This is a genomic window from Aeromonas sp. L_1B5_3 (genome assembly GCF_963866575.1).
Classification (GTDB): domain Bacteria; phylum Pseudomonadota; class Gammaproteobacteria; order Enterobacterales; family Aeromonadaceae; genus Aeromonas; species Aeromonas jandaei.
The window spans coordinates 113,619-228,961 of sequence record NZ_CAWMDN010000095.1 but is presented as its reverse complement, the minus strand read 5'-3'; the positions used below and the strand labels follow the sequence as shown (position 1 = coordinate 228,961).

Annotated in this window: 101 protein-coding genes (1 of these 101 only partly in view); 42 read left to right on the top strand and 59 right to left on the bottom strand. The window is 59.9% G+C overall.

What is annotated here, in order from left to right:
• On the bottom strand, positions 1–505 hold the beginning of the coding sequence (locus tag AACR93_RS06685) for an HD domain-containing phosphohydrolase (RefSeq protein WP_043849542.1). 1,013 nt of this gene lie to the left of the window's left edge; the window shows 505 of its 1,518 coding nt (coding positions 1–505); it begins with the start codon at positions 503–505; the stop codon falls past the left edge of the window.
• 323 nt (positions 506–828) lie between these two features.
• On the opposite strand from AACR93_RS06685, the gene AACR93_RS06680 reads away from it, so the two are divergent.
• From AACR93_RS06680 to AACR93_RS06660, 5 genes are all read left to right on the top strand, one after another.
• Positions 829–1,632: a siderophore-interacting protein gene (locus tag AACR93_RS06680; RefSeq protein ID WP_043849541.1), complete on the top strand. Its 804-nt coding sequence runs from the start codon at positions 829–831 to the stop codon at positions 1,630–1,632.
• 176 nt (positions 1,633–1,808) lie between these two features.
• A complete protein-coding gene (locus AACR93_RS06675) occupies positions 1,809–2,825 on the top strand; it encodes a FecCD family ABC transporter permease (RefSeq protein WP_043849540.1) in 1,017 nt (338 codons plus the stop codon).
• 7 nt (positions 2,826–2,832) lie between these two features.
• Positions 2,833–3,870 carry a FecCD family ABC transporter permease gene (locus AACR93_RS06670; RefSeq protein WP_043849539.1) on the top strand — a complete coding sequence of 346 codons (1,038 nt, stop codon included), beginning with the start codon at positions 2,833–2,835 and terminating at the stop codon, positions 3,868–3,870.
• Entirely contained in the window at positions 3,870–4,673 is an 804-nt protein-coding gene (locus AACR93_RS06665; protein ID WP_043849538.1) for an ABC transporter ATP-binding protein, read from the top strand. The genes AACR93_RS06670 and AACR93_RS06665 overlap by 1 nt, the downstream gene beginning before the upstream one ends.
• 85 nt (positions 4,674–4,758) lie before the next feature.
• Positions 4,759–5,676 (top strand): ABC transporter substrate-binding protein, encoded by a 918-nt coding sequence (locus AACR93_RS06660; protein WP_043849537.1) that lies wholly within the window; start codon positions 4,759–4,761, stop codon positions 5,674–5,676.
• A 105-nt stretch (positions 5,677–5,781) separates the two neighbouring features.
• Here the strand turns inward: AACR93_RS06660 and AACR93_RS06655 are convergent, their stop codons facing one another.
• The 15 genes from AACR93_RS06655 to AACR93_RS06585 all read right to left on the bottom strand — a co-directional run bounded on the left by AACR93_RS06655 (position 5,782) and on the right by AACR93_RS06585 (position 24,710).
• Complete coding sequence (locus tag AACR93_RS06655) at positions 5,782–6,144, bottom strand: copper-binding protein (protein WP_043849536.1); 363 nt, start codon at positions 6,142–6,144, stop codon at positions 5,782–5,784.
• A gap of 71 nt (positions 6,145–6,215) precedes the next feature.
• Positions 6,216–9,356 (bottom strand): efflux RND transporter permease subunit, encoded by a 3,141-nt coding sequence (locus AACR93_RS06650; protein ID WP_043849535.1) that lies wholly within the window; start codon positions 9,354–9,356, stop codon positions 6,216–6,218.
• A 73-nt stretch (positions 9,357–9,429) separates the two neighbouring features.
• On the bottom strand, positions 9,430–10,962 hold the full coding sequence (locus tag AACR93_RS06645) for an efflux RND transporter periplasmic adaptor subunit (protein ID WP_043849534.1): 1,533 nt from the start codon (positions 10,960–10,962) through the stop codon (positions 9,430–9,432).
• Positions 10,963–11,234: 272 nt separating this feature from the next.
• Entirely contained in the window at positions 11,235–11,735 is a 501-nt protein-coding gene (locus AACR93_RS06640) for a hypothetical protein (RefSeq protein ID WP_043849533.1), read from the bottom strand.
• Between the two features lie 150 nt (positions 11,736–11,885).
• On the bottom strand, positions 11,886–14,996 hold the full coding sequence (locus AACR93_RS06635; RefSeq protein ID WP_043849532.1) for an efflux RND transporter permease subunit: 3,111 nt from the start codon (positions 14,994–14,996) through the stop codon (positions 11,886–11,888).
• Positions 14,997–15,005: 9 nt separating this feature from the next.
• Positions 15,006–16,268 (bottom strand): efflux RND transporter periplasmic adaptor subunit, encoded by a 1,263-nt coding sequence (locus AACR93_RS06630; RefSeq protein WP_231556867.1) that lies wholly within the window; start codon positions 16,266–16,268, stop codon positions 15,006–15,008.
• A 129-nt stretch (positions 16,269–16,397) separates the two neighbouring features.
• Positions 16,398–17,138, bottom strand: a complete 741-nt coding sequence (locus AACR93_RS06625; protein WP_082044033.1) for an energy-coupling factor ABC transporter ATP-binding protein — start codon at positions 17,136–17,138, stop codon at positions 16,398–16,400.
• Positions 17,125–17,943, bottom strand: coding sequence for an energy-coupling factor ABC transporter ATP-binding protein (locus tag AACR93_RS06620; protein WP_052497039.1), 819 nt, complete (start codon positions 17,941–17,943; stop codon positions 17,125–17,127). The genes AACR93_RS06625 and AACR93_RS06620 overlap by 14 nt, the downstream gene beginning before the upstream one ends.
• Positions 17,940–18,641: an energy-coupling factor transporter transmembrane component T gene (locus tag AACR93_RS06615; RefSeq protein WP_043849531.1), complete on the bottom strand. Its 702-nt coding sequence runs from the start codon at positions 18,639–18,641 to the stop codon at positions 17,940–17,942. Before AACR93_RS06615 ends, AACR93_RS06620 begins: the two co-directional genes overlap by 4 nt.
• Positions 18,641–19,219, bottom strand: coding sequence for an ECF transporter S component (locus AACR93_RS06610; RefSeq protein ID WP_041208635.1), 579 nt, complete (start codon positions 19,217–19,219; stop codon positions 18,641–18,643). The genes AACR93_RS06615 and AACR93_RS06610 overlap by 1 nt, the downstream gene beginning before the upstream one ends.
• An 8-nt stretch (positions 19,220–19,227) precedes the next feature.
• Positions 19,228–19,659, bottom strand: coding sequence for a PPC domain-containing DNA-binding protein (locus AACR93_RS06605; RefSeq protein WP_043849530.1), 432 nt, complete (start codon positions 19,657–19,659; stop codon positions 19,228–19,230).
• Positions 19,660–19,793: 134 nt separating this feature from the next.
• Positions 19,794–20,600 carry an exodeoxyribonuclease III gene (gene xthA, locus AACR93_RS06600; RefSeq protein WP_005337776.1) on the bottom strand — a complete coding sequence of 269 codons (807 nt, stop codon included), beginning with the start codon at positions 20,598–20,600 and terminating at the stop codon, positions 19,794–19,796.
• Positions 20,601–20,836: 236 nt separating this feature from the next.
• The gene (locus AACR93_RS06595; RefSeq protein ID WP_041208632.1) at positions 20,837–21,799 is read right to left on the bottom strand and encodes an ion channel; all 963 of its coding nucleotides are present in this window, start codon (positions 21,797–21,799) and stop codon (positions 20,837–20,839) included.
• Between the two features lie 61 nt (positions 21,800–21,860).
• The gene (locus AACR93_RS06590) at positions 21,861–23,507 is read right to left on the bottom strand and encodes a response regulator (RefSeq protein WP_042031275.1); all 1,647 of its coding nucleotides are present in this window, start codon (positions 23,505–23,507) and stop codon (positions 21,861–21,863) included.
• Between the two features lie 156 nt (positions 23,508–23,663).
• Positions 23,664–24,710 carry an FAD:protein FMN transferase gene (locus AACR93_RS06585; protein WP_197077922.1) on the bottom strand — a complete coding sequence of 349 codons (1,047 nt, stop codon included), beginning with the start codon at positions 24,708–24,710 and terminating at the stop codon, positions 23,664–23,666.
• 271 nt (positions 24,711–24,981) lie between these two features.
• Here AACR93_RS06585 and azu point away from each other — a divergent pair, with 271 nt between their 5' ends.
• Positions 24,982–25,422 carry an azurin gene (gene azu / locus AACR93_RS06580; RefSeq protein ID WP_041208630.1) on the top strand — a complete coding sequence of 147 codons (441 nt, stop codon included), beginning with the start codon at positions 24,982–24,984 and terminating at the stop codon, positions 25,420–25,422.
• 84 nt (positions 25,423–25,506) lie between these two features.
• Here the strand turns inward: azu and AACR93_RS06575 are convergent, their stop codons facing one another.
• From AACR93_RS06575 to AACR93_RS06520, 12 genes are all read right to left on the bottom strand, one after another.
• Complete coding sequence (locus AACR93_RS06575) at positions 25,507–26,064, bottom strand: HutD family protein (RefSeq protein WP_043849529.1); 558 nt, start codon at positions 26,062–26,064, stop codon at positions 25,507–25,509.
• Positions 26,065–26,151: 87 nt separating this feature from the next.
• Positions 26,152–26,811, bottom strand: a complete 660-nt coding sequence (locus AACR93_RS06570) for a YceH family protein (RefSeq protein WP_041208627.1) — start codon at positions 26,809–26,811, stop codon at positions 26,152–26,154.
• A 240-nt stretch (positions 26,812–27,051) separates the two neighbouring features.
• Complete coding sequence (locus AACR93_RS06565; protein WP_041208625.1) at positions 27,052–27,267, bottom strand: YdcH family protein; 216 nt, start codon at positions 27,265–27,267, stop codon at positions 27,052–27,054.
• A 272-nt stretch (positions 27,268–27,539) separates the two neighbouring features.
• Positions 27,540–28,151: a hypothetical protein gene (locus AACR93_RS06560; protein WP_041208622.1), complete on the bottom strand. Its 612-nt coding sequence runs from the start codon at positions 28,149–28,151 to the stop codon at positions 27,540–27,542.
• 11 nt (positions 28,152–28,162) lie between these two features.
• Complete coding sequence (locus AACR93_RS06555) at positions 28,163–29,509, bottom strand: MATE family efflux transporter (protein ID WP_033114349.1); 1,347 nt, start codon at positions 29,507–29,509, stop codon at positions 28,163–28,165.
• A gap of 121 nt (positions 29,510–29,630) precedes the next feature.
• Positions 29,631–31,454 carry a SulP family inorganic anion transporter gene (locus AACR93_RS06550; protein ID WP_043849528.1) on the bottom strand — a complete coding sequence of 608 codons (1,824 nt, stop codon included), beginning with the start codon at positions 31,452–31,454 and terminating at the stop codon, positions 29,631–29,633.
• 71 nt (positions 31,455–31,525) lie between these two features.
• Positions 31,526–32,116: a nucleotidyltransferase family protein gene (locus tag AACR93_RS06545; protein WP_043849527.1), complete on the bottom strand. Its 591-nt coding sequence runs from the start codon at positions 32,114–32,116 to the stop codon at positions 31,526–31,528.
• Positions 32,103–32,363: a GNAT family N-acetyltransferase gene (locus AACR93_RS06540; protein WP_033114285.1), complete on the bottom strand. Its 261-nt coding sequence runs from the start codon at positions 32,361–32,363 to the stop codon at positions 32,103–32,105. Before AACR93_RS06540 ends, AACR93_RS06545 begins: the two co-directional genes overlap by 14 nt.
• Positions 32,364–32,539: 176 nt before the next feature.
• Positions 32,540–33,724, bottom strand: a complete 1,185-nt coding sequence (locus tag AACR93_RS06535; protein WP_043849526.1) for an iron-containing alcohol dehydrogenase — start codon at positions 33,722–33,724, stop codon at positions 32,540–32,542.
• Between the two features lie 17 nt (positions 33,725–33,741).
• Complete coding sequence (locus tag AACR93_RS06530) at positions 33,742–34,260, bottom strand: hypothetical protein (protein WP_043849525.1); 519 nt, start codon at positions 34,258–34,260, stop codon at positions 33,742–33,744.
• Positions 34,241–34,831 (bottom strand): TetR/AcrR family transcriptional regulator, encoded by a 591-nt coding sequence (locus AACR93_RS06525; protein ID WP_033114288.1) that lies wholly within the window; start codon positions 34,829–34,831, stop codon positions 34,241–34,243. The genes AACR93_RS06530 and AACR93_RS06525 overlap by 20 nt, the downstream gene beginning before the upstream one ends.
• Before the next feature lie 11 nt (positions 34,832–34,842).
• Positions 34,843–36,288 (bottom strand): coniferyl aldehyde dehydrogenase, encoded by a 1,446-nt coding sequence (locus AACR93_RS06520; protein WP_043849524.1) that lies wholly within the window; start codon positions 36,286–36,288, stop codon positions 34,843–34,845.
• Positions 36,289–36,500: 212 nt separating this feature from the next.
• Here AACR93_RS06520 and AACR93_RS06515 point away from each other — a divergent pair, with 212 nt between their 5' ends.
• The 3 genes from AACR93_RS06515 (at position 36,501) to AACR93_RS06505 (ending at position 38,446) form a co-directional block, all read left to right on the top strand.
• Positions 36,501–36,794, top strand: coding sequence for a hypothetical protein (locus AACR93_RS06515; RefSeq protein WP_019446630.1), 294 nt, complete (start codon positions 36,501–36,503; stop codon positions 36,792–36,794).
• A gap of 212 nt (positions 36,795–37,006) precedes the next feature.
• Positions 37,007–37,990: a nucleoside hydrolase gene (locus AACR93_RS06510; RefSeq protein WP_042031265.1), complete on the top strand. Its 984-nt coding sequence runs from the start codon at positions 37,007–37,009 to the stop codon at positions 37,988–37,990.
• Positions 37,991–38,116: 126 nt separating this feature from the next.
• A complete protein-coding gene (locus tag AACR93_RS06505) occupies positions 38,117–38,446 on the top strand; it encodes a DUF3634 family protein (RefSeq protein WP_033114291.1) in 330 nt (109 codons plus the stop codon).
• Between the two features lie 86 nt (positions 38,447–38,532).
• Here AACR93_RS06505 and AACR93_RS06500 read toward each other — a convergent pair whose 3' ends face one another.
• Together AACR93_RS06500 and AACR93_RS06495 are read right to left on the bottom strand one after the other, a co-directional pair.
• Positions 38,533–39,738: a c-type cytochrome gene (locus AACR93_RS06500; RefSeq protein ID WP_043849523.1), complete on the bottom strand. Its 1,206-nt coding sequence runs from the start codon at positions 39,736–39,738 to the stop codon at positions 38,533–38,535.
• The gene (locus AACR93_RS06495) at positions 39,735–41,660 is read right to left on the bottom strand and encodes an NAD(P)-binding protein (protein ID WP_043849522.1); all 1,926 of its coding nucleotides are present in this window, start codon (positions 41,658–41,660) and stop codon (positions 39,735–39,737) included. Before AACR93_RS06495 ends, AACR93_RS06500 begins: the two co-directional genes overlap by 4 nt.
• Before the next feature lie 613 nt (positions 41,661–42,273).
• Between AACR93_RS06495 and cyoA the strand changes: the two genes are divergently transcribed.
• The 7 genes from cyoA (at position 42,274) to AACR93_RS06460 (ending at position 49,123) form a co-directional block, all read left to right on the top strand.
• Positions 42,274–43,317, top strand: a complete 1,044-nt coding sequence (gene cyoA / locus AACR93_RS06490) for a cytochrome o ubiquinol oxidase subunit II (protein WP_082044032.1) — start codon at positions 42,274–42,276, stop codon at positions 43,315–43,317.
• Between the two features lie 2 nt (positions 43,318–43,319).
• Positions 43,320–45,296, top strand: coding sequence for a cytochrome o ubiquinol oxidase subunit I (gene cyoB, locus AACR93_RS06485; protein WP_043849520.1), 1,977 nt, complete (start codon positions 43,320–43,322; stop codon positions 45,294–45,296).
• Positions 45,297–45,300: 4 nt separating this feature from the next.
• Positions 45,301–45,915, top strand: coding sequence for a cytochrome o ubiquinol oxidase subunit III (locus tag AACR93_RS06480; RefSeq protein ID WP_043849519.1), 615 nt, complete (start codon positions 45,301–45,303; stop codon positions 45,913–45,915).
• The gene (locus AACR93_RS06475; protein ID WP_043849518.1) at positions 45,916–46,245 is read left to right on the top strand and encodes a cytochrome o ubiquinol oxidase subunit IV; all 330 of its coding nucleotides are present in this window, start codon (positions 45,916–45,918) and stop codon (positions 46,243–46,245) included.
• An 11-nt stretch (positions 46,246–46,256) separates the two neighbouring features.
• Positions 46,257–47,150 carry a heme o synthase gene (gene cyoE / locus AACR93_RS06470; RefSeq protein ID WP_043849517.1) on the top strand — a complete coding sequence of 298 codons (894 nt, stop codon included), beginning with the start codon at positions 46,257–46,259 and terminating at the stop codon, positions 47,148–47,150.
• Between the two features lie 167 nt (positions 47,151–47,317).
• Entirely contained in the window at positions 47,318–48,688 is a 1,371-nt protein-coding gene (locus tag AACR93_RS06465; protein WP_043849516.1) for an MFS transporter, read from the top strand.
• Between the two features lie 60 nt (positions 48,689–48,748).
• Positions 48,749–49,123 (top strand): DUF805 domain-containing protein, encoded by a 375-nt coding sequence (locus tag AACR93_RS06460; RefSeq protein ID WP_043849515.1) that lies wholly within the window; start codon positions 48,749–48,751, stop codon positions 49,121–49,123.
• A gap of 84 nt (positions 49,124–49,207) precedes the next feature.
• Here the strand turns inward: AACR93_RS06460 and AACR93_RS06455 are convergent, their stop codons facing one another.
• The 3 genes from AACR93_RS06455 to AACR93_RS06445 all read right to left on the bottom strand — a co-directional run bounded on the left by AACR93_RS06455 (position 49,208) and on the right by AACR93_RS06445 (position 53,483).
• Positions 49,208–50,311 carry a YdcF family protein gene (locus AACR93_RS06455; protein ID WP_043849514.1) on the bottom strand — a complete coding sequence of 368 codons (1,104 nt, stop codon included), beginning with the start codon at positions 50,309–50,311 and terminating at the stop codon, positions 49,208–49,210.
• A gap of 282 nt (positions 50,312–50,593) precedes the next feature.
• On the bottom strand, positions 50,594–51,346 hold the full coding sequence (locus AACR93_RS06450; protein ID WP_043849513.1) for a DNA/RNA non-specific endonuclease: 753 nt from the start codon (positions 51,344–51,346) through the stop codon (positions 50,594–50,596).
• A 241-nt stretch (positions 51,347–51,587) separates the two neighbouring features.
• The gene (locus AACR93_RS06445; RefSeq protein ID WP_043849512.1) at positions 51,588–53,483 is read right to left on the bottom strand and encodes a PTS fructose transporter subunit EIIC; all 1,896 of its coding nucleotides are present in this window, start codon (positions 53,481–53,483) and stop codon (positions 51,588–51,590) included.
• A 559-nt stretch (positions 53,484–54,042) separates the two neighbouring features.
• Here AACR93_RS06445 and AACR93_RS06440 point away from each other — a divergent pair.
• Positions 54,043–54,195, top strand: coding sequence for a hypothetical protein (locus tag AACR93_RS06440; RefSeq protein ID WP_197077921.1), 153 nt, complete (start codon positions 54,043–54,045; stop codon positions 54,193–54,195).
• Positions 54,196–54,333: 138 nt separating this feature from the next.
• On the opposite strand, the gene AACR93_RS06435 is transcribed toward AACR93_RS06440, so the two are convergent.
• Both AACR93_RS06435 and manA read right to left on the bottom strand, forming a co-directional pair.
• Positions 54,334–54,882, bottom strand: a complete 549-nt coding sequence (locus AACR93_RS06435) for a hypothetical protein (RefSeq protein WP_231556866.1) — start codon at positions 54,880–54,882, stop codon at positions 54,334–54,336.
• Between the two features lie 226 nt (positions 54,883–55,108).
• Positions 55,109–56,308: a mannose-6-phosphate isomerase, class I gene (manA, locus tag AACR93_RS06430; RefSeq protein ID WP_043849510.1), complete on the bottom strand. Its 1,200-nt coding sequence runs from the start codon at positions 56,306–56,308 to the stop codon at positions 55,109–55,111.
• 129 nt (positions 56,309–56,437) lie between these two features.
• On the opposite strand from manA, the gene AACR93_RS06425 reads away from it, so the two are divergent.
• Both AACR93_RS06425 and icd read left to right on the top strand, forming a co-directional pair.
• On the top strand, positions 56,438–57,310 hold the full coding sequence (locus AACR93_RS06425) for a helix-turn-helix transcriptional regulator (RefSeq protein ID WP_043849509.1): 873 nt from the start codon (positions 56,438–56,440) through the stop codon (positions 57,308–57,310).
• Between the two features lie 170 nt (positions 57,311–57,480).
• Positions 57,481–58,734: an NADP-dependent isocitrate dehydrogenase gene (gene icd, locus AACR93_RS06420; protein WP_033114311.1), complete on the top strand. Its 1,254-nt coding sequence runs from the start codon at positions 57,481–57,483 to the stop codon at positions 58,732–58,734.
• Positions 58,735–58,806: 72 nt separating this feature from the next.
• On the opposite strand, the gene AACR93_RS06415 is transcribed toward icd, so the two are convergent.
• A complete protein-coding gene (locus AACR93_RS06415) occupies positions 58,807–60,138 on the bottom strand; it encodes a D-serine ammonia-lyase (protein ID WP_043849508.1) in 1,332 nt (443 codons plus the stop codon).
• A 16-nt stretch (positions 60,139–60,154) separates the two neighbouring features.
• Complete coding sequence (gene dsdX / locus AACR93_RS06410) at positions 60,155–61,492, bottom strand: D-serine transporter DsdX (RefSeq protein WP_043849507.1); 1,338 nt, start codon at positions 61,490–61,492, stop codon at positions 60,155–60,157.
• Positions 61,493–61,714: 222 nt separating this feature from the next.
• Between dsdX and dsdC the strand changes: the two genes are divergently transcribed.
• Complete coding sequence (gene dsdC / locus AACR93_RS06405) at positions 61,715–62,665, top strand: DNA-binding transcriptional regulator DsdC (protein ID WP_043849506.1); 951 nt, start codon at positions 61,715–61,717, stop codon at positions 62,663–62,665.
• A gap of 91 nt (positions 62,666–62,756) precedes the next feature.
• Here dsdC and AACR93_RS06400 read toward each other — a convergent pair whose 3' ends face one another.
• The 3 genes from AACR93_RS06400 to AACR93_RS06390 form a co-directional block, all read right to left on the bottom strand.
• On the bottom strand, positions 62,757–62,933 hold the full coding sequence (locus tag AACR93_RS06400; RefSeq protein ID WP_104014414.1) for a hypothetical protein: 177 nt from the start codon (positions 62,931–62,933) through the stop codon (positions 62,757–62,759).
• A 324-nt stretch (positions 62,934–63,257) separates the two neighbouring features.
• Entirely contained in the window at positions 63,258–63,707 is a 450-nt protein-coding gene (locus tag AACR93_RS06395) for a C40 family peptidase (RefSeq protein WP_041208586.1), read from the bottom strand.
• A gap of 181 nt (positions 63,708–63,888) precedes the next feature.
• A complete protein-coding gene (locus AACR93_RS06390; RefSeq protein ID WP_041208585.1) occupies positions 63,889–64,797 on the bottom strand; it encodes a hydrogen peroxide-inducible genes activator in 909 nt (302 codons plus the stop codon).
• Positions 64,798–64,942: 145 nt separating this feature from the next.
• On the opposite strand from AACR93_RS06390, the gene AACR93_RS06385 reads away from it, so the two are divergent.
• Complete coding sequence (locus AACR93_RS06385) at positions 64,943–65,545, top strand: peroxiredoxin C (RefSeq protein WP_043849505.1); 603 nt, start codon at positions 64,943–64,945, stop codon at positions 65,543–65,545.
• A 452-nt stretch (positions 65,546–65,997) separates the two neighbouring features.
• Here the strand turns inward: AACR93_RS06385 and AACR93_RS06380 are convergent, their stop codons facing one another.
• From AACR93_RS06380 to AACR93_RS06355, 6 genes are all read right to left on the bottom strand, one after another.
• The gene (locus AACR93_RS06380) at positions 65,998–66,963 is read right to left on the bottom strand and encodes an alpha-L-glutamate ligase-like protein (RefSeq protein WP_033114318.1); all 966 of its coding nucleotides are present in this window, start codon (positions 66,961–66,963) and stop codon (positions 65,998–66,000) included.
• Between the two features lie 3 nt (positions 66,964–66,966).
• On the bottom strand, positions 66,967–68,505 hold the full coding sequence (locus tag AACR93_RS06375) for an inactive transglutaminase family protein (protein ID WP_043849504.1): 1,539 nt from the start codon (positions 68,503–68,505) through the stop codon (positions 66,967–66,969).
• 3 nt (positions 68,506–68,508) lie between these two features.
• Positions 68,509–69,297 carry an ATP-dependent zinc protease family protein gene (locus AACR93_RS06370; protein WP_033114320.1) on the bottom strand — a complete coding sequence of 263 codons (789 nt, stop codon included), beginning with the start codon at positions 69,295–69,297 and terminating at the stop codon, positions 68,509–68,511.
• Positions 69,298–69,349: 52 nt separating this feature from the next.
• Positions 69,350–70,327 (bottom strand): tRNA 5-methoxyuridine(34)/uridine 5-oxyacetic acid(34) synthase CmoB, encoded by a 978-nt coding sequence (cmoB, locus tag AACR93_RS06365; RefSeq protein ID WP_043849503.1) that lies wholly within the window; start codon positions 70,325–70,327, stop codon positions 69,350–69,352.
• The gene (cmoA, locus tag AACR93_RS06360; protein WP_043849502.1) at positions 70,324–71,070 is read right to left on the bottom strand and encodes a carboxy-S-adenosyl-L-methionine synthase CmoA; all 747 of its coding nucleotides are present in this window, start codon (positions 71,068–71,070) and stop codon (positions 70,324–70,326) included. The genes cmoB and cmoA overlap by 4 nt, the downstream gene beginning before the upstream one ends.
• A 344-nt stretch (positions 71,071–71,414) precedes the next feature.
• Positions 71,415–72,263, bottom strand: coding sequence for a DUF72 domain-containing protein (locus AACR93_RS06355; RefSeq protein WP_043849501.1), 849 nt, complete (start codon positions 72,261–72,263; stop codon positions 71,415–71,417).
• A gap of 162 nt (positions 72,264–72,425) precedes the next feature.
• Between AACR93_RS06355 and AACR93_RS06350 the strand changes: the two genes are divergently transcribed.
• The 3 genes from AACR93_RS06350 to AACR93_RS06340 all read left to right on the top strand — a co-directional run bounded on the left by AACR93_RS06350 (position 72,426) and on the right by AACR93_RS06340 (position 75,318).
• A complete protein-coding gene (locus tag AACR93_RS06350; RefSeq protein ID WP_005337686.1) occupies positions 72,426–72,677 on the top strand; it encodes an FmdB family zinc ribbon protein in 252 nt (83 codons plus the stop codon).
• Positions 72,678–72,709: 32 nt separating this feature from the next.
• Positions 72,710–74,476 carry an aspartate--tRNA ligase gene (gene aspS, locus AACR93_RS06345; protein WP_043849500.1) on the top strand — a complete coding sequence of 589 codons (1,767 nt, stop codon included), beginning with the start codon at positions 72,710–72,712 and terminating at the stop codon, positions 74,474–74,476.
• Positions 74,477–74,577: 101 nt separating this feature from the next.
• Positions 74,578–75,318 (top strand): YebC/PmpR family DNA-binding transcriptional regulator, encoded by a 741-nt coding sequence (locus AACR93_RS06340; protein WP_005337681.1) that lies wholly within the window; start codon positions 74,578–74,580, stop codon positions 75,316–75,318.
• Between the two features lie 448 nt (positions 75,319–75,766).
• On the opposite strand, the gene adhE is transcribed toward AACR93_RS06340, so the two are convergent.
• Complete coding sequence (adhE, locus tag AACR93_RS06335; protein ID WP_043849499.1) at positions 75,767–78,430, bottom strand: bifunctional acetaldehyde-CoA/alcohol dehydrogenase; 2,664 nt, start codon at positions 78,428–78,430, stop codon at positions 75,767–75,769.
• A 754-nt stretch (positions 78,431–79,184) separates the two neighbouring features.
• Between adhE and AACR93_RS06330 the strand changes: the two genes are divergently transcribed.
• The 7 genes from AACR93_RS06330 to AACR93_RS06300 all read left to right on the top strand — a co-directional run bounded on the left by AACR93_RS06330 (position 79,185) and on the right by AACR93_RS06300 (position 86,986).
• Complete coding sequence (locus AACR93_RS06330) at positions 79,185–79,820, top strand: YchE family NAAT transporter (RefSeq protein WP_033114327.1); 636 nt, start codon at positions 79,185–79,187, stop codon at positions 79,818–79,820.
• Positions 79,821–80,099: 279 nt separating this feature from the next.
• Entirely contained in the window at positions 80,100–81,719 is a 1,620-nt protein-coding gene (locus AACR93_RS06325; RefSeq protein ID WP_041208575.1) for an ABC transporter substrate-binding protein, read from the top strand.
• 96 nt (positions 81,720–81,815) lie between these two features.
• Positions 81,816–82,736: an oligopeptide ABC transporter permease OppB gene (oppB, locus tag AACR93_RS06320; protein ID WP_041208574.1), complete on the top strand. Its 921-nt coding sequence runs from the start codon at positions 81,816–81,818 to the stop codon at positions 82,734–82,736.
• A 14-nt stretch (positions 82,737–82,750) separates the two neighbouring features.
• Entirely contained in the window at positions 82,751–83,662 is a 912-nt protein-coding gene (gene oppC / locus AACR93_RS06315; protein ID WP_041208573.1) for an oligopeptide ABC transporter permease OppC, read from the top strand.
• A 100-nt stretch (positions 83,663–83,762) separates the two neighbouring features.
• Positions 83,763–84,743 carry an ABC transporter ATP-binding protein gene (locus tag AACR93_RS06310; RefSeq protein ID WP_041208572.1) on the top strand — a complete coding sequence of 327 codons (981 nt, stop codon included), beginning with the start codon at positions 83,763–83,765 and terminating at the stop codon, positions 84,741–84,743.
• Positions 84,744–85,739, top strand: a complete 996-nt coding sequence (gene oppF / locus AACR93_RS06305) for a murein tripeptide/oligopeptide ABC transporter ATP binding protein OppF (protein ID WP_033114332.1) — start codon at positions 84,744–84,746, stop codon at positions 85,737–85,739.
• 302 nt (positions 85,740–86,041) lie between these two features.
• A complete protein-coding gene (locus AACR93_RS06300; RefSeq protein WP_041208571.1) occupies positions 86,042–86,986 on the top strand; it encodes a TerC family protein in 945 nt (314 codons plus the stop codon).
• 56 nt (positions 86,987–87,042) lie between these two features.
• Here the strand turns inward: AACR93_RS06300 and alr are convergent, their stop codons facing one another.
• On the bottom strand, positions 87,043–88,269 hold the full coding sequence (gene alr, locus AACR93_RS06295; RefSeq protein WP_043849498.1) for an alanine racemase: 1,227 nt from the start codon (positions 88,267–88,269) through the stop codon (positions 87,043–87,045).
• A gap of 175 nt (positions 88,270–88,444) precedes the next feature.
• On the opposite strand from alr, the gene AACR93_RS06290 reads away from it, so the two are divergent.
• The gene (locus AACR93_RS06290; protein ID WP_043849497.1) at positions 88,445–88,894 is read left to right on the top strand and encodes a methyltransferase family protein; all 450 of its coding nucleotides are present in this window, start codon (positions 88,445–88,447) and stop codon (positions 88,892–88,894) included.
• A 64-nt stretch (positions 88,895–88,958) separates the two neighbouring features.
• Here the strand turns inward: AACR93_RS06290 and tapW are convergent, their stop codons facing one another.
• Both tapW and AACR93_RS06280 read right to left on the bottom strand, forming a co-directional pair.
• Complete coding sequence (gene tapW / locus AACR93_RS06285; RefSeq protein WP_041208567.1) at positions 88,959–90,098, bottom strand: type IVa pilus ATPase TapW; 1,140 nt, start codon at positions 90,096–90,098, stop codon at positions 88,959–88,961.
• Between the two features lie 59 nt (positions 90,099–90,157).
• On the bottom strand, positions 90,158–90,514 hold the full coding sequence (locus AACR93_RS06280; RefSeq protein WP_043849496.1) for a DMT family protein: 357 nt from the start codon (positions 90,512–90,514) through the stop codon (positions 90,158–90,160).
• A gap of 112 nt (positions 90,515–90,626) precedes the next feature.
• On the opposite strand from AACR93_RS06280, the gene AACR93_RS06275 reads away from it, so the two are divergent.
• From AACR93_RS06275 to AACR93_RS06265, 3 genes are all read left to right on the top strand, one after another.
• Positions 90,627–91,361, top strand: a complete 735-nt coding sequence (locus AACR93_RS06275) for a substrate-binding periplasmic protein (RefSeq protein WP_043849495.1) — start codon at positions 90,627–90,629, stop codon at positions 91,359–91,361.
• Between the two features lie 102 nt (positions 91,362–91,463).
• Positions 91,464–92,471 (top strand): vitamin B12 ABC transporter permease BtuC, encoded by a 1,008-nt coding sequence (btuC, locus tag AACR93_RS06270; protein ID WP_043849494.1) that lies wholly within the window; start codon positions 91,464–91,466, stop codon positions 92,469–92,471.
• Positions 92,458–93,243: an ATP-binding cassette domain-containing protein gene (locus AACR93_RS06265; protein ID WP_043849493.1), complete on the top strand. Its 786-nt coding sequence runs from the start codon at positions 92,458–92,460 to the stop codon at positions 93,241–93,243. Before btuC ends, AACR93_RS06265 begins: the two co-directional genes overlap by 14 nt.
• A gap of 533 nt (positions 93,244–93,776) precedes the next feature.
• Here AACR93_RS06265 and AACR93_RS06260 read toward each other — a convergent pair.
• A complete protein-coding gene (locus tag AACR93_RS06260; protein ID WP_043849492.1) occupies positions 93,777–94,844 on the bottom strand; it encodes a 3-deoxy-7-phosphoheptulonate synthase in 1,068 nt (355 codons plus the stop codon).
• 144 nt (positions 94,845–94,988) lie between these two features.
• Here AACR93_RS06260 and AACR93_RS06255 point away from each other — a divergent pair, with 144 nt between their 5' ends.
• Complete coding sequence (locus tag AACR93_RS06255; RefSeq protein ID WP_033114340.1) at positions 94,989–95,369, top strand: diacylglycerol kinase; 381 nt, start codon at positions 94,989–94,991, stop codon at positions 95,367–95,369.
• A gap of 133 nt (positions 95,370–95,502) precedes the next feature.
• Here AACR93_RS06255 and serA read toward each other — a convergent pair whose 3' ends face one another.
• The 4 genes from serA to AACR93_RS06235 form a co-directional block, all read right to left on the bottom strand.
• Positions 95,503–96,735, bottom strand: coding sequence for a phosphoglycerate dehydrogenase (serA, locus tag AACR93_RS06250; RefSeq protein ID WP_043849491.1), 1,233 nt, complete (start codon positions 96,733–96,735; stop codon positions 95,503–95,505).
• 208 nt (positions 96,736–96,943) lie between these two features.
• Positions 96,944–97,597 carry a ribose-5-phosphate isomerase RpiA gene (gene rpiA, locus AACR93_RS06245; protein WP_043849490.1) on the bottom strand — a complete coding sequence of 218 codons (654 nt, stop codon included), beginning with the start codon at positions 97,595–97,597 and terminating at the stop codon, positions 96,944–96,946.
• Between the two features lie 173 nt (positions 97,598–97,770).
• The gene (locus tag AACR93_RS06240; RefSeq protein ID WP_043849489.1) at positions 97,771–98,367 is read right to left on the bottom strand and encodes a 5-formyltetrahydrofolate cyclo-ligase; all 597 of its coding nucleotides are present in this window, start codon (positions 98,365–98,367) and stop codon (positions 97,771–97,773) included.
• A gap of 118 nt (positions 98,368–98,485) precedes the next feature.
• On the bottom strand, positions 98,486–99,811 hold the full coding sequence (locus tag AACR93_RS06235; RefSeq protein ID WP_041208560.1) for a Na+/H+ antiporter NhaC family protein: 1,326 nt from the start codon (positions 99,809–99,811) through the stop codon (positions 98,486–98,488).
• Positions 99,812–100,143: 332 nt separating this feature from the next.
• Between AACR93_RS06235 and dapB the strand changes: the two genes are divergently transcribed.
• The 3 genes from dapB to carB all read left to right on the top strand — a co-directional run bounded on the left by dapB (position 100,144) and on the right by carB (position 106,005).
• Entirely contained in the window at positions 100,144–100,956 is an 813-nt protein-coding gene (gene dapB / locus AACR93_RS06230) for a 4-hydroxy-tetrahydrodipicolinate reductase (protein WP_041208985.1), read from the top strand.
• Positions 100,957–101,623: 667 nt separating this feature from the next.
• Positions 101,624–102,760, top strand: a complete 1,137-nt coding sequence (gene carA, locus AACR93_RS06225; protein WP_043849488.1) for a glutamine-hydrolyzing carbamoyl-phosphate synthase small subunit — start codon at positions 101,624–101,626, stop codon at positions 102,758–102,760.
• 20 nt (positions 102,761–102,780) lie between these two features.
• On the top strand, positions 102,781–106,005 hold the full coding sequence (gene carB, locus AACR93_RS06220) for a carbamoyl-phosphate synthase large subunit (protein ID WP_033113583.1): 3,225 nt from the start codon (positions 102,781–102,783) through the stop codon (positions 106,003–106,005).
• A 138-nt stretch (positions 106,006–106,143) separates the two neighbouring features.
• Here carB and AACR93_RS06215 read toward each other — a convergent pair whose 3' ends face one another.
• The gene (locus AACR93_RS06215; protein ID WP_043849566.1) at positions 106,144–107,178 is read right to left on the bottom strand and encodes a sterol desaturase family protein; all 1,035 of its coding nucleotides are present in this window, start codon (positions 107,176–107,178) and stop codon (positions 106,144–106,146) included.
• A gap of 257 nt (positions 107,179–107,435) precedes the next feature.
• Here AACR93_RS06215 and AACR93_RS06210 point away from each other — a divergent pair, with 257 nt between their 5' ends.
• Positions 107,436–108,617 carry a DUF1615 domain-containing protein gene (locus AACR93_RS06210; RefSeq protein WP_043849565.1) on the top strand — a complete coding sequence of 394 codons (1,182 nt, stop codon included), beginning with the start codon at positions 107,436–107,438 and terminating at the stop codon, positions 108,615–108,617.
• A gap of 36 nt (positions 108,618–108,653) precedes the next feature.
• Here AACR93_RS06210 and AACR93_RS06205 read toward each other — a convergent pair whose 3' ends face one another.
• Positions 108,654–109,652, bottom strand: a complete 999-nt coding sequence (locus AACR93_RS06205; RefSeq protein ID WP_043849487.1) for a DUF1176 domain-containing protein — start codon at positions 109,650–109,652, stop codon at positions 108,654–108,656.
• Between the two features lie 555 nt (positions 109,653–110,207).
• Here AACR93_RS06205 and katG point away from each other — a divergent pair.
• On the top strand, positions 110,208–112,394 hold the full coding sequence (katG, locus tag AACR93_RS06200) for a catalase/peroxidase HPI (protein WP_043849486.1): 2,187 nt from the start codon (positions 110,208–110,210) through the stop codon (positions 112,392–112,394).
• A gap of 341 nt (positions 112,395–112,735) precedes the next feature.
• Here the strand turns inward: katG and AACR93_RS06195 are convergent, their stop codons facing one another.
• A complete protein-coding gene (locus tag AACR93_RS06195; RefSeq protein ID WP_043849564.1) occupies positions 112,736–113,656 on the bottom strand; it encodes a hypothetical protein in 921 nt (306 codons plus the stop codon).
• Between the two features lie 253 nt (positions 113,657–113,909).
• On the opposite strand from AACR93_RS06195, the gene AACR93_RS06190 reads away from it, so the two are divergent.
• The gene (locus AACR93_RS06190) at positions 113,910–114,785 is read left to right on the top strand and encodes a flagellar protein MotY (RefSeq protein ID WP_197077920.1); all 876 of its coding nucleotides are present in this window, start codon (positions 113,910–113,912) and stop codon (positions 114,783–114,785) included.
• 98 nt (positions 114,786–114,883) lie between these two features.
• On the opposite strand, the gene gloA is transcribed toward AACR93_RS06190, so the two are convergent.
• Positions 114,884–115,297 carry a lactoylglutathione lyase gene (gene gloA / locus AACR93_RS06185; protein WP_005337610.1) on the bottom strand — a complete coding sequence of 138 codons (414 nt, stop codon included), beginning with the start codon at positions 115,295–115,297 and terminating at the stop codon, positions 114,884–114,886.
• Positions 115,298–115,343 lie beyond the last annotated feature (46 nt).

Genomic DNA, 115,343 nt, shown 5'->3' with positions numbered 1-115,343 from the left:
TAACTTTCTCGAGCCCCTGCCGGTTGCTTTCCAGAGTGCGGATATCTCTATATGAACGCAGACTCGCACGCAGCAGGGTTCGCAGCTTCTGGGAGGTAAGCTCGGTTTTGTCCTTGTAGTCGTTGATGTCGTAGTTTGTGACAACGTCATCTTCCGGTGCCTGACCGGGCTGGCCGGTTCTGAGCACGATGCGCACCATCTTGTTTTGCAGATCTTCGCGGACGTATTTGACGACGTCGAGACCGGCATGGTCGACCTCCATCACCACATCCAGCAGCAGCAGGGCGACATCCGGCGTAGTCGCCAGCAGCTCCTTGGCTTGTGCTGCGGAATAGGCGTGCAGAAAGTCGATGGGGCGATTGTCAAACTCGAACTTGTTCAGGGTGATCTTGGTGATGCGATGAACCTCGGGTTCATCGTCAACGATCATCACTTTCCAGCCCGCTTGCTGCACATCGGTGAGAGCAAGATCGTCGTCATCAATAATCAGGATTTCGTCATCCATCATACAATCCTGTTTGGCATCCTGTGCTTACATTAACTGCTCAACTAAGGATAGGAAACTTATTGAGAAATAAAATTTGATCTCGCAAAACTATGGTCGAAATAAGCAAATGGAACCCTTTGGCCAATCCTGGTGAGGTGCGGGCTTTCTGTTGTGAATCAAGGTGTCCCAATGCACCACCTTGTATCCCTCGCCCGGTTGAGCCGCACGAGGAAAAAAAGCCAATCCGGCTCGGGTCAAGGATAAAGACGAGAATAGATCTTATTTGATAATTATTCCTATTTAAGGGTAGCATGCAGGTTGATTCGAAGAGGAGTTTATTCGTGACCCAGAGCCTGCCTCCCAATCGCCCCCGTCCGGTGACGGTCAAGCGAGTGCAACAACTTACCCCTCATCTGCGGCGCATCACGTTTAGCGGGCGTGAACTGGCCGATTATCCCTTTACCTGCGGTGGTGCCCATATCAAGGTGATGCTGGCCCAGCCTCACCAGAGCGAACCCGTTATGCCAGCCATGACGGCGGGCGGCCCGCGCTGGAGCAATCCGGCGGACAAGCCGGTCATCCGCACCTACACCATCCGCGCATTTCGCCGCGATGAGCTGGAGCTCGATATCGACTTTGTTCTTCATGGCGATAGCGGGCCAGCCAGTGCTTTTGCTACCCACGCCAAGCCGGGGGATAAGGTGATCCTCTCCGGGCCGGGTGGCCCCAACCCCATGCTGCAACCGGCAGAGCACTACTGTCTGGTGGGCGATCTCACCGCCTTGCCCGCCATCATGGCGATGTGCGAAGTGATGCCTGCCGATGCCTGCGGGGAGATTGCCATCCTGTTGCCGGATCAGGCGGATGCCCAGCCGCTGACACTGCCGGTCGGCGTACACTGCCACTGGTTTGTGGGAGAGCCCGCAACCAGCGGCATTCTGGAGTATGTGCAGGCCTTGCCTCTCTCTCGGGATGGCGGTTTCTTCTGGCTCGGTGGGGAGGAGGCGCTGGTGCTGCCGCTGCGTCGCCATTTTCGTTCCGTGCTCGAGGTGGATCGCCAGTCGCTCTATGCGGTTCCTTACTGGCGCAGAGGCAAGAGTGAAGAGGCCTATCATCAGACCCGCCATGATGTGATGGATAGCTGAGCAGAAGAGAGCCTGTCACACATCAAAACTTGCAAATAAAAATGATTTGCATTTAGTATTGCGCCGTCCTGGTATTCGTCAGGGCGGCGTTTTTATTTCCGTTGACACAAGAGCGCCCTGTTTTCACGTCGGTTTGGCTGCATGTTGTCAGACCCCAACGCAAGGAGTTGTAAAGGGTGGTTAAGTACCAGACCCGTCTGTTCTGGCTGGCATTGCTCCTTCTCTGCACGCTGTTTTGCCTCTCGCTGGCCACCGGGGCCGGCGTCTATGGTGCCCGCGAGGTGTTCGGGTATCTGACGCACAATCCCCTGTGGGTCAGTGACGAGAAGCTCGCCATGGTGCTCAATACCTTGCGACTGCCACGCACCCTCTGTGCCATGGTGGTCGGCGCCTCTTTATCTCTGGCTGCCTCCTTGCTGCAGAGCGCGACCCGCAATCCGCTGGCGGAGCCCGGTCTGCTGGGGGTCAACGCCGGGGCCGTCTTTGCGCTGGTGGTGGGGCTCACCTGGTTCGGGGTGGAGTCCGCCTACGGCTATCTGCTCTGGGCCGGACTCGGCGCGCTGCTGGGTAACGTGATTGTGCTGGGGCTTGGCATGATGATTGGCCGCTCCAACCCGCTCAAGCTCATTCTGGTCGGGGTGGCGCTCTCCGCTACCTTCGGCGGTCTCTCCAGCTTTCTGCTGCTCTCCAACAAGATGGTGCTGGAGCAGTACCGCTTCTGGAACCTCGGCTCCCTGTCGGCGGCCAATCTCGATGCCATCATTGCTGTGCTGCCCTTCGTGCTGGTGGCGTTTGTCATCACCTTGCTGCTCTGTCGCCAGCTGACCCTGATGCAGATGGGAGACAGTCAGGCCCAGGCGCTGGGGATCCGCCCCAACCGGGTGCGGATTGGCGTGCTGCTGGCCGCCACCCTGTTTACCGCCAGTGCCATCGCCATCGCCGGCCCCATCGGTTTTGTCGGCTTTCTGGCCGCCTACTGTGGCCGACTGGTAGAGCCGGTGAAGCTGTCGGTGCAGGTCTGTTTCTCCGCCCTGTTCGGCATGCTGTTTCTGCTGTTGGCCGACATTCTGGCGCGCTGGCTGATCCAGCCGTTCGAGCTGCCCAACGGGGTTATTCTGGCCCTGATTGGCGCACCAGTGCTGATCGCCATCGTTCATCGCGGGGGCTTTCGTACCCTGCTGACCGTCAAGTGAGGGGCTGATGCGTACACCTACCGATATGCTCTGCCTGCGGGCCGGCAACCGCTCTTTGTTGATCCATCTGCCAAGCTGGCGCTGGCTGGCGTTGCTGGCCGTGGCGCTGCTGGCGCTGGCCCTGCTGGCCCTGAGCGTTGGCGGCGGCAAGCTCGGCTTCGCCGGGGTGGTCAACACCTTGCTGGGGGAGGGGACGCGGCTTGAGCAGCTCACCCTGTTCAAGATCCGGCTGCCGCGCATCCTTGGGGTCGTGGTGGCGGGAGCGGCCATGGGGCTCTCGGGCTGTCTGGTGCAAACTCTGGTTCGCAACCGGCTGGCTACCCCCGATATGGTGGGGGTCAACAACGGTGCCTCTCTGGCCATCATCATCTTCTCCCTCTACCTGACCGTGGGCAGCTGGCCCTGGTGGGCGGCACCTATCGGCGCCATCTTCGCGGCGCTGGTGCTCTATGCCCTCTGCCGCAAACCGGGTGAGCAGGGCTATCTGTTCGTGGTGATCGGCATCGGCCTCTCCGAGTTGTTCGAGGCGCTCGGCCAGTTCGTGATGTCCACTCAGGCCCTGCTGCACCTGAGCTCCCTCTATCTGTGGAACATGGGCAGCTTTATCGCCGTTGGTTACAGCACCATCACCCCCATCGCCATCCTGTTGCTGCTGCTCTGCCCCTGGATCGTCTATCTCTCCCGCTCGCTGGCGGTGCTGCGCTTTGGCCCCGAGATGGCCAGAGGGCTTGGCGTCAACGGCGATCGGGTGCAGCTGGGCATTCTGGCCCAGGCCATTCTGGTGGCTGCGCTCGGCACCGCCATCGGCGGTCCCGTGGTCTTTATCGCCATGGCGGCCCCCATTCTTGCCTCCTGGCTGGTAAAAGACCGGGTGGTGCCGCTCTGGCTGGCGGCACTCAGCGGCGCCTTGCTGCTGCTTGCCAGCGATACCCTGGTCCGGGTACTGGCCAGCCCCCACGAGGTGGCGACCGGCATCATGACCCGCATTCTCGGCGGCCTGTTGCTGCTGTTTCTTCTTGTTAACGATCGCCAGAGGGCTGACTGATGACGCTCACCGTAAATCGCCTCCACTTCGCCTATCAGCAGACCCCCATCCTGTGGGATATCTCCTTCAGCGTGCCAAAGGGCAAGCTGGTGGGGATCGTCGGCCCCAACGGCTGCGGCAAATCGACCCTGCTCAAGCTGCTCTCCGGCCAGATGAAAGCCCAAAGTGGCGAGATCCTGCTCAAGGGCAAGCCGCTTGCCAGCTACCCCATGAAGGGGCTGGCGCGGGAGCTCGCCTATCTGCCCCAGCGGCCGACTCTGCCTGCCGGCATTCTGGTGGAGCAGCTGGTGCAGTATGGCCGTCACCCTCATCAGGGTTGGTTCAATCAGTGGGGCGAGGAGGATGCCCGTATGGTGCGTATTGCCTGCGAGCGAATGCAGCTTGAGGGGATCTGGCAGCAGAGTGCCGCGTCCCTCTCCGGCGGGCAGGCACAGCGGGCGTGGCTTGCGATGATCCTGGCGCAGGACAGCGACATGGTGCTGCTCGACGAGCCCACCAGTGCCCTCGACATCGGCCACCAGACTGAGGTGATGGAGGCGATCCATCGCATCACTGCCGAAGGCAAAACCGTGCTGCTGGTGATCCATGATCTGGCGATGGCGGCCCGCTACTGCGACGAGCTGATCGCCATCGGCAATGGCGAGATTGCCGCTATGGGCCCGGCTCGGGAGGTGGTAACCAAGGGGCTCATCGACCGGCTCTACCAGACCAGTGTCGACATTCTGCATGCCCCCGGTGACGGGGCGCCCATTATCGTGCCGCGCCGCCATGACCACGCCTGCCAATGGCGGTCGGCCAGTTGAGATTGAGCGAAACCGGCATCGGCCTGTTTCACGAACCTTCCCACCGCTGACTTGCATGCAAGCAGCACAACACAGGAGTGAGATGATGAAGCGTTTTGCCGCCCTAGCAACGGCCATCCTGATGCTGGCCGCGCCGCTGGTTCAGGCGCAGGAGATGCGTGAAGTGACCGATGCGTTTGGCCAGAAGGTACAGGTGCCGGTCAAGCCACTGAGAGTGGTGACCCTGAGCGAGTTCGATCTCGACAGTGCCCTGACCCTGGGGCTGACCCCCATCGGTGCCGTCAATGGTCGTGGCCAGCCCACCATGCCACGTTACCTGCTGGAGAAAGGGGTCAGCGACATCAAGGTGATCGGCGATCTCGACAGCCCCAATCTGGAGTCGCTGATTGCGCTGGAGCCCGACCTTATCCTGACCGGCCAGACCCGTCCCGAGCTGCTGACCCTGCTGGGTGAAATCGCGCCGACCGTGGTCACCGGCAAGTGGGGCGAACCGTGGCAGGATATGTTCCGCCGCACCGCTCATACCCTCAACCGTGACAAGGAGGGGGAGGCTTTCCTCAAGCGTTATGAAGAGCGGTTGGCAGAGGCGCGCAGCAAGCTGGCAGACCATCAGGGGGAGAGCATCAGCATAGTGCGCTGGAACCCCAAGGGGCCGAGCTTCATGTATCAGGGCACCTTTGCCAGCAGCGTGGTGGAGTCGATGGGGTTGGTACGCCCAAGCAAGCAGCAGGGTACCGGCGCCCCTCACTCGCCGCCCCTGAGTCTTGAGTCCCTCAATCTGCTGGATGCCGACTGGCTGGTGATCGGTACCCTGAGCGCTACCGGCGATGCGGTCGATGCCATGCGTCAGGCGGAGCAGACTCCGGCGTTCCAGCAGCTGCCGGTGATCAAGGCCAAGCGCTTTGGCGCCGTGGACGGGTCGCTCTGGACCTCCAGCGGTGGCCCGCAGGCGGCATTGCAGGTAATTGCAGATGTGGAGCAGTTGCTGGCAACCCGCAGCTGAGTAGCCATTGCACAGCTGGGGTTGATCAAAAAATTGGCCAAGAGATAGAGGGAGGCCGATGCCTCCCTCTTTGCTTATCCGCGCGGCCCGGAGCGAGCCGGGCATTTACTGCGGCTGGATTTGGGTGATGGTGAGCTTGCCACCCGGGTTCTCGGCGTGAAAACGCACCGCATCCCCCACCTTCAGATCCTTGACTAGGGTCGGATCCGCTACCCGAAACACCATGGTCATGGCGGGCATCTTGAGGTTATCGATGGCCTCGTGTTTGATGCCGACCTTGCCGTTGGCCGCATCGATGCGAGTGATGACCCCCTTGGTCATCATCATGTCGCCCATCTCGTTCATGCCCGCCATTTGCACCATCTGGCTCATGTCGTGGCCCTGATGGTTCATCATCTCGGCAGCCTGCAGGCTGGTGTGGGTAGCGAGGCCCATCAGCAGGGTCAGTGTCAGCGTCTTGTAGTTCATCCTGGTTTCCTTGTTTAGCTTATGGAGTTGCAACGGGGTTGCTGTTTGTCCGGTTGAAAATGATCTGTTCATCAGAGTGATGACTCCTGCTGATCCGCGGAGGTCAGCTGCTGCAGGCTTCGGCTGCGCCACAGATAGTAGGCTGCTGGCAGTACCAAAAGGGTCAGTACCAGCGCGCTCACCATGCCGCCAATCATGGGGGCGGCGATGCGCTGCATCACCTCGGAGCCGGTGCCGTGGCTCCACATGATGGGCAGCAGGCCGGCGATAATGGTCACCACCGTCATCATCTTGGGACGCAGGCGCAGGGCGGCGCCGTGGATCACCGCCCGGTGCAGCCCCGCCTTGTCCGGCTTGCCGCAGGCCACGAGGTCATCCCAGGCGTGGTTGAGGTAGACCAGCATCAGGACGCCGGTCTCGACCGCCACCCCGGCCAGGGCGATAAAGCCCACTCCCACCGCCACTGAGAGGTTGAAATCCAGCAGCCAGAGGGTCCAGATCCCGCCCACCACCGCCAGCGGCAAGGTGGTGAGAATGAGCAGTACCTCCTGAGCGCGGCGAAACGCCAGATAGAGCAGCAGCACGATAATGGCGACCGTGAGCGGAACCACGTAGGCGAGTCGCGCCTTGGCCCGTTCCATGTACTCGTATTGGCCAGACCAGGTGAGGGCGTAGCCCGCCGGTAGCACCAGCTGCTTGCCCACTTCGGCCTTGGCCTCATCGACGAACGAGCCGATATCGCGACCGCGAATATCGACGTAGACCCAACCGTTGAGGCGCGCGTTTTCACTGCGCAGCATGGGGGCCTCGTCGCTGATGTAAACCCGAGCCACGTCCGCCAGCGCGATGCGCGCGCCACTCGGGGTGACCAGCGGCAGTATCTCGAGGCTCGCCACCGAATCGCGATAGCTCTGGGGATAGCGCAGGTTGATGGGGTAACGCTCGCGCCCCTCGATGGTCTGGCCCACCTCCATGCCGCCCACCGCAGTGGCGAGCACCGCCTGCACGTCTGCGATGTTGAGGCCGTAGCGGGCCGCTTTCAGCCGGTCGATATCCACCTTCACGTAGCGGCCACCGGCCACCCGCTCGGCGTAGACCGATGAGGCGCCCTCCACCTTGCCAACGATCTGTTCCAGCTGCTGGCCGAGCTGCTGGATCACCTTGAGATCGGGCCCTGCTATCTTGATGCCGACCGGGGTTTTGATGCCGGTGGCCAGCATGTCGATGCGGGTCTTGATGGGGGGCACCCAGGCGTTGGTGAGGCCTGGGAAGCGGATAAGGGAGTCGAGCTCTTCTTTCAGCTTCTCCGGGGTCATGCCGGGTCGCCACTGATCGCGGGGCTTGAGCTGGATGCTGGTCTCCATCATCACCAGATCGGCGGGGTCTGTGGCCGATTCGGCGCGACCCGCCTTGCCGAACACGTTCTGCACCTCGGGCACGGTGCGAATGAGCTTGTCGGTCTGCTGCAAAATCTCCCGCGCCTTGCCCACCGAGATATTGGCCGCGGTGGTGGGCATATACATGATGTCCCCCTCATCGAGCGGCGGTATGAACTCGGAGCCCAGATACTTGAGCGGCCAGAAGCCCGCCACCGTCACCACGGCGGCGATGGCCAGAGTGGTTTTCGGACGAGCCAGCACGGCCTTGAGCAGTGGCACGTAGCCCTGACTCAACCAGCGGTTGAGCGGGTTGGCCTGCTCCGCCAGCACCTTGCCACGGATGAAGTAGCCCATGATCACCGGCACCAGCGTGATGGCGAGCCCGGCCGCCGCCGCCATGGCGTAGGTCTTGGTGTAGGCGAGCGGGTGGAACATCCGCCCCTCCTGCGCCTCCAGCGCGAACACCGGCAGGAAGCTGATGGTGATGATCAGCAGGGAGAAGAAGATGGCGGGCCCCACCTCGATGCTCGCCTCGGTGATGATGCGCCAGCGGTTCTTGTCGGTGAGCGCCTCCCGCTCCATATGCTTGTGGACGTTCTCGATCATCACGATGGCGCCATCCACCATGGCGCCGATGGCGATAGCGATGCCCCCCAGCGACATGATGTTGGCGTTGATCCCCTGCAGGTGCATCACGATGAAGGCGGTCAGGATGGCGATGGGCAAGGAGATGACCACCACCAGCGACGAGCGCAGGTGGAACAGGAAGGCGAGGCAGACCAGCACCACCACTGCGAACTCCTCCACCAGCTTGCCGGAGAGGTTGTCGATGGCGCGCTGGATAAGGTCGGAGCGGTCGTAGACGGTGACCACCTCCACCCCCTCGGGCAGGCTGCTCTTCAGCTGGGCGAGCCGCGCCTTGACCCCGTCTATGGTGTGCTGGGCATTCTCGCCATAGCGCATGACGATAATGCCGCCCACAACTTCCCCTTCGCCGTTGAGCTCGGCCAGACCGCGCCGGCTCTGGGGGCCGGTGACTACATCCGCCACGTCACCCAGCAGCAGCGGGGCGCCGCGCACATTGGTGCCGAGCGGGATCTGCTTCAGATCCTCCACGCTCTTCAGATAGCCATTAGAGCGCACCATGTACTCCGCTTCCGCCATCTCGATGACGGAGGCGCCGGTCTCCTGATTGCCCTGCTTGATAGCGGTCTCGATAAGGGAGAGCGGGATGCCGTAGGCGCGCAGCTTGTCCGGGTCGACCCGCACCTGATACTGGCGCACCATGCCGCCGACGGTGGCGACTTCGGAAACCCCGTCCACCGTCTGCAGCTCGTACTTGAGGAACCAGTTCTGCAGCGAGGTGAGTTGGCTGAGGTCGTGCTTGCCGGTTTTGTCTACCAGCGCGTACTGGTAGACCCAGCCCACCCCGGTGGCATCGGGGCCGAGCTGGGGACGGGCGGAAACGGGCAGGTTGGGGGCAACCTGGCTCAAATATTCCAGCACCCGGGCGCGGGCCCAGTAGAGGTCGGTGTTGTCGTCAAACAGTACATAGACGAAGGAGTCGCCGAAGAAGGAGTAGCCACGCACCGTGGTGGCCCCCGGCACCGCCAGCATGGCGGTGGTGAGCGGGTAGGTGACCTGATCCTCAACTACTTGGGGCGCCTGGCCCGGATAGGAGGTCTTGATGATCACCTGTACGTCGGAGAGATCTGGCAGGGCATCCACCGGAGTCTGTTTGAGCGACCAGAGTCCCCAGGCGGTGAGCATGAGGGTCAACAGCAGCACCAGAAAGCGGTTGCCGATGGACCAGCGAATAATCGACGGGATCATGGTTTTGCTCCTTGCTCATTTTGTGCAGAGAGCTGAGCCTGTTTGTTGGCAACGTAGCGAATGATGGAAGGGATCATGACTTCTTCTCCATCTCGGGCATCGCCATCTGATGCTGGCTATGGTCCATGCCTTCCATCTTCTCCATCTCATCCGTTGCTGGCTTGGCTGTGTCGCCGCTTGTCGGCGCTTGCTCCTGATGGATGGTGATGATGCGGTACTCATCCCCCTCCTGCATCACTTGCAGATGGAGGGTCTGCCCTTCGGTGAGCTTGCTGATGTCGACCCCTTCGGCAACGCAGAACTCCATCTCCATAGCGGGCCACTGCCACTCGGGGATGGGCTGGTGGGAGACCATCAGGGTGCGGTTGGCCAGATCGATGCTTTCAACCTCGCCCAGGGTCCACACCTGAGCGGGGCGTACCGCCGTCATGCGCTGGAAGTCAGAATCGATGGCCGATTCCGAGTCGAGCAGGAACTGGGCCGAGCTGACGATGTTATCCCCAGCCTCTACCCCAGCCTTGATGGCCACCTTGTCGCCAAACTGAGGGCCCAGAGTGACGGCCACAGACTTGAAGCTGCCATCCCCCAGTGCCAGCACCAGCCGGTCCTGGCTGCCGGTACGGATCACCGCTTCGCTCGGCACCACCAGTTGCGGCTCTCCCTTGCCCGCCTGAATGGTCACCTTGGCGAACATGTTGGGTTTCAAAAACTCGTCCGGGTTGGCAAAGCGCAGCCGTACCTTGAGGGTGCGGGTGGTGGCATCCAGAGTCGGGTAGAGGTAATCGACCCGGCCCTGCCAGTGGCGGCCGGGGGCATAGTCGAGGGTCATGGTGACCGGATCGCCCACCTTCAGCTGGGCGGCCTGGCGTTCGAACACCTCGGCGCTCACCCACACCTGCTTGAGGGTGCTGATGTTAAAGAGGGCCGCTGCGGGCTCCACATACTGGCCTTCGCGCACCTTTAGCTCGGAGACATAGCCGCTGCTCGGGGCATAGATACGCACCGTCTCCTGCACCTGGCGGGTGCGCTTGAGGGCCACAATCTGATCCGCCGGCACCTGCAGGGACTTGAGCTTGCCCTCGGCGGCGCGCAGCAGCAGCGGGTTGGCAGTGTTGAGGGCGAGCAGGTACTCGTGCTGGGCGTTGACCAGATCCGGGGCGTATAGCTCGTAAATCAGGCTCCCCTTGCTCACCTGCTGCCCCTCGCTCTTGATAGCGAGGGTGCGGATCCAGCCTGCCATGCGGGCGTTGACGGCTTCCAGCTTGTCCTCGTCATAGCCGACGTAGCCTACCGTCTCGATCTGCTGGTGGATGGGAAGCTTCTCCACCTTGGCCAGCCGCACCCCCAGGTTCTGCTGGATCTCGGGGCTGATGGTGACTGTGCCGGGTGAGCCGCCCTGTTTTTCCTCATAGACGGGGATAAAGTCCATCCCCATGTTGTCCTTGGCGGGGGCATCGCGCTTGTCGCGCGGATCCATGGGGTTGACCCAGTAGAGCGGCGTCTTCTCCTTGGCCGCGGTGCCAGTGGTGGTCTGTTTGGCGGCCCAGTAGCCGCCACCGGCGCCGAGGGCCAGCAGCAGGGCCGATACCAGCAGTTTCTGGCTCATCGCACACCTCCACTTAGTGGCTGGGTGGCAAGGTTTTTGGCGGCGATAAGGCCGGTAACAGGGGCAAGTGACATCATATCTCTTCTCTTGTGCACGCCGCCGGACGGGAGATGGACAAGGCATCACCCGAGGGATTGGCGGCAAACGGGGCGCAGCTGTATCAGCGCGCACGGCTCCCTGTGAGCGGGCCGGTTTGGCCGGGGCACAGGGTCAGGCAAGGCGGCAGGATACGGGCAAGCTGAGGCTTGCCGCTGCCGCAAGAGAAGATCTTTCTAGTGGCGCAGCACCGACAACATCAGGTGTCGGCGTGGCCAGGAGGGGGGATGGGTACCGCGGGATCGCAGGAAGGGATCCCGCAACCAGTTATCAAGCAGTGACGCTGCGACGTTGCTGCCAAGCAGCAGGGGGAAGATCAGCAGGGCGACGAGTACACCCAGTAGAGCCATCGCGCCGAAGGAGAGGACATTGACGCCGGTCTGCATCTGGCACTCATCGCCCATGGCTGACCCATCGTCCCCCCGATGGCAGGAGAGGGTCATGCTATCACCCGGGTGACCCATGGTGGCCATTGCATGAGAGATCTCGCCATCCGCCATCGCCATGGATGAATCGAACATCACCATTGGCAGGGGGCTGTTTTGGGTTGTCTCGGGGGAGAGGGGAGAAGCATGCCAGCTGATGCAGAGAGTCAGATTGCACACGAGCAGCAGCGCCAGCAACAGCCGGGCCAGTACAACGCAGGGCAATCTTGCAGCAAGCTGGATGAGTGACAAACTGGATATCCTTCTGGATCAGATGGTTGGACTGTAAACCTTGCCACAGGGATAAGGTCAAGGTTCGCTCACAGGCACCATGAGGGGGGAAGAGATAAAAAATACCCCCGCAGGTGCGGGGGTAGGGGTTATCAGTGAACAGGCTCGCTCTTACTGCTTCGCGCCTTTTTCCGAGCCTCGCATGATGAGGCGGAAGAAGAGCGGGATAAAGAAGATGGCGATAAAGGTCGCGGCCAGCATGCCGCCGATGACCGGCCAGCCGAGGGCATGACGGCTCGCCGCACCGGCGCCGCTGGAGGTGACCAGTGGCACACAGCCGAGGATAAAGGCGAGCGAGGTCATGACGATGGGGCGAAAACGCAGGCGCGCCGCCTCCAGTGCCGACTCGATGAGGCTCATCCCCTCCTCGTGCTTCATCACCGCGAACTCCACGATCAGGATGGCGTTCTTGGCCGCCAGCCCGACCAGAGTCACCAGACCGATCTGGAAGTAGACGTTATTGGTGAGACCCACCAGCCAGGTGGCCAGCAGAGCGCCGAACAGGGCGAACGGCACGGCGGTGATCACCGCAAAGGGCAGGCTCCAGCGCTCATACTGGGCGGCCAGAATGAGGAATATCATCACGATGCCGAAGCCAAAGGCCATGCCTGCACTGCCGGCGGCCGCCTTCTCCTGATAGGCGGAGCCGGTCCACTCCAGCTTGGCGTCGTTGCCAAGGGTGTTGTTGGCCACCTCTTCCAGTGCTGCGATGGCCTGACCCGAGCTGTAGCCCGGCGCCGGTTGCGCCATGATCTTGGCCGCCTGGAAGATGTTGAAGCGCTCGACTAGCTCGGGGCCGGTGGCGTCACGCACTGTGACCAGACTGCTCAGCGGGATCATCTCCCCCTTGTTGGAGCGGACATAGACATTGCGAATGTCGCTCTTCTTGGCGCGGTAGTCTGCCTCGGACTGCAACTGTACCCGGTAGGTACGGCCGAACTGGTTGAAGTCGTTGACATAGACCTGACCAAAGGTGGCCTGCATGGTGTCGAACACCGCGTTGATGGGCAGCCCCAGCGCCTTGGCCTTCTCCCGATCCAGGTCGAGATAGACCTGCGGCACGTTGGCGCGATAGGTGGTGGTCACGCTGGCAAACTCGGGGCGCTCCTTGGCCGCTTCGAGGAAGCGCTGCACTTCGGCCGAGAACTCCTGGGCATTGCCCGAGCCGCGGTTTTGCAGATACCCCTCAAGGCCGCCGGTGGTGGACATCCCCTGAATGGGCGGCGGGTTGAAGGAGGCGACAAAACCGTCCGCCAGCCCCATCATGCTCATCCCCTGCAGGGTCTTGGCCAGCGAAAAGGAGTCGGCGCCCGCCTCTTTGCGCTCGCTCCAGTCCTTCAGGGTAATGAAGGTGAGGCCGCTGTTGCTGACGATGGCGCTGGAGAGGATGTCAAAGCCCGAGAAGGTGATGACATCCTTCACGTTGGGGTTGGCCATGGCGATCTTGTCGAACTGGTTGGCGACCGCCTGGGTACGGGTCATGGCGGCGGCATCCGGCAGCATCACTGCGGAGATGAGGTAACCCTGATCTTCGTTCGGTACCAGCTCGCCCGGCACCTTGAGGAAGAGGCCGTAGATGGAGAGCAGCAGCACTGCGATGATGCCAAAGGCCACGGCCACCCGGCGGTTGAGGAAGGCCACGCCACGCACATAACCACGGGTCAGCTGATCAAACTTGTCGTTGAACCAGACGAAGAAACGGGCCGGTTTGTGGTGCCCCTCTTTGAGCAACACGGCGCAGAGAGCCGGGGAGAGAGTCAGTGCCACCAGACCGGAGATGGCCACCGACACGGCAACCGTGATGGCGAACTGCTTGTACATCACCCCCGTCATACCGCCCATAAAGGCGACCGGCAGGAATACGGCGCAGAGCACCAGCACGATAGCGACCACCGGGCCGGAGACCTCCTGCATGGCGAGAATGGCCGCCTCTTTGGGCGAACACTTCTTCTCCTGCATGATCCGCTCGACGTTCTCCAGCACCACGATGGCGTCATCCACCACGATACCTATGGCGAGCACCATGCCGAACAGGGTGAGCAGGTTGATGGAGAAGCCCAGTACCAGCATGCCGGCGAAGGTACCGATGAGCGATACCGGCACCGCGATGCAGGGGATCAGGGTGGCGCGGAAGTTCTGCAGGAACAGATAGACCACCACGAATACCAGCACGATCGCCTCGAACAGGGTGTAGACCACCTCCTCGATGGAGATCTTCACGAACTCGGTGGTGTCGTAGGGGATCTGGTACTCCACATCCTGCGGGAAGCGGGCCTTGAGCCGTTCCATGGTGTCGTGCACCGCACCGGCTACCGCCACGGCGTTGGCGCCCGGTTGCAGGTAGGTTGCGATACCGATGGCCGGTTTGCCGTTGGCTCGGGCCAGGACGTCATAATCCTTGCCGCCGAGCTCGACCCGCGCCACATCCTTCACCCGGATCTTCGAGCCGTCAGGCATGGAGCGAACGATGATGTTTTCGAACTCCTTGACGTCCTCGAGGCGTCCCTTGGTCTGCACCGTGTAGGTGAAATCGACCGGAGCCGAGGTAGGCTGGGCGCCGATCTTGCCTGCCGCAAACTGGGTATTCTGTTCTCTAATGGCGCCGATCACATCGCTCGGGGTGAGTTCGAGCTGGGCCAGTCGATCCGGCCGCAGCCAGATGCGCATGGCGTAGTCGGTACCGCCAAACAAGGTGGTATCACCGATGCCGGGAATCCGCTTGAGCTCGTCAATGATGTTGAGCAGGGCGTAGTTCGAGAGATAAGTGGTATCAAACGAGCCGTTCGGCGATTGCAAAGTCACCACCTGCAGGATGGCGGTGGACTTCTTCTTGACCGTGACCCCCTGCTTTTTCACCTCTTCCGGCAGCTGGGCCATGGCGGCCGAGACCCGGTTGTTGACGTTGATGGTGGCCTGATCCGGGTCGGTGCCGATCTCGAAGTAGACGTTGAGGTTCATCTGACCGTTGGAGGCAGAACCCGACTGCATGTAGATCATCTGCTCCACGCCGTTGATCTGCTGCTCAAGCGGCGCGGCAACGGTCTGGGAGATCACCTCCGGGGTAGCGCCCGGATAGAAGGCGGTCACCGAGACCACCGGCGGGGTGATCTGCGGGTACTGCTCGATGGGCAGCGATCGCATCGCCGCCAGTCCACCCAGCACGATAATGATCGAAATCACGCTGGCGAAGATGGGGCGTTCGATAAAGAACTTGGAAAACATGCGAACTCCTTACTTGGCCGCGGACTGTCGAACCAGCTTGGCACTGATGGCCTGCATCTCTTCGGCAGAGACCGGCTTGACCACGCTGCCGGGGCGGGCCTTCATCAGCCCCTCGACGATGTAGTGCTCGCCCGGCTCAAGACCGCTGTCGATCAGCACGCCATCGGCAACCACGGCCCCCAGCTTGACCGGACGGGGAACGACCTTGTTGTCGGCATCCACCACCATCACCATGCGGTCAGCCTGGGACTGAACGATGGCGCGCGGCGGCACCACGATGGCGTTTTTGCGGGTGCCCAGATCGATGGTCATGCGCACGAACTGGCCCGGCATCAGCACGCCATTTTTGTTGTCGAAGATGGCGCGGGCACGGATGGTGCCGGTCTGCGGATCGACCCGGTTGTCGGAGAAGTTGAGCTTGCCCGCCTCGGGATAGACGGAGCCGTCAGCCAGACGGATGTGGGTGCGCCAGTTGGTGGCATCCTTGGATTCGATCAACCCTTTTTTCACCGAGTTTTCGAAGTTGAGGCGATCCTGCTCCGAGTAGGAGAAGTTGACGTAGAGCGGGTTGTACTGGGTGATGGTGGTCAGCAGGCTGCTGTCGCCACTGGTGGAGATAAGGCTCCCCTCGGACTGGGAGCTCTTGCTCGCCATGCCGTCGATGGGAGCGGTCACCTCGGTGTAGCTGAGGTTGAGTTCGGCCTCTTTGACCTTGGCCTGAACGGCCTGCAGACTGGCGACGGCCGCCTCGTAGTTGGCGAGGGTATCGTCATAATCCTTGCGGCTCACCACCTGACGCTTGAAGAGCGGGATGATGCGATCCCGATCGGCGCGCGCCTTGTTGAGACGGGCCTGCTCCTGGGCAAGTGCACCCTTGGCCTGTTCGAGGGCCACCTTGTAGGGCTCGGGGTCGATGAGGAACAGCTGCTGACCTGCGGTAACCGGCTGGCCCTCGACATAGGTGCGCTTGAGCAGAATGCCGCTCACCCGCGAACGCACTTCAATTTCACGAAAACCGGCGGTCTCGCCCACCATCTCGGTGGTGAGCGGCACATCGGTCAGGGTCACTTCATTGACCACGACAGGGAAGGCCGGAACACTCTGGGCCGCCGGGGTGGATTCACCGCCACAACCGCTCAGTCCGCCGATCAGTGCCAGAGTCAGCAGGGCGCGCTTGAGCGGGGCATCTGCACCTGCCCTGCCAATCTCTTTGCTGGCACCATAGCGGCGAGGGTGTCCGGTATTTTTCTCCATCTGGATCATTAACGTCATGATAAAAAACAGCTTCTCTTGGGGTGGAAGGGCGATGATAGGCGGGCAACCTTGAACCGAACCTTCTCAAGGGGACAATTTGTCCCCCAGTGACGAGGTTTCGTGCTGTTTTGATGGAAAAAGAGGGCGTTAGCTGCGCCGGTCGAGCGCGGCCAGCAGCATGGCACTACTGTGGTGGGGGCGGTAACCGTTGAGGGCAGCAAGTCGTTCGCTGGTGTGGCCGTGGCCAACCAGACGCCCTGCTTTCAGCTCGATCAGGGTAGTGAAGTTGCGTCTGACAAATTCGGCGTCGTGACTGATGGCCACTATGGTGGTGCCCTTCGCCCGCTCGCTGGCCAGCCAGCGTTCCAGAATGGCCAGCCAGCGGGGATCGAAATCCCGGCTCGGCTCGTCGAGCAGCAGCAAGGCGGGCTGCATGGCATGGAGGCAGGCCACCGCCACCATGCGCCGCTGACCGGCATCGAGATCGAGTGGATGGGAGGCCGCCCACGTTGTCAGCTCGCACTCTTCCAGCGCGGTGGCGACCCGCAGCCGGATCTCCTCGCGCGGCAGTGTCTGCAGGCGCAGGCCAAAGGCGATTTCATCCTCGACCCGGCTGTGAAACAGCTGACGCTCCGACTCCTGAAACAGAAAGCCGATCTGACTGGCACGGGCCAGTGCCCGCTGCTTGCAGAGCGCCTGTTGTTGCCAGCTCACCGTGCCCGAGGTGGGGGCCAGCAGACCCGCCGCCAGTCGCAGCAGGGTTGACTTGCCTGCGCCGTTATCCCCGACGATGGCGACCTGTTCCCCACTGGCAATTTGCAATGTGATGTCGTGCAGGCAGGGATTGTCCGGTGCCCATGAGAAGCAGAGGTGATCAAAGCTCAGCATAAAACTCCCGCAACATGGCCAAGGGGTAGGGGTGATGGCGCGGGTCGCGCACCTGTAGCGTCTCGCGCAGGGAGTCCGGCAGGATCACCCGCCCGGGCAGATGGGTCAGCACCTCGCCGAGCTCACCGCAGGCCAGCTGGCGGCCATGGTCGAGCAGCAGGAATCGCTCGCAGAAGTGAGCGGCCGGAAAAAGCCGCTGCTCCAGCAAGATGACGCTGCAGCCGCTTTCCTCGCTGTAGCGGCGGATCTGCCGCAGCATGGTTTGGGTTGCCGCCGGGGTCAGACGGCTGAAGGCCTGATCGAGGATCAAGAGCTTGGGAGCCATCGCCAGGGCACAGGCCAGCACCACGCGCTGTGCCTCGCCTCCCGACAGGTCGAGGGGATGGCGGGCTGCCAGCGCCTCGCAGTGGCAGAGCGCCATGGCATCGGATACCCGCCGGCTGACCTCATCGGGTGGCAATCCGAGATTGGCCGGGCCAAACGCCACCTCGTCGACGACCGAAAAGCAGCAGCCGGAAAATTGCAGATAAGGGGATTGCTGTACCCACTGGCGCGTAGCCGCATGGTGATTGAGCTGGCCGCTATCATGGGACTGCCCGAGAATGACGCCCTCTCCCGCCAGCGTGTCGAGGTGCAGCTGGGACCAGCCTCCCGCCAGCAGCTGGGCCAGCAGGGATTTGCCTGCCCCGTTGCCACCCAGGATGGCCAGCCAATCGCCCTCTTTCAGCTCGATATCGAGTGGGCCCAGTTGAAAGTGGTCAGGGTGGGCCGCATGGCCGATGGTCACCCCTTGCAGCGAGATCATGGCCACCACCTCCAGACAATCTCCAGCACTACCAGCAACAGCAACAGATAGCGCAGTAGCGGCTCATAACGTTGCTGCGAGATCTCCGTCATGCGGGTGCGAGTCGGTTGGCTGCGAAAGCCGCGCAGATCCAGCGCCATGCTGCGGGTGGCCAGCTCGCTCAATGCCTGCCCGACCAGCGGCGAGAGCAGCGGAAGCGTGGCCTTGAGCCGGGCCAGCGGATTGCCGTCAAAGGGTACGCCGCGGGCTAGCTGGGCCTCCCTGATAGCGCGCAGCTGGTGGCCGAGCTGCTCTTTGAGCAGCAGCGGGCCGCAGCAGAGGTAGGAGAGGGCAATGGGCAGCCGGCTGGCAAAGAGCGCATGAACAAACCGCTCGGTCGAGACCGCCCAGAGCCAGAGCTGGGCGCTGGCCAGACAGGCGAGCAGCCGGCACCAGAGGGGCAGAATGGGAAACGCTTCGCTGGCTGGAACCGCTGGCATGCCGAGCAGGATCCGCAACCAGGGGCCGTGCACCAGATAGAGCCCCAGCCCCAGCGGCAGCATTACCGCCAGCACCAGCTTGAGCCGGGCGCGGGCACCCGGCAGCAGCACCAGGACGAGCAGCGGCAGCAGGCTCCAGCCCCATAGCCAGGGGGGCGGCAGCACGCTGGCCGTGACCGAAAACCAGAGCCAGAGTGCGAGGGAGGTAAACGGGTGCATCAGCGCACGGCGGCCATCTGCGGGAAGTGGCGCAGGGTGCGCTGCGGCAGGCGGCGTACCAGCCCCCAGGCGATCAGCACGGTCAGCAGCTTGTCCAGCAGGTTGGTACCCAGCACTGTGACGGCGACCGACTCCTGCAGATCGCTCCCCATGGCGTGCAGGTAGGCAACCACAAAATCAGCACCGCTGCCGGTGGCGCCACCAAACAGGTAGGAGCGGATGGGAATGGCCACCAGGGTGAGCGCCAGGGTGATCACCACGCTGCTCACTACCACCTTGGGCAGATTGTTGAACCAGCCGGCCCGCGCCAGCAGACCGGCACTGAGGCCAATCATCATGGCGACCGGGGCAAAGGCCGCGGCGATGGGGCCGGTGAGCAGGCCCCACAGCAGGTTGGTGAGCAGACCGGTAGCGATCGCCATCCAGGGGCCCGCCAGAATGGCGCAGAGCACAGTCCCGATGGAGTCGAGGAAGATGGGCAGCTTGAGCATGGAGACGGCCTGTCCCGCTACCATGTTGATGGCGATGCAGATGACCATAAAAGCCAGGTTGTAGCTGGAGAGTTTACTGACGGACATAGTGATCCTCACAAGGTTCTGGGGGTAATGAGCAGCTCTTCATAACCGGATTGGGGGCAGGGGTCACGGCCAAAACGGTACGCCTCCAGCTCTCCGACTACCAGCTCGAGGGTGGTGCGCACTCGGCAACCTTGCAGCACGTGGCCGCCGCGCATCAATCCCTGTTCGTCAGAGATGGAGAGATGCAGGTGTTCGCACTCCGGATCCAGGGTGCCGCCAAGGGCGATCACCTCGAAGGCCCCCTCCAGCAGGGTGCCATCGGGCTGGGCGGCATAGCGCAGGTTGGCGTGGGTCAGGCTGCCGACCGCCCCGGCGATCCAGGCTGCTTGCAGACCGTGTCGGGCCATATGGGCGCGCAATCCGGCGATAAGATCCTCCCCCGGCAGCAGGCGCAGGGCCAGAAAACGGGCGGGGGAGAGAGGAAGGTGAGTTGGGGTCACTGCTGGCACTCCTTGCTGCAAAAAGAAGGTGCCCTGAGGCACCTTGTCTGGATAGGCTGTTTACGCCCTTTTATCGCAGGCAACCGCGAGCCGCTTCACAGTTTGGCGATATCATTGCGGCATCCGGCGCCACATCAGGCGAAGCAGGCCCAGATGGGGGCGTGGTCGGAGGGTTTCTCGATACCGCGCAGCTCGTAGTCGATGCCGGTCTCGGTCACCTTGTCCTTGAGAGCATCGGAGGCCATGATGAGGTCGATGCGCAGGCCCCGGTTCTCGTCAAAGCCCTTGGAGCGGTAGTCAAACCAGGAGAAACGCTCGCACTCGGTGGGGTTGGCGGCGCGGAAGGTGTCGGTCAGGCCGAACCCTTTCAGTCGCTCCATCCACTCCCGCTCGATGGGCAGGAAGGAGCACTTGCCATCCCGCAGCCAGCGCTTGCGGTTCGCTTCGCCGATGCCGATGTCGAGATCGGTGGGGGAGATATTCATATCCCCGATCAGCACCAGTTGGTCATCCGGGGTGTGGTTGGTCTCCAGATAGTGCTGCAGATCCTCGTAGAACTTCTGCTTGGCCGGGAACTTGGTCTCGTGATCCTGACTTTCACCCTGCGGGAAGTAGCCGTTCATCACCTTGATGAGGGAGCCATCTTCGCGCTCGAAGGTAGCCATGATCATCCGGCGCTGGGCCTCTTCGTCGTCGGTGGGGAAGCCTTTCTCCACCTTGACCGGCTTCTGCTTGCTCATGATGGCCACCCCGTAGTGGGCCTTCTGGCCGTGAAACTCCACGTGATAGCCCATGGCCTCCACATCGGCCAGCGGGAAGGCTTCATCGTGCACCTTGATCTCCTGCAGGCCGATCACATCGGGCTGGTGCTTGTCGATGATGGCTTGCAGCTGGTGCAGGCGGGCACGCAGGCCGTTGATATTGAAAGAGATGATCTTCATGTCCGGGATGCTCATGTCATTTTTATAAGTCGCTATTGGACTAGGAATCGGCGGTGGATGCAAGTTCGGGGGATGTGACTGGCGCAGCTGCTCGGTAACCTGTTCATGAGCTGTCGCGAGAGGCTGTCAGCAAGGTGAAGCGCAGCGCAGGAACCGGAGCGTATAGATATACGTGAGGATTCCGAGCAGCACATGAGCCTTGATCACGGCCTCGCAGCAAGATCGTGGACAGGTTGTCAGCGGGTCATCTTCTTGACAAACACCACCACAAACAGTGCCAGCGTGAAGCTGCCGGTGAAGGCCTCGAAGGCGGCAAAGAGGCGCGAGAGGCCGATGGGGGTGAAGTCGCCGTAGCCCAGGGTGGTGAAGGTGACCACGCTGTAGTAGAGGCACTCCAGCAGAAAGATGGCGTTCTGCTCGAAGGGGGCGCCCGGGTGATAGGCGAGATGGTTGCCGTTGAAGCTCAGGCCAAAGAAGAAGTAGAAGATGCTGCAGATAAAGATGAGCAGCAGGGAGAAGAGCACCACCCGCATCGGGGCTTCACCGTAACCGCAGAAGAGATCGACTATCCATGAGGTGAAGCGCTGACTCGACCAGAACGGCAGTTGCAGCCGGCGCATGGTGAGCTCCTGCTGGATATAGTTGCCGGACATGGTGAAGATCCCCTGCGCCTCCGAGGCTTTGCGCAGATCCCGGTAGGTCTCTTCGGCCTCCTTGAACCAGACCCGGGCCTGCTCGGGATCCCGCTCGCGACGCCCCTTGCGATCCTGCATCACCCGTTTGCCGGTCTGCATGTTGTCGAGTCGGGTATTGTGCCAGCGAATGCCGAGCAGGTTGACGTCATCAAGGATGGCGCAGTGCAGGTTGGCATCGCTGAGATCGGCCTTCATCAGGCTTCCCCCCTTCATGCGCAGGCCGTAGAGGTGGCCACCCCGCAGGTTGGCGCGATAGAGGTTGCACTGCTCCAGCAAAAATCCCTGTTTGGACCCCTTGTTGACCAGATTGAGACCGGCCAGATTGGCGCGGGACAGCTGCAAACCGTGGCAGAGGCCGCCAGCGCGGACATACTGCTCAAGCGCCTCTGCGGTGTGGGGATCCTGTTTATTGGTATGCGGGTCGTGCCAGTGGCAGAGATCGTGCTCGCCAGCCTCCTCGTTGCAGTGGCGACCATCGGCCACCAGATAACGACATATCGCCATCCTTGTTTCCCCTCTGCTGCCAGTCTGGTTTCAGCATAGGCGCCCCGAGGGGAGTGCGGGGTCAGCTGAACTGGTTGAACTCCTGACGCAGCTTGCGAAAACGATCCTGTTGGGCGGGGTTGAGGGGGATGCCGTCGAGCATGTCCAGAGTGTCCTTGCACTCGGTACCAAACTCCGGGCTCTTGCGGTTTTTCTGCATCAGTTGCAGCAGCACCTGGATCTTGTTGAGGGCGGCACCGGTATTGGCTGGCGCCCGACGCAGCGCCTCGCGAAAGTGACCGAGCGCCTGCTCCAGCTCGCCCGCCTGATAGGCCTTGATGCCGAGTTCGTTGAGCTGCTGGTAGCGCTGACGGCGCTCGAGCACCGTCTTGTCATCCCGGGTCGCCTGAATACAGGTGGTGAGCAGGTGATCCTCATCCTCGGCCAGCAGGCTTTGCAGACTCTCGGCATATTCGAACTCGCCGAGTTGATAGAGGGCGAGGATGGTCTCCCCGAGCAGGGTCGGGGGCATGGTGGCCGGTTCGTCGAGCCAGTTCTGGTTGGCGCGATAGAGCATCTTCTTGCCCTTTAGCAGCTCTCCCAGCGCAATCTGCACCCGCGCCTGACAGATCTGCTCGAACACCGGGTAGTTGAACTCCGACATCATCAGCGAATCGCGGATGCGCGACAGGGCCGAGTTGACCTGCTTTTGCAGGTTGGCGATGTGGTAGCTGTCGTTGCTGTTGAGGGCGTAGAGGGTCAGGGTCTGGATATAGGCCCCCAGATAGTGGGGGGTGCGGTGAATCGAGTTGCGCGACAGATCGATGAGAGAGAGCAGTACATCCTTGGCCTGAGCGTAATCGTGGCGCAGCAGGCACACCTCGGCCAATCGGCGAGCCAGCTGGACTGACTGGGGCGAGATGTCGACGGCCCGCTTGAGCTCCTGCTGGGCGACCTCATCGTTGCCAAGAGCGAGCTGGGACTCTGCCAGCCAGCGGTAAGCCTCCACCATCAGGGGGGTATTCTTCAAGGTCGCCTGCAGGTGGCTGACCGCCTCTTCATGAAGCCCCAGAGTGTTGCACGCCTTGCCCAGCGTCAGGCGGGCCCAGCTGTTCTCCTGCCCGGCCAGCAGCTGGCGCATCAGGGATCGCGCCTCCTGAGCCTGACCCAGCTTGAGATGGGTATCGGCCTGCAGGCAGCGGCAGTAGTTGGCATAGCGCGGAACCGTATCGGCCCGCTCGGCGCAGGCGGTAATCAGCGCGGGCAGGTCATCCTCCGCCATGGCGCTAAAAACGCTGGCGAGTGCCTGACGACGGGCAAGGGCCCGTTTGATGCGAAACGAGAACTGCTCCTGAGAGAAGGGCTTCATCAGGTATTCGTCGGGCTCGGCTTCCAGCGCGCTCAGCACCATGGCGCGGGAGCTGTCGCCGCTCACCATGATCACCACGCTTTGGGGAGGAACCAGGTGCTGATCCCGCAGGCTCTCCAGCAGCTGGCGGCCATTTTCGCCGACCCCGAGATCGTAATCGATGAGATAGATGTCAAAACTGCCCTTCTGGCAGCGACGGCGCGCATCCTCGGCGCTGTTGGAGAAGGTGATGTTGCTGATACCGATATTGATCAGCATCGCCTTCATCATGACCTGAAACGAGCGTTGCTCGTTGACCATCAGAATGCGCTGGGGCTTGGCTGGGCTTTTCTTTTCGGGCTCGGTATCCGGTATCTGCATCTGTCTGGTCGAGGCGCTACGGGCTGATGGGGAAAGTGTGCCACCAAAGCGGCTGAAGAGGCAATTGGCCAAGTTGTCGTTTGTATACCTTGCTCTGCTGTCGTCGCGGGAGAAACGTCGGGAAACAGAGAGGGCCCGGTTGTGGGCCCTCTCTTTTTATTTTTTCTTCTCTGCCAGATAGGGGGCAAATTGGGGCGTGTGGATGGCCTGGAATCCCTTGTCCGTTTTGACGATGAGATAGACCGCAAGCTTGTGCTCCTTGGCAAAAGCCATCGCCTCAGCGGGGCCCATCACCATCAGGGCGGTATCGAGGGCATCGGCCTCCAGCGCAGTGGGGGTGATGACGCTTGCCGAGACCAGCTTGTGGGTGATGGGCTGGCCGGTAGCGGGGTCGATGATATGGGAGTAGCGCTGGCCATCGAGCTCGTAGTAGTTGCGATAGCTGCCGGCAGTGCTGAGTGCCATGCCGTTGGGGATGACGATGTCGGAGAAGGCACCCGGCTGATCGGAGGGTTCGACGATGGCGACTCGCCACGGCGAGCCCTTGCTGTTGTGACCCTTGCTGCGCACTGCGCCCGCTACCTCGATGAGGTAGTTGTTGACCCCCTTGCTCTCGAGCAGGGCGGCGATTTCATCCGAGGCAGCCCCTTCACCGAGGGTGGAGAGGTCGAGATAGAGCTCCGGGATAGACTTCTCAAGCAGGAAGTGATCCCCCTGTGGTGTCAGGGTCAGCTTGTCGATGCCCACCTTGTGGCGGGCGGCGGCGATGGCCGCGTCATCTGGCCGTTTGATGGGGCGTTTGTCCGGGCCAAAGCCCCACAGATTGACCAGCGGCCCGACCGTGACATCAAGCTTGCCATTGGTCAGGTGACCTGCATCGATCCCCTGCCGGACGATTTTGGCCATGGCTGCGGGGATGATGAACGGCGTATTGGCCGGCCCCTGATTGAAGCGGGAGATGAGCGAGTCGGGGTCATAGGTGGAGATCTCGCTGTTCATCCGGGCCAGCAGGTTCTCCACCTCGCTCTTGAGCGCGGGTTCGCCACCGGGGAAGGGATCGCTCAGGGTGACCACATAGTAGGTGCCCATGGTTTTGCCCTGAATGCGGGTTTGGGCCGGGGGCTGGGGTTGGCAGCCGGTGAGCGCCAGCAGCAGGGTCAGCAGCAGGCAGCGCAGGGCGGTAGCGGGGGTTATGGCCATCATCAGCAGGTCTCTTGTTGGCGAAGGGCTGGTCGGGGCGCTAGCTTAGCCAAGGGGCTGGCGACGGGCGAGCCCCGCCCGGAGAAAATGGCGGAAAAAATTAAACAGACTTTGCTTATTCTGGTGAGCTGGCCCACAGCTTCGGGCTAAATTCATAGCCGATTGAATACAGACGAGTAAAATAAAGGTCGATTTTGACAGCATCTTTGCGGCCATTCTTGAAGAAGTGTTGCGCAAACCTGTTGCCATTCATTGCCAATCAAAGGAGAAGATAATGAAAAAGGCGATTACCCTGCTGTTTCTGAGTACCCTGGCTGCCCCGGTACTGGCCGATGAGTGTGCATTGGTCATCGAGGGCAATGATGCCATGCAGTACAACCTCAAGGAGATGAGCGTACCTGCGACTTGCAAAGAGGTAACCGTCACCCTGAACCACACCGGTAAACTGCCGGTTACCGGCATGGGCCACAACTGGGTGCTGGCCACTACTGCCGACTATCAGGCCGTGGCGACCGCCGGGATGAGCGCTGGTGCCGAGAACAACTATTTGCCCAAGGATGACCCCCGCGTACTGGCTCACACCAAGCTGATTGGCGGTGGCGAGAGCACCAGCGTGACCTTCAAGACCGACGGTCTGGCCGGCAAGGATCTCACCTTCTTCTGCTCCTTCCCAGGCCACTTTGCCATGATGAAGGGCACCTTCAAGGTGAACTAAGGCTATGACCGGCATCGCGCCGGGCGCCTGAATAGAAAAAGCCGGGATAGCCCGGCTTTTTCATGCTCTTTTGCTGTCCCGCCGCTACTTCCCTTGCAGGGTAAAGAAGGCAATGGTGCTCTTCTTCTGGCAGTCGAAGTGAATGCTCTCCTCGCCACTCACCACCAGCGTTTCGTTGATAGCGACCACTTGCCCCTGCACCGTGAGCTGGCCGCTCAGCAGATGGCAGAGGTAGGTTTTCTCTGGCTCGAGGGTAAGGGTCAGGGGGAAGGGGAGGTTCAATACCCGCACGTTGGCGGTAATCCTGTCCGGGTGGTAGATAAGGCCGAGGTCGGTCACCTCTTTTTTCAGCAGTTCGCAGTGGGTCTCCTCATCGCCACCAAAATGGGCCGCTTCAAAGGTGGCATAGGGGTGGCCGTTCAGTACGAAGCCGGCGCCGCTCACCGGCAGCAGAATGCGCTGATAACCCGGGAAAGTAGAGAAGCGGCCGGCCTCCTTGATGGGGGCGGAGCTGAGCCGGTAGTCAAAGTCGAGCTTGTCGAGGCTCGCTCCCTTGGGGGAGATGAGGATCTGGGCTGTGGTGCCCTGCTTGTTTTTCCAGGGCATCTTCTGGTGGTCAGACTCTTTGATCAGGGTGATCACGGGCACTTCCTCAGCATGAAAAAACAGAGGGAGCCTAGGGGGTTGGCCCCGGCTCCCTGACAAATAGACAGTTGGCGTGGCAGGGTATCAGCCTTGGCCATCCAGCGCCGCCAGCCGGGCTTCCATGGCGGCGAGACGGCTCTTGAGTTCGCTCACCTCCTGCTCCAGTTCGCTCAGGCGATCCGCCGCAGGAGAGGCGTAGGCCGCTGCCGGAGCGGCTTCCATCATCGCCTGAATATCCACTTCACCGCTGAACAGATGGGCGTAGCGGGATTCGCGCTTGCCCGGTTCACGGGGCAGCTTGACCACATAGGGGCCGCGCTCGATGAGCTGGGTCAGTACCGCATCCACTTCGGTTACGTCATCAAAGCTGCACAGTCGATTGGTGCGCGAGCGCAGTTCACCCGGGGTTTGCGGGCCACGCAGCAGCAGCTCGCAGATGATGCCGAGCTCTTGAGCGCTGAATTTGAGTTCGCCAAATTCGGTGTTGCAGAATCTGTGTTGATAGCGGGGCACCCGGGCGTTGAAACCGGCGGTATTGACCACCAGTCGCCGGCGGATCAGCTCGTCAACCACGGCGCGGATGTCGAGCTCGGCAAGCTCCAGTACCGGCTCGCGGTTGCTCTTCTGGTTGCAGGCATTGACCAGTGCATTGAGGGAGAGGGGATATTGATCCGGGGTGCAGATCTCTTTTTCAATCAGGCACCCGATGACACGGGCCTCCAGCGGGCCAAGTACTAACTCCATTTCCTACTCCCTAGCAAATCACGATATCAAGAGCCCCTATCTTAGCCATGACCTCTGCTCCGTCCAGTTTTGTCCGCCATTTTTGCGAGCGTGCAGAGGGGTTGGCGAAACCGTCGCCAGCAGGAGGAGCCATTTGATTGCTATTTCTTGGCATGGAGTGAGGTTGAGTGGGTAATGAAAAGCCCGGCTCTCTGGCCGGGCTGAAGGATAAGTTGCTTATCCTGATATTCGTCGAGGCATCTATTGTGGATGTTGCTTGAGGATCTCGTATATCTCCTCTTTCAGTTTAAGTTTCTGTTTTTTCAGATCCTTCACCTCGGAGCTGTAGTCACTGGCGTGATGCTTTTCCAGCTTCCTAATCTCCTCATCCAGGTCGTTGTGCAAGTCAAACTTCTTCTGGAAATGGACATCACTGCTCTTCAGTCTCGAGATGAGTTCTCTGTACTCTGGGAACATGTAATGGAGCCTCCTTGGTTTCGTTTGATTGTGCCTGTAAGACCAAGCTACCCCTTAGCGACGGTGATAAACGTGATCATGATCGAATTTAGGGGCAATGATTGGATATACTTGAAAGGCTATTTTTAAGGCATTGAATTGATTCGGAATAAATGAGTTTTCAATTCAAGGCATGGGCCAAAACGTGGCTCGGATCACATCACTGGCATGAGGTCGGCGAGCGGCAGATAGCAAAAAGGGGCCTTGTGGCCCCTTTTCAGTGATGAGGGGAATCACCCCTTATCCTTGTCAGTCTGATCTTTCTTCTTTTTCTTTTCCGGCAATGGCTTGCCGTCGCGATGGATAACCTTGCCCGCTTCGAAACCGATCTGGGCGGCCAGCTCTTCGAGATCCGGCGACTTGGCCTGATCGCCAACGGCGTAACGGTAGTTGGCTACCGAGAGGCGTTCGGCCACAGGGGTATTGGCAACAATCGGCTCACGCCAGCCCTGCCCGATGTGAGCCACCAGAGTGCCGTTCATCAGCAGCTCACCGATGATCTCCTGAGTCGGGTTGCCCTTGCCGTAGGTGAGCCCCTGCGGGTGCTTCTTGCCGACCAGCGGTTCGCTGCTGGCGGGGATCAGCTTGGTGCGGATCAGCCACTTGGGATTTTTGGTGTTGCCCACCGCCTTGCCGGTCTGGTACTCGTTGATCTTGATGGTCTTGATCATCTGGGCCATGAAATCCTTGGTCAGCGCCTTCTGGGCCTCGCTGCTCTCATCGATAACGATAGGGGCCACATACCAGGTCATGGTGGCTTGAGTCTTGGGGGCTGCGGGCGCGGTTTGCGCCATGGCCAGAGGGCTGAGCAGCAGGGCAGTCAGCAAGAGTCCGATTTTCTTCATTCTGATTCCGCTTATGTTTCAACTAGGATTTTGTTTTGCCAGCGACGACTGCGCCAGCGCCAGAACATGGCCAGACCGCGAACCCACTCGTCGCAGGCGAGCGCCAGCCAGATGCCTACCAGTCCATAGCCCTGCATGATACCAAGGAAATAGGAAAGGGGTACGGCAATTCCCCACATGGAGAGCAGTGCCATGTAGAGGGGGAAGCGGGCATCACCCGTTGCGCGCAGGGCGTTGATCACCACCAGATTGAAGGTGCGGCCTGGCTCGAGGATGAGGCTGATGAGAAAGAGCTGCGCCACCTGGGTGATGATGTCGGGGTCATCGGTAAAGAGGCTGATGATGGTGCGGCCATTAAGCGCCGCCGCCACGGCGATGACGCAGGTGACCGCGAGTCCGAGCTTGAGGCTCTTGAGCAGCTGTTGATAGGCACGATCGAACTGTCTGGCGCCCGCCAGATGGCCGATGATGATCTCGTTGCCAAGACCGATGGAGAGGCCAAACAGCAGGATGAACAGGCAGATCTGGAAGAAGTAGGACTGGGTTGCCAGCGCCTTGTCCCCCAGCAGGCCGACAAAGGCGGTCACCACCATGAACTGCAGCATCCAGGAGAGGTTCTCGCCGGCGGCAGGCAGGCCGATATGGAGTACCTTGCCCAGCATCTCACGGCTGGGGTGAACGATGTCGCGGATCTTGAGGTGGATGCCGGTTTTGCGGGCCACCAGCCAGACCAGCATCACCACGCCCACCAGACGCCCTGCTACCGTGCTGATGGCAACACCCGCCACGCCCATCTGGGGCAGGCCGAACCAGCCGTAGAGCAGCAGCAGGTTGCCGACAAAGGTGATGAGGTTGACGATGAGAGTCACATACATCGCCTGACGGGTGTGGCCGTGGGCGCGCAGCGTCGCTGCCAGACAGAGCGCCGCCGCTTCCGGCAGCAGGCAGAGGCCGATGATCTGCAGGTAGAGGGTGCCATCGCTCATCAGGTTGGCTGGCAGGTTCATCAGCGCCAGCATGGTACTGGCTCCGGCCATCACGCCGACAGCCGCCACCAGACCGATCAACAGGTTGAAGCCTATGGCGGTGTGGATCACCACCCGGCTGCGCTCCCTGTCACCTGCCCCCAGATACTGGGTGATCACCACGCTGGTACCGATACTGACGAAGCTGAACAGGGTGATGGCCAGATCGAACACCTGATTGCCGACCGCCAGTGCTGCGACCCCCTGATAGGAGACATGTCCCACCATGAAGGTGTTGAGTGCGCCAGTCAGAAAGTGGAGGGCGAGATCGATAAAGAGCGGCCAGGTCAGCGCAAAGAGCGTGCCCGGGCCTGCGTGGGATTGAGTTTGCATGGCATGTCCAACAGCTGGGACGGCACGATCTGGTGCCATCTGGTCGGGCATTTAACACCAAGCGCGGAGCGGGTGCAATCCTTGGCCGGAGACTCTCCGGCCAGAGGAGCTGGTCGGCAGATCAGGCCGGCGTGGTGCCCGCCTCCTGCTCGCAGGGGAGGGTAAGACGCGCCGAGTCGGGCAGGGCATCATCCTGTGGCCAGCGGGAGAGGATGACATCCGTGGTGCTCTCGACCACATCGTCATCCCTGAACACCGGCTCGCGGTAGCAGCGGGTCATGCGCAGCGCCTGATACATGTCGGGACAGAGAATGATCCCCTCATCGCCCACCCGCACTCCCGCCTGCTTGAGCCAGTGGGTCATCTGGCCGTGGCGCCCCGCCATCACCATATGAATGCCGCGTCGTTTCAGATCCTTGTGCAGCTCTCCCACCATGCTCATCACGCTGATGTCCTGATGGGTAAAGCAGGCGACGGCATCGATCACCAGGCATTTGGGATTGTGGGGATCCTGCACCAGCAGAGCCATGACTCGCCGCTTGAAGTAGGGGGCGTTGAAGTAGGTGAGCGGCGAGTTGAAGCGATAGACCAGAATGCCCGGGATCGCCTTGGCCTGCTCGTTGTCCCCCAGGGTGCGCACCACCCCTTCGTCATCCATACCGAGCAGCTGGTCGGTGGGGCGCATCACATTGCGCAGGAACTGGAACAGCCCCAGCAACACGGCAAGGGTGATCCCCGGGATCACCCCCATGGTGAGCACGCTGATAAAGGTGACCAGAGCCAGCCAGAAGGCGGCGCGGTCGGAGTGGCGCAGTGCCCAGAGGCCGCGAAAGTCGGTGAGCGACAGGGATGCCACCACCAGCACCACCCCGAGGGCTGCGGTCGGGATGTATTGCAGTGGCGCCGTCAGGTAGAAGGTGATGAGGGCGATCACTCCGGCGGCGATGATGGAGACCAGCTGGCTCTTGCCGCCGTTGGCATCGTTGACCGCGGTGCGCGAATCCGCGCCACTGATGGCAAAGCCCTGGGAGATGGCCGAGGCGAGGTTGGCCATGCCGAGCGCCCGGAACTCCTTGTCTGCATCGATTTCGTAGCCGTTCTTGGCGGCAAAGCTGCGGGCGGTCAGCATCATGGAGACGAAGCTCACCATGGCGAGGTTGAGGGCTGGCAGCACCAGCTCCCGCATCAGACCCGGGGGAAACTCCGGCATCTGGAAAGCGGGCAGGCCGGAGCCCACCTTGCCGAGGGTCGCGATATGGTACTGCCCGAGGTTGAGTGCCCACACCAGTGCGGCGGTGATCACCATGGCCACCATGGAGGAGGGCCAGGCTGGCCGGAAGCGCTTGGCCAGCAGCAGGGTGGCCAGTGCCACCAGACTCATTGCCAGGGTCGGCAGATGGGTCTGGGTGATGTAGGTGGTGCCGTTGGCGATCCGCTCGATGAGATAGCGCTCGCTGAAGGTGAAGCCGAAGATCTTGGAGAGCTGGCCCACCATGATGGTGATGGCCACGCCGTTGAGCAGCCCCATCAGGATCGGGCGGGAGAGAAAGTCCGCCAGCACCCCCAGCTTGAAGCGGCTGGCAATCAGACACCAGAAACCGGTCATGGCGGTCATGGTCATTACCAGTTGCCAGTGGCGGGTCGGGTCGCCAGCGGCCAGTGGCGTCACTACGGCGGCGATGACCGCGCAGGTGGCGGCATCTGGGCCGACGATCAGCTGGCGGGAGGTGCCGAACAGGGCATAGACCAGCATGGGCAGGATGCAGGAGTAGAGGCCGACGATGGCGCCCACCCCGGCGAGCTCGGCATAGGCAATGGCCACGGGCAGGGCCACCGCAGCGACCGAGAGTCCAGCGCGAAGGTCAGGCATCAACCAGGCGCGCTGGTATTGCAGCAGGGCGGCGAGACCCGGCAGCCAGCGTTCGAGAGAGAAGAAGTCGCGCATTATTTAACCCATTGAGTTACAACCAGCTTTTACCCTAGTGTGCCCAAGGTTATCGAAAGATTGCAATCAGGTTATGGCCAGTTTACCTGAAGGTCAGGCCAGAGGGTCTGCCACTGCTTCTCCTTGATGCGCTGGGTGAAGATCTGTTTGTCCTGGCGACATCTGGGGTTGGCACTCACTTGCAGCGACCAGTTGATGGCAAAGCCATAGGGGGCAAGCCACTCGAACTCGCCATCTTGGGTAAGGCGCACGCCGATGCAGGTGGGCACCTCGACCCAGTGGCTGAGCGCTTCAAGGCTGCTGGCAAACGGCGCTACCAGCTGGCGAGTGTGCATGCGGGCCTGATTGCGCACCTCCCACTGCTGGCCGGGCAGCCGTTTGGCGAGCCAGACTTCGTGCTCTGCTTCGGCCAGCCCTTGCGGGTCGCTGCTGTCGAGGTAGATAAGGTCGATATCGTTGAGCGGGGTTGACTCGGTTTTGTGGTGGAGATGATCCCAGATGAGGTTGCGGATAAAGCCGGCCCCCAGCGCCCAGTCGGGCAGATTGAGCTCGGCGGCTGCCTGCAGGCAGGCCATCCGCTGCGGATCGGCCCGCAGCAGTGCTTCGGTTTTGGCTTGGAAGGCGTGTTCTTGCTTGGGATCTAATGGCTCAACTATTGGCATTTCGGCGTAACCAGACGTCAATGTAACTGCAGCTGGGCACTATAGTGAGCCCCTCTGCCTGAGTCCAGTTGAAGAGGGCGCGGGCCAGCTGATCGGCAATCCCCTGCACCCGCAGCTCGGGCGGGACAAAGGTGCTGTAGGCATCTATGGTCTTGGCATCGAGGCGCCGGTAGCGCAATCTCGACTCCTTTCCCTCCACCATACAGATGAATTGCTGCTGGTTGGCCTGATGAATGATGTCGCTCATGGTGGGCACCTCTGGCATGAAGATGGCTGTCTGCACAATAACTGTTAGCCAAGGTATAGAACAGATAACGGCAGCATGGGGTCAATATCCTCCCCTGATGTCTCCTCTCTGTGTCATATCGGGATCCTGCTCAAAAGATACCCAGCGCTCTGCCGGGTATCTTTTGTTGGTGTGGTTCATGCCCAGGCCCGCTCCAGCAGAGTGAGCAACTGCTCACGGTCGGCATCCTTGCGATTGAACAGCATGGCGCCGTCGTTGACCGCCAGATCCCGTATCTCCCCGAGCAGCGAGCGATCGCTCACCCCCGCCTCGCTCATGGTGCGCGGCAGCTTGACCGCCTGCCACAGGGTATCGCGCAGGGTACGGATGGCGGTGATGGTCGCCTCGGCCCGCTGGTGGGCCGGGGTGGCGGCAAAGCGCTCGGCCCCCACCAGCGGCAGCAGCAGGCGGGCCAACTCGTTATCCACCTCGGGGCGGTTGTAATCGAGCACGGTAGGCAGGAAGAGGTTCATGCACAGGCCGTGGGGCAGATGGCAGCGCGCCCCCAGACTGTGGCCGAGGGCATGCACCAGCCCCACCATGGAGTTGGAGAAGGCCATGCCCGCCAGTGTGGAACCTTCAGCCAATTGCAGCCGCAACTGCTTGTTTTGCGGATCCTTGAGGATGAGAGGCAGGGCATTGGCTATCTTCTCTACCGCCATCAGGGCCAGCGCATCGCTCACCGGGTTTTTGGCGGTGCCGATAAAGGCCTCGATGGCATGGGTCATGGCATCCATTGCGGTAGCGGCGGTGATGTTGAGGGGCAGCCCCTGAGTCAGGCGGGGGTCGAGCACCGCCAGCTGGGGCAGCAGGAAGGGGGAGGTGAAGGGCACCTTGCGCCCGCTCGCCTCATCCTTGATCACCGCCACCAGCGTTACCTCGGAACCGGTACCTGCCGTGGTGGGCACCACCGCCAGCGGCTTGAGGGGACGAGTCAGGCAACCGGCGCCCGAGTAGTCGAGCAGGTGTTCACCGCCCATGGATGCCAGGATATTGGCCGCCTTGGCGGTATCGATGACCGAGCCGCCCCCCAGCGCCACCAGACTGTCGCAATCGAGCTCGGCGTAACGTTTGGCGATCCGCTCCACCACCGCAGTGGAGGAGTCGGCCGGGATCTCGTCCCAAATGGCGGCGACCGGCAGCTCCCCTTCGGCCAGTACATTGGCCAGCAGGGTGGCAAGACCAGTGGCATTGACCCCCTTGTCGGTCAGCAGCAGGGGGCGGCGAGCACCAAGGCTTGCCAGCTCGCTGGCCAGCTGCTCCAGCGCCTGTTCACCGGCCAGCAGTTTGACCGGACAGAAAAAATCGTAATAGCGGCTCATATCAAGGCTCCTTGCGCTCAGCCGGTTACCAGACCCAGATAGATGTTGCAGGCACGGCCAAGCTTGTTGCGCTGGGCCGGATAGTGGCGCAGCAGCGGCCGCGCGATAAAGGCAGGCAGGATCAGGGACTGCAACTGCTCAAGCCCCCGCACCAGATGCATGGCGGTGGTCAGATCCCCCTCTACCAGCAGCCGGTTTTCACTGAACGCCTGATTGACCCCGAGCCGAAAGCTCAAGGCGCGAAACGCGATATTGGGGTGCTTGAAGCGCACCCGCAGCGGATGGATGGTGGCATGGGGTGCTGCCGGCGCACCGGGATACCAGCGCCCTCTTTCTTTATGCATGTTCATGGCGTAATCAAGCCCCCCCACCTCAAGGCGAATGGCCAGGCCATCCGGCAAGGGGGCCAGTTCGCGGCGCACCGCCTCGTCGATACGGGCGGCGCGGCAGAGGGTACGGCCCACCACCCAGAGCAGAGTGGTGATCCAGAGGCGGCGGCCCAGTGCGGCCAGAGATTCAACGGTCGGAGTTGTCATAGGGGTTGGCTCCTGAGATGGCTGACCAGAAGAGGGCAAAGGCACTGGCTTGCCAGTGGGCATCCTGCCCAAGCTCGGGTTGATCGACAAAGAGTGATGCGCAGGCTAGGAACTGCCCCTGACACACTTCCAGCAACAGCGGCGCGGGGGCCTGCATCAGCTCGCCACTGGCCTGCCCCTTTACCAGCAGGGCGGGCAGAAAGCGCAGAGTGTCATTCAAGATCTGGCTGCGGGCCGGGCGGGCCAGCAGGGGGGAGTGAAAGAAACCCAGCACAAATTTGAGCTCATTGGGGTGGGCCAGCATCCAGCTCATCGCCTGCTGCCAGTAGTGGTGGATCTGCTCGCGCAGCGCCAGCTCGGGATCGGCTTCGCAGATGGCAGCGCCCATCCGGGTCTTCACATCCTGATAGAGCTGGAGGATGAGTGCCTCCTTGCTCGGAAAGTGGTGGAACAGGGTGCCGTTGGCGACCCCGGCCGCCTTGGCAATGCGGGCGGTAGCTGCCCCCTGCAGACCATCTTCGGCGCAGAGGGCGAGGGCAGCATCCAGAATTTGGCGGCGCTTGTCGGTCATGGCGGGCTCCGTCAGCGCAGGAAGAAAGCCATCATCAGCTTCTGGATCCAGCTGTTGTAGGGCGGATGGATCAGGGAGCCGGTGGTGAACTTGCCGCGGGTCAGCACGGTTTTCGCCTTGGAGAAGGTGAGAAAGCCCTCGTGCCCGTGGTAGTGGCCCATGCCAGAGGCGCCGATGCCGCCAAACGGCACATCATCGGCTGCCACCTGAAACAGGCTCTCGTTGATCGCCATGCCGCCGGAGTGGGTCTCCCGGGTCACCCGCGCCTGCAGCTCGGGATCGAAGCTCATCAGGTAGAGAGCCAGCGGGCGGGGCCGTTCGGCGATATAGGCGAGCGCCTCCTCCAGGGTGTCGTAGGGGATAAGCGGCAGCAGCGGGCCGAAGATCTCTTGCTGTATCACCTGACAGTGGCCCGGCACCCCGGTCAGCAGATGCGGGGCCAGAAGGCGGCGCTGATCATCCCGCGCCGGAGTGGCGCAGGGGTGGAGCTGGGCACCCGCTTGTTTGGCCTCATCGAGCCAGCTGACCAGCCGCTGATACTGGCGATCGTTGATGATGGCGCCGTAGTCGGGGCTGGCGAGCCCGGCAGGGTAGAGCTTGGCAAAGTGGTTGCGATAGGCGGCGATAAAGTTCTCCACCTCGCTGCGGGGCAGCAGCACATAGTCGGGGGCAACGCAGATCTGGCCGGCGTTGAGGCTCTTGCCGAAGATCATCCGCTCGATGGCGGTCTCAACCGGCATATCGGGGGCGATGAGGCAAGGACTCTTGCCGCCCAGCTCAAGGGTGAGCGGGGTGAGCTGGGGTGCGGCGGCGGCCATTACCAGCTTGCCAACCATGGTGGAACCGGTGAACAGCAGGTGATCGAAGGGGAGCGAGCTGAATGCGGCCGCCATCTGGGCATCCCCCTCGATGACGGCGAGCTCGTCCTCGTTGAAGGTGGTGGTGAGCAGGGTTCGCAGCACGGCGTTGGTATGGGGAGTGTACTCGGAGAGTTTCAGCATAGCCCGGTTCCCTGCCGCGATGGCGGTGATGAGCGGGCCGAGGCTCAGCATCACCGGAAAGTTCCACGGCACTATGATGCCGACCACCCCGAGCGGCTGGAAGTGTACCTCCACTTTGGCGGGGGCGAGCAGCAGACCGGCATGGCGACGATGGGGCTGCATCCAGCGCTTGAGCCGCTTCTGGGTGTAGTTGATCTGCATGATGCAGGGGAGGATGTCGGCGATCTGGCTGTCGTAGTGGCTGCGCTGGCCATAATCCTGCGCCAGCGCCGTGCAGAGCTGCTCCTTGTGAGCCAGCAGCGACCGCTTGAGTTTGGTCAGCTGGGTTCGCCGCTCGGCCAGTGTCGGCATGGGGTGTTCCCGGCTCGCCCGTTTGAGCCGCTCCAGCTGCTCGGGCAGGGCCAGCTTGATGGCGAGGATATCCTCCGGACTGTGCTGATGCGGTGCGACTCCCATACTCTTCTCCGTCTGAAAAACAACCGACTGATTAGTCGGTCTAAATCTAGTCGTTTGTTGCGCAAGTGTAAAGCTGGCATCATCTGCCCCTGTCATCGACGGCTGGACGCAAGAGAGAACTGTGTTCCTCCCCACACTTTTGTGGTTTGCTCGTTGGTGGCTTATCCAATAAGAGGTAGTTTTTGGCTATTCACATGCACGGAGGGAGCACTATGACCAGGGAATTGAACAGCTTGTTGACCCGGCTTGAAGATGTGGTTGAGCGGATGCCGGATTGCTTCAACACTTACGAATTTGCCCAGAAGCTGGCGCTGCAGTATCAGCCGGAGTTCTTTGCCGCCGGCCACTCGCTGGCCGAGCACGAAGGCAAGGTGTTGCGGGTGCTGCACCAAAAGATTGCCGAGGCGCTGGCAAGCTGCGATGCGGTGATTGAAGGGGCTCTGCTCCCCTGTGTAACCCCCTGGGGAGAGAAGTCCACCTCACCACGCTGGCACCGTAAACGCTGAGCGGCAATGCCGGGAACCTCGTTCCTGCACAATAAGATAATGAATCGTCATGGCGCGGACCCAAGTGGCCGCGCCATTTTTTGTAGCGGGGATTGTGGATGTGATGCCGGAATGCCGGAAAGGGCGGGCAAAGGCTCAGGGTGTGATCCCCTGCCCGGATAAAGGGTGGCGAGCCCGGTAGACTCCCCCTTTTGTCGCTGCAGGGAGGTCATATGACTGACAAGATCCAGACTCACAAGATTATTCTCGACACCGATCCGGGCATCGACGATGCCATGGCCATCCTCTTTGCCGAGGCTCACCCCGCCATCGAGCTGCTCGCCATCACCACCGTTTTTGGCAACGCCACCATCGCCAATGGCACCCGTAACGCCCTCTGGCTCAAGCAGAAGTACGGCATGAAAGCGGATGTGGCCAAAGGCGCAGCGGCGCCGCTGCTGCGCGAGCCGGTCGGCCCCACCACCATAGTGCACGGCCCGAGCGGCTTTGGCGACCTGGAGGCGGGAGAGGTGAGTATTGCGCCCGATCCCCGTCCCGCCTGGCAGTACATTGTCGAGGCGGTCAAAGCGGCGCCCGGGGAGATCACTCTCGTCACCATCGGGCCTCTGACCAATCTGGCGCTGGCGCTGCAGCAGGCGCCCGAGATTGTTTCACTGGTGAAACAGGTTGTGGTGATGGGGGGCGCTTTTGGTATCAATGGTCATCGCGGCAACGTCACCCCCTATGCCGAGGCCAATATCCACGATGATCCCGATGCTGCCGACCGGGTCTTTACTGCCGACTGGCCGGTGGTGATCATCGGGCTGGATGTGACCCAGCAGAGCTTTTTCAGCGGCGATTATCTCGATGCGCTGCGCGACGAAGCGGGCGAGCCGGGCCAGTTCCTGTGGGATGTGAGCCGCTTCTACCTGCGTTTCTACTCGGAGAAACTGGGACTCTCCGGCTGCCATGTCCACGACCCGTCCGCCATCGCCTATGTCATTGACCCGACTCTCTTTACCCTGCGTGAGGGGCCGGTGCGGGTGATCAACAGTGGCCCGGCCATCGGTCATACCCTGCAAAAGTTCGATGGCAAGCGCCACTCCCACGATGGCTGGGCCGATTTTCGTCCGCAGCAGGTCGGGGTGGCTGTGCGTGATGAGGCGCTGCTCGCCCTCTATCGCGAGACGCTGGTGGCCTGGGGCAAGCGCCGTTAAACGTCAGCAACGGTCTGGCGGTGATCCTTGGTGGCGCGCGTTGCGTTGTGGCTGTGATCCCCGCCAAACAATCGCGGCGTTCAGGCGCTTATACTGCCTGATATCAAGACGTTAGGAGGGATTGGGATGGCCTGGATTTCCTTGATAGTGGCGATAGCCCTGATCTGGTGGTTGATGAAGCTGGGGCGTGGTGCCCTGTTCGAGATCCGCCTTGCACCCGGCAAGGTGGTGGTCAAGCAGGGCAAGGTGTCACCCGCCTTTATTGAGCATGCCAAGCAGATCCTGCGCCACGAAACAGTGCGTGGGCGCATTGTGGGACATCGCGATGGTGACGGGGTCAAGCTGGTCTTCTCCCGCTCCATCCCCGAGCCGGTTGCCCAGCGTTTTCGCAATATCTTCCCCTATGGCGACTATCGTCACGTCGCCGCCCCAGGCGCCAAGCCGCGCAAAGGGTAAAGCTGTCCGAGTGCATCAGATAGCAAACGGGCCTCCAGTGGAGGCCCGTTTTTTATGGCGCTTGGCCAAGCGAGAGCGGCTTGCCCTTACTCCTTGCCGTGCAGCTCGCGCTGGGCCTTGACGGCAGCTGCCTTGATCGCCTGCCCCTCGTTGCCCCAGGAGGCGCGCAACGTATTGACCAGCTCGGCGATCCGCTCGTCATCCATGGTCCAGCCATAGCCCGGCATGTGGTAGCCGAGATGACCGCGGGTGATGGGCGTCTCGGCGCCATGCAGCAACACGTTGAGCAGGCTCGCCGGATCGTCCGCCAGCACGGTGCGGTTGTTCACCAGCGAGGGGATGACGTGGTCGTTGCCCTTGCCATCGACCCCGTGGCAGGTGGAACAGTACATGGCGTAGTCCGCCTTGCCGCCGGCACTGGCATAGGCGCGGGCACCTTTCGCTACCGCCGGCTCCGCTTTCAGGTCGGTGAGGTAGGTGGCGATGCTGGCCAGATCGGCGTCGCTGAAGTACTGGCTGCTGTGAGTGATCACTTCCGCCATCGGGCCTGCGACGGCCTGATGCTGGCTGCGGCCAGTTTTCAGCAGGTCGATCAGCGCCTGCTTGTCGTAGCGGCTGCCGCGAATGTCGGGGGCATACCAGCCGTCGAGGGCGGCACCGCTCAGGTAGACGGGATCCGCCTCGGTCAGCGCTTTCTCCTGCATGCCAAGCCCACGCGGGGTGTGGCAGCTGCCACAGTGACCGGCACCCTGTACCAGATAGGCGCCGCGGTTCCACTCTTCGCTCTTGCCAGCGACCGGGGTGAAGCGGCTGTCGTCGTGATAGACCCAGTTCCAGCCCATCAGCGGCCAGCGCATATTGAGCGGCCAGGGGATGTCGCTCTCTTTGTTGGCCACGGCCAGCGGCTGCACATCCTGCATCAGGTAGTGGTAGAGGGCGGTGAGATCCTCGTCGCTCATCTTGGCGTAGGCGGTGTAGGGCATGGCCGGATAGAGGCGATGCCCATCGCGGGCCACCCCTTCGCGCATCACCTTGATGAACTCCGGCAGGCTGTAATTGCCGATGCCGTGACTCTTGTCGGGGGTGATGTTGGTGGCAAACACGGTGCCGATGGGGGTCGGGAACCCTTTGCCGCCGGCCAGCGGTTTGCTTGCCTCGCTGGTGTGACAGGCGGCGCAATCGCCCAGCTTGGCCACATACTCACCGGCCGACATGGCGGGGGCTGCGTGGGCGGCAAGGGTGGGCAGCGCCAGCAGCAGGGCGCTGGCAGTCAGTGACAGGGCGCGGCTCATTGGGCACCTCCCTTGGTCATGGCGACCAGCTCGTTGACGGCGCGCCACGCCTCGTCGATGGCGGCGTGGGCGTAGGGACTCCAGCCCGAATCCGAGTTGGCGATGGTGATGTTGCCGACCGGCTTGCGCCCCAGCTCGATCCACTTCTCGCACTGCTCCTCGTCATCAAACAGGGTGTTGGTGACATAGGAGTAGCCGTGGGACCAGCGGTTGACCGTGATGGCGAGGATATCCTGCTCATGGTTGAAACCGGCGCTGCCCAGCATCCCCTGCAGCTGTTCGCGGATCATCTGTTCATGCTGCTCGAACGGCATGCCGAGGATCATGGCGCGCCCCTTGCGGGACTGTTCGCGAGCCGACAGGCCGCTGCCCGGCAGGGTCGGGACATAGACCATGTGCAGGCACATTGGCTGATCCGGGCTCTTGGGATGCTCATAGCCACCCATGCTGACCGGATAGTCGAGCTTGACCCGGCTGTAAGGGGCCGCCGGGGAGTAGACCTCGTGCACCCCGAGCTTGACGAAGGCTTGCCAGTTTTTGATCACTACCTTGGTGTAAACCAGCGGTGCCTTGACGTTCTGGCGCAGCGCTTCCTTCTGGGGCTCCGGCATCTCGGGCACCATGTAGGGGATCATCATGTTGTAGCCAGCCATGATCGACTGCCTGGCGCGCACCCGGTGCAGTTTCCCTTCTTTGATATAGGTGACATCCACCGCCAGCTTGCCATCGGCGAGGCGCACGTTTTTCGCCTGCAGCGCCGTACTGCCAAGGCGCAGCTGCACCTTGTGCTCCGGCAGATCGAGCTTGCTGTAGTCAAACTTGGCCAGCACCACATCCTGCATGGTGTGACCCGGCGCCACCTGCGGGATGAGCTTGCGCACCATCAGGCGGGTGAGACCGGCGTTGCCATCAGGGAAGTGGAAGATGTAGGGGTCGTCCAGCTCGGCCTGCTCCTCGGCATCGAGCGGAGTCAGGTTGAGGCCGCCAAAGCCGGGCAGGGCACAGAGGCGGGCGTCGGCGCAGGCGGTGGCGTCGATGCCGACGGCCTGGAAGTCGTTGGTACGTTGCTGGAAGTAGGTGATGGCACGTTCGCTCAGGCCCACCTTGTCGCGCAGGAAGGTGGTGTAGCTGTTGCGGGTGATCCACTCGTCCTGCTGCTCGCGGGTCATGCCGCTCAGGTAGTCGGTCTTCTCCTCGTGCAGGGCCAGCAGGGCGGCCTTGTCGGCATCATCGAGCGGGAAGTCACCGATAAACTCCGCCAGCGGACGGCCATTCAGGCGATCGCGCGGGATGTCATCCGCCACGTTATGGCCCGGATCGCCGTTCACTATCTTGTTGACGCCAAAGTGCTTTTCGTCGAAATAGACACCGCGGCTGAGCCCCAGATCCGGATAGAAGGTCTGTTGGAAACCGGCGGCCAGCTCGTCGATGTTGACTTCCAGCGCCTTGAGCAGACCGAGCGCCACCGGGCTGTAGACCGAGCGTGGTGATTGCAGGGATTCACTGCCGCCGTAGCCCAGCCGCAGGCCATCGGAAGTGGTGAACTCGTTGCGCTTGGCGTGGCCGCCGAAGTCATCGTGGTTGTCGAGCAGCAGGATCTTTTTATCCGCGCCGAGCAGTTGCTGATAGAAGCAGGCGGCGGCCAGACCGCTGATGCCGGCGCCGACGATCACCAGATCGTACTCTCCCTCAAGGGGAACATTGGCAAAGTCATACTGTTTGCCATCGCGGGCGATGCTGTGGGCCGGTTCGAAAGAGCCCGGGTGGTTGCCGCGCAGGCCGGTGAGGGCGGGCGGGTAGACCAGCGTCTTGTCAGCCAGCGCGCTGCCGCCTTCGGCAGCCTTGAGCAGGTTGATGGGGGCGATGCCTGCTGCGATGGTGATGGCGACGCCATTGAGAAAATCTCTGCGTGTGATGCTCATGGCAATACCTGTTGTTTGAAGCGTTGAAAAAAAGCACAGAGCTGAAATGGTAGCTGGCAAGCAGCAAGGGGACGCAACCTACCGTCATATCCCGGTAGAGTCCATGGCTTTGATAATAACTTATTAAACAAAATGATGAAGCTTGTAATGGCCAAAACAGGGGTAGATGTCTCTACTTTGCATATTTATGAGACAAAACCTTGTCGAATCCATGGAATTAATTTGAAATCATTTTGATTAATTATGGCTTTGATTGAGTTCCTTTTCGTTTTTCATATTTCCAGAGGGCACAAAAACAGTGCGGAAATAGTGTTTGTATTTTATGCGGATAGCTCAACTCCCGTTATTTGACCATGAATAGCACAAGGTTAATTGCCGCTGGTTTTGTCTCTTGAACTCAAGATTGATTGAAATAAAAGCAGGGCGCGATGAATTAATGACCAGCTTGTTTTATGCAGCCGGTTATTGGTCATGGGTTAACAACTGTTACACGCAAACGCCAACCTGGGCACAACATCGAGATTAATTTTTCATGTTGTTCACATAGTCAGGTTTTGTTCAGAATGATGCGTTTTTTTTACAACTTTAGCCTTGCGAAGATAAAGGACGCTGCATGAAACCTTTTGCATTAAAGAGGGGTTTGGGTGCTTTGCTGTTGCTCGCGGCCGCCGGCATGCTGACTGGCTGTGACATGGCTCTGATGAGCCCCAAAGGGCAGATTGGTCTGGAACAGAAATCACTGATACTGACGGCCCTTGGCCTGATGTTAATCGTGGTGATCCCTGTAATTATTATGGCCGTGGTATTTTCTCGTAAATACAGAGCTTCGAATACCGACGCCAAATATACGCCTGACTGGTCTCATTCCAACAAGATTGAAGCGGTTGTCTGGACCGTTCCCGTCATTATTATCGTTATTCTCGCCACCATTACCTGGAAAACATCTCACGAACTGGATCCTTACAAACCGCTGGATTCCACGGTGAAACCGATTCAGGTCGATGTTATTTCCCTCGACTGGAAGTGGTTGTTTGTCTATCCAGAACTGGGTATTGCATCGGTTAATGAATTGGCCTTCCCGGTCAATACGCCGGTCAATTTCCGGGTCACCTCCGATACCGTGATGAACTCCTTCTTCATTCCGCGTCTGGGCGGCCAGATATATGCGATGGCAGGCATGCAGACCAAGTTGCACCTTATCGCCAACGAGCCGGGCCAGTATGACGGCATCTCCAGCAGCTACAGCGGTGCCGGTTTCTCGGGCATGAAGTTCAATGCCATCGCTACTCCGGATCAGGCCGGTTTTGATGCCTGGGTTGCCAAGGTAAAGGCGTCGCCAAAACAGCTGATCACCATGGATCAGTTCAATGCGTTGGCCAAACCGAGCGAGTTCCATCCGGTGGAGTACTTCTCCAGTGCCGATCCGAAACTGTTTGTCACTCTGATCAACAAGTTCATGGGTGACATGAAGCATGGCCAGCATCAGGGGATGACCCACGAGATGCCCATGGCACAGGGGGAGACCATGACCCATCAGGGGATGGATCACTCACAGATGAACCATGGCGACATGGCGCAAGACGAACACATGGATCATGCCGGCCATATGAAGATGGCAATGGATGACAACTCTGTGAAAGCGGGATCCGAGGAATAACGATGTTTGGAAAATTAACGCTCGACGCCATTCCGTACCATGAACCCATCATCATGGTGACGGTGGCCGGAATCATTCTGGGGGGACTGGCCATCGCCGGTCTCATCACCTATTTCGGCAAGTGGCAATATCTGTGGAAAGAGTGGCTCACCTCGGTGGATCACAAGCGCCTCGGGATCATGTATCTCATCCTCGGTATGGTGATGCTGCTGCGCGGCTTCGCCGATGCGGTGATGATGCGGACCCAGCAGGTGATGGCTTCGGCCGGCAGTGACGGCATTCTGCCACCGCATCACTACGACCAGATCTTCACCGCCCACGGCGTCATCATGATCTTCTTCGTGGCGATGCCACTGGTGATCGGTCTGATGAACATTGTGGTGCCGCTGCAGATCGGTGCCCGTGACGTGGCCTTCCCCTTCCTCAACAACGTGAGCTTCTGGTTCACCGCCGCCGCCGTGGTGCTGATCAACATCTCCCTTGGGGTTGGTGAATTTGCCCAGACCGGCTGGCTGGCCTATCCGCCTCTGTCGGGGCTGGAGTACAGCCCGGGGGTCGGGGTCGACTACTGGATCTGGAGTCTGCAGATCTCGGGGTTGGGCACTTTGCTGACCGGCGTCAACTTCTTCGCCACCATCATCAAGATGCGTGCCCCGGGCATGACCATGATGCGCCTGCCGGTGTTCACCTGGACGGCTCTGTGCGCCAACATCCTGATCATCGCCTCCTTCCCGATCCTGACCGTCACGGTGGCCCTGCTCACCGCCGACCGTTACCTCGGCACCCATTTCTTTACCAATGACATGGGTGGCAACATGATGATGTACATCAACCTGATCTGGGCCTGGGGTCACCCCGAGGTGTACATTCTGGTGCTGCCGGTGTTCGGGATCTTCTCCGAAGTGGTGGCTACCTTCAGCAAGAAGAAGCTGTTCGGTTACACCTCGCTGGTGTGGGCGACCGTCGCCATTACCGTGCTCTCCTTCATCGTCTGGCTGCACCACTTCTTCACCATGGGCTCCGGCGCCAACGTGAATGCCTTCTTCGGTATCACCACCATGATCATCTCCATCCCGACCGGGGTGAAGATCTTCAACTGGTTGTTCACCATGTACCGCGGTCGCATCGAGTTCACCTCGCCCATGTTGTGGACCGTCGGCTTCATCATCACCTTCAGCATCGGCGGCATGACCGGGGTACTGCTCTCGGTTCCGGCGGCCAACTTCGTACTGCACAACAGCCTGTTCCTGATCGCCCACTTCCACAACGTCATCATCGGCGGCGTGGTGTTTGGCTGCTTCGCCGGTATCACCTACTGGTTCCCGAAAGCGTTCGGCTTCAAGCTCAACGATGTGTGGGGCAAGCGCGCCTTCTGGTTCTGGATTGTCGGCTTCTTCGTCGCCTTCATGCCGCTCTACGTGCTGGGCTTCATGGGCATGACCCGTCGCGTCAGCCAGCATCTGGATCCCCAGTTCCATGGCTGGCTGGTGGTGGCTGCCTGTGGTGCCGCGCTGATTGCCGTGGGTGTGCTGTGTCAGGTGATTCAGCTGGTGGTCAGCATCCGTGACCGTGAGCAGAACCGTGATCTGACCGGTGACCCCTGGGGTGGTCGAACCCTGGAGTGGGCAACCTCTTCCCCGCCGCCCTTCTACAACTTCGCCATCGAGCCGAAGATCAAGGGACTGGATGCCTTCTGGGAAGCCAAGCAGGACGGTTCTGCCTATCAGCAGCCCGAGCACTACGACCCGATCCATATGCCGAAAAACACCGGGGCAGGGGTCATCATCGCAGGCTTTGCCACCGTATTTGGTTTTGCCATGGTCTGGCACATCTGGTGGATGGCCATCGCCGGCTTCATCGGCATGATTGCGAGCTGGATCATCCACAGCTTCAACGACGACGTGGATTACTACGTGCAGGTTGACGAGATCGAGCGGATCGAGCGTCAGCATTTTGAAAATATCAACAAGGTGGCGTGAAGCAATGGCGACCGACGTTCTACATCACACTCACGACGGTGCCCATGATCATGGGCACCACGATGCCGGTGCCAACAAGGTATTCGGTTTCTGGATCTACCTGATGAGTGACTGCATCCTGTTTGCATGCCTGTTTGCAACCTATGCAGTCCTGGTCAACGGCACCGCCGGCGGCCCGAGCGGCAAGGATATCTTCGAACTGCCGTTCGTGTTTGGCGAAACCATGCTGCTGCTTTTTAGCAGCATCACCTTCGGTTTTGCCATGCTGGCGATGAACAAGAACCAGCTATCCGCCGTCAACGGCTGGTTGTTGGTGACCTTCGTGCTGGGGGCCGGCTTTATCGCGATGGAGATCTACGAATTCCATCACCTGATCGCCGAGGGCTATGGCCCGGATCGCAGCGCCTTCCTCTCCGCCTTCTTCACCCTGGTCGGTACCCACGGTATCCACGTGACCAGCGGCCTTATCTGGATCATCGTGATGATGGTGCTGGTGGCCAAGAAGGGGCTGACCGATCGCAACCGCTCCCGCTTGATGTGCCTGAGCCTGTTCTGGCACTTCCTCGACGTGGTGTGGATCTGCGTCTTTACCGTGGTCTATCTGATGGGGGCAATGTAAATGAGTCATTCCGTTGACAATCACGGCGCCAGCCACGGCAGCGCCAAGAGCTATCTGACCGGCTTCGTGCTGTCAGTCATTCTGACCGCGATCCCGTTCTGGATGGTGATGGATGGCTCCGCCTCCCACGGGACCGTGCTGGCTACCGTGGTCGGCATGGCGGTGGTGCAGATCTTCGTCCATCTGGTCTACTTCCTGCACATGAACACCTTGTCCGAGGAGCGCTGGAACCTGGTGGCACTGGTCTTTACCGTGCTCATCATCGCCATCGTGATCGTGGGCTCCCTGTGGATCATGTACAACCTCAACATCAACATGATGGTCCACTGAGCAGGCTGGCAATGATGATGAAGCAATACCTGCAAGTGACCAAGCCGGGCATCATCTTCGGTAACCTCATCTCGGTTATCGGGGGATTCCTGCTGGCCTCCAAGGGGAGCATGGACTTGCCCCTGTTCATTCTGACCATGGCCGGTGTATCACTGGTGGTCGCCTCCGGTTGCGTGTTCAACAACTACATCGACCGGGACATCGACTGCATCATGGAGCGCACCAAGAACCGTGCTCTGGTGAAGGGTCTGATCGCCCCCGGCGTATCGCTCTGGTATGCCACTGCGCTCGGCATTGCGGGCATTGCACTGCTCTATTGGGCGGCCAATCCGTTGGCCGCCTTGCTGGCAGTGCTGGGCTTCATTGTCTATGTGGGGATCTACAGCCTCTACATGAAGCGTCACTCGGTCTACGGCACCCTGGTTGGCAGTCTCTCCGGCGCCGCGCCGCCGGTCATCGGCTACTGCGCGGTGAGCGGTCAGTTCGACTCGGGGGCGCTGATCCTGCTGGCGATCTTCAGCCTGTGGCAGATGCCGCACTCCTATGCGATCGCCATCTTCCGCTTCAAGGATTATCAGGCGGCCAACATCCCGGTATTGCCGGTGGTGAAGGGGATCCCGGTGGCCAAGCTCCACATCACCCTCTACATCCTGGCCTTTATGGTGCCGACCCTGATGCTGTTCCTCGGCGGTTATGCCGGCTACAAGTATCTGGTGGTGGCCACCGCGGTGAGCGTCTGGTGGCTGGGGATGGCGCTGTCTGGCTACAAGCAGCTGGTGGATGATGCGCTCTGGGCCCGCAAGCTGTTCATGTTCTCCATCGTCACCATCACTTGTCTCAGCGTGATGATGTCGGTGGATTTCCAACCGGAAGCAGCTCCCGTGCTGGTGAGCATGCTGCCCTGATAGTGTGACTTGCCCCCCTAAAATGCATGAAATCCAGAGCCGGGAACTTTCCCGGCTCTGTTATTATGGGGCCGCCCCGTCGGGCACTTTTCCCGTATATCGGGTGTGGCATGGCAGCTGTCGGCCACCCCGTTGCTCTTCTTTTTCTCTGACCTATCGAGGCCATCATGAATGATTTCACCATGACGAGGGGCGAGCGCCGTGCCACCTGGGCGCTCGGCTCCGTCTTCTCGTTGCGCATGCTCGGCATGTTTATGGTGCTGCCGGTGCTGACTACCTACGGCATGTCCCTTGCGGGGGCTTCCGAGGCGCTGATTGGCCTGGCCATCGGCATCTACGGCATGACCCAGGCGTTGTTCCAGATCCCGTTTGGCCTGCTCTCCGACAAGGTGGGCCGCAAGCCCCTCATCGTCGGCGGCCTGCTGATGTTTGCCCTCGGCAGCGTGATCGCGGCGCTGACCCACTCCATCTGGGGGGTGATCCTCGGCCGCGCCCTGCAGGGGAGTGGCGCCATCTCCGCCGCCGTGATGGCGCTCTTGTCTGATCTCACCCGCGAGCAGAACCGCACCAAGGCGATGGCCTTCATCGGGGTGAGCTTTGGCATCACCTTCGCCATTGCCATGGTGACCGGCCCCCTTATCACCCATGCGCTGGGGCTCTCCGGCCTGTTCTGGCTGATCGCCCTGCTGGCGCTAGGGGGCATCGCCGTCACCCTCTGGCTGGTGCCGACTCCGAGCGACCACCTGCTCAATCGCGAGTCCGGCATGGTGAAGGGGGGGATGCGCACCGTGCTGACCAACCCGCGCCTGCTCAAGCTCAACTTCGGCATCCTCTGCGTGCATACCCTGCTGATGTCCAGCTTCGTGGCGCTGCCGCCGCTGCTGGAGCGTGCCGGCTTGCCCCGCGACAGCCAGTGGCAGGCCTATCTGGTCACCATGCTGATCGCCTTCGTCAGCGTGGTGCCCTTCATCATCTATGCCGAGAAGCGCAGAAAGATGAAGCTTGTGTTCCAGATCTGCGTGCTGGTGATGCTCATCGCCGAGCTGGTGCTCTGGCAAAGCGGCCTGCAGCTGTGGGGCCTGCTCGCCGGGTTGCAGATCTTCTTCATCGGTTTCAACGTGATGGAAGCGCTGTTGCCATCCCTCATCAGCAAGGAGTCGCCCCCCGGCTACAAGGGCACCGCCATGGGGATCTACTCCACCAGCCAGTTCATCGGGGTGGCCATCGGAGGCAGTCTCGGTGGTCTGCTCTACAGCCTGGGTGGCGCCTCGTTGGTGTTTGGCGGCTGCGCCGCCCTGGCTTTGCTCTGGCTCGGGGTCAGCCTCACCATGCAGGAACCCCCTTACGTGAGCAGCCTGCGCATCGTGCTGCCGGAAGGGGTGGAGGCCAATACGGCTCTGGAGCAGAAGATCCGCGCCTGCGACGGGGTGAGCGATGTGCTGCTGGCCGCTTCCGAGCGCTCTGTCTATGTCAAGGTGGACAGCAAGCGTACCAGCCGCCGGGATCTGGAGCTGCTGGTCATCGACGGCTGGCATTGATCGCGCTAAGCTCGGTTCGGATCTGCAACTACTTGTTTTTGAAAACAGTCTGGAGGCGAAATGAACTGGTATATCTCGGTACTCAAGCAATATGCGGTATTCAGCGGGCGGGCCCGTCGCACCGAATACTGGATGTTCGTGCTCTGCAACGTCGTATTCATGCTGCTGGTGGGGATGGTGGATCGCTTGATTGGCAGCGACAAGGAGATCCTGAGCGCCATCTACTCGCTGGCAGTATTGCTCCCGTCCCTCGCCGTGGCGGTACGCCGTCTGCACGACACCGACCGCAGCGGCTGGTGGCTGCTGATCGGCCTTATCCCCGTTATCGGTACCCTGGTGCTCATCTACTTTATGGTCTGCAACGGCCAGCAGGGGCCGAACCGCTTCGGCGATGATCCCAAAGCGGGCCCCTCGCAGGGCTTTATCGCCAGCTGACAGGTGCGGTGAAACGTACAAGCGAAAGAGGGAGGCATCATGCCTCCCTCTCTGTTTCTGTGACTTGGGCTGATTGCAGGTTCGTTAGCGCTCAATCAGCGGGGCCGAGCGGTAGCTCCACATACCGTAGGTACGCAGCACGTCGCGGTAGATGCCGAGCAGCTCGCTCTGGCTCACGCTTGCCAGATCCTCGAGCGGCTTGTCGGGGAAGCTGACGCTCACCACCTGCAGCCCGGCCGGGCCGGTCTGGTCGCAGGCGGTTTCAAGCACCGCCTGACCGCGGCGGACATGGCTGGCGGAGCTCACCAGCACCGCGTAGTTGATCTGGTGGCGGGCGAGGGCATAGGCGCTGTAGAGACCATTTTCCACCGTACTGGTGGCGTAGTTCTCCTCGATGAGGCGGCTGCGGTCGATGCCGTGATTGGCCAGCCAGTCGGCCATCAGCTTGCCCTCGGTCTGGTGATTTTGCGGCACCCCGCCGGTCAGGATAATGAGCGAATCGGGATCCGTCTTGGCGAGCTTGAGGGTGGCCTGCAGCCTGCCCAGCAGGATCCGGTCCATGGTGCCGTCGGGGTTGAGGGCGTAACCCAGGGTGACGATGGCGCGTTTACCCTCTTTGCTTGCCTTGAGCTGATCCTCGGTCAGCTCGGTCTGCAGCGCCATGGTGGTGACCCGCTGCACCCTTGCGATGATCTTGTCCAGATCGGCGGCGCGTCCGCCGTTGCGATCCGCTACCTTGGCCAGGGCGGTGCGCGACGCCTCCTTGTTTCCTTTCACCAGCTGCCAGATGGCGAGGTAGCTGTTGATGTCGAGGTCATCGGGGGCGACCGCCTGCGCCTGCTCCAGCAGCGAGATGGCGCGGTCGATATTGCCGTTGTAGATCTGGGCGTTGGCCGCCGAGATGAGCAGGTCGGTGCGATAGGGTTCGAGTTTGTAGGCCGCCAGCAGCCGGTTGGTGACCAGCTCCATGTTGCTCGGCATCTTGGCGGTAAAGCCGGCGTGGGAGATCTTGGCCGGCGATTTGTAGATCTGCTGCGCCTCGGCCAGCAGCATGTCCACCACCTGGCGCTTGCTTACCAGAGTATTTAGGTCGCTCTCTATCTGCATCGAGCTTTCGGCCGCCTGCAGGGCGAGGGGAGAGAGAGCCAGCAGGCCGCTCAGCGTCAGGGCGAGAAGGGTCTGTTTCATCGAAGATTCCTCGGTCGGGCTGATTGTCACTGCGCGCCGCCAGTTGGCAGCGCCAAGCAAAGTCGCGTCAATTCAGTCGGTTAGTACCAAAACAGGCGGGCAATATAGCAGTTATCGGGGCGTCAAACTGTGAGTCGGGGCGAGTCGTGGGGGATGAACCTCGTACTCGGCTGGACTCCAAAAAGGGCAGGGGGAGCGGTTTTCCCCCTGCCATCGGCAGCATTGGTTTCCCAACCTATCTTTTATCTGGATAGGTTGATTCTCAATCTATCGAATTTCGAGTTAATTCCACATCGGGGAGACACGTGCTTCCAGCGTATCCTGCTGCTCTTCGGGCATATCGCTGAAGAAGTTGAGGTGAGTCTGCTCCTCCACTTCACGTACCGATACCCGGTAGTCGGCGATCTTGCTAACGGGAATATCCTGTTGCGGCATGATAAAGGCGATGGCCTGCAGTTTGGCCGGATCCATCACGATCTTGTAGTAGGCGCTCGGGATTGTCACACCCTGACCGATGGACTCTTCAGAGCCGGTAAAGATGGGGCCGGTGATGACCTGCACATCCTTGCGGCTGATAGCCCATTGGCGTGCCTTCTCCTCCAGAATGCGCCATGCCTTCTGGTTGAGGGCTGGCAGCTGGGGTGTCATGTTGGTCAGCAGGAAGCTCTGCTTCATGGTGATATCGGTGGCGGCCATGTCGGCTGCGGGAGCCTGATGGCCACGGTCGTAGCCAGATCCCTTGTAGTCCGACAGGGTTGCGCGATAGGCGACCGGCACCTCCTTGTCCTCGGCAAAGGCATCCTTGCGCTTGATCTTGCCCTGTGCGCTCTGGGCGGTCATCCGGTAAGACACCCACTCGGAGACCTTGTGGTCGTAGTTGTAGCCTGCGGCATAGCCGTCGCGGCACAGTTTCTGATCCGCTTCGGAGGGGGTGCCAAAGCGCATGTGTTCCCCGCAGACAAAGCCCGCAGCAAAGAGCGGTGCAGTGCCGAGGGAGAGGGTGACAGCCAGAACCAATTTATTGATTTTTATCATTTTTGTGATGCTCCAGTTTAGTAGGCCGCATCATTTGATACACATCTCGAAGGAGCTTCAATTGCAGCTTGATGACACTTTCCGGATTTGTGACGTCTCGCCAAGATCTGTCGCGTGAATGGCTAATGTGTTTTAAATCAACGCCTTTCACCATGAGATGATGGAGAGTTGATTGAGGCTAAAAACAAGGGGCCCACTGCGGGCCCCTTTGTTTGGTACAAGATTGCGAGGGTCAGTCGGCTCAGGCCGCCTGCTCTCCCTTGTCTGCCAGCGTGCGGGCCAGCAGTGCTTCCGGGTTGTGGATCGCCTCCTTGGTCTTCACGTCGATGACCTCGATATCGGTGAAGCGCTCGCGGTTCTTGATCGCCACGTCGTGGGCGAAGATGACGCAGCGGGCGTTGGCGACATCCTTGGCGGTGATGCGGTTGATGATGCCGTTGGCGCCCTGGGTCTCGACCTTGATCTTGATCCCCTGTTTGGCGGCGGCCTTCTGCAGGCTCTTGGCGGCGAGGAAGGTGTGGGCTACGCCGGACGGACAGGCGGTGATGGCCAGTACGTCCGCTTCCCCTTCCGCTTCAATCACCTGATAGTCGCTATCGGTGGTGGTGACCTCTTCCTCTTCACTCACCGGTTTTTTCAGAATGTTGACGATGATGGCTGTGGTCAGGGCGCCGAGGATGGTGCCGAGGATATAGCCCATCTTGCCTTCCACCACCGGCAGCACAATCCAGCCACCCCAGGGGGCGTGGTTGATGCTGTGCATCATAAAGCCGGTGATGTTGCCGACGATGCCGCCTGCCACGATGGCCGGGATAACGCGAACGGGGTCAGCTGCGGCGAACGGGATGGCCCCTTCACTGATACCGATCATGCCCATGATGGCAGCCGCTTTGCCGGATTCACGCTCCTCTTTCTTGTAGCGCTTCGGAGACATGAAGGTTGCCAGTGCCATGCCCAGGGGCGGTACACAGATGGCGATACCGACGCCGCCCATCAGCCAGGGCTGGGTGTTGACCTGAGTCTGGGCAAACAGGGTGGCGACCTTGTTGACTGGGCCGCCCATATCGAAGGCGGTCATGCCACCCAGGATGGCACCCAGCATCACTTTACCTGAGCCCGCCATGCTGGAGAGCCAGTGGTTCATCCCCTCCATCATGGCGGCGATCGGGGCGCCGATCCCCCACATCACGATGCCGCACACCAGGAAGGTACCTATCAGCGGATAGATGAAGATGGAGCCAAGGGAACTCATGGAGTCGGGCAACTTGATCCGTTTGAGCTGATTGACCACGAAACCGGCGATAAAGCCCACCAGAATGGCGCCGAGGAAACCGGTCTGATAGTGCTGAACGGCAATCCAGGAGCCGATCATGCCAGGCGCCAGACCCGGTTTGTCAGCCAGCGAGTAGGCGATGTAGCCGCCCAATACGGCAGTAAACAGGGTCAGGCCGGCGATACCCATGGTGGCCATGTCTTTGAGGAAGCCCGTTTCCGGCACCGCGCCTTTACCGCTCATCATCACCGACAGCGACAGCAATACCCCGCCCGCCACGATAAAGGGGATCATGTGGGAGGTACCAAACAGCAGGTGCTGCTTCATGGTGTTGAGGCGATCCTTGAAGGTGCGCTCGGTGGGTTCAGCCGGTGTAGTGGCTGCCGGTTTGCCGGTCGGGGCCGGTTTTGCAACGCTCGGGCCTTGCTTGAGCAGGGCCAGAGCCTGTTCTGTGGTGGAGGCTGCCTTCATCTGCTCGATAAAGCCCGGCTCCAGCAGACGGGTCGAGAGTTCGGCCAGCACCTCGATGTGGTGGTTGGCGCCGCCATCCGGGGAGGCGATCATGAAGATCAGCTCGGTCGGCTTGCCATCTTCGGCACCATACTCGATCCCTTGCTTGCTGATCCCGATGGCGATAGCCGGGCGACTGACTGCCGCGCTCTTGGCGTGGGGCAGGGCGACACCCTGCTCGAACCCGGTGCAGTCGAGTTGCTCGCGGGCCCAGACATCTTTGACAAATTGCTCTTTGTCAGACACGGCACCATCGCGCGCCAGCATTTGCGCCATCTCGTCAAACAGGGCCTCCTTGCTGGTGGCCTTCAGCTCCAGACAGATAAGTCTGCCGTTGGTTATGGTGGGTAACATTGCACTCTCCTGGCTCCGTTCCTGAGCTCGCTGGGTGGGGATTGGGTTGACTGGAATATTGTTCTCCCGTTGCCCCCTCGTCGAAATCGGACAAATGTGCCGTTTACTGGATTTTTGTGTGACATCCTCCGCCCTGTGACCCTGCTCGCAATTTACACAGCCTTGGGTTTAACCGTGATCAATCAGTAAAACCATTTATAAACAATGACTTGATTTGCCGCTCATTATTAATCTCTGTTTGAGTGACGCGACTCTTGCAATCCTGCAGATGGAGATTTGTGTGAGTGGGACAGCCATAAAAAGTGTGAAGAGGGCGGCAAAAAACAGGATTTGGGTGAGGGACCCGCTGAGCAATGTCGTGACGAGAGTGAGGAGCGAAGGGAGGAGGAGAGAGTGATGACCAGCCCAAATATTCGATTGGTTCAGCTAAAAGCAATCGTTTATTTGATTGGGTAGTTGGCGGGATCCGGTTGTCGAAACAGGTGATACATTGGCCAAGTGCCGTCAGCCCTGAGTCATGTTCAACATGTGTGACTCGCTAAAACAAGGAGATATTCTGATGGAAAAACTAGACCAAGAGGTCGACACCATGCGCCAGGAGCTGGAGCGTCAGCTACAGCAGCAAGCCCACAACAAGTGGCAGGCGAGAGTCGATGCACTGCAGCAGGAGCGCTCCGGTGACTATCAGGACGAGGAGGAGGTGGAGTACTAGCCCGTCGCGGCCAAAGGAGAGTGGCCAGAATCTTCCATACCATGTCTCGTTATGACCAGGTTTCGTTTCTATCAGGAGCCGTCACGGGAGACAGTCTGAATAACCAAACCCCGCAGGCTGCAAGGGCTGCGGGGTTATTTATTGCTGCCCGCCATCATTTTGCAACTGCCACTGCTGCAGCTGCTTTTTCAGAGAGCCTTCGCCAGGGGGGATAAAGTCGTCGAGCAAAAAGCAGCGTTGATCGCCCGATTTTTGCAGCTGGAGGGTGACCTCCTGCGGCTCCTGCCGGGTATCTGTCATCGCCAGACGGTAGCGCATGGTTACGGCCACCGCGCTGTCGCTGCTGCTGGTTGCACTGAAGGTGATTGGCTCGACCACATCGCCATCTTGCGCGTTGGTCCAGGGATCGGCATCAATGGCGCACACCTCCCCGTCGGCATTGCACTCGGCCTCGCGGCTCAGCACGCTGAAAAAGTCCGGGGTCAGCAACTCTTTGATCCTGGCTGGATCGGTGTAATAGAAGTTCCGGTGATGCTCCCAGAACGCCTTGGCATGCTTGATGGCAACGCCGTCATCGCAAGCGGCATAAACCGGGTTGCCCAGCAGTGCCAGCAGCAGAAGCGGGAGTGCAGTGCCGGCTTTCATGGTGTGGCTCCTGACCTGTGCCGGTTGACGAGGAAGGGTCATGGCGGTCTCCGGAAAAAGGGGGTGGTTAAACGGGCATCATAGTCAACGCAGGGCGCAGCGAAAGAGGAATGTGGTGAATTTATGCCGCACATCAAGAATTTTGGCAGTAAAAGTCGTATCCGAATGGAGTCTATTCTTCGACTGGAAACTGTGCAATGAACTGATTCACAAGAAAAAGGACCATCGATGATGGCCCCTTCGTTTATTCGGTAATGGTGTTCGCACCTTAACTGCGGTTGCCGGCGCGAGCGACCCGTCCTTCGGCCAGCAGCTGGTAGCTGCCGGTGGCGGCCGGGATAAAGGCAGACTGGCCCTTCTCGAGACGCAGCGTCTCATCGCCGCGCTTGAGGATCACTGTGGCATCGATGGCAAACAGGATCTCGGCGCTGGTTGTAGTGAGCTGGTGCTCGCCAGCCGGGTAGACGCTGAAGGTGAAGTCAGGTACCGGTACCTCGAAGTGCTGCACAGCTCCTTCAAAATGGGGAGCAAGCAGGATCTGGTCGTCCGGCTTGGCCAGGCAGCGGGTGCAATCCAGCAGTTCTGCCACATCGATGTATTTGGGGGTGAGGCCGGCACGCAGCACGTTGTCCGAGTTGGCCATGATCTCGAGGCCGGTGCCGCGTACATAGGCGTGCGGGGTGCAGGCATCGAGGAACATCGCCTGCCCGGGCTTGAGGGTCACCACGTTCAGCAGCAGCGGCGAGAAGAGGCCGACGTCGCCCGGATACTGGGCCGCCAGACTGGTGATCAGCGCAAAGGTCTCCTCATCCTGATGCTCGCTGGCAAAGGCCAGCAGCCCCGCCAGCGCCTCCTCCTTGCGCGCCCCTTCCAGTACCAGCAGCTGGTGGAAGAAGTGCTGCAGCCCCGCTTCATTCTGGCTGGCGGCAAGAGCTGCAGTCAGATCGGCGATGGCCGGCAGATTGACCCGCTCGAACAGCGCCAGAATGGCCGGGATGGCGCGAAAACCGTTCATCGCCTGATAGGGGGTGAGGGCAAACACCAGCTCTGGCTTGTGGTTCGGGTCCTTGTAGTTGCGATTGCTCGCCTTGATATTGATGCCTGCGGCCTCCTCTTTGGCAAAGCCCGCTTCGGCCTGAACCTTGCTCGGGTGCACCTGAATGGAGAGGGCCTTCTCGGCGCACAGCACCTTGAACAGGAATGGCAGGCTGCCAAAACGGGCGAGGGTGGCCTCACCCAGCACGGCGGCGGGGGCGCGCTCGATCAGGGTCGAGAGCTTCTGGGTCTGGCCCGCCACGACTACGTCGGAGCAGCCGTTGGGGTGGGCGCCCATCCAGAGCTCGGCCTGGGGTTTGCCCTCCGGATTGGCAATGCCAAACAGGGTGGTGAGGGAGTCATGACTGCCCCAGTCATAGCCTTGAATCGGGTTTTGCATCAACAGAAAGGAGGGCAGATCGCTACTGCTCATAAGGGACGCCTCGTCTAGTTTGAAGAAAATCGGGTGCAGAAAAGGGTGGCATTGCTGCTGTGGACCGGACTATAACATGGGCGGTCGCGCGCGCCGCAACCGCTTGCCTCTCTCTTGATCAGGATCACCATGTCTCTCATCTTCAGCCAACTGCTCGACGGAGCCCTGAGCGAACAGGTTCCATTTGACCAAATCTGGTTTGCCAGTGAGCAGGGGGTACCCCCCGGTTTCAGCTATCAGGTCAACTTTCCCCGCCTCGAACTGGTGTTCAGCGGCGAGTATCTCAACCAGATCTGGGACAGGGAGGAGGGGGTCAGGGAGATCAGCGTATTGCCGGGACAGGCGCTCTATATTCCCCCCAACGGCTGGAACAAGCCGCTCTGGACCACCGACTGCTCGGTGCTGAGCCTGCTCTTTGGCAAGCGCCAGCTGGGCTTCAGTCTGGTGAGCAAGCGACGGGAAGACCCCGATTTCTTCGATGTGCAAAAGCACAGCATCATGGCGCGAGCGGGCCACGTCATCGAACACATACTGGCGGCGCTCAACGTGCTGGCCGAGGATCCCGGTCGCTCTCCCACCGACGACCACCTGCTGCAGGCGTTGTTGTCGAGTGCTCGGCAACTGCTGATCGCCTCTGCCACAGATCGACCGCGGGGGGCGGATCTCTTCCACGGGATCTGCATCTATATCCAGGAAAATTTTCACCGCCCCATCACCCGCGACTCCATCGCCCACCGCTTCAACGTTTCGGCCAGCCACCTCTCGCACCTGTTTCGCGAGCAGGGCCATATGCGCCTTGCCGATTACATCAGCTGGGTACGGATCGATCGGGCCAAATTCATGCTGAAAAAGTACCGCTTTCGCCTTGAAGAGGTGGCGAGCCGTTGCGGTTACAGCGACGTGAACTACTTCTGCCGGGTGTTCAAGCAGAAGACGGGATTGACCCCGACCCAGTATCGCTCCCTGAGCCAGCCCCAGAACCAGAATCATGAGCTGGCGTGATAAAAACGGGGGCAAAACAGGGGCGCGGTCGGGAGGCAATCGCCACTGTCAAAGAGGCTCTACCTCTTTGGTCTGACATGCGAGCTCGCCATTTTATTATGAAAATGAATGGGCTAAGATGGCCGCGCGCAACAAACAAGTTGATAACAAACGGAAGTTAGGAGATGCCGATGGAAAGCAAAGTAGTTATCCCGACCCAGGGCCAGAAAATCACAGTCGATGCCAGCGGCAAGCTGCAGGTTCCCAACCATCCGATCATTCCGTTTATCGAAGGGGATGGCATCGGTGTTGACGTAACCCCGGCCATGTTGAATGTGGTGAATGCTGCGGTCGAGAAAGCCTACAAGGGCGAGCGCAAGATCGCCTGGATGGAGATCTACACCGGCGAGAAGTCGACTCATGTCTATGGCGAAGGTGCCTGGCTGCCGGCCGAAACCCTCGATTTCATTCGCGAATACTGCGTGGCCATCAAGGGCCCGCTGACCACGCCGGTCGGTGGCGGTATCCGCTCTCTCAACGTGGCGCTGCGTCAGGAGCTGGATCTCTACATCTGCCTGCGCCCGGTGCGTTACTACGACGGCACCCCGAGCCCGGTGAAACGTCCTGATCTGACCGACATGGTGATCTTCCGCGAAAACGCCGAAGACATCTACGCCGGCATCGAGTGGAAGGCCGACAGTGCCGAAGCGAACAAGGTGATCGCCTTCCTGCAAAACGAGATGGGCGTGAAGAAAATTCGCTTCCCCGAGTCCTGCGGGATCGGCATCAAGCCGATGTCCAAGGCCGGTACCGAGCGTCTGGTGCGTGCCGCCATCGAGTATGCCATCGACAACGATCGCGACTCCGTGACCCTGGTGCACAAGGGCAACATCATGAAGTTCACCGAAGGTGCCTTCAAGGATTGGGGTTATGCTCTGGCCCAGAACGAGTATGGTGCCCAGCTGATCGACGGCGGCCCCTGGTGCTCCTTCAAGAACCCGAAAACCGGCAAGACCATCGTCATCAAGGATGTCATCGCCGACGCCTTCCTGCAGCAGATCCTGCTACGTCCGGCCGAGTATGACGTCATCGCCTGTATGAACCTCAACGGCGACTACATCTCCGATGCGCTGGCTGCTCAGGTTGGCGGTATCGGTATCGCACCGGGTGCCAACATTGGTGACGGCGTGGCTCTGTTCGAGGCAACTCACGGTACTGCACCGAAATATGCCGGTCAGGACAAGGTTAACCCGGGCTCGCTGATCCTCTCCGCCGAGATGATGCTGCGCCACATGGGTTGGGTCGAAGCGGCCGATCTCATCATCAAGGGGATGGAAGCGGCGATCCGCAACAAGACCGTCACCTATGACTTTGAGCGTCTGATGGAAGGGGCCACCCTGCGCTCCTGCTCCCAGTTTGCTCAGGACATGATCGACCAGATGTAATCTTCTGCTTGCCAGAAAAGACAAAACCGGCGCCATGGGCGCCGGTTTTTTATCTCGAGTGAGTGAAGAGGATCAGATGTTGGCCGCAACCAGATACTTGGCCATCTCCTCGGCCGGGACCATGCCGCCGCCGGTGGCCCACACCAGATGGGTGGCGCGGGCCATGGTTGTCGCGTCCAGTCCCTGCGCGGTTTGCCATGCCGGATTGGCGGCTACACGCCACGGGCCAGCCATGCCGGCCAGCGCCGAGGGTTCCAGCTTGATCTGCTCATCGCGCGCCAGCAGTCCCAGCAGGTCATACATCTCCTGATCGCTCAGGGTGTAGAAGCCCGCCAGCAGCCGCTCCATGGCGCGGCCGACGAAACCGGAGGCGCGCCCCACCGCGAGTCCATCGGCTGCGGTGAGGTTGTCGATGCCCAGATCCTGCACCGCAATGGCATCGTGCAATCCGGTATGGACCCCCAGCAGCATGCAGGGGGAGTGGGTCGGCTCGGCAAACAGACAGTAGACATGGTCACCAAAGGCGAGCTTGAGACCAAAGGCCACCCCGCCCGGGCCGCCGCCGACGCCGCAGGGCAGGTAGACGAACAGCGGGTGGTCGGCATCCACCTTGATGCCCATCTGGTCGAACTGCTTTTTCACCCGCTCGCCTGCCACCGAGTAGCCGAGGAACAGGGTGCGGGAGTTCTCGTCATCGATAAAGAAGCAGTTGGGATCGCGCTCGGCCTCTTTGCGCCCCTGTTCCACCGCAACCCCGTAATCTTCGGCATATTCGACCACGATGGCGCCATGTTCACGCAGTTTGCGTTTCTTCCACTCCCGCGCGTCGGCCGACATGTGGACGGTGACGGTAAAGCCCAGCTTGGCGCTCATGATGCCGATGGACATGCCAAGGTTGCCGGTGGAGCCTACCGCGATGCTGTACTGGCTGAAAAACTGGCGGAACTCGTCGCTAAAGAGCTTGCGGTAGTCATCCTCTTCGCAGAGCAGTCCCGCCTTGATCGCCAACTGTTCGGCGTGGGTCAGCACCTCGTAGATACCGCCACGGGCCTTGATGGAGCCGGAGATGGGCAGGTGGCTATCTTTTTTCAGCAGCAGTCGACCGGTGACTTCAACCCCGTAGCGCTGGTTGAGCGTAGCCTGCATCGCCGGAATGGCGGTGATGTCGGACTCCAGAATACCGTTGCTGGCGCGGGTCTCGGGGAAGGCTTCGCACATGTAGGGGGCGAAGCGGGCCAGCCGAGCGGAAGCGTCCGCCACATTGTTGTTATCGAGCCCCACATAGGGCAGACCGGCAGCCAGAGTGGTGGCGTTGGGGTTGAACCAGGTGACTGGCTCAAGCGCGGTCAGGGATTGCACCAGTGGAAATTGCGCTGTGAGCTGTTGTACGTCGATGTTTTTCATAGTGTTCTCGGTCTTGTTACACGATAAAGGAGAGCAGGAAGGTACCGGCCAGCGCCATCAGGGAGGCGACAAAGGTGGCGGTGGTGTAGTACTTGAGCGTTTCGTTCAGGGTGGCGCCGCAATACTGCTTGACCAGCCAGAACAGAGAATCAGTCACCATGGTGCAGCCAATGGCACCGGAGCCGATGGCCAGGGTCATGATCTCCGGGCTGATGTTCGGGTAGTGCACCATGATGGGGGAGACGATGGCGGTGGCGCCCATCATGGCGACGGTGGCGGAGCCCACGGCGGCGTGCAGCACGATGGCAACCAGCCAGGCCAGCAGAATGGGGTGCATATCCAGCTGGGAGAGGATTGTGGCCAGGCTATCGCCCAGGCCACTTGCCTTGAGCACCCCGTTGAAGGCGCCACCTGCCCCGATGATGAGCAGAATGTTGGCGATGGAGGAGAAGCACTCCTCGGTCTTGTTAAGCAGTCCCTCCATCTTCATTTGCTGGCGGATCCCCAGCACGTAGTAGGCGGTGAAGGCTGCGATAAACATGGCGGTGATGGGGTTGCCGATAAACTCCAACACGGTGTAGAGGTGGCTGGCGTGATCCATGTTGAGCTCGGCGACCGTCTTGGCCAGCATCAGCAGGATGGGCAGCAGCACGGTAAAGAGCGAGGCGCTCAAGGTCGGGAGAGTTGCCTCATCGCGCGCCTTGATGTCGGCAAAGGCATCGGGTACCCCCTTGAACGGGAGCCGGTTGCCCAGCAGTTTGAGGAACAGGGGGCCGCCGATAAGAGAGGCAAAGAGGCCGACCGCCAGACCATAGACGATGACGGAACCCACATCGGCGCCCAGCTGATTGGTGACATAGAGGGCAGCAGGGTGCGGCGGTACGATGCAGTGCACGGCCATCAGGGCGGTGCAGAGCGGAATGGCCAGCTTGAGCAGCGAGGTGTTGGTCTTGCGGGCGATGGAGAAGGCGAGCGGGATCAGCAGCACCACGCCGACTTCGACAAACAGGGTGATGCCACATACCAGACCAACCAGCACCATGATGACATCCGGCGAAAGCCAGCGGCATCTCTGCAGGGCGAGGCCGATGCGCTCCGCCGCGCCCGACACCTCCATCATCTTGCCGAGTATGGTGCCAAGGCCGATGACGGCGGCGAGAAAGCCGAGCGTGCCGCCAATCCCCTCTTCCATGGCGCTGACCATCTTGAGGGGCTCCATTCCCATCAGGGTGCCCACATAGAAGCTGGCCAGCAGAAGGGCCAGAAAGGGGTGGATCTTGCCCTTCACTATGGTGACCACGATAAGAACGATGCTACTTAGCAAGGTAGCGATGACCCATACCTCTGTACTCATACTGCGCCTCGACATCTGTTGTGTGTGATTGTTTATGCGCTATTGAATGAAAATGAGGCGGGGCTGACAAATGATGAAATCGACCACTTGGGTGAGCTGAGGTGATGCAAAATGGCCTTTTTGGTCACATTTTCTGTAAATGATGTTTATTGGGTCTTTTCATTGCATCTGGAAAGGGGGGCTGCGCGGTATGATGTACGTGAACAGGTGAGAGGAGTTTGAATGTATATCGCGGATCACTACATATCGCGCAACAAGCTGCTGAATGGCTACCAGCTGGCCAAGCTGCACACCTTCGAGGCGGCAGCGCGCCACGGCTCTTTTGCCATGGCTGCTGACGAGCTATCCCTCAGTCCCAGCGCCGTGAGCCACAGGATCAGCGCGCTGGAGGAGGAGCTGGGCTTTCAGCTCTTTGAGCGTTTCCATCGTAAGGTGGTGTTGACGGCGGAAGGGCAGCGGGTGTTCTGGGCGCTTAAATCCTCGCTAGAGTTCATCAATCAGGAGATCCTGGAGATCAGGAATCAGGAGCTCTCGGGCACTCTGACCATCTACTCGCGCCCCTCCATCGCCCAGTGCTGGCTGGTGCCAAGGCTGGCCGACTTCTCAAGACTGCATCCCCAGATCGAGCTGAACATTGTGACTGGCAACGAGAACATCAATCTGCACGGTTATGGCATCGATCTGACCCTCTACTTCGATGAGAAGGTACCGGAGCGGCTCGCCATCCACCATCTGATGGATGAGTACATAGTGCCGGTTTGCAGCCCCGAATATGCCATGCAACACAACCTGCTGGAGAATCCCGGTAACTTGCAGCACTGTCGGCTGCTGCACGATCGGCAGGCCTGGGGGTATGACTCCGATGGCGATGAGTGGGAGAGCTGGGCACGCCACCACGGAGTGAGCCTCGCTGAATGCCGGCTCAATATGGGCTTTGATCGCTCCGATCTCGCCATCATTGCCGCCATGAACCACGGGGGCGTCGCCATGGGACGCAAGAATCTGGTGAGCAAGCGGCTGGCGCGCAACGAACTGGTGACCCCGTTTTCGGGCAGTGAGGTGAAGTGCGAGCAGCGTTACTACATTGCGACCCTGCCCAATCGTCAGTGTCCCAAGATCCAGGCGTTTATTGAGTGGGCGCAGCAGATGGCGCAAGAGACGGCATCGGCCTGATGAGGCCGGTTGCTGGAAAAACAGGGGTTATTGGGGGAGGGGATAAACAAGCGCCTTGCAGCGCGGTGCTGCAAGGCGAATAGTCGAAGGATCAGGTGGTTCTTTCCAGATGGTGCTGGTAAATCTGCTGCCACTTGTCCAGCTCGGTCTCATCCCCTTGCTGCTGCCAGAACTCGCAGATGGAGCTGGCAAGCTCGGATGCCATGGCGTGGTCGCCATCGCGGCGGCTCATCAGATATTGTCCAAGCCAGCTTTGGTACTGTTTCATTGCACGATCTCCTTATCAATTTGACGATTGATACTGCGGCTGCGACGGCTCCACACCCTGAACGGGCCCGGTCGCAGGCACCTTGCGCCTTGTCTGCGGATCTTCCTGTTTTTCGCCGTTATAAGTGTCAATTCAGACAGATAGCGGTCGAGAAAGGAGCGAAGGTGTCAAAAATTGGCCACTACCTTATCACAAAAAGATGTGAAGATCAGGTTTTGGGGTCAATTGGGTTATAAATCGGGCGAAAATTGAGCCGGATAGCGACAGAAGGGGCCAGAAAGCTTGCGCCCTATCTTGTCTGTTGCGGGCTGTATGGCTGGAAAATTACTGAGTGAGGCGGCGTGCCTGCCAGTAGCGGCTGTTCCAGTAGACATTGTCGAGCCGCGAGCGGATCACCCCCTTGCTGGTGGAGGCGTGGATAAACTCCCCGGCACCGGTGTAGACCCCCACGTGATACTGCTGCCAGCCGGTCTTGAAGAAGACCAGATCGCCATGCTGCAGCCGGTAGCGATCGACGGGTTGGCCGATATTGGCCTGGGATTCGGTGGTTCTTGGCAGGTTGACCCCCAGCACCTGGTTGTAGGCGAGCTGGGTGAAGGCAGAGCAGTCGAGCCCGGCGCGGCTGGTGCCGCCCATCCGGTAAGGGACACCGCGCCACTGCTGATAGAAGCCGTCGAAGGCGCTGCTCTGGCGCGGGGCCGGTGGCGGCTCAGGCGTACTGGAACAGGCGGCCAGCAGCAGGGTCAGCAGGATCAGCAGCAACGGACGGTACATCGGGGCACATTCTCCAGATCAAACGTGGCAAAACAGGTGCGACAGGACACGTTCGGCACGACAACTTTTCCATCATAAACAAGGTATTGGTCAGATACCTAGCTAGATGTGACGAAAATGGTCGTTTTGTTGCAAAAAAACGCCAGCACGGTGGCTGGCGCTTGGGGTCTGGCGTCACAGGTCAGGAGACGGGGCTGATCAGCGGCTTGAGCAGCTCGGCCAGCTTGTAGAAGGTCTGCACCCGGGTGGTGCTGGGGCGCCACACCAGCCCGATCTCGCGATAGGGGTGTTCGCCCGGCAGCGGGATGGCCACCAGATCGGAGTTGTCGAGAATACCTGCGTCGATGGCCATCTGAGGCAGGAAGGTGGTGCCAAGACCCGCCTCCACCATCTGCACCAAGGTGTGCAGGCTGGTGGCGGCGAACGGGTTGATCTTGCTCTTGTCCCGCAGTCGGCAGGCGCTCACCGCATGCTCGGTCAGGCAGTGCTCCCGCTCCAGCAGGAAGATGCTCTGGTTGGGCAGCTCCTTGTAGTCGAACGGGGTGTGCAGACCGGCCGCCATGCTGGCGGGCATCACCATGTGGAAGGGGTCCTGACCGACCGTCTTGCAGTGAAAGCCGCCAATCTCGATGGGCAGGGCAAGGATCAGCAGATCGAGCTGCCCCTGCTCAAGCTGTTTGAGCAGATTGCTGGTGGTATCTTCCCGCAGCAACAATTCGAGATCAGGATAGGCCTTGCTGCACTCTTTGAGCAGCTTGCTCAGGAGGAAGGGGGCAATGGTGGGGATGCAGCCGAGCCGCACCGTGCCCTGCATCACCCCACCCTGATTGAGGCCAAGCTCCATCAGATCCCGCGCATCGGAGAGCAAATTGCGAGCTCGCTCGACGATTTCCATGCCGACCGGGGTCATAATGAAGCTCTTGTGGTCACGCTCCACCAGTTGCAGGTTCATCATGTCCTCCAGCGTCTGGATCCCGGTACTCAGGGTCGATTGACTGACATGACAGGCCTTGGCGGCGCGATTGAAGTTCTTGTGCTCGTCGAGAGCAACCAGATATTGCAGCTGTTTGAGGCTGGGCCAACGTTGCATAGAAAAACCCGATTAATGCTATCTATTTAATTTGATTTACTAATCTACCACCGGGTATATAGTTTGTCGCTTGAATTAGACGGACTTGGCTCTAGGTAGCCCAATCCTGACTGGATTGTTCACTTCACATAAAGAGGAATTGAATATGGTATTGGTAGGCCGTCCCGCACCCGATTTTACCGCTGCAGCTGTTCTGGGTAATGGTGAGATTGTTGACACTTTCACCCTGTCATCCCACATCAAAGGCAAAGCTGCCGTTGTCTTCTTCTATCCGCTCGATTTCACCTTCGTTTGCCCGTCCGAGCTGATTGCCTTCGACCACCGCTATGAAGAGTTCCAGAAGCGTGGCGTGGAAGTGATCGGTGTTTCCATCGATTCCCAGTTCTCCCACAACGCATGGCGCAACACCAAAGTGGAAGATGGTGGTATCGGTCAGGTCAAGTACCCGCTGATCGCCGACGTCAAGCACGAAATCTGCAAAGCCTACGACGTTGAGCATCCGGAAGCCGGTGTTGCTTTCCGTGGCTCCTTCCTGATCGACAAGAGCGGTGTTGTTCGTCACCAGGTTGTCAACGATCTGCCGCTGGGCCGCAACATCGACGAAATGCTGCGCATGGTCGACGCCCTGCAGTTCCACGAAGAGCACGGCGAAGTGTGCCCGGCTCAGTGGGAAAAAGGCAAAAAAGGTATGCAAGCCTCTCCGGACGGCGTTGCCAAGTACCTGTCCGAGAACGCTGACTCCCTGTAATCGGGTTAGCTCTCTGCTTGAAAAACCGGTGCCAAGGCACCGGTTTTTTGATATCTGCAATTTATTGCTCCGATGTTCATAGCGCAAGGTCATGCGGGTCTTGCTCATTGCCCATGGCTGGAGCCCGGGATGATGGTGTCGGGCAAGAGAGCGGGCGCAGTTCCCGGCAGGCCATGGCACATCGGGCCGCCATCTGGCGCTGAAATTGTTTCACCTACGCAACGGATATCAAGATTTCCCATCTTAATTTGCAACAATATGAGTCCAGGAGTGGACATAAGAGTCGCCGGAATAGGCGCTAGTGAAGCGCCGTGTTGGCCCTTATCAGCAAGAGGATCGTGGGCAAGCGGCATGGCTGCGAGAGTTGGGCGGTGCGCAGTGGTTTGCCCGCAGAGAAATGCGAAGGATAAAAAAAGCGCGCCTTGGGCGCGCTTTTTTGCGGGAATCAGCGGCTATTCGTCAAAGACCCCGAAGTGCTCCTTGGCGAAGTTGACCCGCTGCTCCACGTTCATCTTCACCTGACCCAGCTTCTCGATGGTCTTGAGGTTGGGCACCAGACCGCGGCCGTTGGCGATTTGAATGGCCAGACCCGGGCGGGCGTTGAGCTCCAGCAGCATGGGGCCGCGGAACTTGTCGAGCACCATGTCGGTACCGATATAGCCCAGACCCGACATCTCGTAGCAGGAGGCGGCCAGCGTCAGCAGGGTATCCCAGTGGGGCACCTTGAGCTCGTAGAGATCGAGGCCGGTATCCGGATGGTGGCGCAGCGGATTGCCAAACTGCACCGCCCGCAGGGCACGGCCGGTACGCAGGCAGAGACCCACGCCCACAGCGCCCTGGTGCAGGTTCGCCTTGCCATCGGAAGCCGAGGTAGAGAGGCGCATCATCGCCATCACCGGGAAGCCCTTGAAGATGATCACCCGGGCATCGGGCACCCCTTCGAACGAGTAGCCATCGAACACGTCATCGAAGTTGATGAGGCCTTCGACCAGCGCCACGTCGGGCTTGCCGCCCAGCGAATAGAGCCCCGCCAGAATGTTGGAGACATGGCGCTCCAGATCCTGACCGTTGCTGGCACTGCCGTTGGGTTTGTAGAAGAGGCCATCTTCCTGACGCAGGATCACCAGGATCCCCTTGCCGCCGGAGCCGCGCGCCGGCTTGATGCAGAAGCCCGGCCAATCCTTGACCAGCTCGGTGATGCGACCCACGTCGTGCTGGGCGCGGATGGTGCCGATCAATTCCGGCACCGTTACGCCTGCATCGAGCGCGATACGCTTGGTCTGCAGCTTGTCATCCACCAGCGGATAGAGGCTGCGCGGATTGTAGCGACTGATGTAGGAGTGGTTGCGCTTGTTCATGCCGAGGATGCCTGCCTGCGACAGGCTCCACGGGGTGGTGTACTTTTCCCAGAACCACATCTGTTACTTGTCCTTACCCGGGGTGGTACCGGAACGCATCTCGTCTACCAGCGGCTTGAAGCGCTTGAGTTCGCTCAGCTTGTAGCCGGTGTAGTTACCCATCAACAACACGGTCGCCATCAGCACCAGCTGCAGGCCGAGGAAGTTGAAGGTGAGGTGACGAATGAGCTCGTTATCCATGGCCAGATAGGCGATGACTGCCACCAGCAGGGAGCCGCCACCCTGGCGGAATACCTCTTTCGGGCCCTCTTCTTCCCACAGGATGGACATCCGTTCGATGGTCCAGGAGAGGATAATCATCGGGAAGAAGGTGATCTTCATGCCGTCGGTCAACCCCAGCTTGAAGGCAAACGCCGAGAAGACCCCGATCAACGAGATAACCATGATGATGATGGCCGATATCCGCGCGACCAGCAGCAGGTTGAGCCGCGACAGGTAGGAGCGGATCACCAGACCGGTGCCGACGATAAGCAGGAAGCCCACCAGACCGGTGATCAGCTGGGTCTGGATAAAGGCCACCGCGATCAGCACCGGCATAAAGGTACCGGAGGTCTTGATCCCGACGATGACCCGCAGGAACACTACCATCAGCACGCCGATGGGGATCAGCAGCAAGCCCTTGAACAGGGTCTGCTCTTCCAGCGGCAGGCTGTGGATGGAGAAGTTCATCATCTCTGACTTTTCAAACTTCTGGGCCAGCGCCACGCTCACCGGTTGCTCCTGCTCGATCATCGAGAAGCTTACCTTGGAGTTGTGGCCGCCAGTCACATCCAGCAGTGAGCCGGAGTTGTATTCCCACAGCAGCAGGTTGCCAGGACGGCCCTGTTCGCCGGTCTGCGGGTTGAACAGCTTGTAGTCGGTCGGGCTGTTGAACACCTGCAGGTAATCGACCAGCTCCTGACGACGGCGACCATCTTCTAGGCTCAGGGCGTGGACGACGCGGGCCGGTACGTCAGCATTGTTGAGCAGCTCGGCGATCAGGTTGGCGCGGCTCTTGTGCTTTTTCAGCAGCTCGGCGTTCTGCTCCTGCTTCTCGATCTCCTTGATGATCTCGCGAGTCAGGGTGTAGCCGTCGGCAGAGCGCTCCTGGGCGCGCTCCAGGATCTGCTTCATGGCGGTGGCGTAGGGCTCGCTCTCGATCTGCTTCTCGATGGCGGGCGGCTGCGGGTTGGCAGCCGGCTTGGCGTGCGCATCCGCCATCATGTCGACGCGGTAGTAGAGCTCCTGACGGCCGGAGGCGGTGCGGATCGACCACTCGGCGCGCGCATCGCCATCCTTCTCGACGAAGGAGAGGCCGTAGCCGGGGCTGGCGGCGTTTTCGTTCATCAGGGTAAAGCCGGGCTGGGTACCCGGAATGGCCAGGGAGGCGATCACCGGCTCACCGGTGGCTTCAAACTCCAGCTTGGCTTCGATAGACCAGATCTGGCGCTTTTCACCGGGCGTGAGCGGAACGTCCAACGCGATGTGGTGATAGATCGTCATCCCCAGGCCGACAATGTACAGCAGGGCTACCAGCAAATAGAACGGCTTACGGGAAACCATGGATTATTTCACATCCTTGAGCTTGGGTTTTGGTTGGATATATTCGCGGGCCACATCGACCACAGCGATATCTTTCAGGAATTCACGACCCAGCAGCACGGGGAAGGCCATGTCGCTACGATCTTTCAGGGTAAATTCGGCCTTCTCGGTCATGTCGCCGATGCGCACGGTCAGACGTACCACGGGACGGCGGTCGAGATCGTCGGCAGAGGCCTGACGTACCCGCACGTGGCGTACCAGCGGAGCTTCGATCTGGATCTTGTCGTCGGCGTCCTGATGGCTCAGCAGGAAGCGAACCCAGTTTTTGCCGTTGCGCTCGAAAATGGTGATCTCCTGAGCGCTGATGGAGGAGGTGGTCGCACCGGTATCGACCCGGGCCTGGAAGGCGTCATTGGCGGCATCCACCCAGATCCACTCTGCTTCACCCACCATCAGCTTGCCATCGATGGTGTGACCCTGATTGGGCACCGGGCACTTCTCGGCTGGTACAGCCATCGGCTTGGGCGGCTCGGAGGGGAGGGCGGCGATCTTGTGATCTACTTGTTTGACGGACTCTTTCATATTGGTGACATCTGTATTGAGCTGAACCAGCAGGTGCTGTTGCTGCACATACTGCTTCTGTTGCTGCTCCATGGATGTTTGCAGGCGCTGCTCGCTCTGGCTCAGCTCGCTACGCAACTCGGCCAGTGTCAGTGCAGGAACCTGGGGCGCTTTTTCCATATTGACACACCCGCCGAGACTGAGCAGGGAGAGCAGGGTCATTCCTTTTAATTTGCTTTTCATGTCATTCATTTAACTGTGCTTCCTGGAATTGGGTCAGTGTAACTTCCACAGCCGCCATCGGCTAGTCTTTGGCCTTTCTGGCAATCAGTACGGCACGTTTTGGTGCCGGATGTCCTTCTACCGTGAGTGCCGGATTGTCTGGGTCCAGATAATCACTCAGGGATTCATTAATCATCCAGTCGGTACGACGCTGTTCGTCCGTGCTGGTCATATTTTCATCGACAATCCGCACGTCGGTGAAGCCACAGCGCTCGACCCACAGCTTGAGGGCGGCGCTGGATGGAATAAACCAGACATTGCGCATCTTGCCGTAGCGGTCGGTGGGCATCAGCACATCATTGACACCGCCGTCAATCACCAGCGTCTCCAGCACCAGCTCGCCATCATCCTTGAGCTGGTTGCGCAGCTGCTCGATGTGCTCGATGGGGGATTTGCGGTGATAGAGCACTCCCATGGAGAAGACGGTGTCAAACGCCCGCAGCTCAGGCAGCTCCTGAATGCCGAGCGGCAGCAGGTGGGCACGCTGGTCGTTGCCGGCGAAGTGGCGAATCGCCTCGAACTGGCAGAGGAACAGCGGGCTCGGATCGATGCCGACCGCGAGCTTGGCCCCTTCACCCACCATGCGCCAGAGGTGATAGCCGCTGCCGCAGCCCACATCCAGCACGTAGCGGCCTTCAAGCGGGCTGATATGGGGCAAGACCCGATCCCACTTCCAGTCGGAGCGCCACTCGGTGTCGATATGGATGCCGTGCACGGTGAACGGCCCCTTGCGCCAGGGCATGAAGTGGCGCAGCAGGCTCTCGACCTTCTTGCGCTCTCCTTCACCCAGGCTCTCGGCCGAGCCGATTTCGACCCGGCTTTTCAGCTCGACGTGGTCGGGGGCGACGGCCGGCAGCTTGTTGAGGGCGCGGTTCCAGCGCGGCAGATCGCCGTGCTGGTTATCGTGTTGCCAGGCGTGCAGCTGGGCGGGCAGGGTATGCAGCCAGTGGCTCAGCCGGTTCTTGGCGATCAGTTGATAGAAGTTGGCAAAGTCGATCATGGCTGGGCGTCGCTGGATTTGATGGCAATCATGGAGCCGAAGTTGAAACACTGGAACCAGAGATCCTGATGGACGAAACCGGCGTCGCGCAGGCGCGCCTGATGTACCGGCAAGCTGTCGGTGCGCATCACGTTCTCAAGGGCGGTGCGCTTCTGGCTGATCTCCAGCTCGCTATAACCGTTGGCGCGCTTGAAGTCGAGGTGCAGATCGATGAGCAGCTCGTTGACCGGCTGATCCTCGAAGCGGAACTTCTCGCTCAGGATCAGGATCCCGCCCGGGCGCAGACCGTCGTGAATGCGCTGGATTAGGGCAGCCCGTTTCTCGGGCTCGACAAACTGCAGGGTGAAGTTGAGCACCACCACCGAGGCGTTCTCAATCTCGATGTCGCAGATATCCGCCTCCACCAGTTCCACCGGCACCTCGGATTTGAAACCGGAGAGGTGGGCACGGGCGCGCTCGATCATCGGGTGGGAGAGGTCCACCGCCGTGATGCGGCAACCGGGCTGGCTGATATGGCGGCGCATCGCCTGAGTGGCGGCGCCCAGCGAACAGCCGAGGTCATAGAGTCGGCTCTGTGGCTGGGCGTAGCGGGCGGCCATCATGCCGATGGCTGAGATGATGTTGCTGTAACCCGGCACCGAGCGCTGGATCATGTCGGGAAAGACATCGACGACCTGTTCGTCAAAACAGAAATCACCCAAACGGGCGATGGGGGCGGCAAATATTTGATCTTTGGTATGCATGCTGGCGCAACCTGACAGCCGGCATATCGGCCGACTGCTTTGTTCAATTGAATCGTTGGGTGGCACCCGTCTGGGGGTGGCTCATCACCTGTTTACGAACGGGGTGGCCGGTCATGAGCTCCTGGTGACCGGTCCTGTTCGTAGGGGTCATCTCCGGACCCTTATCGGGAGCCGAGTCATTTGTTACCACTGATTAACAGTAACGGTGACAGGGCTCCTTGCATGGGGCGCTAGTGTAGAGGATTGACGGCCATTTGTCTTGACGCCGGGCCCCGCCAAACCACAAAAATCGCCCTTTTTTTACTGCGTTTTCGGGGCTCTGCGAGGGTTGCTTGTGCCACTGGTTAAAAGGGCAGCACTCCCTGCCGCGCGCGATCGTTTTCCCCCGGCCAGGGGGCCATCTCTTGCCCCAGCAGGCGGCTTACCTGACGGGCCAGTTCGGGGGCTTGGGCGTTGTCGGCGGTGTGGATGTAGAGGTAAAGATCCTTCCCCTCGGCCAGCCATTGGCGCCAATGGGGTATCCAGCTGGGTAGGAAAGGGTGGTTGGCCGCCGGGTCCGGCAGGCCAATCAGGCGCACCATGGGGGCGTTGGCGGTGGCCAGCAGATGCACCGGCAGGCGCGGCTTTTTACCCTGGGCATCAATCAGGGCCGCTGTGGTGGCTGGTACCGAGAAGAGCGGGCGACTGTCGAGCATCACCCGGTTGACCCCTTGTTCCATCAGCAGCCGGTTCAATGCCCGTTCGGCCTCCCCCTTGGCGAAGAAGTCGGGATGGCGCACCTCGAGGGCGTAGCGAAACGCCGGCGGCAACCGTTCGATAAAGGCCGCAAGCCGGGGCAGCCCTTCCGGGCCGAAGCGGGCAGGCAGTTGCAGGGTGAGCTGTCCCAGCTTGTCGTGCAGCGGGGCGAGCAGGCGGATAAAGTCGGCTACCTGTTTGTCTGCGCTCACCAGATCGCTCTGGTGGCTGATGGTTTGTGGAAACTTGAAGTTGAAGCGAAAGTGATCAGGCACCGCATCGGCCCAGCGCTGCACCGTATCGGGGGTCGGCAGGGCGTAGAAAGTGGTGTTGCCCTCCACCGAGTTGAAGACGGTCGCGTAGTGGGCGAGGTGCTCGGCGGGCTTGGCGCCCAGACCCAGCAGCTGGCCTGGCCAGGCGGGGTGGGACCACTGCGGCAGGCCCAAATAGAGGCTCATGGCGACGTCTCTCTCTGATTTTGGTGAATTCGGGCCCCTTTTTTTGCCACTTTTTGCCATCCAGAGCAAAAAACAGGTGAAAGGAGGCTGCTGGCCATTTTACCCAAAAGGGGGTTTTCCTCTATAATGCCAGCCCTTTTGTTTTTCAATTTCTTGTGACCCATGCCTATCTACGAATATCGTTGCGACGTCTGTGGCCATGAATTGGCAAAACTGCAAAAGCTTTCCGATGCCCCCCTGACCGACTGTCCGGCCTGTAGCAAGCCGAATCTGGTCAAGCTGATATCGGCGGCAGGCTTCCGGCTCAAGGGAACCGGATGGTACGAGACTGATTTCAAACCGGGTAAGAAAAAGAATCTGGCCAGCTGTGAGACAGACGGTGCTTGCCAGTCGTGCCCGGCGGCCCAAGGTTAACCGTCTCTCTACAATTTCGAAGGAAGAAGTCCATGCGCTCTATCTATTGCGGACAGGTCAATGAGGCCCATGCCGGGCAGACCATTACATTGTGCGGTTGGGTCCATCGTCGTCGTGATCTCGGCGGTCTGATCTTTATCGACATGCGCGATCGCGAAGGGATCGTGCAGGTGTTCTTCGATCCGGACAAACCGGATGCGTTCGCCCTGGCCTCCGAGCTGCGCGGCGAGTTCTGCATCCAGGTGACAGGTGTAGTGCGCACCCGTCCCGAGTCCCAGCGCAACAGCGACATGGCCACCGGTGCCATCGAAGTGTTCGCTCACGAGCTCAACATCATCAACCGTGCCGAGCCGCTGCCGCTGGACTTCAACCAGGTCAACAGCGAAGAGATCAGCCTCAAGTATCGCTACCTGGATCTGCGTCGCCCCGAGATGGCCAAGTACCTGAAGACCCGCGCCAAGGCCAGTGCCTTCGTGCGCCGCTTCATGGACGAGCACGGCTTCCTCGATATCGAGACCCCGATGCTGACCAAGGCCACCCCGGAAGGTGCCCGTGACTATCTGGTGCCGAGCCGCGTGCACAAGGGCAAGTTCTACGCCCTGCCGCAATCTCCCCAGCTGTTCAAGCAGTTGCTGATGATGTCCGGCTTCGACCGTTACTACCAGATCGTCAAGTGCTTCCGTGACGAAGACCTGCGTGCCGACCGCCAGCCGGAATTCACCCAGATCGACGTGGAGACCTCCTTCATGACCGCACCGCAGGTGCGTGAAGTGATGGAAGAGATGATCCGCAAACTGTGGCTGCACATCCTGAACGTGGATCTGGGCGACTTCCCGATCATGACCTTCGACGAAGCCATGCGTCGCTACGGCTCCGACAAGCCGGACCTGCGTCTGCCGATGGAGCTGGTTGATGTGGCCGATCTGCTGACCGCCGTCGAGTTCGCCGTGTTCGCCGGCCCCGCCAACGATCCGAAAGGCCGCGTGGCTGCCCTGAAAGTGCCGGGCGGCGCCGAGCTCTCTCGCAAGCAGATCGACGAGTACACCAAGTTTGTCGGCATCTACGGTGCCAAGGGCCTGGCCTGGATGAAGGTCAACGAAGCGGCCAACGGTATCGAAGGCGTGCAGTCTCCGGTTGCCAAGTTCCTCTCCGACGCCATCGTGCGCGAGATCCTGACCCGTACCGGCGCGGCCGACGGCGACATCATCTTCTTCGGTGCCGACTCCAAGAAAGTGGTTTGCGATGCCATGGGCGCCCTGCGTCTGAAAGTGGGTCGCGATCTGGGTCTGCTGGAAAACAGCTGGAAGCCGCTGTGGGTTATCGACTTCCCGATGTTCGAGGAAGATGGCGAAGGCGGTCTGGCTGCCATGCACCACCCGTTCACCGCGCCGAGCAACATGAGCCCGGCCGAGCTGAAAGCCAATCCGGTGGGTGCTTACGCCAACGCCTACGACATGGTGATCAACGGTTACGAAGTGGGCGGCGGCTCTGTCCGTATCCACAACAGCGAGATGCAGGCCACCGTGTTCGACATCCTGGGTATCACCCCGGCCGAGCAGCGCCTGAAGTTCGGCTTCCTGCTGGATGCCCTGAAGTACGGTACCCCGCCGCACGCCGGTCTGGCCTTCGGTCTGGACCGTCTCAGCATGCTGCTGACCGGCACTGAAAACATTCGGGACGTTATTGCCTTCCCGAAAACCACTGCGGCCGCCTGTCTGATGACCGACGCCCCCAGCCTTGCCAACGCCGCCCAACTGGGCGAGCTGGCGATTGCAACCACCGTCAAGGGTGATGAGTAAGCCCTTCCGGGCACCGGAGGTCGCGTAGCGGCCTCCCTGTTCCCCTTGCGTTAGCAATGACGTGTGTTACTGAAATTTCAAAAATATAACGGAGAGTCTCTATGGCAGGTCACAGTAAATGGGCCAACATCAAACACCGCAAGGCCGCTCAGGATGCCAAGCGTGGCAAGATCTTCACCAAGCTGATCCGCGAAATCACTACCTCCGCGCGTCTGGGTGATGCAGATCCGGCCAACAACCCGCGTCTGCGTGCTGCGGTGACTGCCGCCCTGACCAACAACATGACCCGCGACACCATCAACCGTGCCATTCAGCGTGGCGCCGGTGGTGGCGATGGCGAGCAGCTCGAGACCATCGTATACGAAGGTTACGGTCCGGCTGGCTCTGCCGTCATGGTTGAGTGTCTGACTGATAACCGCAACCGTACCGTAGCCGAAGTGCGTCACGCCTTCAGCAAGTGCGGTGGCAACCTGGGTACCGACGGCTCCGTAGCTTACCTGTTCAGCAAGAAAGGTCTGCTGACCTTCGTGGGCGTAGACGAAGATGCCCTGATGGATGCCGCGCTGGAAGCGGGCGCCGATGACGTGGTGACCGAAGAGGATGGCACCATCGAGGTTTACACCACCCCGAACGACTTCGGTACCGTACTGGACGGTCTGGAAGCTGCCGGCTTCAAGGCCCAGAGCGCCGAAGTGACCATGATCCCCTCCACCGAAGCGGAGCTGGATGCCGAGACCGCGCCCAAGCTGATGCGCCTCATCGACATGCTGGAAGATCTGGACGACGTGCAGGAGGTGTACCACAACGGTTCCATCTCCGACGAAGTGGCAGCGACCCTGTAATCGCTCCCCGCACTTCTTGCAAATGGCAGCCAGATGGCTGCCATTTTTTTATTGTCGCAAAGGTGAAACAGATATCGCCTTATTTGTTTCATCAGTGAAACTGCCGGTAGCCAGCATTCATCTCCACGCCCGGCTATCACACTCCGGCAGGTTCTCCGAATTTCCCCTTTCCTATCCCGATTTCCATTCGCTCTTGTATCAGTGGCTTGCAGATACCTTCGGCTGGACCAGTGTTGTTTACCTGATGGCGAAGAGCGGCAGGGATTGTTCGCGCATTTTGTACCGGCAGCCCAATCCCGAACCAGGGGGCCTGTGGTATGGATGACCTGATGGATGAGAGTGGTAACGGGTTGTCAGGTCGGGGAGGGAGGAGAGTGGGGGAGTACAGGGTGGCACATATAAAAAAGCCCGCGCAGTGCGCGGGCTTTCTATTTCTACTCAGGCGAGATTACTTGGACTTCTTCTTGCCTTCGGCTTTGGCTTCAACCGGGGCAGCAGCTACCGGAGCGGCTTCGGTGAAGGGACGGCCGTAGTAGGAGTCCAGCAGAACCTGCTTCAGCTCGCTGATCAGCGGGTAGCGCGGGTTGGCGCCGGTGCACTGGTCATCGAAGGCTTCGATGGACAGCTGGTCAACCTTGGCCAGGAAGTCAGCCTCGGCAACGCCAGCTTCGCGGATGGAGGCCGGGATACCCAGGGTAGCCTTCAGCTCGTCCAGCCAGGTCAGCAGCTTCTCGATCTTGGCAGCGGTGCGGTCGCCGGCAGCAGTCAGACCCAGGTGGTCAGCGACTTCGGCGTAACGACGACGAGCCTGCGGACGGTCGTACTGGGAGAACGCAGTCTGCTTGGTCGGGTTGTCGTTCGCGTTGTAGCGGATGACGTTGCTGATCAGCAGGGCGTTGGCCAGACCGTGCGGAATGTGGAACTCGGCACCCAGTTTGTGAGCCATGGAGTGGCACACACCCAGGAAGGCGTTGGCGAACGCGATACCGGCGATGGTGGCAGCATTGTGCACCTTCTCACGAGCGATCGGGTCGTTGGCACCGTTCTGGTAGCTGGACGGCAGGTACTCTTTCAGCATTTTCAGGGCTTGCAGCGCCTGACCGTCGGAGTACTCGTTGGCCAGTACGGAAACATAGGCTTCCATGGCGTGAGTCACGGCATCGATACCACCGAAGGCGCACAGAGACTTCGGCATACCCATGACCAGGTTGGCATCAACGATGGCCATGTTCGGGGTCAGCTCGTAGTCAGCCAGCGGATACTTCTGACCAGACACTTCATCGGTTACTACTGCAAACGGAGTGACTTCAGAGCCGGTACCGGAAGTGGTGGTGATACAGACCAGTTCGGCCTTCACGCCCATTTTCGGGAACTTGTAGATACGCTTGCGGATGTCCATGAAGCGCATGGCCAGATCTTCGAACGCAGTGTTCGGGTGCTCGTACATCACCCACATGATCTTGGCAGCATCCATCGGTGAACCACCGCCCAGCGCCAGGATAACGTCCGGTTTGAAGGAGTGGGCCATCTCGGCACCCTTGCGAACCACAGCCAGGGTCGGGTCAGCTTCTACTTCGTAGAACACTTCCACTTCCATATTCTGTGCTTTCAGCAGGCTGACCAGTTCATCGGCGTAGCCGTTGTTGAACAGGAAGCGGTCGGTCACGACCATGGCACGCTTTTTACCTTCCAGGTCGCTCAGAGCGATCGGCAGGGAACCACGACGGAAGTAGATGGATTTCGGAAGTTTGTGCCACAGCATGTTTTCTGCCCGTTTTGCGACTGTCTTCTTGTTGATCAGGTGCTTCGGACCCACGTTTTCGGAGATGGAGTTACCACTCCAGGAGCCGCAACCCAGGGTCAGGGACGGTGCCATTGCGAAGTTGTACAGGTCACCGATACCGCCTTGAGTAGACGGAGTGTTGATCAGGATACGCGCGGTCTTCATCTTGTCGCCGAAGTACTTGATGCGGTCAGCGTTGCGATCCTGGTCGGTGTACAGACCTGAGGTGTGGCCGATACCACCGATGTTGACCATGTCACAGGCCATATCAACGGCGTTTTCGAAGCTGCTTGCACGGAACATACCGAGCAGCGGGGACAATTTCTCGTGAGCAAACTCGTCTTCTGCACACAGCTTGACGCCTTCACCGATCAGGATCTTGGTATCAGCCGGTACAGTCACGCCTGCCATCTCGGCAATCTTGGTCGCCGGCTGGCCAACGATGTTGGCGTTCAGGGCACCGTTGATCAGGATGACTTTACGGACCTTGTCAGCATCTTCTTTGGAGAGCACGTGGCCCTTGTGAGATGCAAAGCGCTCTTTAACCTGGTCGTAGATGGCATCAACAACGATGACCGCCTGCTCGGAAGCACAGACCACGCCGTTATCGAAAGTCTTGGACATCAGGATGGAGGCAACGGCACGCTTCACGTCGGCGGTTTCGTCGATAACGATAGGCACGTTACCGGCACCTACACCGATAGCAGGCTTACCGGAAGAGTAGGCTGCTTTCACCATGCCCGGGCCACCGGTGGCCAGGATCAGGTTGATGTCGTCGTGTTTCATCAGGGCGTTGGAGAGCTCAACGGACGGTTGGTCGATCCAGCCGATGATGTCTTTCGGTGCACCGGCGGCAACAGCTGCATCCAGTACCAGCTTGGCTGCGGTATTGGTGGAGTTCTTGGCACGGGGGTGCGGGGAGAAGATGATGGCGTTGCGGGTCTTGAGCGCGATCATGGATTTGAAGATCGCAGTAGAGGTCGGGTTGGTGGTCGGAACGATACCACAGATGATGCCTACCGGCTCGGCGATGGTGATGGTGCCCATCTGAGTGTCTTCGCTCAGAATGCCGCAGGTCTTCTCTTCTTTGTACTTGTTGTAGATGTATTCGGAGGCGAAGTGGTTCTTGATAACCTTGTCTTCGATGATACCCATACCGGATTCTTCCACGGCCATCTGGGCCAGGGGGATACGGGCGTTGTTGGCGGCCAGGGCGGCGGCACGGAAGATCTTGTCTACCTGCTCTTGAGAGAAGCTGGCGAATTCACGCTGTGCTTCCTTAACGCGGGCGACCAGTGCATCCAGTTCAGCCAAATTGGTTACTGCCATGTTTATCTCCTGATTATTTGAAAACTGTTTAGTAAGACGTTGGCAATGCCCGGCAATTATAGTCGCCCTGTCAAGGCGGTATCGTTGCAACAGCTTTTTCACATGCCTTACTAAATCGCTTTCTGAGTCGATTATAGAGCGGGGCTGACTCAGAAAAACTTGATCTGGATCATGTGTAACAAAAGAACAAAAGAAATTTTATTTCATGATCCATGTTTGATGGATGTTATCGGAATGTGCATCCTGAAGGAAGCAAAGAGGATTGTAAATAGACGGTAATAATCGCTTTGTATCAAATGGTTAAATAAGGTTTAGCCAGCTTGCCGGAGGTGAAACAGGCGCTTCAGGTTATAAAACATGAATGTTGTGGTTACGAAGTCACCATTCAACCTCTCCTTAAACCCCATTTGTTACGAAATTGCATGTTGTTTTAATCCATGACTAATCCAATTGATGGCTGTGACAGCGATCTTTGGAGCATGGCTGCTGGCCGTTCGATGCCATCTTTGCCATCGCAGCCAAGACGATAAGCCAGGATATGGGCACATAGACAAATGTTGGGTGGCAATCGAGCCCTTTTGCGCAAGTTGGCACCGGTTTATGCCACGTTGCGACCATGCATTAGCGAAACTAACTAAAAAACCCTGTAAATGGTGAGATTATTTGATTGGTGCCCGCTCTGGGGATGATGTAAATTTACGCGCGAAATTAATGGACTGGCCCGATGGGCCCTGCACACGTTTGGAAGGCGCCTATGGCAGCAATTGACGTCTCTTTGTATCTGAAGTTTTTTGTCGGTTTGTTCGCAATCATCAACCCCCTAGGTCTGCTGCCGGTTTTTGTCAGCCTGACCAGCCACTACACCCAGGCTGAACGGATGAAGACCAACACCACCGCCAATATCGCGGTGATGATCATCCTGCTGGTCTCCATGTATATGGGGCAGCTGATCCTCGACGGCTTCGGCATCTCGCTGGCATCGTTCCGTATTGCCGGTGGCTCGCTGATTACCCTGATCGCCTGGTCGATGCTGCAGGGCAAGCTGGGCGAGGTGAAGCACAACAAACAGGAGAAGGGCGAACTGGCGGTGCGGGAATCGATCGCCGTGGTTCCGCTGGCGTTGCCATTGATGGCAGGCCCGGGCGCCATCTCCTCGGTCATCGTCTATGCCAGCCAGAGCCACTGGCAGCAGCTGCTCGGCATGTCGGTTGTTGTCGTGGTCTTCTCCTTCTGCTCCTGGCTAATCTTCCGCGCCGCTCCGCTGCTGTTCAAAATCATGGGTAATACCGGTATCAACGTGGTGACCCGTATTATGGGTCTTATCATGATGTCGCTCGGTATCGAGATCATGGTGGCGGGTATCAAGGGTGTCTTCCCCAGCCTGATGTGAGCCAGGTCTGTTTTATGAAAGCCGGTCCTCGTGACCGGCTTTTTATTGGTTGCTTTTTGGACACCGTTTTTTAGAATCGGACGCTTGTTTAAAAAATGAACATGTCGTTGGCATTTTCATTCTGAAAAACAGGCTGACAGCTGGTTTTTTGACCGGAAAGTAATGATTGTCCTGACAATATCTATTGCAATATCGGAATTGGCAGGGAATTATGCTGGGAGCGGGGTCAATGCCCGCCACTTAAATGAACGCATGGAATGTTCTTGTTGGAGTATGGAAATGACTCATAAAAAAACAATTATTAACACATTGCTGATGGCTGCACTGTTTGGTGGCATCAATATGGCACAGGCTGCCGATGTCCCGGCGGGAACCAAGCTGGCTGATGTTCAGCAGCTGGTAAAAGGCAACGGCTCCGAGCCCGCGACCCTTGACCCGCACAAGACCGAAGGAACGGTCGAATCCAATATCCTGCGCGACCTGTTTGAAGGTCTCGTTGCCTCCGGTCCCAAAGGCGAGATCCTGCCTGCGGTAGCCGAATCCTGGGAAACCAAGGACAACAAACACTACATCTTCCATCTGCGTAAAGATGCCAAGTGGTCCAACGGTGATCCGGTCACCGCGCACGACTTCGAATTTGCCTTCAAACGCGCAGTCGATCCGAAAACCGCCTCTCCTTACTCCTGGTATCTGGAGATCCCGACCATCGTCAACGCCTCCGAGATCATTGCCGGCAAGAAACCTGCCGACACTCTGGGCGTGAAAGCGGTGGACGACTACACCTTCGAGGTGCAGCTCGAGAAAGCCATTCCTTACTTTGTCAGCATGCTCTCCCACACCACCACCTACCCAGTACCCAAGAAGGTGATCGAGAAGTTTGGTGACAAGTGGACCCAGCCCGGCAACATGGTATCCAACGGTGCCTATCAGCTGAAGGATTGGGTCGTGAACGAGCGGGTTGATGTGGTGCGCAACCCCAACTACTGGAATAACGCCAAGACCGTGATCGACAAGGTTACTTACCTGCCGATCCAGTCCACCAACTCCGATCTGAACCGCTATCTGGCCGGCGAAGTGGACATGACTTACCAGATGCCCATCGAGCGCTTCAAGCAGATGAAGAAAGAGAAGCCGGATGAGCTGAAGGTGACTGGCTACGTTGGTACCTACTACTACCAGTACAACTTCAAGAAGAAGCCGTTTGATGACGTACGTGTGCGTACTGCACTCTCCTATGCCATCGATCGTAACGTGATCGCCGACAAGGTGATGGGCCAGGGCCAGACTCCGGGTTACACCCTGGTGCCGGACTTTGTGGATGGCTTCAAGCCGGTGGCTCCGGAATGGTCGAAGATGACCCAGGCCGAGCGCGATGCCAAGGCCAAAGAGCTGCTGAAAGAGGCCGGTTTCGATGCCAGCAAGCCGCTGAAGTTCGAGCTGCTCTACAACACCGACGACAACCACAAGAAAGTAGCGGTTGCCGTTGCCTCCATGTGGAAGAAGCTGGGCGTGCAGGTGAGCCTGGTCAACCAGGAGTGGAAAACCTATCTGGAGACCAAGAAGCAGGGTCAGTTTGATGTGGGTCGTGCCGGCTGGATTGCCGACTACAACGAAGCCTCTTCCATGCTGGATCTGATGCAGACCACCCACGGCAACAACGACGGCAAGTACTCCAATCCGGAGTTTGACAAGCTGATGGACTCCTCTCGCGATCAGGTTGATGTGGCTGCCCGAAACAAGCTCTACGTCCAGGCTGAAGAGATTCTGGCCAAGGACATGCCGATTGCTCCCATCTACCAATACGTGACTGCCCGTATGGTGAAACCCTATGTAGGTGGCTACCCGGCCAACCCGCTGGATAACCTCTACAGCAAAGACATGTACATCATCGCTCACTGATTTTCGTTACAAGTCGCATAACAAGCAGGCCCGCCAGACGGCGGGCCTTTATTACAACCGCGACCCTTTGGAAGCAGTACAGGACAGGAATTGTCTATGTTGAAATTCATTTTTAAACGTCTACTGGAAGCGATCCCGACTCTGCTGGTCTTGATCACCGTCTCCTTCTTCATGATGCGTTTCGCCCCGGGTAACCCCTTTAGCAGCGAGCGCTCGCTCCCCCCCGAAGTAATGGCCAACATCGAAGCCAAATATGGCCTCGACAAGCCGATCGGGATGCAATATCTCACCTATCTGGGCAACCTTGTGCAGGGCGATCTCGGTCCCTCCTTCAAGTACAAGGACTTTACCGTCAACGATCTGGTGAGCCAGGCGCTGCCGGTTTCCGCCAAGATCGGTACCTTCGCCTTTATTTTTGCCGTCACGCTGGGGGTCACTTTCGGCACCATAGCGGCGCTGAAACAGAACTCGATCATCGACTATTTGTTGATGTCGTCGGCCATGGCCGGGGTGGTGATCCCGGGCTTTGTGCTGGCGCCCTTGTTGGTGCTTATCTTCAGTATCCATCTTGGCTGGTTGCCGGCTGGTGGCTGGCAGGGTGGTGGCGTGCAGTTTATGGTGCTGCCGGTGTTTGGCATGATGATGTACTACATCTCCGCCATCTCGCGGATCATGCGGGGCAGCATGATCGAGACCATGAACTCCAACTTTATCCGTACCGCCCGTGCCAAGGGGCTGCCGCTGCGCCACATCATCCTGAAGCATGCGCTGCGTCCGGCCATGCTGCCGGTGGTCTCCTATCTTGGCCCGGCCTTTGTCGGCATCATCACCGGTTCCGTAGTGATCGAAACCATCTTCGGTCTGCCGGGGATCGGTCAGCTGTTCGTCAACGGTGCCCTTAACCGTGATTACTCCATGGTGCTCGGCCTGACCATTCTGGTCGGTGCCCTCACCATCACCTTTAACGCTGTGGTCGATATTCTCTACGCCTTTATCGATCCCAAGATCCGTTACTAATTCGGGAGTGCATCATGGTTGTTTCAACAGAAAAACGCGAAGCCGTCGAGGCATTCGCGCAGAAAGTGGAAGTGGTGGAGGGGCGCTCCCTGTGGAAGGATGCCCGTCGCCGTTTCCTGCGCAACAAGGCGGCGCTCACCAGCCTGATCATCCTGACCATCATCGGTCTGGCGGTCATTGTCGGGCCGCATCTCTCCCAGTACACCTTTGACGATCCCGACTGGGGCGCCATGCAGAGTGCGCCGGACATCGAAGCGGGTCACTACTTCGGTACCGACAGTCTGGGCCGCGATCTCTTTGTGCGTACCCTCTTGGGTGGCCGGATCTCCCTGATGGTCGGCATCATGGGGGCCATGGTGGCGGTCATCATCGGTACTCTCTATGGCGCCGCCTCCGGTTTTATCGGCGGTCGGGTCGACAGCCTGATGATGCGGGTACTGGAGATCCTCAACGCCTTCCCCTTCATGTTCTTCGTCATCATGCTGGTCACCTTCTTTGGCCGCAATCTGGCGCTCATCTTTATCGCCATCGGGGCGGTAAGCTGGCTCGACATGGCGCGGATCGTGCGCGGCCAGACCCTGAGCCTCAAGAGCAAGGAGTTCATCGAGGCGGCCCACGTCTGCGGCGTCTCCAAGTGGAAGATCATCACCCGTCACATCGTACCCAACGTACTGGGGATTGTGGCGGTCTACGCCACCCTGCTGGTGCCCGGGATGATCATGTTCGAATCCTTCCTGAGCTTCCTTGGTCTGGGCGTACAAGAGCCTATGACCAGCTGGGGTGCTCTGCTGGATGAAGGCTCCAAGTCGATGGAAGTGGCCATCTGGCAACTCCTGTTCCCCGCCGGTTTTATGGTGGTGACCCTGTTCTGTTTCAACTTCCTCGGGGATGGTCTGCGTGACGCCCTCGATCCGAAGGATCGCTAATCAAGGCGGCAAGTGGCTGCCAGCAAGAGTGCGGCCACCCATCGCTGACAGCGAATCGGATCGACAGGAAAACGTCACGAAAGATCGATAAGGAGTTTTTATGAAATTACTGGATGTAAAAGATCTGCGGGTCGAGTTCAAGACCCCGGACGGCAATGTGGTGGCGGTCAACGACCTCAACTTTTCTCTCTCTGCCGGTGAAACCCTGGGGATCGTCGGCGAGTCCGGCTCCGGCAAATCCCAGACCGCGTTTGCCATCATGGGCTTGCTGGCCAAGAACGGCGTGATCACCGGTTCCGCCAAATTTCAGGGCGAAGAGATCCTCAACCTCCCCGAGTCCAAGCTCAACAAGATCCGCTCCGAGAAGATCGCCATGATCTTCCAGGACCCCATGACCTCGCTTAACCCCTACATGAAGGTGCAGGATCAGCTGATGGAAGTGCTGATGCTGCACAAGGGGATGAACAAGGCGGCGGCGTTCGAGGAGTCGGTGCGGATGCTGGATGCGGTGAAAATCCCTGAAGCGCGCAAGCGGATGGGGATGTATCCTCACGAGTTCTCCGGCGGTATGCGCCAGCGGGTGATGATCGCCATGGCACTGCTCTGCCGGCCGCAACTGCTGATCGCCGATGAGCCGACCACCGCGCTCGACGTGACCGTACAGGCCCAGATCATGACCCTGATGAACGAGCTAAAGCGCGAGTTCAACACCGCCATCATCATGATCACCCATGACCTTGGCGTGGTCGCCGGTATCTGCAACAAGGTGCTGGTGATGTACGCCGGTCGTACCATGGAGTACGGCAAGGTGGACGATATCTTCTATCGCCCGAGCCACCCCTATACCGAAGGTTTGCTGCGCGCTATTCCCCGTCTCGATACCGAAGGGGAAGTGCTGCCCACCATCCCGGGCAATCCGCCCAACCTGCTGCGTCTGCCCACCGGCTGCCCCTTCCAGGAGCGTTGCCACCGGGTGAGCGAGATTTGCGGCCAGCAGTCGCCAATCCTGACGCCGTTCAATGACGGCCGGGAGCGCGCCTGCCACTGGGTATCGGATGCCATGAACAAGGGGGCCAACTAAATGGGTGCCGAGAAGAAATTGCTGTTGGAAGTGTCTGACCTCAAGGTGCACTTCAGTATCAAGAGTGGCAAGGCCTGGCCATGGGCCAAGCCATCCGATTTGAAGGCGGTCGATGGTGTTACTCTGCGCCTCTACGAAGGGGAAACCCTCGGGGTGGTGGGTGAGTCCGGTTGCGGCAAATCTACCTTTGCCCGCGCCATCATCGGTCTGGTGCCGGCGACGGCGGGCAAGGTGGTGTGGCTGGGGGATGATCTTACCAAGCTCGACCAGAATGCCCTGCGCGAGAAGCGCAAAGAGATCCAGATGATTTTCCAGGATCCGCTGGCCTCTCTGAACCCGCGCATGACCATCGGCGATATCATTGCCGAGCCGCTCATCACCTTCTATCCCAACCTGCCACGGGAAGAGGTGAAGGAGAAGGTGCGCGCCATGATGAGCAAGGTGGGGCTCTTGCCCAACCTGGTCAACCGCTACCCGCACGAGTTTTCTGGCGGCCAGTGCCAGCGGATCGGTATCGCCCGGGCGCTGATCCTCGAGCCCAAGATGATCATCTGCGATGAGCCGGTGTCGGCGCTCGACGTCTCTATTCAGGCGCAGGTGGTCAACCTGCTCAAGTCGCTGCAAAAGGAGATGGGGCTGTCGCTTATCTTCATCGCCCACGACCTGTCGGTGGTCAAACATATCTCCGATCGGGTGCTGGTGATGTATCTGGGCAATGCCGTTGAGCTGGGGACCCGCAAGGAGATCTTCGCCAATCCGCTGCACCCTTACACCAAGGCGCTGATGTCGGCGGTGCCGATCCCGGATCCTGAGCTGGAGCGCAATAAGGTGATTCAGATCCTGGAAGGGGATTTGCCATCGCCGATGAACCCGCCGTCAGGCTGCGTGTTCCGCACCCGCTGTCCGGTGGCTGGCCCCGAGTGTGCCAAGACCCGCCCTGTGTTGGAGGGCAACTTCGATCACGCGGTCTCCTGCCTCAAGGTTGATCCGCTCTGATTGCGCTGGTCGCAATGCAAATAACGGGGCGCTCATACAGCGCCCCGTTTTTTTGCGTTAAGGGTGAAGATGCCTCTTGGCGTTATCTTTTACCGCTGTTAATATCCGCGCAACAAGGGGAGTAACTTCTCGCCGGTTTGTCGTCATTACGGTGCACCCATTTCCTGCAGTGCACCCGGCAGCTGGGCAGTCGATGAAAATGGGCTGTAAGTGAGACCTTGCCGAGAGGCAAGGTGTATCTGCTCCAAACGCAAACCCACGCCTCTCGGTCGTGGGTTTTGTCGTTTTTGGGAGAAGTGAATATGGGTGAATGGTGGATGTGGACCGGTTTCTTCAGCATAGTGCTGGTCCTGTTATGGATTGACATACGCTTTGTCGGTGGTGGCAAATCCCACAAGGTGTCGCTCAAAGAGGCAGGCATCTGGTCCCTTATCTGGGTCAGCGTGGCGCTGCTCTTCAATCTGGCTATCTGGCTCTGGCTGGATCACAGCGCAGGTCGTGAAATTGCCAACCAGAAGGGGCTGGAGTTCCTCACCGGCTACCTCATCGAGAAGGCGCTGGCGGTGGACAACGTCTTCGTCTGGCTGATGCTGTTCGGTTACTTTGCCATTCCGGCCGAGCTGCAGCGCCGGGTGCTGCTCTACGGGGTACTGGGTGCCATCGTGATGCGGGCCGGCATGGTGTTTGCGGGTAGCTGGCTTATCGAGCAGTTCCACTGGATCCTCTACCTGTTCGGCGCTTTCTTGCTGCTGACCGGTGCCAAGATGTTGTGGGCGGCCGACAAGGAGCCGGATCTGGCCAACAACCCGCTGCTGGGCTGGATGCGCCGTCGCTTCAAGGTGACGGAGACGCTGGAGGGGGAGAACTTCTTCGTCTGGCGTGACGGTGTGCGCTATGCCACCCCGTTGCTGCTGATCCTGGTGCTGGTAGAGGTGAGCGACCTTATCTTTGCGGTAGACAGCATCCCGGCCATCTTCGCGGTGACCACGGATCCCTTTATCGTGCTGACCTCCAACATCTTCGCCATCATGGGTCTGCGAGCCATGTACTTCCTGCTGGCGGGCGTGGCCGAGCGTTTTGCCCTGCTCAAATACGGCCTGGCGCTGATCCTGATGTTTATCGGGGTCAAGATGCTGCTGCTGGATATCTTCAAGATCCCGACCGGCATCGCATTGGGCGTGGTCGCGCTGATCCTGCTGGCTTCCATGGGGTTGAGCCTCTGGGTGACCCGCAAGAAAACGGCATAATTGGCAAACAAGCAAAAGGGCTCCCGCGGGAGCCCTTTTTTATGGCAAAGACTGGCTTAGCGCTTGATCTTCTTGGGGTTGGTGTAGCCCCAGATGGTGTACATGTCCGCCAGCAGGGCGCCGTTGTACTCCTCCAGATCGGCCTGTTTCACTTCAGCGTCACCCTGACGGCCAAACAGCACCACCTCGTCACCGGGTTTCACCCCTTTCAGGTCGGTCACGTCCACCATGATGGTGTTCATGGAGGTCTTGCCGACCACCGGCACCTTCTGGCCCTGGATCAGCACATAGGCCTTGTTGCTCAGGGAGCGGCGATAACCGTCGGAGTAACCGAGCGGCAGGTTGGCGAGCCAGGAGTCGCGCTTGAGGGTAAAGGTGCGGTCATAACCGACGGTGTTGCCAGCCGGGTAGTGGTTGACGGAGGCAACCTGGGTCTTGAACGCCATTACCCGCTTGTACTCGGTGTAGGAGGGGATGGAGTCACCATAGAGCAGGCCACCCGGGCGCACCATGTCGAAGTAGGCGTCCGGCACTTCAAGTGTTGCGAAGGAGTTGGCGGCGTGGATGGTGATCTTGCTGCGATCCAGTTTGCCTGCTTCCAGCAGCCACTGGGAGTCCAGCTTGAACTGGGCCAGCCCCATCTTGACGTCCTCTTTCTCCTCCACCGGGAAGTGGGTCATGATGCCGACCGGGGTGATCCCCTTGAGCTTGAGCATGGCCAGCGCATCCTGCTTGGAGTCGGCCAGCCGCAGATCGATGCCGTTGCGGCTCATGCCGGCGGAGTTGAGCGCGATATGCACCGGAATGGTGGTGTGGTGGCGCTGGGCGATATCGGCGATGCCCTGAGCACTCACCAGACTGCCGATGAGCTCCTCCATCTTGTAGGGCAGGGCCTGCTCCACTTCGTCCGGGGTGGCGGCACGTACCCGCATCAGACGGCCGGTGAAGCCCTTCTCGCGGGCGACACGAGCTTCTTCATTGCTGGCGATACCGATGCAGGGGATACCCGCTTTCACTACCGAGGGAACCAGCAGATCGATACCGTGGCCGTAAGCATCCGCCTTCATGATGGCGCAGATCTTCGGGCCTTTGTCACCGAGGCGATCCTTGAGGGTCTGGATATTGTGCTCGAAGGCGCCGAGATCGACTTCCAGCCAGGCATTGCTTGCGGTCTGGACTTCGCCGTTGCGGTGATCGCTGGCCAGCGGCAGGTAGGGGGCAGCAACCGCTTGCCCGGCCAGCAGGCCGAGGATCAGGGTGGCCAGCAGTGTTTTCTTGTGCATGGTGGTTCCTTTTTGTTGTTCGCGTGAGGATAGTGTGGGTCGAGTTGGTCACATTGGCTGTAGCTCAACGTCAACTTGTTGTTATTATTATGATCTTTGTCACTCTCGGCAGACTTGGACAAGCGATTGAGTCTACCGCAGGCGTGGTTGTTCCGACACTTTTCAGGGGAAAAAAATGGTCAATCTGGAGTTGCGCCTGCCACCGCCACTGGTGTTTGTCTGTTGTGCCGCCGCCATGTGGTGGGTCAGGGGAGAGACACCCCCTGGAATGGGGATGTGGGGCCTCATCGCCCTTCTGTTTGCTGCGGGAGCCATCATGGGCTTTGGCGCCCTGTTTCGCTTCAGGCATCACAAGACCACCGTCAGTCCCACCCGGCCGCATGAAACCCGTCATCTGGTTACCGGCGGTGTCTATCGCATCAGCCGCAATCCCATGTATCTGGGGCTGTTCTGCTGGCTGGCCGCCTGGGGCTGCTATCTCGGGGGAGTCTGGGTCTGGGCTGGCCCGGCACTGCTGGCGCTCTGGTTGACCCGTTTCCAGATCATGCCGGAGGAGCGGCTGCTCCGTGCCCGGTTCGGCGAAGAGTATGCTCGCTATTGCCAGCAGGTGCGGCGCTGGTGTTAAGGCGGTGAGTAGATCGGGGAGGGATTGCCGGCGCAGCGGAAGCGTTGCCGGCAGATAAACGGGGTTAGAAATGGTCGCCTTTCTCGTCCTTGGTTGGTTCGAGGCTCCAGCCGGTGGCATCGCTGCTGCTGGCGATCTGGCCCTTCTCCTTCCATAGCTTGATCTTGAGGCGCAGGTTGTTGGCCGAGTCGGCGTTCTTCACCGCCTCCTCCTCATCGATCACTCCCTCCACCACCAGATCGAACAGGGCGCTGTCAAAGGTGACCATACCGAGGGCCTTGGATTTCTCCATCACCTCCTTGAGGCCGCCAAACTCGCCGCGCTTGATCATGTCGCGGATGGTGTGGGTGCCCAGCATGATCTCTACCGCGGCCCGGCGCCCGCCATCGGTGGTCTTCACCAGCCGCTGGGAGACAAACGCCTTGAGGTTGTTGCCAAGGTCGTTGAGCAACTGGGGACGGCGCTCTTCAGGGAAGAAGTTGATGATGCGGTCCAGCGCCTGGTTGGCGTTGTTGGCGTGCAGGGTGGAGATGGCGAGGTGGCCGGTTTCGGAGAAGGCCAGTGCATGCTCCATGGTCTCGCGGTCGCGAATTTCCCCGATGAGGATGACGTCCGGTGCCTGACGCAGGGTGTTTTTCAGGGCTGCGTGGAAGCTGCGGGTATCCACGCCCACTTCCCGCTGATTGATGATGCTCTTGCGGTGGCGATGAACGAACTCCACCGGATCTTCGATGGTGATGATGTGGCCGCCGCTGTTGCGGTTGCGATGGTCGATAAGCGCCGCCAGCGAGGTCGATTTACCCGAGCCGGTACCGCCAACGAATAGCACCAGTCCGCGCTTCTCCATGATGGTGTCGAGTAGCACGGGGGGCAGTTTCAGATCTTCGAAGCGGGGGATCTCGGTCTTGATGTTGCGCGCTACCAGCGACACTTCGTTGCGCTGCTTGAAGATGTTGATCCGGAAACGGCCGATCTGCGGCAGCGAGATGGCGAGGTTCATCTCCAGCTCCCGCTCGAACTGCTCCTTTTGCTCCTTGTCCATGATGGCCTCGGCAATGGCCGCCACATCGCCCGGGTTGAGCGGTGTCTCATTCAGGGGGCGCAGTACCCCGTTGAATTTGGCGCAGGGGGGGGCGCCGGTCGACAGATAGAGGTCGGAGCCATCCTGTTTGGCCAGGGTCTGTAACATGTCTCGCAATTCCATGGTTTTGCCTCGTCTATCAAGCAGATGCCATTACTTCGAATGTCCTTGAGTGTACAGCCTCAGGCGCCGGTCAGTTTCTCGCGGAAGACAAAAAAGACGGCGCCCAGAATACAGAGCCCTGCCCACAGGTAGTCCCATTTCAGATCTTCTTTCAGATAGAAGATGGAGAAGGGGACGAACACGGTGAGGGTGATCACCTCCTGCAGGATCTTGAGCTGCCCCACGGAGAGCACGGTATGGCCGATGCGGTTGGCGGGCACCTGCAGCAGGTATTCGAACAGGGCGATGCCCCAGCTCACCAGGGCGGCGATGATCCAGGGTTTGTGATCCATGCTCTTGAGGTGGGCGTACCAGGCGAAGGTCATGAAGACGTTGCTGCACAGCAGCAGACCGATACTGGTGAAAATCGGGTTCATTGGGTTCTCCTCGCAAATTCGGCGCATTTTATCCCTGAACCGATAGTTTTCATACGCGGTGGGGCAGGGTATTTTTAAGCAATCAGGATGAGCCGTGCGAGGTTGGTGCGGAATGGGCAAGTTATACAGGATTGTGCTGTTACTGTTGTTTGCCGCGGGGTGGGTCAATGCGATGCCGACGCTGACGGTCGCGACCGATGTCTGGCCCCCCTTTCGCATTTTGCAGCCAGATGGACAGCTGCAGGGGATCGATATCGAGATCCTGCACCGGCTGGAGCAGGAGAGCGGCATCCGGCTGCAGGTGAAACGGATGCCCTGGGGGCGAGCGCTCAAGCAGATGCAGACCGGACAGGTCGATCTGATGATTGGGCTGGCCCATACCCCGGAGCGGGCACAATTTATCGATTACCTGCAACCGGCCTACTATCAGTGCTGGCCCGCCTTCTATGGCAAGCGCGAGCAGGTGGCCCGGCTCGATCAATACAGTCACCTGCTGGGCGTCAAGGTGGGATTCGTGCTCAACTCCGCCTACTTTGAACCGTTCGACAGCGACATCCGGCTCGACAAGCACGGGGTCGCTACCGAGGATCAGCTGCTGCGGATGGTGCAGCGCGGCCACCTGCCGCTGATGATTGGCACTGACTGTCAGGTCGATTACGCCCTGAGCCGCGAACCGGCCCTTGCCCTGGCCAAAGCCCCTTACCGGCCAGCCCGTCCCATCACCCTGTATCTCGGAATGAGCAAACGCTCACCCTATCAGGATCTCAAGTTGCCGCTGGCGCAGGCGCTGCAAACGCTGGTGGTAAACGGCGAGATCCAGCAAATCGCCAGACCCTATCAGCCTTGACCTCGGGTGGCACGGCGCTGTTATCATTCCCCTTCTCGATTCTCCTTCGCGGCCAGAGTGGCCAGCCGGGGGAGAAACCCTCTTTCGTTGCGGGGAACCTGCTTGTATCTCTCACTTGTTGCGCGTCAGCAGCGCTGGCAGCGGCGCTGGCTGCTTGGCCTCTTGCTGCTGACCCTGCTGCTTTTTCTCTTCTCCCTCGCCTGGGGTGAATTTGTGCTGCTGCCCTGGCAGCCGCTGGGGGAACTTGAGCAGCGCATTCTGCTGGAGCTGCGTCTGCCGCGTGCCCTGCTGGCCTTGCTGGCAGGGGCGGCTCTCGCCTGTGGCGGCGCCGTGTTGCAGGTGATGCTGCACAACCCGGTGGCCGAACCCGGTCTGCTTGGCGTGTCTAGTGGAGCCGGACTGGCCGCCATGGTGGCGATGGCGGTGGCCAAGGCGCTTGGCGTCTATCTGCCCGGCTGGGGGCTGTCGCTGGCGGCCTTTGGTGGCGCCCTGCTGGTGACCATGCTGCTCATTCGGCTGGCGCGGCGCGCCCGGCTGGGCCATGCCAGATTGCTGCTGTTTGGTGTCGCCATCGGCATTCTCACCAATGCCGCCATGACCTGGCTGCTCTATTTTGCCGACGACAGTTCGCTGCGCGAGTTCATGTTCTGGATGATGGGCAGCCTCTCCTATGGCAGCCAGCAGCTTGGCTGGTGGTGGCTGCTGTTGCCGCTCACCCTGCTCTGGCTCTGCCGCCAGGGCAAGGTGCTGCAACAGTTGTTGCTGGGGGAGACCCAGGCCCGCCTGATGGGGCTGGATGTGGACAAGATGCGGGTGCGGCTGGTGCTGGCGGTCTGCCTGCTCACCGGACTGGCGGTATCCCTGTGCGGCGTCATCGGTTTTGTCGGGCTGGTGGTTCCCCATCTGCTGCGGCTCTGTGGCGGCAGCGATCAGCGCTTTTTGCTGCCCGCCTCGGCGCTGGGCGGCGGGGCCCTGCTGCTGGCAGCCGATCTGGTGGCACGCTCCGCCTTGAATGCCGGCGAGCTGCCCATCGGCGTCATCACCGCCTCGGTCGGTGCGCCGCTCTTTATCTATCTGCTGCTGAGACAAGATGCCCATGCCACCTCGTGATGAACTGCGGCCAAGCCTTCCCCTGCTGGCCGCGCAGGGGCTCACCGTCGCCGACCGGCTCGCCCCCCTCGATATCGGCTGGCAGGGCGGCCAGCTGGTGGCTTTGCTCGGCCCCAACGGCAGTGGCAAATCGACCCTGCTTGGCGCCCTGGCCGGCATCTTGCCGGCTGGCGGGAGTGTGCAGATCGATGGCGAGCCGGTCGGGGAGCTGAGCTGGCCGGAGCTGGCGCAGCGGCGCGCCATGTTGCCCCAGCGCCAGCCCCAGCTGTTTCATATTCCGGTGTTTCAGGTGCTTAGTCTGGGGCTCGCCGAGACCACCTCGGCCAGCAGGCAGAACGAGGCGATCACCGCCTTGTGTCAGGCGCTGGAGCTGGATGGCTTGCTGGCCCGGGATTTCAGCAGGTTGTCGGGGGGCGAGCAGCAGCGGGTGCTGATTGCCCGCACTCTGTTGCAGGTGTGGCCGAGCCTCAATCCGGCAGGCAAGGTGCTGCTGCTGGACGAGCCGCTGGCAGGGCTCGACCTGCATCATCAGCTTGCCCTATTGCGGCTGCTGAAAACCCTGGCCGGGCAGGGTTTGCTGGTGGTGCTCGCCATCCACGATATCAATCTGGCCATCGACTGGGCCGACCGCATTCTCTGCCTGCAACAGGGCACCGTGGTGCGCGAGGGGGGCGTCGAGCTGGTGGATGAGGCGCTGCTGGAGCAGGTGTTCCAGATCCGCACCGACCGCATCGAAGCGGCAGGGCGGGTCTGGTTTATGCCCACGCTGTGAGTGACGCAGGCGCCGACAAGGGCGCCTCTGCATGTGCTCTCTGTTTGCCTGTATTCCCTGTTGCCGGGGCTCCCAGCTTCACGATTTCCACCTTGTGCCGGTTGCCAATTTATCCCCTTGAGCGGAAGTTGCTCTCTACCGGAATACTGCGACCAATCGGGAGCAGCCTGCGTGGTCAATGGCTCTGTATAAGTAAAAGTTTGGTCATGTAGGGAAAATCCATAAATTAAATTTATACCCATCATATTGGCAGTGAGTCGGCCGTTTGCAGGCGGTGGCGGGCCCTGTGAGCGGGTTGCCCGATCTGACGAGTGGGATTGCGCGAACGGATAAGGGTGGCCAGGCAAAAAAAAGGGCCGGATATCACGTATATCCGGCCCTTTGTGTATCTCGGGTAACGCGGGTTAGCGCGCCAGCTTGCTCAGGCGTACCTGCGCCGCTTCTGCCAGCATGGTCAGCAGGGTTTCGGTGTCGTTCCATGCAAGATAGACAGGCATCGGTGATGCTTTGGCCAAAGCGTGATACCGCAGCTGTTACCGCAGTTTTGCTTTGTCCAACCGAACCTGCGCTGCCTCGGCCAGCATGGTCAGCAAGGTTTCGGTGTCGTTCCATGACAGGCAGGCATCAGTGATGCTCTGGCCGAAGGTGGCCGCGCAGCCGTTCTCCACATCCTGCCGCCCTTCCACCAGGAAGCTCTCGGCCATGATGCCGGCGATGCCGGTGCGGCCGCGGCGCAGCTGATCGCAGATGTCTTGCGCCACCAGCAGCTGGCGACGGTGATCCTTCATGCTGTTGCCGTGGCTGAAGTCGACCACCAGCCGCTCCGGTAGGCCCACATCGGCCAGCGCTTCGCACGCTTCGTCGATACTGGCGGTGTCGTAGTTGGGGCGGTGGCCGCCACGCAGGATCACATGACCAAAGGGGTTGCCGGCGGTGCGGTAGATGGTCATCTTGCCGTCCTTGTCCGGGGAGTAAAAGATGTGGCTGTGGCGGGCGGCGCGCACCGCATCGATGGCGATGCGGGTGTTGCCGTCGGTGCCGTTCTTGAAGCCGACCGGGCAGGAGAGGGCTGAGGCCATCTCGCGGTGTACCTGGGATTCGGTGGTACGCGCGCCGATGGCGCCCCAGGTGATGAGGTCGGCAATGTACTGGCCGGTCACCATGTCGAGGAACTCGGTAGCGGTGGGCATGCCGAGCTCATTGATATCGACCAGCAGCTTGCGCGCCAGTTTCAGCCCTTCGTTGACATCGAAGCTGCCATCGAGGCGCGGATCGTTGATGAGCCCTTTCCAGCCGACGATGGTGCGCGGCTTCTCGAAATAGGTGCGCATCACGATGCAGAGGCTCTCTTTATACTGCTCGCGCAGGGCGTTGAGGCGCTGGGCATATTCGCGGGCGGCCGCAGGATCGTGGATGGAGCAGGGGCCGACAATGACCAGCAGGCGCTGATCTTCTCCGGCCAGAATGGCCTCCACTTCGCGACGGGCATCCAGCAGATTCTGGGCAACGGTGTCGGTGATCGGAAACGCGTGGGCAAGCTCGCTCGGAGTGATCAGTGACTCCAGGCGACGGGTGCGCAATTCATCTGTGTGAATGGACATACAACTCAAGTCTCGAGTGGGTGGTGTCAGCCGCAGGGGGCGAAAATGCAAAGGGATAAAATAAAGCAAAAGTCCACCGATTGAAACCTTGGGGGGCTCTGATAGGATGTGAAGCCAAAATCGATTCCAAATGAGGTAGATAGCGTGGCAAAGCCAGGGGCAACCGGGGTCACCCGCATCATCAATGCAGCCGGTTACAGCATGAAAGGACTCAGGTCAGCCTGGATCAACGAGGCCGCGTTTCGGCAGGAGCTTATGCTGATCCTGCTGTTGATGCCGCTGGCCTTCTGGATTGGCGACTCCCTCAACCAGATCCTGCTGCTCATCATCATCAGCTGGCTGGTGGTGATCGTCGAGGTACTCAACTCCGCCGTCGAGGCGGTGGTCGATCGCATCGGCCCCGAGCATCATGAGCTCTCCGGCCGTGCCAAGGATTTGGGCTCTGCTGCCGTCTTTATCGCGCTGGCCCTCAATGCGCTGGTGTGGGGGGCGCTGGTAGGCCGCAATCTGTTGGGATTGTGGTAGAGCACATATCTTGCCCCCTTCTCCCACGAGGGGAAAAGGGGGAAAGGAGCAACGGCTCGGACGTGCGTTGAGCATCGCATCATAAAAAAGCCCGTCATCGCGACGGGCTTTTTGCTGCGCAGATAAGGGTCTGTCAGTGGAGGATGCGGGCACGGATAGTGCCGTTGATCTCCTTGAGCTTGGCGAGCGCCTTCTCGCTGTGCTCGGTCTCCACGTCGATCACCACGTAACCGATATGGCTGCTGGTCTGCAGGTATTGACCGGCGATGTTGATCCCCTCTTCGGCGAAGATCTGGTTGATCTGGTTCATCACCCCCGGCTGGTTGCGGTGAATGTGCAGCAGGCGGCTGGAGCCCTTGTGGCCCGGCAGCGACACTTCCGGGAAGTTGACGGCAGAGAGGGTGGAGCCGTTGTCGGAGTACTTGATGAGCTTGTTGGCCACCTCCAGCCCGATGTTCTCCTGCGCCTCCTGAGTGGAGCCACCGATGTGGGGGGTGAGGATGACATTGTCCAGCCCGCGCAGCGGGGTGAGGAACTCTTCGTCGTTGGACTTGGGCTCGCTCGGGAAGACGTCGATGGCGGCGCCGGAGATATGGCCACTCTTGATGACGTCAGCCAGCGCATCGATATCCACCACGGTGCCGCGGGAGGCGTTGATAAAGACGGCGCCCGGTTTCATCATCCGCAGCTGCTCGGCACCGATGAGATCCTTGGTAGAGGCGGTTTCCGGCACGTGCAGGCTGATGACATCGGACATGTTGAGCAGCTCCACCAGATTGGGCACCTGGATGGCGTTGCCCAGCGAGAGCTTGTTCTCGATGTCGTAGTAGTAGACCTTCATGCCGATGCTCTCGGCGATGATACCAAGCTGGGTGCCGATGTGGCCGTAACCGATGATGCCGAGCTTCTTGCCGCGCGCCTCCACCGAGCGGTTGGCCAGCTTCTCCCACACGCCGCGATGGCACTTGGCGTTCTTCTCGGGGATGCCGCGCAGCAGCAGCAGGATCTCGCCCAGTACCAGCTCGGCCACCGAGCGGGTGTTGGAGAAGGGGGCGTTGAAAACCGGAATGCCGCGGATCTGGGCAGCTTCCAGCTCGACTTGGTTGGTACCGATGCAGAAGCAGCCGATGGCGACCAGTTTGGGGGCTGCATCGAGTACCTTCTCGGTGATCTGGGTGCGCGAGCGCAGCCCGATAAAGTGGACGTCGCGAACCCGCTCAATCAGCTCCTCTTCGGAGAGAGAGGTCTTGAGATACTCCACACTGGTGTAACCTGCGGCACGAAAGGTCTCTACGGTGTTGGGGTGAACCCCCTCCAGCAGCAGTACCTTGATTTTATCCTTGTCCAATGAAAACTTGGCGGTCATGACGATCCCTCTGTATGTGCAAACGTAAGTGCAGATTTGGTGTGCGAAGAAAACCGTAAAGTAGCAAAAACGTTTGGGAGAGGGAATATTTGTGACGAAAGTCAAATTCTTTGAAGTTATCAACGATTGTTGTAAACAGGGCTTTGCAACTTGTTGAGGAATAAATAAAAACGGCGCCATGAGGCGCCGTCTTGCATCCGCTGGGGGATTACTGGATAACCACGCCTTCCGGGGTGCCGATCACCACCACGTCTGCGCCACGGTGGGCGAACAGGCCGTTGGTGACCACGCCAACGATGGCGTTGAGCTGTACTTCCAGCCCTTTGGCATCGGTAATGGCCATATCCTTCACATCCAGGATGTGGTTGCCGTTGTCGGTGACCACGCCTTCACGCCAGACCGGGTTGCCGCCCAGTTTGCGGATTTCGCGGGCGACGTATTCGCGGGCCATGGGGATCACTTCGACCGGCAGCGGGAACTTGCCGAGCACGTCGACGGTTTTGGTGTTGTCGATGATGCAGATGAACTTGTCGGCCACGGCGGCGACAATTTTCTCGCGGGTCAGGGCTGCGCCGCCGCCCTTGATCATGTCACGGGTGCCGTTGATCTCGTCGGCGCCATCCACGTAGACGGAGAGGGCGTCGATCTCGTTGAGATCATACACGGTGATGCCGAAGCCCTTGAGGCGTTCGGTAGAGGCCACGGAGCTGGATACCGCCCCCTTGATCTCGTCCTTCATGGTCGCCAGCGCGTCGATAAAGTGGTTGACGGTAGAGCCGGTGCCCACCCCGACGATGGTGCCGGGAACCACATACTTGAGCGCAGCCCAACCGGCCGCCTTCTTCATTTCATCTTGAGTCATGATCGTTCCTTAAGAAAAAAGCGGGCGCATTATATCCAACCCCATCGCCCGTCGCGACCATGTTGCTCACGTTCCGGGGCAAAAAGGGGCAGGAAGTAAATCGTTTGCCTGTTTATTCTGCGTTTGCGCGCACAGAAGGGGAGCCGGCCCCCCTGTTGGTAGCCTGCAACCGCTTATTCAAAGCGCCAGCAGCGGCTCGGGGTGATGATCTGCGGCAGCGGCACATCCCACACCTCCTGCGGCACCGCATCCACCTGCTGGCAGTCGTGGGCAATCCCCAGCGGCTTGGGGCCCATCCTGTGCTCATGCCAGATGGCGAGGGTGCGATCGTAGTAGCCGCCCCCCATGCCGAGGCGATTGCCATCGCCATCGAAGGCGACCAGCGGGGTGCAGATGAGATCGAGGGTGCTGTGGGGCACCACCTGCTGCATATCCAGCTCGGGCTCTTCGATGCCATAGCGATTACGCACCATGGGGCTGGTGGCGGTGTAGCGCAAGAAGAGCAGGTGACCGGGGGTAAAAGGGTGGAGCACCGGCAGATAGACCTCTTTCTGCTGGGCCCACAGCCAGTGGATGGCGGGCAGGGGATTGATCTCCCCGTCATTGGCCAGATAGAGGGCAATGCGCTTGGCGGCGAGGATCTCGGGGTGCTGTTTGAACTGGCTCAGCAGCTGTTGGGCTGCCTGCTGCTGTTCGAGCGGGCTAAGGCTCTTTCTGCGTTGACGTACCAGTTGGCGAAGAGATTGACGTTCGGGCTGGGACTCTTGCATGGGGAACCTCCGGGCTGACTGCAATGGACGGCAGGGCGTACATGGCCCTTACCTTAACATATTCTCTCGTGGGGACGGGGTGAAAAGCGGGTACCGGCGAGGGCCGGTACCCGCAGGATCAACGCTGGCGCATCTGATGTTTGACAAAGACGGCGACCAGCGCGGCCAGTGCCAGCGCCATCGGGTAGAAGCTCATGCTCACTACCGCCAGTGGCGACAGGGCGAAGATGGATCCCAGCAGCAGCGCCTGTGCCCCCCAGGGGATGAGCCCCTGGATCACGCAGGAGAAGATATCCAGCATGGAGGCGGCGCGGCGCGGGGTGACGCCGTGGTGTTCGGCCAGATCGCGGGCGACCTTGCTCGCAACGATAATGGCGACGGTATTGTTGGCGGTGCAGAGGTTGGTGAGGCTCACCACCCCGGCGATGCCGAGTTCGGCCGCTTTCTCGTTCTGCTCGCCATGGTGGCTGCGGGTAAAGCGGGCAATCAGGGCGCCGATGCGATCGCTGATCCAGGCCAGACCACCCTGACGCTCCATCAGGGCGCCGAGGCCGCCGATGAGCATGGAGAGCAGGAAGATCTCCTGCATGCCGGTAAAGCCCTGATAGATATCCTTGCTGAACTGGCCGATGGCGTAGCCATTGATCATGCCGACGGCGCCAGCGGCGACAATGCCGATCCCCAGCACCACGAACACGTTCATGCCAGAGAGCGCCAGACCGAGGATCAGCAGGTAGGGCATCACCTTGAGCAGGTCAACTGCCCCGGCCTTGGCGGGCGCCGCGCCGACGGAGCCGAGCGCCAGATAGAGCAGGATCACCGCAATGGCAGCAGGGGCGGCAATCTTGAAGTTTTCGCGGAACTTGTCCTTCATCTCGCACCCCTGACTGCGGGTCGCCGCTATGGTGGTGTCGGAGATGATGGAGAGGTTGTCGCCAAACATGGCGCCGGAGAGGATGGTGCCTGCCATCAGCACAGGATCGATACCGGCAGCCTGCGCCACGCCTAGGGCCACCGGTGCCACGGCACCTATGGTGCCCATGGAGGTACCCATGGCAGTAGCAATAAAGGCGGAGATGAGGAACAGCCCGGGCAGCAGCGCCCAGCCTGGGATAAGCGACAGACCGAGCGCCACGGTGGCGTCAACGCCGCCAGTGGCCTTGGCCACGCTGGCAAAGGCGCCCGCCAGCAGATAGATAAGGCACATCGCCATGATGTTGCTGTGGCCGACCCCTTTGAAGAAGGTCTCCAGATTGCTGTTGAAGCCCTCTTTGCCAAGCAGCAGCGCCAGCATCACGGCTGGCAGGGCGGCAACAGGGGCGGGCAGTTGATAGAAGGCGAACTCGACCCCTTGCAGGGTCAGCCAGGTACCGGTACCGATAAAGAGTGCGAGAAAGACCAGTAGCGGCAGCAAGGCCCTGGCACTGGGTTGGGTCTGGATCATGTGTTCCTCTGAAATTGAACAATGACCTCCTGTCGTGAACTGCTTTGTGCCTTTATCGGATCGGGATAGGGGAAAACAGCGCGGGCATCCTGCCGCATCGGGGGGCCCACAGTAGTGAGTCAACCCCGCCCGGTCAAGATAGACGTCCAGATGGATAAGGTTTTTTGTTAGTCGATTTGGCTGTTCTGATTAAATCCGTTAAATATTCGGATTTAAAAGAAAAATCTGTCTATTTGTCGGAGTGGTCTGCTGGCGCACGGCGGGCTTTTCAAAGCAGACGCAGGCTGGTAAAACGGTCTCTTTCCATAATTAAAAGAGATGAGAGGGTGGAGATGGACAATCCGATCCGTGTGGCCGTGATGGGCTGTAATGGTCGTATGGGCAAGGTGCTGCTGGAGGCTGTCACCAACACCGAAGGGGTGGTGGTTGGCGCTGCGCTGGAGCGGCCGGGGTCGGCGGTGATCGGTCTGGATGCGGGCGATCTCAACGGGCTGGGCCATCTGGGTGTGGCGATTAGCGACAGCCTCGACAAGGTGCGCGACCAGTTCGACCTCATCATCGACTTCACCCGTCCCGAGGTGACCCTGGCCAATCTGGCCTTTGCGCTGGCCCACAACAAGCAGATGGTGATCGGCACCACCGGCTTTGACGAGGCAGGCAAGGCCGCCCTTAAAGAGGCAGGCAAGCAGATCGGTATCGTGTTCGCCTCCAACTACTCGGTCGGGGTCAATCTGGTGTTCAAACTGCTGGAGCAGGCCGCCAAGGTGATGGGCGACTATACCGACATCGAAATCATCGAAGGCCACCATCGCCACAAGGTGGATGCGCCGTCCGGTACCGCCCTCTCCATGGGCGAGGTGGTGGCCAAGACGCTGGGCCGGGATCTGAAAGAGTGCGCCGTCTATGGCCGCGAGGGGATCACCGGCGAGCGGGACCGCAACACCATCGGCTTTGCCACCATCCGCGCCGGCGATCTGGTGGGTGAGCACACCGTCATGTTTGCCGATATCGGCGAGCGGGTAGAGATCAGCCACAAGGCCTCCAGCCGTCTGACCTTTGCCAACGGTGCAGTGCGCGCCGGCAAGTGGCTGCGCCAGCAGGGCGCCGGTCTTTATGACATGCAGGATGTGCTCAATCTGAAGTGATTCTTCCGCTTTCTTCTGTCTGATTATCCTGTCTGACCAAACCCCGGCTTGCCGGGGTTTTTGCTGTCTGCTGAGCGAAAAGTTACACAAATAATGGTTAGTGCGATTATTTCGGCTCAGTCTGGCAAAAACACTCATTTTATTTTGTTCGCTCCTTTTGTTGCCTTGAAATGTCATCACAAGGTAACAATCTTTGATGCATTTACGGCGTCTATAGCCATTTTTTCACATCACCCTAAATAGACTAAAAATTCAAACACAGAAAAACGTTTGCTGTTTTTTGTGTCAACAAAACTACATGTGAAAGGTACGAATATGCACTTTGGTTGTTCTTGTGATGTTTTTTAGTGTTTTGTTTTTAAAGGGCTTAATGTCATATCTCGTCTGTTTTGTCGTGGTTTGCGAAGGTTTTTGGTTTGGTTTCAAATTTTCTTTTGCTGCAGGGGCTTGAAAAGCAATTGAGTGCATAGATAATGGGTAATGTTGCTTTTTTATTGAATTTAGATGCATTTCATCTGAGAAAAGACGTTGAAATGCCACTTTTTTTAAGTAGAATGCGCCCAATTTGCCAGAAATCTGCCGGGTTCGAGTCCTGTCCAAGGCCGGAACCGAGCCCGCAACACCCAGGTAAATTGCTGAATTTAAAGCTAAATAACTGGAGGTTGTCTTGAATCACACTGCATTGCTAGTGCTGGAAGATGGAACTGTATTCAAAGGCGTGTCGATAGGCGCCGAGGGATGTTCCGTTGGTGAAGTGGTTTTCAATACGTCGATGACGGGCTATCAGGAAATCCTCACCGATCCCTCTTATTCCCGTCAGATAGTCACCCTCACTTACCCCCATATAGGCAACACCGGCACCAACAGCGAAGATGAAGAGTCCAGTCAAATCCATGCTCAGGGATTGATCATCCGGGACCTTCCGATACTTGCCTCCAATTTCCGCAATCAGCAATCCCTCTCCGAATACCTCAAGTCTCACAATATCGTTGGCATCGCCGACATCGACACCCGCAAACTGACCCGCATCCTGCGCGAGAAAGGCGCCCAGGCTGGCTGCATTCTGGCCGGCAAGCAAGTCGATGAGGCCTATGCTCTCGAACAGGCCCGCGCCTTCCCCGGTCTGAAGGGGATGGACCTGGCCAAAGAGGTGACGGTTGGTGAAGCGTACAACTGGACCGAGGGCAGCTGGCAGCTCGGCAAGGGGCACGTCACCCCGGCTGCCGACCAGCTGAAATACCACGTGGTGGCCTATGACTTTGGCGTCAAGCGCAACATCCTGCGGATGCTGGTGGACCGTGGCTGCCGCCTGACCGTAGTGCCGGCTAAGACCCCGGCTGCCGAGGTACTGGCGCTGAACCCGGATGGCATCTTCCTCTCCAACGGCCCCGGCGACCCCGAGCCGTGCGACTACGCCATCGAAGCCATCAAGACCTTCCTTAATACCAACACGCCGGTGTTCGGTATCTGTCTGGGACACCAGCTGCTGGGTCTGGCCTCCGGCGCCAAGACCATCAAGATGAAGTTCGGCCACCACGGTGCCAACCACCCGGTGAAGAGTCTGGACGACAACACAGTGATGATCACCGCCCAGAACCACGGTTTTGCGGTAGATGAGAACAGCCTGCCGGATTGCCTGCGCGCCACCCACGTCTCCCTGTTCGACGGGTCGCTGCAAGGCATCCATCGCACCGACCGTCCGGCCTTCAGCTTCCAGGGTCACCCCGAGGCGAGCCCGGGCCCGCACGATTGTGCCGGTCTCTTTGACCACTTTATTGAATTGATTAAGCAGTATCGCGCCTAAGGAATAGAGGAAAGAGTTTCATGCCAAAACGTAACGACCTTCAGAGCATCCTGATCCTCGGCGCCGGCCCCATTGTCATCGGCCAGGCCTGCGAATTTGACTACTCCGGCGCCCAGGCGTGCAAAGCCCTGCGCGAGGAGGGTTACCGCGTCATTCTGGTCAACTCCAACCCGGCCACCATCATGACCGACCCGGAGATGGCGGACGCTACCTACATCGAGCCCATCACCTGGGAAGTAGTGCGCGAAATCATCAAGAAAGAGCGTCCGGACGCCATCCTGCCCACCATGGGCGGCCAGACTGCGCTCAACTGCGCACTGGCACTGGAGAAGCACGGCGTGCTGGCCGAGTTCGGCGTCGAGATGATCGGCGCCACTGCCGATGCCATCGACAAGGCCGAAGATCGCTCCCGCTTTGACAAGGCAATGCGCAGCATTGGCCTCGAGTGCCCGCGTGCCGGTATCGCCCACAACATGGAAGAGGCGTGGGGCGTGCAGCAGATGGTCGGTTTCCCCTGCATCATCCGTCCCTCCTTCACCATGGGTGGCTCCGGTGGCGGCATCGCCTACAACACCGAAGAGTTCGTCGAGATCTGCGAGCGCGGTCTGGATCTCTCCCCGACCAAAGAGCTGCTCATCGACGAGTCGCTGATCGGCTGGAAAGAGTACGAGATGGAAGTGGTGCGGGATCGCAACGACAACTGCATCATCGTCTGCGCCATCGAAAACTTCGACCCCATGGGTATCCACACCGGTGACTCCATCACGGTCGCACCAGCCCAGACGCTGACCGACAAGGAGTACCAGCTGATGCGCAACGCCTCCATGGCGGTGCTGCGCGAGATCGGTGTCGAAACCGGCGGCTCCAACGTCCAGTTCGGTATCAACCCGAAAGATGGCCGCATGGTCATCATCGAGATGAACCCGCGGGTGTCGCGCTCCTCTGCGCTGGCCTCCAAGGCGACCGGTTTCCCCATCGCCAAGATCGCCGCCAAGCTTGCCATCGGTTACACCCTGGACGAGCTGATGAACGACATCACCGGCGGTCGTACTCCGGCTTCCTTCGAGCCGGCCATCGACTACGTGGTGACCAAGGTGCCGCGCTTCAACTTCGAGAAGTTCGCCGGTGCCAACGACCGTCTGACCACCCAGATGAAGTCCGTCGGCGAAGTGATGGCCATCGGTCGCAACTTCCAGGAGTCCCTGCACAAGGCGCTGCGCGGTCTCGAAACCGGCAAGGCGGGCTTCGACCCCATGGTGGATCTGAACGCCCCGGACTCCCTGACCCGCATCCGTCACGAGCTGCAGGATGCCGGTGCCGAGCGTATCTTCTACATCGCCGACGCCTTCCGCGCAGGCCTCTCCATGGACGGCATCTTCAAGCTGACCAAGATTGACCCCTGGTTCCTGGTGCAGATTGAAGAGCTGGTGAAGCTGGAAGAAGAGGTGAAAGAGCGCGGCATGGCCGGTCTCGATGCCGACTTCCTGCGCGCCCTCAAGCGCAAGGGCTTTGCCGATGCACGTCTGGCCAAGATCCTCGGTGTGGCCGAAGGGGAAGTGCGCAAGCTGCGTGCCCGCCACAACATCTTCCCGGTCTACAAGCGGGTCGATACCTGCGCCGCCGAGTTCGCCACCAACACCGCCTACATGTACTCCAGCTATGACGAAGAGTGCGAGGCCAACCCCACCGACCGCGACAAGATCATGGTCATCGGTGGCGGCCCGAACCGTATCGGTCAGGGCATCGAGTTTGACTACTGCTGCGTACACGCGGCGCTGGCCCTGCGCGAAGACGGTTACGAGACCATCATGGTCAACTGCAACCCGGAGACCGTCTCCACCGATTACGACACCTCGGATCGCCTCTACTTCGAGCCGGTGACCCTGGAAGATGTGCTGGAAATTGTGCGCATCGAGAAACCCAAGGGCGTTATCGTCCAGTACGGTGGCCAGACCCCGCTGAAGCTGGCCCGTGCACTGGAAGCCAACGGCGTGCCGATTATCGGTACCAGCCCGGATGCCATCGACCGCGCCGAAGACCGCGAGCGCTTCCAGTCTGCCGTCGAGCGCCTTGGCCTCAAGCAGCCGGAAAACGGCACCGTCACCGCGCTGGAACAGGCGGTTGTGGTGGCCGAGCGCATCACCTACCCGCTGGTGGTTCGCCCCTCCTACGTGCTGGGTGGCCGCGCCATGGAGATCGTCTACGACGAGACCGACCTGCGTCGCTACTTCGCCGAAGCGGTGAGCGTCTCCAACGAATCGCCGGTGCTGCTGGACCGCTTCCTGGACGATGCCACCGAGCTGGACGTGGATGCCATCTGCGACGGTACCGATGTAGTCATCGGCGGCATCATGGAGCACATCGAGCAGGCAGGTATCCACTCCGGTGACTCCGGCTGCTCCCTGCCTCCTTACACCTTGTCCAAGAAGATTCAGGACGAGATCCGCGAGCAGGTGCGCAAACTGGCGCTGGAGCTCGGCGTTATCGGCCTGATGAACGTGCAGTTCGCGGTCAAGGGCAATGACATCTACCTCATCGAGGTGAACCCGCGTGCCGCCCGTACCGTGCCGTTCGTCTCCAAGGCGACCGGTGCGCCGCTGGCCAAGATTGCCGCCCGCGTGATGGCCGGTCAGAGCCTGAAAGAGCAGGGCTTTACCAAAGAGATCATCCCGCCCTACTACTCGGTGAAAGAGGTTGTGCTGCCGTTCGCCAAGTTCCCGGGGGTTGACCCGCTGCTGGGGCCGGAGATGCGCTCCACCGGCGAAGTGATGGGTGTAGGCAGCAGCTTTGCCGAGGCTTATGCCAAGGCGCAGCTGGGTGCCAACCACGCCGTACCGAAAGAGGGGCGCGCCCTCTTGTCTGTGCGTCACAGTGACAAGGCACAGGTGGTCGATTTGGCCGCCAAGCTGCTGGAGCTGGGTTACGAGCTCGACGCCACCCACGGCACTGCTGTCGCGTTGGGCGAAGCGAGCATCAACCCGCGTCTGGTCAATAAGGTGCACGAAGGTCGCCCGCATATTCTCGACCGCATCAAGAATGGCGAGTACACCTACATCGTCAACACCGCCGAAGGGCGGGTGGCCATCGAGGACTCCAAGCAGCTGCGCCGCGCCGCCCTGCAGAACAAGGTGGCGTATACCACCACCATGAACGAGGCATTCGCGACCTGCATGGCCATCAGCGTGGATGCCACAGCCAGTGTCAACTCGGTGCAGGAGCTGCACGAGCGAGTGAACAACCGCTAACGCTCTGCGAGCGAGCCAGACTCGCTCTGCATAGATGGCACCACATAGATGACAAGCCCCCGCCAGCAATGGCGGGGGCTTTTTTATGACGACGGGTTGGGGGCTGCGAGGAGCGGACTTATCGGGCGCAGAGCGAAACTACCTTAAATCAGGCTGTGGCTTGCGGCTGCGAGGACGGGGCAGGGCATGCCACTGCTTGCGGGCCGTGACCAGAAAGGGGCGCAGGATCAGCGCGCCCAGACGGCTGTAGCGCACATTGTCTTTCGGGCCGACCCCGAAGGTGAGCGGCTCTGGCTGGTGGCTGGTGACGTAAAGAGTGCCGAACCACCAGTCCCACAGCGACAGATTGATACCGAAGTTGTGGTTGAAGTGGCGGGGATCCCGGCTGTGGTGGATCTGGTGCTGGGCCGGGCTGTTGAAGATATGCTCCAGCCGCGGGCCAAACGACAGCCAGATATGGCTATGGCGCAAATTGGCGGCCAGCGAGTTGAAGATCAGCACCAGATAGCCCACCCCAAACAGGGTGTAGGGGCGCACGGTTCCTCCGCACAGCCAGTAGAAGGCACCGGAGTAGAGGGCGAGAGCGCTCCCCTTGAGCAGGATTTCAGAGAGCTTTTCCACCAGATGAATGCGGCTGGCGGTCGGCGGCACCAGCACGGTGGCGCTGTGGTGCACCTTGTGAAACTCCCACAGCCAGCGGCTGTGAAAGAAACGGTGCAGCCAGTAGTGGACGAAATCGCTGACCAGAAATACCCCGAGGCCATAAAGCATCATCAGCCAGCTAGCCTCGGCCAGACGGGGACGCTCCCCCCACAGGCGGGTAAGCGCGGAGGTAATATCTGTTGCCTGCAAAAGCCAGGGGTTGAGCAGGGTCAGGATCGGCACGATCAGGGCCACATGGAGCAGGGCGCGCACCAGATAGTACTGATAATCGAGCAGGGCTGAGGGATGCAGCCAGATCGCACTGCCACCGAGAAACCGGGCGAAATTGCCCGCTGCCGGGCCTTGCTGGCGCCGGCGCACACGGTAGAGGAGGTAGGCAATGAGGCCGGATATCAGCAGGAAGGGGAGCCCAAGCCGCCCGTTGAAATCAAGCAGTCCGGTCAGGCAGTGCCAGATCGGAGTGAGCAGCCACTGCTGCACGTAAGCAAAGAGATGGGCGAGCGTATCCATAGGGTCCATACCGTGAGCATCCTGGCGGCGGCATTCTAAATGTAAACAACTCTCGATAAAAGCCCATGTCTGTTGTCGGGTCATACCTGTTGTCGGGGTATATCTGGTGGCGCTCCTGTTGCGGCAACCCCTGTCTGCTTGGGGAGAGGGGCGAGGCGATGGGACTTTAGCCTTGTGGATCAATTCTCTACAATGAGCCATCATGTGTGCGCCCGCCGCCGGGCGGGTTTGCCTCCAGCCTCAGTACCGGATATCCGATGACGCTCTCTCTCTTTTCTGTTTCCCCCGCCATGCGCACGCTGGCGCTGCTGATCCCCTTGCTGCTGGCCGGCTGTGCCAGCGACCCCGCTTCTGCCCCTGCACCTGGCGACACAACGGGCGCGACAGTGCCCGCCAAAAAGGCGACCCCGCCAGCCATGCAGCCGCGCAAGCCGGCGGACATGAAGAGCCGCATCGTGAGGTTTTTGCCCCGCCATGTGGTTGACAAGCAGGGGTGGGCCAACGATGTGGTGACGGCGCTCACTACCCAGGGGGTGACAGTCAATGACCACAACGTCTGTACCGTGCTGGCGGTGGCAGAGCAGGAGGCGACCTATCAGGCCGACCCCGTGGTGCCGGGCCTTGGCAAGATCGCCTGGAAGGAGATCAACTCGCGGGCGGCCAAGCTGCTGATCCCCGAGTTTATGGTGCGGGCCGCGCTCTCCATCAACTCTCCGACCGGCAAGAGCTATGCCGAGCGCATCGATGCGCTTCGCACCGAGCGGGAGATGAGCGAAATTTTCGAGGACATGATCAGCATGCTGCCGATGGGCAAGACCCTGTTTGGCAACATGAACCCGGTGCATACCGGCGGCCCGATGCAGGTGAGCATCGCCTTTGCCGAGGCCAATACCCGTGGTTACCCCTATCCGGTCAAGGAGTCCATCCGCCACGAAGTCTTTACCCGCCGCGGCGGTATCTGGTTTGGTACCAAACATATCTTCGGCTATGAGGCGGAGTATCCTGATACCCTCTACCGTTTCGCTGACTTCAACGCCGGCTGGTATGCCAGTCGCAACGCCGCCTTTCAGGCTGCTGTCAGCCGTTTGAGCGGTACCACGCTGGCTCTGGATGGCGATCTGATCCGCTATGACTCCGACCTGCCGGGCAAGACGGAACTCGCGGTCTATACCATCGCCAGCCGGATCAACATGAGCCAGCAGGCGATCCACCAGAGCCTCAAACTTGGCGATACCGCCGAATTTGGCCAGAGCGACCTCTATCATCGCGTGTTTACGCTGGCAGACCAGAAAGCGGGCAAGCGGTTGCCCCGCGCCATCCTGCCGGGTATTCAGCTAAAAAGCCCCAAGATCACCCGCAACCTCACCACCGCCTGGTTTGCCAAGCGGGTGGATGACAGGGAGCAGCGCTGCGTGCGGCAGATGGCGACCATTCGCTAAGAAACACAACAAGGGCGGCCAATTGGCCGCCCTTGTTTACTGTGCTTTGACTACCTTGCTGGTCAGGGTCGGTAGATGCCAGGTTCCCCCCAGTGCAATCATGCGGCAGCTTCCGGTAGTGCTTTGCTCACTCTGCACGAAGGTTTTGCCATCCCACACCCAGCTTTCGAGAGAAAAACAATCTCCTATCCCTCTTCCTTTATGTGAGGCACTCAGTTCACCCATTCCATAACCGTTTGCATCAGTACTGATGAGGGTCGCACTGGCGGTATCAAGATTCGTGTCAATCACAATGAAGGCGGAACCGTCGTTGTAAGCTGCGAGCCAGCAGGGTAGCTGAACCAAGGCTCGTTCTTGGTTCAGGGGATAAAGCATGCCACCCTCTGAATTTTCGTCGACCATGGGACAGGTGTCTTTATCGACTTGCAGCTTCAGCCACTTGCCAATGCTCTGTTGTTCCGGCTTGGTGAGCGGGCGGGAGAGGTTGCCTGCGGCTACGGCGCCAGCGTGGATCACGGGAGCCGCCAAGGCAGGAGGAATGGATGTGGTGGGTAATGGGCCCTGTTTGGTCAGGGCTGTACTGGTATTGAGACGGCCTTGGAAATCATCCATTTTGAGAAAAACGGCATAGGCTCCGGCGCCGGATAGCTGTTCCTGATGCTTGCTCCATTCAAATACCACTTTGCCAGTCCCCTTGATCGCTCGGACGAGTGCTTCGATTTGGGGCTGGCTGAACGGAGTCCGCTCTTTTACGGTGCCAAGCATTTCACCATTGATGCGCAGTGTGATCAAACCATCAGCGGGGGCTGCCGGTGCCTGTCCATCAACTTCTGCGATGGCAAGCTCTGCATGCAATTTGCCTTTGGCACCAGCCTCTCGGGTGAGCAAAACCGAGAGTCCCCCTGATTCTGCGCTATAACCTGCGGCTCGGCATGTACGTGTATTGTCGCAGGCGATCTCCCAGTCTTTATGGGCAAAATATAGGGCTTCGGGTTGTGTGGCCAGTATGGTGGCCAAGAGGGTAGATATAAGCATCGATGGATTCCAGTGAGAACTTTATAGAGCATACCATGGCTCTTGCATTGCTTTGACCGCCATCTGGACTGTATTCGTCTGTCTGCTCAGTGTTGTGCGTGATGGCAATGAAGGTCATCAAGGCGTGCTAGACCTGAAGGGGATTATCGCAGCTTGCGAATAACCCATCCTAAATGACCTCAGTTTGAGGATCTGGGAATGTCTAGGAAAGTAGCGGAATTCAGGGGCGCAATCAGCAGCAGGGGCAGCAGATACCAGAGCTGGCCCAGCAGAACTGCAATAACAGGTGTGAAGTCCATTTCAACGCTGTCGTCTGATGTGTAATGGCCATATGTTAACAGTGGGTTCAACAAGCTTGTGTGATCTATGCCATGACTACTCTGCCAGCGCCTGCATTGTTCTGTTTGTTACCCGGTGACGAGATAGTTCAATCGCAAAACCAGATTGAATTGAACTTTTTTATTCGGTTTTTTAAGTGGGCGGTGGGGGGTAGGCTAGTCTCAACTGCGAAGCGAAGGGTTTCGCCGTCATTATGACCACAATGAGGATCTGAAGATGGACAAACACGCTAGCGGGGCCGGTCAGTGCCCCTTTGCCCACGGTGCCAATACCTCTGCCAGCCAGGAGCATCAAGTCTGGTGGCCCAATGCCCTCAACCTCGACATCCTGCATCAGCATGACCGCAAGACCAATCCGATGGATGAGACTTTCGATTATGCCGACGCCTTCAACAGCCTCGATTACGATGCCCTCAAGGCAGATCTGCATGCCCTGATGACCGACAGCCAGCCCTGGTGGCCGGCCGACTGGGGCCACTACGGCGGCCTGATGATCCGCATGGCTTGGCACTCCGCCGGCAGCTATCGCGCGACCGATGGCCGTGGCGGCGCCAACACCGGCAACCAGCGCTTCGCTCCCCTCAACAGCTGGCCAGACAACGGCAACCTCGACAAGGCCCGCCGTCTGCTCTGGCCGATCAAACAGAAGTACGGCAACAAGATCTCCTGGGCTGACCTGATGATCCTGGCGGGCAACGTTGCCTATGAATCCATGGGGCTCAAGACCTTCGGCTTTGCCGGTGGCCGCGAGGACATCTGGCATCCGGAAAAAGATGTCTATTGGGGCTCCGAGAAGGAGTGGCTGGCGCCGAGCGGCAGCGAAGGGAGCCGTTACAGCGGAGAACGGGATCTGGAGAACCCGCTGGCGGCGGTGATGATGGGGCTGATTTACGTCAACCCGGAAGGGGTGGATGGCAACCCGGATCCCCTGAAAACCGCCCACGATATGCGCGTCACCTTTGCCCGCATGGGGATGAATGACGAAGAGACAGTGGCGCTCACCGCCGGTGGTCACACCGTCGGCAAGGCCCACGGCAACGGTAGCGCCGCCAAACTGGGGCCAGCACCAGAAGGGGCCGATGTGCACGAGCAGGGACTGGGCTGGATCAACCACGAGAGCCGCGGTATCGGCCGTGACACTGTGACCAGCGGCCTTGAAGGGGCCTGGACCAGCAACCCGACCCGCTGGGACAACGGTTACTTCAAGATGCTGCTGGGTCACGACTGGTGGCTCAAGAAGAGCCCGGCCGGTGCCTGGCAGTGGGAGCCCGTCGCCATCAAGGAGGAAGATCGCCCGGTGGACGTGGAAGACCCCTCCATCCGCTGCAATCCCATCATGACCGATGCGGATATGGCGCTGCGCTTTGACCCCGTATACCGGGAGATCTCCGAGCGCTTCGCTGCGGATCAAGCGCTCTTCTCCGACGCCTTTGCCCGCGCCTGGTTCAAGCTGACCCACCGCGACATGGGGCCGCGCAGCCGCTATCTGGGGCCGGAAGTGCCGGGCGAAGTCATGGTATGGCAGGATCCGGTTCCGGCGGTGGATTACCAGCTCTCCGACAAGGAAGTGAGCGAGCTCAAGGCCAAACTGCTGGCCTGCGGCGTGGCGCCAGCCGATTTGATCGCTACCGCGTGGGACAGTGCCCGCACCTTCCGCGGCTCCGATTATCGCGGCGGGGCCAACGGTGCCCGCATTCGCCTCGCGCCGATGAAAGAGTGGGAAGGCAACGAACCGGCTCGCCTCGAGAAGGTGCTCAACGCCCTGATCGCCCTGCAGGCCACCCTGAGCAAGCCGGTCAGCATCGCCGACCTGATTGTGCTGGGCGGCAGCGCGGCGGTGGAGCAGGCGGCCAAGCTGGCCGGCGTTGATATCGTCGTCCCCTTTGCGCCGGGCCGCGGCGATGCCAGCGCCGAGCAGACCGATGCCGAGTCGTTCGCCTTCCTCGAGCCGGTTCACGATGGTTTCCGCAACTGGCAGAAGGGGCACTACAAGGTGCAGCCGGAGGAGATGCTGCTCGACCGTGCCCAGCTGCTGGGGCTCACCGCCCGCGAGATGACGGTGCTGGTCGGCGGGTTGCGGGTGCTTGGCACCAACCACGGCGGCTCGGCCCACGGCGTCTTTACCGACCGGGTCGGGGTGCTCAGCAACGACTTCTTCGTCAACCTGACCGACATGGCCTATAGCTGGCAGCCGACTGGCCGCAACAGCTACCAGATCGTGGATCGCCAGAGCGGCGCGGTGAAGTGGACCGCTACCCGGGTTGATCTGGTGTTTGGCTCCAACTCGGTGCTGCGCGCCTACGCCGAGGTCTATGCCCAGCAAGACGGCAAGGAGAAGTTCGTCCGTGACTTCGTCAAGGCCTGGGTCAAGGTGATGAACAACGACCGTTTCGATCTGAAATAAGTCGCTTCAACCCCAATGAGAACGCCAGCCGCAAGGCTGGCGTTTTTATTGGCGCCAACAGAGAGTGAAAAGGGGCATTTTGTGGCCCGATCACCCTTTGTCATCAGATCGGAGGGAGCCGTTTGTCGGTACTTTCGAGCGGATGAAGGCCGCTTTGCTCTTTGGGTCGCTCCCTTGCAGGCTGAATAGCGCGGAATTAATAAACACTTTACTTTATTAATTCGGCGTCATCCGGGTGGTTGCCACATCCCAAATAGCGCCACTGGCGGTGCATATGGCCGGGAACCCGCCCGGAAAAGGCTGCCCGATCTCTCTTTTATCCCACGCATATCCCGCTCAGCTCAGAAGCTCATGGCCAGTCCGACCGAGTAGCCGCGGGTGTTGTTGCTGAACATATAGCGGGCGACCAGCCGGGTGCGGCTGACGATGATGTGGTACTTGCTGCTGTCTATCTCAAGGCCGAGCCCCAGCGAGTTGAGGGCATTGAAGCCGAGCAGCCCACGCTGCTCGCCGAGGTATTCGGTGCGGGCACCCTCCATCACATAGCGCAGCGGGCGATCGAGCAGGGTCCAGTCAAACACCGGCGCCCGGCGGCGCAGATAGAGGCCGAGGTTCTCCGCCTCGGCGCTGCCACGCACACTCTCCGAGGTATTGCCGAAGCTCTGCAGGTGTTGGTAGGAGTAACGCAGTTCGGCATCGATATCCTGAGTTTTGGAGAAGAGCTCGTAGTCGACCATCAGCGAGCCACCCAGCCCGTACATATTGAGCTGACCGTTCTCGAGAAAGTCGAGGGAGTAGCCCCTAGTACGATCGAGCAGCCAGTTACCGATGCGAATATCGCTGGCCATGGTGCCCAGCGAGACATTGACGATGGGGCGCAGTACCCAGTGGCCGCCCTGTTTATCCCTGTGCAGGGAGATATCCCAGCCAACGCCGCCCGAGGCGGTGGCACTGTTCCAGCGGGTGGGGATGGTGCGGCTCTCGCTGCCGTTGCTCATGACAAACTGGGGATCGTAGCGACTAAAGCCGAGTGCCCCCTCCAGATAGATAGGGAACGATTCGCTCATAGTCGCGCCACCGCCCAGCTGCGCCATGCTGAGGGCGGCCGACTGGCCGCTGCCGCTGCCGAGGGAGAGATCGCTGGCGGTGATGTCCGGCACCACGGTAAAGCTCATCAGGGAGAGCACGGCATTGGCCCGCTGCTGCGCCCACTCTTCATCCTGAGTTGCGCTCTGGGCGGCGTTGCCGAGCATGGCCAGCATAAGGGGCCACAAGGGCGGGAAGGGTCTGAACATGCGTCTTGCTCCTGCACGGCGACATCCTGTCACTCTGGCTCTACTGTAGCGAGATCCGCTGCCGTTGGCGCGTATCAGATGCTGTGATTGCCACTGCTATCCCGATTTTTTTCAACAGAGGCAAGGGGTTGCCGCCAGCGGCAGCCCTTTGCAGTTTTGCTGCTAAAGGTTGCCTGTCCGCGGCCGATACTCCATATGAGATCGTGTGGAGGACAAGCCGTTGGACGCTTGGAAGTTGGGGTTGATCAGCATATCGGTGAGTATGCAGGTACAGGCTGGGGTGACCGAATTCGGTGCCGGTCTGGATCAATCCGTCTGGCGTTTGACCTCCGATACCCAGATAGAGTGCCGTCTTGAGCACCCGATCCCGAACTGGGGTACGGGGGCCTTTGTCAGCCGCGCCGGGCGCAAGATCAATCTCGATTTCGAGCTCAAGGGCAAACGGCCACAGGCCAGAACCGAGACGGTGAGCCTTGGCATCATGCCGCCGGTCTGGCGTCCCGGCATTGCAGGGCGGGAAGTGAGCCAGCTCCACTTCTATCAGCAGTTTGATGGACTGGTTGAGGGACAGACCGCCTGGACCATGCTCGACGAGCTGGAGGGGGGCAACATGCCCACTTTCCAGTACCGGGACTGGTATCGCCAGAACCGGTCGGTGCGGGTGTCGCTCTCGTCGGTCAACTTCCGGGTCAAATATCAGGCGTTCCTTGACTGTCAGAGCGGGCTGCTGCCCTACAGCTTCAACGATATCGCCTTTAGCGTGCTCACCTACGACAAGAACAGCGATCAGCTCTCCATCTCATCCAAACGACGGCTGGCGATGATCGGCGAATATATCAAGGCGGACAAGAGCATCGATGTGGTGGTGATCGACGCCTACAGCGACAGCTACGGCGGCCGCTGGACCAACCAGAAACTCTCGGAAAAGCGGGCCGATGCCATCAAGAAGGTATTTGTCGATCTGGGGCTCGATCCCGGCAAGGTCTCGGTGGAGGGGCATGGCGAGAAGCAGCACGTTGCCTCCAACGAAACCGAGCAGGGTCGTGCCAAGAACCGGCGGGTGGTCATCAGCATGGGGCGCAACGGCGAGATCTAGCCCGGCAGCCCAATCAGACAAGCATAAAGACAAGCATAAAAAAGAGCGCCAGCGCGCTCTTTTTTGATCCTGCCATCGGGCGTTTTTACCCGGGCCGCTTAGAAGCTGTCGCCAAGGCCGGTGCCGGCATCTTTCTTGGCAATCAGCTCAATCTTGTAACCGTCCGGATCTTCGACGAAGGCGATCACGGTGGTGCCGCCCTTGACCGGGCCCGGCTCGCGGGTGATCTTGGCTCCGGCGGCGCGCAGTGCTTCACAGGTGGCATAGATGTCGTCCGCTTCCAGCGCGATATGGCCGTAGGCTGAGCCCAGTTCGTACTCGCTCACCCCCCAGTTGTAGGTCAGCTCGATCACCGCTTCATCTTTCTCGTCACCGTAGCCGACGAAGGCCAGGGTGTACTTGTACTCGCTGTTCTCGCTCTTGCGCAGCAGCTTCATGCCAAGGACGCGGGTGTAGAAGTCGATGGAGCGTTGCAGATCGCCGACACGCAGCATGGTATGCAGAATTCTCATTGCTCAGTTCTCCGGGTTGGTGATGTGTACTGCTTTCAATCTCGGT

Bases quoted from the DNA above. Each gene is read 5' to 3' on its own strand.
- AACR93_RS06435 (WP_231556866.1), bottom strand. From the start codon at position 54,882: ATGACCCTTCCTCGTCAACCGGCACAGGTCAGGAGCCACACCATGAAA.
- AACR93_RS06400 (WP_104014414.1), bottom strand. From the start codon at position 62,933: ATGAAACAGTACCAAAGCTGGCTTGGACAATATCTGATGAGCCGCCGC.
- AACR93_RS06460 (WP_043849515.1), top strand. From the start codon at position 48,749: ATGAACTGGTATATCTCGGTACTCAAGCAATATGCGGTATTCAGCGGG.
- oppF (WP_033114332.1), top strand. From the start codon at position 84,744: ATGGGTGCCGAGAAGAAATTGCTGTTGGAAGTGTCTGACCTCAAGGTG.
- AACR93_RS06260 (WP_043849492.1), bottom strand. From the start codon at position 94,844: ATGTCCATTCACACAGATGAATTGCGCACCCGTCGCCTGGAGTCACTG.
- AACR93_RS06275 (WP_043849495.1), top strand. From the start codon at position 90,627: ATGGGCAAGTTATACAGGATTGTGCTGTTACTGTTGTTTGCCGCGGGG.
- AACR93_RS06655 (WP_043849536.1), bottom strand. From the start codon at position 6,144: ATGAACTACAAGACGCTGACACTGACCCTGCTGATGGGCCTCGCTACC.
- AACR93_RS06665 (WP_043849538.1), top strand. From the start codon at position 3,870: ATGACGCTCACCGTAAATCGCCTCCACTTCGCCTATCAGCAGACCCCC.
- AACR93_RS06635 (WP_043849532.1), bottom strand. From the start codon at position 14,996: ATGTTTTCCAAGTTCTTTATCGAACGCCCCATCTTCGCCAGCGTGATT.
- oppB (WP_041208574.1), top strand. From the start codon at position 81,816: ATGTTGAAATTCATTTTTAAACGTCTACTGGAAGCGATCCCGACTCTG.
- AACR93_RS06555 (WP_033114349.1), bottom strand. From the start codon at position 29,509: ATGCAAACTCAATCCCACGCAGGCCCGGGCACGCTCTTTGCGCTGACC.
- AACR93_RS06540 (WP_033114285.1), bottom strand. From the start codon at position 32,363: ATGAGCGACATCATTCATCAGGCCAACCAGCAGCAATTCATCTGTATG.
- AACR93_RS06340 (WP_005337681.1), top strand. From the start codon at position 74,578: ATGGCAGGTCACAGTAAATGGGCCAACATCAAACACCGCAAGGCCGCT.
- serA (WP_043849491.1), bottom strand. From the start codon at position 96,735: ATGACCGCCAAGTTTTCATTGGACAAGGATAAAATCAAGGTACTGCTG.
- AACR93_RS06280 (WP_043849496.1), bottom strand. From the start codon at position 90,514: ATGAACCCGATTTTCACCAGTATCGGTCTGCTGCTGTGCAGCAACGTC.
- AACR93_RS06385 (WP_043849505.1), top strand. From the start codon at position 64,943: ATGGTATTGGTAGGCCGTCCCGCACCCGATTTTACCGCTGCAGCTGTT.
- AACR93_RS06500 (WP_043849523.1), bottom strand. From the start codon at position 39,738: ATGAGCCGCGCCCTGTCACTGACTGCCAGCGCCCTGCTGCTGGCGCTG.
- AACR93_RS06215 (WP_043849566.1), bottom strand. From the start codon at position 107,178: ATGGATACGCTCGCCCATCTCTTTGCTTACGTGCAGCAGTGGCTGCTC.
- AACR93_RS06370 (WP_033114320.1), bottom strand. From the start codon at position 69,297: ATGAATGACATGAAAAGCAAATTAAAAGGAATGACCCTGCTCTCCCTG.
- AACR93_RS06535 (WP_043849526.1), bottom strand. From the start codon at position 33,724: ATGAGCCGCTATTACGATTTTTTCTGTCCGGTCAAACTGCTGGCCGGT.
- AACR93_RS06630 (WP_231556867.1), bottom strand. From the start codon at position 16,268: ATGACGTTAATGATCCAGATGGAGAAAAATACCGGACACCCTCGCCGC.
- cyoB (WP_043849520.1), top strand. From the start codon at position 43,320: ATGTTTGGAAAATTAACGCTCGACGCCATTCCGTACCATGAACCCATC.
- AACR93_RS06615 (WP_043849531.1), bottom strand. From the start codon at position 18,641: ATGCACCCGTTTACCTCCCTCGCACTCTGGCTCTGGTTTTCGGTCACG.
- AACR93_RS06240 (WP_043849489.1), bottom strand. From the start codon at position 98,367: ATGCAAGAGTCCCAGCCCGAACGTCAATCTCTTCGCCAACTGGTACGT.
- AACR93_RS06465 (WP_043849516.1), top strand. From the start codon at position 47,318: ATGAATGATTTCACCATGACGAGGGGCGAGCGCCGTGCCACCTGGGCG.
- icd (WP_033114311.1), top strand. From the start codon at position 57,481: ATGGAAAGCAAAGTAGTTATCCCGACCCAGGGCCAGAAAATCACAGTC.
- AACR93_RS06515 (WP_019446630.1), top strand. From the start codon at position 36,501: ATGACCAGGGAATTGAACAGCTTGTTGACCCGGCTTGAAGATGTGGTT.
- AACR93_RS06625 (WP_082044033.1), bottom strand. From the start codon at position 17,138: ATGCTGAGCTTTGATCACCTCTGCTTCTCATGGGCACCGGACAATCCC.
- manA (WP_043849510.1), bottom strand. From the start codon at position 56,308: ATGAGCAGTAGCGATCTGCCCTCCTTTCTGTTGATGCAAAACCCGATT.
- AACR93_RS06520 (WP_043849524.1), bottom strand. From the start codon at position 36,288: ATGGGAGTCGCACCGCATCAGCACAGTCCGGAGGATATCCTCGCCATC.
- AACR93_RS06565 (WP_041208625.1), bottom strand. From the start codon at position 27,267: ATGTTCCCAGAGTACAGAGAACTCATCTCGAGACTGAAGAGCAGTGAT.
- AACR93_RS06350 (WP_005337686.1), top strand. From the start codon at position 72,426: ATGCCTATCTACGAATATCGTTGCGACGTCTGTGGCCATGAATTGGCA.
- AACR93_RS06585 (WP_197077922.1), bottom strand. From the start codon at position 24,710: ATGATGGCCATAACCCCCGCTACCGCCCTGCGCTGCCTGCTGCTGACC.
- AACR93_RS06205 (WP_043849487.1), bottom strand. From the start codon at position 109,652: ATGCTTATATCTACCCTCTTGGCCACCATACTGGCCACACAACCCGAA.
- adhE (WP_043849499.1), bottom strand. From the start codon at position 78,430: ATGGCAGTAACCAATTTGGCTGAACTGGATGCACTGGTCGCCCGCGTT.
- oppC (WP_041208573.1), top strand. From the start codon at position 82,751: ATGGTTGTTTCAACAGAAAAACGCGAAGCCGTCGAGGCATTCGCGCAG.
- AACR93_RS06330 (WP_033114327.1), top strand. From the start codon at position 79,185: ATGGCAGCAATTGACGTCTCTTTGTATCTGAAGTTTTTTGTCGGTTTG.
- AACR93_RS06570 (WP_041208627.1), bottom strand. From the start codon at position 26,811: ATGGAGTTAGTACTTGGCCCGCTGGAGGCCCGTGTCATCGGGTGCCTG.
- AACR93_RS06645 (WP_043849534.1), bottom strand. From the start codon at position 10,962: ATGAGCCAGAAACTGCTGGTATCGGCCCTGCTGCTGGCCCTCGGCGCC.
- AACR93_RS06300 (WP_041208571.1), top strand. From the start codon at position 86,042: ATGGGTGAATGGTGGATGTGGACCGGTTTCTTCAGCATAGTGCTGGTC.
- AACR93_RS06510 (WP_042031265.1), top strand. From the start codon at position 37,007: ATGACTGACAAGATCCAGACTCACAAGATTATTCTCGACACCGATCCG.
- AACR93_RS06650 (WP_043849535.1), bottom strand. From the start codon at position 9,356: ATGATCCCGTCGATTATTCGCTGGTCCATCGGCAACCGCTTTCTGGTG.
- dsdC (WP_043849506.1), top strand. From the start codon at position 61,715: ATGTATATCGCGGATCACTACATATCGCGCAACAAGCTGCTGAATGGC.
- AACR93_RS06235 (WP_041208560.1), bottom strand. From the start codon at position 99,811: ATGATCCAGACCCAACCCAGTGCCAGGGCCTTGCTGCCGCTACTGGTC.
- AACR93_RS06660 (WP_043849537.1), top strand. From the start codon at position 4,759: ATGAAGCGTTTTGCCGCCCTAGCAACGGCCATCCTGATGCTGGCCGCG.
- AACR93_RS06310 (WP_041208572.1), top strand. From the start codon at position 83,763: ATGAAATTACTGGATGTAAAAGATCTGCGGGTCGAGTTCAAGACCCCG.
- dsdX (WP_043849507.1), bottom strand. From the start codon at position 61,492: ATGAGTACAGAGGTATGGGTCATCGCTACCTTGCTAAGTAGCATCGTT.
- AACR93_RS06530 (WP_043849525.1), bottom strand. From the start codon at position 34,260: ATGACAACTCCGACCGTTGAATCTCTGGCCGCACTGGGCCGCCGCCTC.
- AACR93_RS06590 (WP_042031275.1), bottom strand. From the start codon at position 23,507: ATGCAGATACCGGATACCGAGCCCGAAAAGAAAAGCCCAGCCAAGCCC.
- carB (WP_033113583.1), top strand. From the start codon at position 102,781: ATGCCAAAACGTAACGACCTTCAGAGCATCCTGATCCTCGGCGCCGGC.
- AACR93_RS06525 (WP_033114288.1), bottom strand. From the start codon at position 34,831: ATGACCGACAAGCGCCGCCAAATTCTGGATGCTGCCCTCGCCCTCTGC.
- xthA (WP_005337776.1), bottom strand. From the start codon at position 20,600: ATGAAGATCATCTCTTTCAATATCAACGGCCTGCGTGCCCGCCTGCAC.
- AACR93_RS06560 (WP_041208622.1), bottom strand. From the start codon at position 28,151: ATGAAGAAAATCGGACTCTTGCTGACTGCCCTGCTGCTCAGCCCTCTG.
- AACR93_RS06480 (WP_043849519.1), top strand. From the start codon at position 45,301: ATGGCGACCGACGTTCTACATCACACTCACGACGGTGCCCATGATCAT.
- AACR93_RS06425 (WP_043849509.1), top strand. From the start codon at position 56,438: ATGTCTCTCATCTTCAGCCAACTGCTCGACGGAGCCCTGAGCGAACAG.
- AACR93_RS06210 (WP_043849565.1), top strand. From the start codon at position 107,436: ATGACGCTCTCTCTCTTTTCTGTTTCCCCCGCCATGCGCACGCTGGCG.
- AACR93_RS06325 (WP_041208575.1), top strand. From the start codon at position 80,100: ATGACTCATAAAAAAACAATTATTAACACATTGCTGATGGCTGCACTG.
- AACR93_RS06475 (WP_043849518.1), top strand. From the start codon at position 45,916: ATGAGTCATTCCGTTGACAATCACGGCGCCAGCCACGGCAGCGCCAAG.
- AACR93_RS06445 (WP_043849512.1), bottom strand. From the start codon at position 53,483: ATGTTACCCACCATAACCAACGGCAGACTTATCTGTCTGGAGCTGAAG.
- AACR93_RS06670 (WP_043849539.1), top strand. From the start codon at position 2,833: ATGCGTACACCTACCGATATGCTCTGCCTGCGGGCCGGCAACCGCTCT.
- cmoA (WP_043849502.1), bottom strand. From the start codon at position 71,070: ATGCATACCAAAGATCAAATATTTGCCGCCCCCATCGCCCGTTTGGGT.
- tapW (WP_041208567.1), bottom strand. From the start codon at position 90,098: ATGGAATTGCGAGACATGTTACAGACCCTGGCCAAACAGGATGGCTCC.
- AACR93_RS06390 (WP_041208585.1), bottom strand. From the start codon at position 64,797: ATGCAACGTTGGCCCAGCCTCAAACAGCTGCAATATCTGGTTGCTCTC.
- AACR93_RS06550 (WP_043849528.1), bottom strand. From the start codon at position 31,454: ATGCGCGACTTCTTCTCTCTCGAACGCTGGCTGCCGGGTCTCGCCGCC.
- AACR93_RS06395 (WP_041208586.1), bottom strand. From the start codon at position 63,707: ATGTACCGTCCGTTGCTGCTGATCCTGCTGACCCTGCTGCTGGCCGCC.
- AACR93_RS06455 (WP_043849514.1), bottom strand. From the start codon at position 50,311: ATGAAACAGACCCTTCTCGCCCTGACGCTGAGCGGCCTGCTGGCTCTC.
- AACR93_RS06265 (WP_043849493.1), top strand. From the start codon at position 92,458: ATGCCACCTCGTGATGAACTGCGGCCAAGCCTTCCCCTGCTGGCCGCG.
- AACR93_RS06610 (WP_041208635.1), bottom strand. From the start codon at position 19,219: ATGTCCGTCAGTAAACTCTCCAGCTACAACCTGGCTTTTATGGTCATC.
- AACR93_RS06450 (WP_043849513.1), bottom strand. From the start codon at position 51,346: ATGATAAAAATCAATAAATTGGTTCTGGCTGTCACCCTCTCCCTCGGC.
- azu (WP_041208630.1), top strand. From the start codon at position 24,982: ATGAAAAAGGCGATTACCCTGCTGTTTCTGAGTACCCTGGCTGCCCCG.
- AACR93_RS06375 (WP_043849504.1), bottom strand. From the start codon at position 68,505: ATGGTTTCCCGTAAGCCGTTCTATTTGCTGGTAGCCCTGCTGTACATT.
- cmoB (WP_043849503.1), bottom strand. From the start codon at position 70,327: ATGATCGACTTTGCCAACTTCTATCAACTGATCGCCAAGAACCGGCTG.
- AACR93_RS06495 (WP_043849522.1), bottom strand. From the start codon at position 41,660: ATGAGCATCACACGCAGAGATTTTCTCAATGGCGTCGCCATCACCATC.
- AACR93_RS06595 (WP_041208632.1), bottom strand. From the start codon at position 21,799: ATGGCGATATGTCGTTATCTGGTGGCCGATGGTCGCCACTGCAACGAG.
- AACR93_RS06195 (WP_043849564.1), bottom strand. From the start codon at position 113,656: ATGCTGGCCATGCTCGGCAACGCCGCCCAGAGCGCAACTCAGGATGAA.
- AACR93_RS06380 (WP_033114318.1), bottom strand. From the start codon at position 66,963: ATGTGGTTCTGGGAAAAGTACACCACCCCGTGGAGCCTGTCGCAGGCA.
- alr (WP_043849498.1), bottom strand. From the start codon at position 88,269: ATGCACAAGAAAACACTGCTGGCCACCCTGATCCTCGGCCTGCTGGCC.
- katG (WP_043849486.1), top strand. From the start codon at position 110,208: ATGGACAAACACGCTAGCGGGGCCGGTCAGTGCCCCTTTGCCCACGGT.
- dapB (WP_041208985.1), top strand. From the start codon at position 100,144: ATGGACAATCCGATCCGTGTGGCCGTGATGGGCTGTAATGGTCGTATG.
- AACR93_RS06505 (WP_033114291.1), top strand. From the start codon at position 38,117: ATGGCCTGGATTTCCTTGATAGTGGCGATAGCCCTGATCTGGTGGTTG.
- AACR93_RS06440 (WP_197077921.1), top strand. From the start codon at position 54,043: ATGGAAAAACTAGACCAAGAGGTCGACACCATGCGCCAGGAGCTGGAG.
- cyoE (WP_043849517.1), top strand. From the start codon at position 46,257: ATGATGATGAAGCAATACCTGCAAGTGACCAAGCCGGGCATCATCTTC.
- AACR93_RS06415 (WP_043849508.1), bottom strand. From the start codon at position 60,138: ATGAAAAACATCGACGTACAACAGCTCACAGCGCAATTTCCACTGGTG.
- rpiA (WP_043849490.1), bottom strand. From the start codon at position 97,597: ATGACTCAAGATGAAATGAAGAAGGCGGCCGGTTGGGCTGCGCTCAAG.
- AACR93_RS06545 (WP_043849527.1), bottom strand. From the start codon at position 32,116: ATGCCAATAGTTGAGCCATTAGATCCCAAGCAAGAACACGCCTTCCAA.
- gloA (WP_005337610.1), bottom strand. From the start codon at position 115,297: ATGAGAATTCTGCATACCATGCTGCGTGTCGGCGATCTGCAACGCTCC.
- AACR93_RS06290 (WP_043849497.1), top strand. From the start codon at position 88,445: ATGGTCAATCTGGAGTTGCGCCTGCCACCGCCACTGGTGTTTGTCTGT.
- cyoA (WP_082044032.1), top strand. From the start codon at position 42,274: ATGAAACCTTTTGCATTAAAGAGGGGTTTGGGTGCTTTGCTGTTGCTC.
- AACR93_RS06620 (WP_052497039.1), bottom strand. From the start codon at position 17,943: ATGATCTCGCTGCAAGGGGTGACCATCGGCCATGCGGCCCACCCTGAC.
- aspS (WP_043849500.1), top strand. From the start codon at position 72,710: ATGCGCTCTATCTATTGCGGACAGGTCAATGAGGCCCATGCCGGGCAG.
- AACR93_RS06355 (WP_043849501.1), bottom strand. From the start codon at position 72,263: ATGAGCCTCTATTTGGGCCTGCCGCAGTGGTCCCACCCCGCCTGGCCA.